A 113,219-nucleotide genomic window follows, 5' to 3' on the forward strand; every position below is an offset into this window, starting at 1 on the left:
GGTGATGCTCAAGCAGCGTTATGCGTTCTTCTGCGGCAAGCGCCATGCCCTGTTCGGGCGCAACGACCTGAAGCTGGCGGACCTGAAAAGCGAGAACTTCGTGAGTTTCACCAGCGACCAGATTGGCGGCAACCTGTCGCCGCTGACCATCTTTCGCGACCAGCAGGGCTTCACCGGGCGCATCGTCGCCTCATCGTCGAGCCTCGACGAGATCCGTCGCCTGGTCGCCGCCGGCTACGGCATCGGCTGCCTGCCCGAACATATCGTCGCCAAGGACGTGCAAGCCGGCGAAGTGTGGCGCCTGCCGCCGGCGGAGGGAGTGATCGACGTGAACGTCTACCTGCTATGGAACCGCGACCATAAGCGCACCCACGCCGAGGCGGTGTTTCTGGAGCGCTTCGAACAGGCGCTGCTGGCCACCGACGTGCGCAACAGGTTCTGAGAGCCTGTACATGATTTTCAGTCCAGGTTCGGCGATTTTGGCAACAAAGTGGCGCGGGGGCCGTCCAACCATCCTGTGGGAACGGGCCATGCCCGTGACTTTTCGCGGGCATGGCCCGCTCCCACAATGGATCAGTGATGTCCGCTTCTGCCTGGTAACTGCCGTTTCAAGCACATAAAGATCGTGAGACGGCTGAGAGGCGGGCGGCGCCAGGGCCGCCCGCCAGCAACTCAGTCCGCCGACGGCTCGCCGTAGCGCCAGCGAATGAAGTTGTGCAGGGCCAGCAGGCCGCAGATGATCACGAAGGGAATCAGCAGCACGCCGGCGATAATCGAACCCCACCAGGCCACGCCGCTCTGCCAGGTCTGGCCCTTGCCGGCGGCCACGAAGGCCAGGCGGGTATCCACTTCGCCAAAGCGTGCATCCGGGTTAAGCACCTGCACCTGCAGACGGTAATCACCAGGCTGCATGGGAATGCGCGCCACGGCGCGGGTAATCTGGTCGCTGCCGTAACTGGTCAGCTCGGCGCCCAGCGAACCCTGCCCTTCGGACACCAGTTCACCACTTGGGGTGAGCAGTTTCCAGGCCAGGGTCAGCGGTGCTGGCGGGTATTCGACCCACTGCTCGTTCTCCCAGATCGGCCCGCCGGACAGCTTGCGCACCGTGAACAGCGGCAGCTCGGCGGTGGAGAACACCACGGCCAGGGTGTCGAATTCCAGGGTCCGGGTCTCTACCGGCAGTTCGACGGTTTCGCCCTGATCGAGGCGCACCGGGGCGTCCAGCGGCAACGTGGTGGCCCAGACAAAGAACAGCCGGAACGCGATGACCAGCACCAGCAGGCTCAGGCCCAATCCGCCCCAGAGAAAGGTTTTGCTCTTGTGACTCAAAGCTCGACTCCCAGCGACTGCTGCAAAAATACAGGCGCAAGGCTACTCGATATGAGGCGTTGGATTCACCTGCGCCAATGCGTCGCAGGCGATGAAAACGCCGGAAATGCAACAGCCCGAAACTCAGGGCCCAGGGAGGTATTCCACGGACCAGACGTTGCCGAACGCGGCAACGTCTGGTGAGGGTCAGACTCCGAGCGGCGGCGTGCGCGGCGGGATCTGCCGTTTATTGCCGGTCGCCTCGTAGGCGGAAGCCAGTTGCAGCAGCGCGTTGTCGTCGTAGGCACGGCCGGCGAAGGTCAGGCCGACCGGCATGCCGATATCGGCCATCACGCCCATGGGCACGGTGACGGTGGGCACGCCCTGGTGGCGGATGGCGAGGTTGCCGTTGGCGACCCAGATACCGTTGCTCCAGGCGATATCGGCGGATACCGGATTGACGTCCGCATCCGCCGGGCCGACATCGGCCACCGCCGGGAAGATCACCGCGTCGAGCTGCAGGCTGTCCATCCAGTCCTCAAGATCCAGCTTGCGGGTCTTTTCCAAGGCGCGCATGCCTTCCGGCGCGCTGGCCACCTCGTTCCACGGCGTGATGCCGCGCTGCGCCATGCGCACGTATTCGTCCATGCCGACGGCCAGGTCGTCCTCACGGTTGGGCAGCGTGCCCGGCTCGTGAGGGAAGATCTGCGGGCCGTCGACGTCGGCCAGGCGATTGAGTTTCGGATCGCCATTGGCGCGCAGAAAATCATCGAAGGCCCACGCAGTCAGCTCACCCAGTTCGTCGAGCAGGAACTGGTGCGGCACCAGGCCACGGTTGTAAACGGTCGGTGCACCGGGGCGGTCGCCCTCGCAGTTGGAGACCAGCGGGAAGTCCACTTCGATCACCGTGGCACCGGCGCTTTCCAGCGCGGCACGAGCCTGTTCCCACAGCGCGATCACCGAAGCACGGGTGTAGATGCGCTGCCCGGTGGGGCCGCCGATGCCGGGCTTTTCGCTGGTACCAGCCAGCTCGTCCTTGTTGATGTACATGCGTGGCACGCCCAGACGTTTGCCTTTCAGCGCTTCAGGCTTGGCTGCCAGAGCAAGGTAAGATGCCGGGCGCACCTCGGACGGTTTGGGCAGCGGCACCCAGGGCTGAAGACGCCACAGGTCACCACGGGTATCAGGGTCATCAGCGACTACCACGTCGAGCACTTCGAGCAGGTCGCTCATGCTGCGCGCGTAAGGCACCACAACGTCCATGGTCGGGGTCAGCGGCCAGTTGCCGCGCACCGAGATCACCCCGCGCGAGGGTGTGTAGGCGCACAGGCCGTTGTTCGACGCAGGACCGCGTCCGCTCGACCAGGTTTCCTCGGCAAGGCCAAAAGCGGAAAAGCTCGCCGCCGTTGCCGTGCCGGCACCATTGGACGAGCCGGAGGCGAACGGTGCGGTGAGATAGTTGGCGTTGTACGGGCTTTCCGCACGGCCATACACGCCGCGTTGCATGCCGCCATTGGCCATCGGCGGCATATTGGTCTTGCCCAGGCAGATGGCGCCGGCATCACGCAGCCGCTCGATGGTGAACGCGTCGCGTTGGGCGACCAGGTCCTTGAAGGCCGGGCTGCCGGAAGCGGCAGTCAGGCCCTTGACCAGATAACTGTCTTTAGCGGTGTAGGGGATGCCATCCAACGGGCTCAGCAGCTCGCCGCGGACGCGGCGGGCATCGGAGGCTTCGGCTTCCTTCAGGGCATCGGGATTACGCACCACCACGGCGTTGAGCGCCGCGGCAGTGTGCGCGCCATCGTAAGCGTCGATCCGCGCCAGGTAGGCCTTCACCAGCTCGACCGCTGTGGTGCGGCCAGCCTCGAGCGCCGCACGCAGCTCGGCGATGGAGGCTTCGGTTACTTCGATCATATCGTCACCTTTTCCACTCAGGCGTGGTTCAGATACCAGCGCCAGTCCTGTTCGCCGACCTCGGCCATGAACTGACGGTACTCGGTTTTCTTGATCGCCAGGAACACCTTGAGAAACTCCTCTCCCAGGGCTTCGCGGGCCCAGGTCGATGCTTCCAGCGCGCGCAATGCGGTAAGCCAGTCGGTGGGCAGGAACTCGGTGGCCTGCTCGTAGCCATTGCCGACGATGGCGGCGCCCGGGTCGATCTGCTCACGGATGCCGTGATGGATGCCGGCGAGAATCGCCGCGGCCGCCAGGTACGGGTTGGCGTCGGCGCCGCAGATGCGGTGCTCGATATGGCGGCTGACCGCCGGGCCGCCCGGCACACGGAACGACACGGTGCGGTTGTTCACGCCCCAGCTCTTGGCCAGCGGCGCGTAGCTGTTGGCCTGGAAGCGACGGAACGAGTTGGCGTTGGGGCAGAAGATCGCCAGGGAGTCGAGCAGCGTGGCCATCATGCCGCCGATGGAGTGGCGCAGCAGCGGTGTGCCCTGCGGATCTTCACTGGCGTAAAGGTTGTTGCCCTGCACGTCGGCCAGGCTGACGTGCATGTGCATGCCGCTGCCGGCCAGGTCGCCGAACGGCTTGGCCATGAAGCAGGCCTGCAGGCCGTGCTTGTTGGCCACGCCCTTGACCAGGCGCTTGTAGCGCAGGCCTTCATCGACGGCCTGCAGCGCGTCGAAGCGATGCTCCAGGGTCAGCTCCAGCTGGCCCGGCGCGTATTCGGAAATCGCCGTACGTACTGGCAGGCCCTGGGCTTCGCAGGCCGCATAGAGATCATCGAGAAACGGCTGCACCTGCTCCAGCTCGTACACACCGTAAACCTGGGGTGCTTTGGGGCGCACGCCATTCATTTGTACCGCCGGTTGCGGGCGGCCGCTGGCGTCGCGCTGCTTGTCGAGCAAGTAGAACTCCAGCTCCACAGCCATTACCGGGTAGAAACCGTCAGCCTTGAGGCGGTCGATAACCCGCACCAGCGCGTGGCGCGGATCGGCTGGCGCGGCAGGCAGGCCCTGAGTCGGGTGCATGCTCACCTGCAGTTGCCCGGTTGGTGTGCTGCGCCAGGGTTGTAGGGTCAGGCTGCCGGGCAGCGGGTAGGTCCAGCAGTCGGCGTCGGCCACTTCCCAGACCAGGCCGGTGGCTTCGACGTCCTCACCCTGCATGGTCAGGGCCAGGATGGAGCTGGGCAGCGGGCGACCGTTCTGGTAGATCGCCAGCAGCTCTTCACGGTGCAGCAGCTTGCCGCGCGGAATGCCGTTGGCGTCGATCAGCATCAGTTCGATGCTGCGCACCTCCGGGTGGGCAGCGAGAAAATCGCGGGCTTCCTGAATGTCGGCGAATTGCATGATCAGTACTCGAAAAGGATGACGGAAACACCGGCGCAATCATCGCGATCGCGCCGGCCAGCAGGGTTAGGCGCGGGCACCGGGAATCGCCAGCAGCTCGTTCAGCCCCTCATCGAGGGTGGCGGTCAGCTTGTCGACGTCGGCAGCGGTGGTTTCCGGGCTGCACAGGGTCATGTTGTGGAACGGCGTGATAAGGATGCCGCGGTTGATCAGGTACAGGTGCATGGCCATCTGCAGGTTGTCGTGGAACGCCGCTTCGGCCTCGGCACCGGTTTTCGGCGAAGTGGCACAGAACTGGAATTCACAGCGCGCGCCCAGCTCGGTCACCGACCAGTTCAGGCCGTGCTTGCTGACCAGGCCACGCAGGCCCTCGGCCAGACGTGCCGACAGCGACAGCATGTGCTCGTAGGCAGCAGGCGTCATCACCTGCTCCAGGTTCACCCGCATGCAGCGCATCGCCAGGGCGTTGGCCGACAGCGTGGTGCCCATGCCGCTGTGGCCGTGGCCGCTGCTGGTTTCGCTGGCGTGCTGCTGGGCCAGGCGCATGGCCTGGGCCATTTCGTGGCTGCAACCGTACACCGAGCACGGCACGCCGCCAGCAATCGGCTTGCCGAGGGTGATGAAGTCCGGTTTCAGATTCCAGGCCTTGGTACAACCGCCAGGGCCGGTGGAGATGGTGTGAGTTTCGTCGATGATCAGCAGGCTGCCGTATTTCTTGCTCAGCTCACGGACCTTTTCCATGAAGCCTGGCTCGGGCAACACCATGCCGATGTTGGTCATCGCCGGCTCACAGAGAATCGCTGCCACGTCGCCCTGGGCGAGGGCCGCTTCCAGCGCCGCTACATCGTTGAACGGTACGGCACGGCTGGTTTTGGCCAAGTTGCGGGCCTGACCGATCAGGCCGCCGCGGTGCACGGTACGGCCCTCCTTGCAGCGCACCATCACATCGTCGACGGTACCGTGGTAGCAGCCGTCGAACACCAGCAGCACCTTACGATTGGTAATGGCGCGGGCCCAACGGACCACGAAGCGGTTGGCGTCGGTCGCGGTAGTCGCCACCTGCCAGAACGGCAGGCCAAAACGCTCGGCGAGCAGTTCCCCGGCGATGATCGCGTCTTCGCCCGGGAGCATGGTGGTCAGGCCATTGGCGCCCTGCTCGGCGAGAGCCTTGGCGATGGGATCCGGCGAGTGGCCGAACATGCTGCCGGTGTCGCCCAGGCAGAAGTCGATGTACTCGTGGCCGTCGACATCATAGAAACGCGCGCCCTTGGCGCGGCTGACGAACAACGAACTGGGCATCGACCAGTCGTTCATCCAGTGCATCGGCACGCCGCCGAACAGGGAGTTGCGGGCACGCTTGGCCAGCTCGGCGGATTTCGGGTTGCGTTGCAGGAAAACCTCGCGCTCACGGGCTGCGAAGGTTTCGACGGCTTTATCGTTGATGCCACTCTGGTACATGGGAAGGCTCCTATTATTGTCAATTGGGTCGGCGCAACACTCAGTTGCCGGCCGACACACCACAGTCGATTGCCAGGTCCGCGCCGGTGATCGAGCGGGTGCTGCTCTGGCAGAGGAAGAACACCAGATCGGCCACTTCGCCGGGCTGGATGAAACGGGCGGCTTCGCCTTGCGGGTACTTGGCGAGCAGCTCCTGGTAGTAGGCGCTCATGTCGCCATTGCCGTAGCGCTCGGCCTGGAACTTGAGCATCGGGGTTTCCACATCGCCCGGCGAAACGCTGTTGCAGCGCACGCCATCGGGGGCCAGGTCCAGCGCCAGCGCCTTGGTCATGACGGTCACCGCGCCCTTGCTAGCACAGTACGCAGCGGCGTTGCGGTTGCCCTGGCGGCCGGCGTCGCTGGAGATGTTGACGATGGCGCCCTTGCTCTCGCGCAGCGCCGGGATACTGGCCGAGCACATGAAGAAGGTGGCCTTGAGGTTCACGTCCAGCACGATGTCGAAATCTTCTTCGCTGAACGTCTCCACCGGACCTTCACGCCACACACCGGCGCAGTTGACCAGGGCGTCCAGGCGGCCGGTGCTGGCCAGTAGCGCGGCGACCACCTCGCGGCAGGCGCCGGGCTTGCGGATGTCCGCGGCGTGGGCGCCGACCACCTTGCCAGCGGCCTGCAGGCCAGCCAGGCCGGTTGCGTCCAGGTCGGTACCGAACACGCGCCAGCCGCTGGCGGCGAAACGCTCGCATACGGCCTGGCCGATTCCGCCGAGCACACCGGTAATCAGAACGACAGGTTGCATCAGGTTCACTCCTCGGCTCTGCAAGCCGTTTGGTAATCGGTTGACAGGTTGTGCTCAGGGGGCCTTGTTCTCGATCAGCGCGTTACCGCCATCGATGGTCAGCGTCTCGCCAGTGATGTAGCTGGCTTCCGGCGAGGCCAGAAAGGCCACCGCGGCCGCGACTTCCTCGGGATGCCCGGCGCGCCCCACCGGCACGTAGGCGGCGGCGCGCTGTTCTTCCGGCTGGGTGGCGCCGGTGGCGATCCAGCCTGGCGCAACTGAGTTGACGGTGATCCCCTGCCCAGCCACCTCCAGCGCCAGCGACAGGTTGAGGCCGACCATGCCGGCCTTGGCCGCGCTGTAACCGGCCTCACCTGGGTTACCGACGCGGGTACCGGTCACCGAAGTGACGTGCACCACGCGGCCATAACCGCGCTGCTGCATGCCCGGCAGCACAGCGCGGGTAAGCAGGAAGGCGGTGGTCAGGTTGCGCGAGATCGACAGGTTCCAGATATCCAGGCTCATCTTGGAGACCTCGACAAAAGGCTCGGGGCTGCCCTGCATGGCCATGCCGGCGTTGTTGACGAGGATGTCGATCTGCCCCCAGCAGGCTTCGGCCCAACGGGCGAAGTCCTGCACCTGGGCCTCGTCGGTCAGGTCGACCGCGCGGCCTTCGGCTTCAAAGCCCGCAGCGCGCAGCTCGGCCACTCGCTCGGCAATGCGCGCGCTGCTCGCGGTGACGATCAGCTTGACGCCCGCAGCGCCGAGGCGACGCGCGATGGCCATACCGATGCCACTCTCGCTGCCGGCACCGCTGACCAACGCGACCTGACCTGCCATTGCCCTGAACATACCCACCTCATGAATCGAGTTCTGATGGGCTGGATGCTAGGCGCATAAACCTGATACAAAAAGACAACTGTTATCAGGAAATCTGACAATCATGGTCTTCACCAGCGAATCACTGCGGGTCTTTCTCGCCGTCATCGACGAAGGCTCGTTCTCCGCCGCCGCCCGGGTGCTGGGCCGCGTGCCCTCGGCCGTGAACATGGCGGTCTCGCAACTGGAGGCCGAGCTGGACCTGGAGCTGTTCGACCGTTCGACCCGCAAGGCACTGCCTACGCCCGCCGCCCGCGCTCTGGAGCCCCAGGCGCGGCAGGTGGTCAGCCAGCTGAACCTGCTCGATGCTCACGCCTTGCAACTGCACAAGGGCCTGGAGCGGCGCCTGGTGATCGCCATGGCGCCGGAGCTGCAGACCGGCGCCTGGAGCCGGCCGCTGACTACCCTGGCGCGGGAATTTCCGACCCTGGAAATCGAAATCCGCTCGGCCGCACAGACCGACGCAGTGCGCATGATTCACGAGGGCAGCGCGCAGGTGGCGTTGATGTTCGAGCGCCCCGGCATCGATGAACGCGAGGCTTTCGCCGAGGCCGGCAGCCAACTGCTCACCGCGGTGGCAGCGCCGGGCTATCCGTTCGACAGTGAGGGCAAGCGGCTGGATGCCGGGCAGATGGCTGACACCCGTCAGATCGTGGTGGCCAGCGGTGACCCCCAGGCCTCGGAGCCGCAGATCGTGCTGTCGCACCGGGTGTGGCTGACCGACAGCTACATGGCCACCCTCGATCTGGTGCAGGCCGGCATGGGCTGGGCGTACCTGCCTCACCCACTGGTACAGCCGATGATCGACTCGGGTGTGCTGGCGGCGGTGAAGTTCGACAACATGGCCAGCCAGATCCGTCTGTGGGTCGATGTGATCTGGTACAAGAGCCGCCCGCTGGGCCTCGGCGCACGCCGTTATCTACAGTTGCTGCGCGAGCAAGTGGAGGCCGGCCCGGCGCGCTCGTAGGGTGTGACGGGCAACGGATCGGCAGCTTAAAGCGCAGCCAGTACCACGCGGTTGCGCCCGCCACCCTTGGCGGCGTAGAGCGCCTGGTCGGCAGCGGCCACCATGGCTTCGGCGTCGCTGAAATCGACGCCAGGCACGCCGGCTACCACACCGACGCTCACGGTGATCTGGTCATAGGCGGACTGACGATGTTCGATACCCAGATGCTGCACCGCCTCCCGCACCTGTTCGGCCATGGCCAGGGCCTGGTCGGCGGACACGCCCGGCAGCACGATGGCCATTTCTTCGCCGCCGTAACGCGCTACCAGATCGCCCTCACGGCGCACCCGGGCGCGCATCGCCTTGGCGACCTCGATCAGCGCCTGGTCGCCGCGCTGGTGTCCGTAGGCATCGTTGTAGCCCTTGAAAAAATCCACATCGACCAATGCGAAAGCCAGCGAAGTACCCTCGTGTCGAGCGCGTAAAAAGGCGCTGGCCAGATAGGCGTCGAGATGTCGGCGGTTGGCCAGACCGGTCAGCCCATCCTCAGTGGCCAGGGTTTTCAAAGTGGTATTGGCGGTCGCCAGGGACTGATGAGCAGCGCGCAACTCAAGGGCCATGGCAGACTGCCGGCCCAGCGCACGCAGAACCAGCAAGCCCATGATGCCGACGCCGAACACCGCCCCAACGGCAAAGCTCCACATCGTCCAGGCACGCTGCCGCCAGGCCACCAGCGCCTGCTCCTCGGGGGCGGCGACCGCCACCAGCATCGGGTACTTGAGGCTGGAATCGAAGCCGTAGACCCGCCGCACGCCGTCGACGATGGCGTTCAACGTTACCGCTCCCCTGGGCGTGCCACTGTTGATGGCCTGCAGCATCGGGCTCTGGGAAATGTTGGTCAGGTAGGTCTGTGCATCGCTCTCGGAGCGGGCGAGGATGGTGCCATCACGTTTGGCCAGCACCACGATGCCCTGCTCGCCAAGCGGCAGCGAACGGTACAGAGTGCGGAATCGTTCGACGCTGAGGGTGGCCAGGGCGACGCCCTGAAAGGTGCCGTCATCGTCATAGATGCCTTTCGACAACGTGATGACCCACTGTCCGGTGGTTTTGCCCAGCACCGGCTGGCCGATGTACAGCTCGCTGCCGCCACTCTCGCGGTGGTGTTGGAAATACACGCGATCGGCGTTGTTGAGCGCCTGGGTGTCGCCATTGGTAGCCAGGAAGTACTGGCCACGAGCGTCGGACATGTACAGGCCATCCAGCTCGCCCAGCTCACGTATCTGGGTTCTGGCCACCTGATTCAGTTTACGAATGTTGGCCTCACCATGGCCGCCGGAGCGGTGCATGGAGATCAGCGCAGTGAGCACGGTATCGGCCACGCGGATGGTCGATTCTGCCTGGCTGTTCAGCGCTGCCGCCAGGGTCTGCATGGCTTCGGTGTTCTTGGCCAGGGCCTGGGCCTTGTCCCAGCGCACGTGCAATGCGGTGGACAGCAGCAAAACGGCGCAGACGAAAACCACCGCGGCGATCAGCAGGCTGCGTGGATTACCCGCACCGGAAGGCAGGTCGAATTGCCGTCGACCGGAATCATGCACGTCTGATACTCCCTGTTCGCCGTCCTGCCATCGCCTGGCCTCTGCCCCTTGGCCGAACAAGCACTGAGCAATCGGGCGCGCACAGCGTACGCACAGATAGGCGAAGTGCCCAGCCCCCTGTGCAGGCGATATAGATCTCGGTCACGGTTGTGTCGAACAAGGCGATTCGTCCCTTGCGCAGTCGAGGCTGGCGAACCACTCGGCGTAGGGGCTATTGGCGACCAGATAGCGGTTGTAGTCCGGCGCGCCATCGCGCCACCACACCGGCCCGCGCTCGCCCAGCGCGACCTTGCTGGCCTGCACCTGGCCGCGTGCCTGCCGAAGCGATTCGGCGTCGTCCACTGCCTTGGCGGCCTTGACCAGACGACGGGCCTCCATCAGCTCGCCCACCAGTGCCTGGCGCTGCGCCTCGTTCAGCTCCGGATTGGAACAGCGCCACAGCCGACCACGGACGATCAGGTAACGACCGTCGGGCGTGGTCATAGCGGCAGTCTTGCGTCGGCTCATCGGCTAGAGGCCGCGTGCAGTAGCTGTTGATGGTTCTGCATCGAGTCTTGCCATCGGTCGCGGTGTGTTGAAAGTCGACCCGCCTGGCAGCACGGAAGTTTAAGCCATTGCCGAATCGGGCAAGACAGGCGGCGCTTGCGGCCTTAAGCTTGGCGCCCTGTTCCGCCATCCGGGTGACTTGGTTCGAAACGCCAGCAGGCCCGACCGTCATATGAAGCCTTGCCCATGAAATCCACGACACCCGATCTCACCCCTGCCACCTCCGCCCCGCAGGCCCAGAACTTTCTGCTGCCGGTGGTCGGCGCAGCCGCCTTCTCGCACCTGCTCAACGACCTGATCCAGTCGGTGATGCCCGCCGTGTTTCCGATGCTCAAGGCTCAATTCTCCTTGAGCTTCGCGCAGATCGGCTGGATCGGCCTGGTCTACCAGATCACCGCCTCGCTGCTGCAGCCGTGGATCGGCATGTACACCGACAAGCATCCCAAACCCTACCTGCTTCCATCGGGCATGCTGATGACCTTTATCGGCATCGCCCTGCTCGCCTTCGCCAGCAGTTACGAGATGCTGTTACTGGCCGCGGCGGTGGTCGGCGTGGGCTCGGCGACCTTCCACCCGGAAGCCTCGCGTATCGCGCGGATGGCTTCAGGCGGGCGCTTCGGCACCGCGCAGTCTACCTTCCAGGTCGGCGGCAACTCGGGCTCGGCCCTCGGCCCGCTGCTGGCGGCGGCCATCGTCATCCCCTACGGCCAGCACGCCATCGCCTGGTTCATGCTGGCCGCCGCGCTGGCGATCTTCGTGCTCTGCCGCCTGACCATTTGGAGCGTGCACCACGGCCAGGCCAAGCTGAAGAGCCTGGCCGGCAAGCAGACCGCTGGCCTGGGCCGCGCCCAGGTGATCCAGGCCATCGCGGTAATCTGCGTGCTGATGTTCGCCAAGTTCGTGTACATCGCGGCGTTCACCAATTTCTTCACCTTCTACCTGATCGAGCGCTTCGCCATGAGCGTTCAGCAGAGCCAGATCTACCTGTTCATCTTCCTCGCCGCGGTGGCGTTCGGCACCTTCGCCGGCGGCCCGGTGGGCGACCGCATTGGCCGCAAGGCGGTGATCTGGATTTCTTTCATGGGCGTAGCGCCCTTTGCTCTGGCCCTGCCTTACGTTGGCGCCACGGCGACGGCGGTGCTGGCGATCATGATCGGCCTGGTGATGTCCTCGGCCTTCGCCGCCCTGGTGGTTTACGCCCAGGAAGCGGTACCGGGCCGCGTGGGCATGGTGTCTGGATTGATGTTCGGCCTTATGTTCGGCATCGGCGGCATCGGCGCGGCCGCACTCGGTGAGCTGGCCGACGTGCACGGCATCGTCTGGGTCTACCACCTGGTGTCCTTCCTGCCGTTGCTGGGCCTGGCCACCGCGCTGCTGCCGCGCACCCAGCCGCTCAAGCCCCAGGCGCCCGTGGCGACGCCAGCCGGTCGATAAGCTGCCGCCCGCGGCTCAACATTGCCGTTCGTACTGCAGGTAGCCGCGAGCATTGACGCCAACCACGACGAACCCGGCGTGCTCATAGAGCAGCCGGGCCGGATTGTCGCCCCGCACATCCAGGCTCAGTCTCTCCAAGCCCGCCTGTCGCGCTTGCTCGGTATAACCCTCCATCAACCTGCGGCCAATCCCCTTGCGCCTGTGCGCCTCGCTGACGTGCAGTGTGCACAGCTCGGCACTGCCCTGCTCCTCTCGCCATAGCGAATAACCCACCAGCTCGCCATCGATACAGGCGATGGTCAGCCGCTCGAAGTTCTCGACCCACTGCTCGATATGCCGCTCGGCAACCATTCGCCAGTCGTGCTCATGCTGCGGTTCCCACTGGCGGATATAGCCCAGTTCGCCCCGGTAGATCGCCGGCAGGTCGGTGACCCGCGCCGGCCGAAACACCACCACCGCAAGACTATTTTCGAGCTCACGTGTCATCTCGCCTCCTTGGTAGCCGTAGGCCGAGCGGCCAATGCTTGCCCCTCTCCACACATTAAACCGTTGATCAACCGAGGTATTTGATCAGGATGCGTTGTCATCGGGGAACTTTTCGGCAATATAATAATAACGATTCTCAAAATCATAACGCCTACAAATACATATTCAGGGAAGCCCTCCATGTCGCGCCTCACCCCGCCCCGCTGCTTCGCGTCGTCCCGCAATCACCTGGCTCTTGCCATCTGCATGGCTACCATCACGCCGGCCATGGCCCAAGAAAGCAGCGTGGCGCAGGACGGCGCCGCCAGCGGTGTGCTGGAACTCGGCGCCACCGAGATCACCAACACCCAGCTGGGCAGCACCACCGAAGGCTCGCGCTCCTACACCACCGGCGCCATGTCCACCGCCACCAAGCTACCCATGACCATGCGCGAAACGCCCCAGGCGACTACCGTGATCACCCGTCAGCGCATGGACGACATGGGCATGACCAGCATCAATGACGCCATCGCCGCCACTCCCGGGGTGTTTCTCAGCTACGCCAGCGGCCCAGGCCGGCAAACCTATTACGCCCGCGGCTTCGAGATCGACAACCTGATGTATGACGGAATCCCCAGCGGCTACAACGGTGTAGGGGTGGGCGTGCAGCCGAACCTGGCGATGTTCGACCGGGTGGAGATCGTGCGCGGCGCCACCGGCCTGGTCACTGGTGCGGGCAACCCGTCGGCGGCGGTCAATATGGTGCGCAAGCGCCCGCTGGCCGATCAGCGCGTCACTCTCACCGGCGCGGCCGGCAGCTGGGACGACTACCGCGGCGAAGTCGACGCCTCCAGCCCGCTCAACGACAGCGGCACTCTGCGCGGCAGGGTGGTGACGTCCTATCGCGATGCCAACAGCTATGTCGACGGCGCCGAAGAAGATCACGGCCTGTTCTACGCCATCACCGAGGCGGACCTGAGCGACTTCACCACCCTGAGCGTCGGCTTCTCCCACCAGAAGGACAAGACCAACAACTTCTGGGGTGCCTCGCTGGTCGGCCTGGATGGTCGCCACCAGGACCTGCCGCGCTCCTACAACCCGGGCACTAGCTGGGAAAACAAGGAGCAGGAAACCAATACGCTGTTCGCCGAACTGCGCCACCAGCTGGCCAATGACTGGAAGCTACAGGTCAATGCCGATTACTCCGACCTGAACGCGCTGTTCTCGGGCTCATACCAGTCGCGCTGGACCCCTAACGTAGTGGAACGCACCGTCTGGCAAGCCAAATATGACGAGCACAAGATCGGGCTGGATAGCTTCGTCAGCGGCCCGTTCGAGGCTCTCGGGCGTACTCATGAACTGGTGATAGGCGCCAGCAAGCGTATCGCTGACATGAATACCCATAACTACCTGCCCTACGACATGTTTTGGCCTCTAGATGCTGGTAAGCCGAACTTCACACGTAGCGACAGTAAGCGCACCGTCACTACTCAGGATGGCGTGTACCTCACCACCCGCCTGAGTCTGGCAGACCCGCTGAAACTGATCCTCGGCGGTCGCCTGGATTGGTACGACTACGACGACAAGGAGAGCTCGACGGCCGACTACAAGGTGACTCGCAACGTCACCCGCCTTGCAGCGCTGGTCTACGAGCTGGATGATCACCACTCGGTCTATGTGAGCTACAGCGACATCTTCAAGCCACAAGAGGAAAAAGATAAGTCCGCGAACCCGATCACTCCGATTACCGGGAAAAACTACGAGATTGGCATCAAGGGCGAATACTTCGATGGTGCCATTAATGCAAGCGCAGCACTGTTCCGGGTTGATCAGGAAAACCGTGCGACCGCCGTGACAGGGGACGACCGCCAGAACTGTGCCGACCCGAATAGCTGCTACAGCGCCTCTGGCGCGGTGCGCAGCCAGGGTATCGACCTGGAACTGCAAGGCGCTCTGACCGAGAACTGGCAACTCGGTGCGGGCTATACCTATGCCCGCGTGCATACCATCAAGGATGACGCCAAGCCACAAAACGAGAACCAGCGCTTCGACACCGATATGCCGGAGCACCTGTTCAAACTCTCAACCGTCTATCGCTTCCAGGGCCCGCTGGAGAAGTTGCGCGTCGGCGGCAACCTTTCCTGGCAGAGCCGGATGTACAACGATATCCCGTTGGACAACGGCAGCAGCTACCGTCTCAAGCAACAAGCCTACGCCCTCACCAACCTGATGGCAGGCTACGCGGTGAACGAGAATCTGGATCTGCAGCTCAACGCCAACAACATCTTCGACAAGAAGTACTACTCGTCGATTTCCACGTCCACGCAGTACGGCGGCGACACCTATGGCGCCCCACGCAACCTGATGCTGACCGCCAAGTACAGCTTCTAAGCCAACACCAGCGCATAAAAAAGCCAGTCGATATGACTGGCTTTTTTGCATCAGCAGCGCGCGTTACTCGGGCTGTTCAGCGCCTTCATCGTACTGCGATCCGTCTTGCAAATCGTAAGCCGAAGGATCGTCACCCAGACCGCCGCCCATGCCGCCGGTCTTGGCCATCACCAGGGTGACGAATTCGTCGACGCTCATGTCCTGACCGTTGAAGGTCACCTTGTTGTCGGCGTAATGCAGGCTGGATTGCAGGGCATCGCCTTCCAGGGTCACCAGGCCGGTACCGAGGGCCATGCCGCTGCCCATCTCGGTCATCATCGCTGCCTGCTCTTCGACGGCCTTGGCATCGGTGACGCCTTCGACCAGCGCCTGCACGCGTACACCATCACCGATCACCGCCTTGGCGACCGACAGCTTGGCGTCCAGCGTGTCGATCACCTGGCGGGCCAGTTCGTCAGGTGGCAGGTCGAAGGACTCAGGCTTGTCCAGGTCCACCGCCACATGCAGCGAGGCCTGGCCATGTTCGGTAGTGAGCGTCAGGTTATCCAGCGCCAACTGTGGTTTGCCAGCCAGCAACTTGTCGAGATCGGCCTTCATGCGCGCTTCTTCGTCGGCCGAAAGCTCGGGTTTCGGCGCTTCTTCACCGAGGGCCGCGGCCTGCTGAGCAGGCGTCAGCTTGTCCTGATAGAGCTTGATCAGCGACTGCATCGCCACACTGTCGAAGTTCTTGATGGACCACAGCATGCGCAGGCCGCCGATGTCCTTGCCGTCATAGCTGACCTTGCCGATGTCGTAACCGATCTGCCCATTGAGCGCGCTACCCGCCTCTTGCAGGCTGCCGGTCTGGGCGATGTCCTTGATCAACAACGCCGGCTTGTCGCCGAACTTGATCTGCGAAGTGGCCAGCTTGATGCTGCTCTCGCCCACGTAGAAATCACCGCTACCCAGGCGCTGCTCGCTGCTGATGGTCAGGCCGCGCAGGTCAGCCTGCATGGGCGTGTCATCCGTGGTGCTGACGACCAGGCTGCCCATGCCACCACTGACCTGAACGTCCCGAGCATTTTTGCTGGCTTCGATATCCAGGGTCATGCCCGAGAACTTGACCGTGGCGGTTGGCGAAGGCGCGAAGTCCAGCGGCGTCAGCACCAAGGTGCCCTGGGTCGCGCCGTCGTAACCCAGCACGCCTGTACCGGTCAGCGGCGCAGCGCCCTTGGCAGCGTCGAACCACTTCTGGGTCAGCTCGTTAGGCTCCAGCTGATAGCTGCTGGCAGCCATGACCGGCCACAGGTTCAGGCGCGCCAGCCGCGAAAGCGGCAGCGGGCCGTGCTCGATGTTGTCCACCAACAGGATTTCGATATGCCGCGGCTCACCGTCCTTGTCTGGTGCGTCCAGCGAGAAGCGGTAGTGCGCCGTACTGCTGAACAGCCGCGTATCCAGCGACAGCAGTTCGAGTTTGCTGGAAACGCTGGTGCCGAGCAGCGCATCGGCGCTCTGCCGGTTGGCCTCGGCGATGAGATTGTCGAGAACGCCCGGTAACTGGGTACCGGTGTACCAGGCCCCGCCGGTACTGATTGCGCCGACCGTTACCAACGCGATTGCTAGTGCTGCTGATTTTTTCATCGTCTGTTCGATGCCTGTCCATGATGAGTTTGTGCGGCCTTCCTGGCCTGGCGCGTGATGCGCGGTGCTGCGAAAGGCGGCGGCAATCTTAGCACTCCGGCACCTGCCGCTCTGTGCGAGCGCTCGCTGTTTTACCGTGCGGTCTGTCGCTTGCAACACGACAAGCGCAGCGGCAGGTCACTCATCGGCAAGCGCCTGGAACGGCACAACTTCTGCTGAATCCTTCTGCATGGCGCGCAGTCATAGCTCAGCAGTGGAGCACGGAATTGTCCGCGCTCGATGCGGCCGCTGACTGGCCATGACCGAGGTGGGTAAATGGCGACACAGAATGAAAGGGTGCTGGAGCAGACCATCATGGCCTTGATGGGTGCCTGCATCGACCTGGGCTACGACATCGACAAGCTGGCGAAGAAGGCCCAGATGCTGGTTCTGGACAACAGCAAGTACAACTACGTCGAGCAGGCCATGCCTTCGACGCCCCATGAAGCCATCGAACGCGCCCTGTCGACGATCAAGAGCGCGCCGAGGATCTGAAAGCTTGCGCCTCCGCAAAAAGGATCACGCATGGCAGGGATGTCGGCGCGTAATGACCCAGTCATTTTTGCCCTGTGAAAGACTGTGAAATCTTCGGTCGTTTGCGAATTGCTGTGAAGGCACGGCCTTATCACCACTTCTATGCTGCTAAGGTCGATGGCGCAGGCGATAGAACCAGTCAAACGCCGTTCATCCACTGAGGGAGCAGAGCCGATGTCCACGACCGTTTCACCGACCAGCAGTACCCCGAACACTCCCAGTTCTTCGACTTCGGCGTTCGATGCCAAGCTGGACATCGCCAAGTCCAGCAAGACGATCGCTGACTACATGCGCCAGAACGGCAAGCAGGCGATCACCAAGCAAGAGGTGTCGCAATTGGCCAACGACACCTCTGGCAAGGTGCCTAGCGATGTCGTCGAGGCTGCCAAGTACATGCAGCGTCACCCCGACGTGTTCACCGCCATCGAGACTCACGACGTGGCCGGTGCCGATGACCTGTCCGGCGTCTGGAACTTCGACTGGGCAGCCAGTGGCGGTCTCAAGGGCACGCCGACCGAAGCGATCGCCAAGATGCAGGACACCTTCGACTACGCGATTGCAAAGTCTGCACAGATCACCGAAATCACCACAGCCAGCAAGGCCGAGCTAGACTCGACCAAGCAGCGGCCGAGCAACTGAACACCCGGCGCGCGCCTGCGCCATCGCTCAGGGATCGAGCCGGCGCCGCACCCACGAAAACGGCGCCAGCACCCAAAACACCCCATACGCCAGTGCCCGCGTACACAGCCGTACCACCAGCGGTGCCGGCCGCCAGTCTGCTTCGGCAACGAAAGCGCCAACAGGCCGAAAGCGCGCCAACGGCCGGGTCAGAAACGCCTGCCACAGACCGTGACGCGAGATCGCCGCGCCCAGATTTTCGGGCAGAAAGAAGCCCGAATGGCCATACTCCTCGGCCCGCACGTTAAGCGTCGAGGCAGCCAGATATCCAACCTGCCCGCCCGGCCCGGCGCCGGGAATGGCGTACTGGGCGAAGGGCACGGCACAATCCTGAGCACCGACATGGTTGAGCACAGCCTCCACCCGCCCCTGGGCAATTAGCCGATCCCAGTCGAAATCCGGGCGCACGATGCTCGCTGCAGTGATGATGCGACCAAACTTCAGGTCGGCGAATTCGGGGTTCTCCAGCACCCGTGACAGCAGCAGCGTGCCGAAGCTGTGGGCGATGATGTCCGGCCGGTCGGGCAGGCGGCTCTTTTGCGCCTCTGCGATGGCGATGCGCATGCGCTCGCCCAGGCGCCTCGCGAGGCGATCGTGCAGCCAGCGGGCGAACACGTCGATGGTCGCCCAGCCGTACTTGTAAATCAGTACCGGCGCCGAATAGCTGAGGCGGTTGGCGATTTCCCAGCTGAAGGCTTCCTGCCATTTGGCGCGGCTGTTCATGCCGTGAATGACGATCAGCCAGCGAATGTCGCGACTGCCCTCGCCCACCAGCCGATAGACAGGTTCGACCTCGGCCGTCACACCTTCCTGCTCGAAATCGGCCTGACAGAATGGGCACACAGTGTTGGCCATACCGGCCGGCAGCAGGCGCGCGCACGGCGCCATTGGGCAGCGGTAAACCTCATGCCGCTCGGCGCTCGTGGCACCGACCAGGCCGTCGAGAAAGATCTTCAGCCCAACATCGTCAGGCGCCGCCTCGACCGTCCGGGCGAACTGCGCGCGGGTGAACTCAAGCTCGACGCCCTGACTCAGGCGCCGCTCGACCTCCGCCTGCCAGCGGTGCGACTGTGCAGTATTCATGGCGCGCCGTTGTACGCCCATAGCAGTTCGACGATACGCAGCACGTCCTCACGCTTGCACTGCGCCCAGATACGCAGCCGAGCGTCGCGTCCATACACCTGCACGGCGATGCGCCGGCTGGTGCCATGTTCTTCGGCGGCGAAATGCAGCATGCCCTGAGCCCGGTCGAACTGGCCGGTGTCCACCGCCTGCAGCACCACGCGCACCGGCTCGACGGCTTCGATTCCGCCATCAGCCAGGGTCGAGGCCATCTCCACATAGCCGCCATCGAGTTCGAAGCGGGTCGAATGCACGCCCTTGCCCTTGCTTGCGGCCACCTTGACGGCCTGGTCAAGGGGGATGGGTTTTGCCGGGGCGTCCGGGCAACCGATGGCGGCCAGCGTGCGGCGGATATCCCCGAAAACCGCCTTGTGATCGATCTCGGGGTTGCGGTGAATCAGTACCAGGCAGTAGGGGTCGGCGAAGCGCCACTCGAAGCGCACCACGCTGCGATCAAGCCGCTGCCGATAGGCGTCGAAGCGATAACGCTCCAGCCCTTCCTCGAGTGTGAAATCCTTGGGTTTGAAGCGATTCCAACCGGCCTTGCCCTGATGCCAGAGCAACGACAGGCCAGCGTCGGACAACGCGATATGAGTGAGCGTGAGCGCTTCCGGGAAATCCAGGCTGGCGCTGGCGCCGAGCGCTTCGGCATGAGGGCTCGCGGCGATACCGGCGGCCAGCCGCGACCCATCGACCGCGGGCGCCGCGATCAGATAAAGGTGCTGGTCGCCCCAACCCTCGACTTCCGCCAGCCAAGCTTCGAGCTTTTCCTGGGTCAGCTCGTCGGCATCGATGGCGGCGTCCAGGTTGGCAGCGAAGTCTTCCTTGGTCGCGCCGATCCTGGCGTTGGTGCCACGCAGCAGTTCCTTGATGAACGCGTTGCCCTGAGCAACGATCACCCGTCGCACCAGCTCCTTGAGTTGCGTCTTGCTCAGCGGATCCATGCCCTCTCCCGACAATACGCCGTGTCACACCGGGCGGCAGGCACCCGGCGCAACATAGCCATACGCCATCATACTGCGTGGAGAGGATTTTGGCGCTGCGTCGCTATCAGGCGATCACCTGCCCATCAGCCAGCGGCTTTCTGGAGGGCGTCGCCTCGCCCAGTGCGCTGACCGCGTCGAGCCGCTCGACCTGCTCGGGCGAAAGGTCGATGGCCAGCGAACCGAGGTTATCGGTAGCCTGCGCCAGGGAACGTGGCCCGATGATCGGCACCGAGCGGTGGCTGCCGGCCCAGGCGATGGCGACCTGGCCCGGCGTGGCGCCCAGCTCCTCGGCGATGGCCAGCACCGTATCGAGGATCTGCGTGCGTTGCGGCGAGTTCTCGGCCTGGAACACCCGGCCGCCAAGCCCCTCGGCCCGGCCCTTCTCGCCCTGGCGATATTTGCCGGTGAGCATGCCGCCCCCCAGGGGCGACCAGGTCAGCATGCCCAGGCCCAGCGCCCGACAGGCCTGGAACAGGTCGGCCTCGGGGTCGCGGTGCACCAGGCTATGTTCGAACTGCGCGGCGGCAATGGGTAGCGCGTGCGTCAGCTCTGCCAGCGTGGCGATATGGGCGAGGCGCCAGGCCGGGAAGTTCGACAACCCGGCGTAAAGGATCTTGCCGGCACGAGCCAGGTCGTCGAGCCCGCGGATCAGCTCTTCGGCCGGCGTCACGCCATCGGGATGGTGCACCCAGTACAGGTCGATGCGGTCGGTCTTCAGGCGCTTGAGGCTGGCCTCGACGGAGGCGACCATGGCCTTGCGGCTGTTACCGGTCACCAGGCGGTTGGCGTTCGGCACTGCGCCGCTGGTGTACTTGCTGGCGAGCAGGAAATCCTCGCGGCGCCCTTGCAGCAGCGTGCCGAGCAGCGCTTCGGACTGGCCGAACTGATAGACGTCCGCCGTATCGATGAAATTGCCGCCGGCTTCGGCGTAGGCATTGAAAATGCTCGTGCTGGTATCCGGGTCGGCGCCATGGCCCCAGCCCGTACCGAAATTGCCCGTGCCCAGCGCCACCTGGGAAACCTGCAAGCCGGTATTGCCGAACGCTACGTATTTCATGGTCTGCTCCACTGTCATCATGCCGCCAGGCGGCCTAGGTCGATTGCGTTCACTGCGCGGGGCGCCGCGGTACCACCAGATTGCCCACGGAAACCTGTACGGGCTGATCGTGCTGATTCAGGGTGGTGGTGCGCAGCTTGACCAGGCCCTGGGTAGGTTTGCTCCTGGACGGTCGTACCTCCAGCACCTCGAGCTCGACCCGCAGCTCGTCACCGGGCCGCACCGGCAGTGGCCAGCGCAGTTCGTCGAAACCGGCGCCGATGATGCCGCCGGCCAGCTTCGGCTCGCAGTCCACCAGCAGGCGCATGGTCAGTGCCGCGGTGTGCCAGCCACTGGCCGCCAGCGAGCCGAACAGCGAATCACGCGCCGCTTCGTTATCGAGATGAAAGGGCTGCGGGTCGAACTCACGGGCAAAGGTCTTGATGGCATTTTCTTCAACGCGCGCTCGGGCGTTGCCCTTGAAGTGTTGCCCAGGAGCCAGGTCGTCGAGGTAATAAAGGGTCATTTCTGCCTCCGTTTCTGGTCGTCGCCGTCGCGACGGCCAGGTGATGAATTCACTTCGTCGCCGCCAAGATCTGCGTGTGGCAAACGCTGAGAATTTCGTCAGCCAGTGGCGAGTCATCCGGGCAGGCCCGCGACAGCAAGATGGCGCCGACAGCCTGGGCGAGCTGGCCGATCAACCTGGCACGCTGCTCTTGGCTCACATCACCATCCGCTGCAGTTTCGTTACGCCCCAGCGTTACCAACAAGCTGTCGATACCGTCGGCAAAGATCGCTTTGAGATTCTCCGGCTGGCGCGCCGCATCGCCGCCAAGCGCGGCGAGCGTGCAGCCGGCATCGCGAGAATCACGGTGCTGGCGCGACACGTAAACATCGAAGAATTGCGCGGCGTCTAACGCCTGGGTGCGCTCGAGCGTTTTCGAAATACCGCAAGCCGCGGACTCGGCCATCAAATCGGCCTTGGAGCCAAAGTGCTTGTAGAAGCCGCCATGGGTGAAGCCGGCCGCAGCCATCAGATCGGCCACGCCAACGCCGTCATAACCACGCTCACGGAACAGGTGCGATGCCGTATCCACAATCAGCGCCCGGTTCGCCTGGGCCTGGGCTTTGCTCACTCGCATGAGGTGATGCCTCCTGAAGTCCTGTCGATTAGCTGAGAGCCACTATACATAGATGTCGACCATAATCAAAACACATTGACATAAAAGATTGTGACCATCATCTTAAAGCACGCCGACGCTATCGTCGTTAACTGGCATCGACGCCCCACTCCGCTATCGAGCAGGTCACCATGAGCCAACTCTCTACCGTACTTATCACCGGCGCTTCGTCCGGTATCGGCGCCGTTTACGCGCAACGCTTCGCACAGCGTGGTCATGACCTGGTGCTGGTCGCTCGCGATCAGGCGCGCCTGGAATCGCTGGCCAGCCGGCTGCGCGCCGAACATGGCGTAGCCGTGGATATTCTGCGCGCCGACCTGAGCCAGGCCGATGACACCCGGCTCGTCGAAAAACGGCTGAGTGAGGATGCGCGCATCGGCGTGCTGATCAACAACGCAGGCATCGCGCAATCGGGCAGCTTCGTGGAGCAGGCAGGAGACGCAATCGAGCGGCTGATCACCCTCAACACCACTGCCCTGGCCCGCCTGGCCAACGCCATTGCGACGCGCCTGGCGCAGGCCGGTGGTGGCAGCATCGTCAATATCGGCTCGGTGGTCGGTCTGGCGCCGGAGCTGGGCATGACCGTCTACGGCGCCAGCAAGGCCTTCGTGCTGTTCCTGTCCCAGGGGCTGAGCCTGGAGCTGAACCCCAAGGGCGTCTATGTACAGGCGGTGCTGCCGGCGGCCACCCGCACCGAAATCTGGGAACGTGCCGGCATCGACATCAGCGCCACCCCGGAGCTGATGGACGTCAATGAGCTGGTGGATGCCGCGCTGGTGGGCTTCGACAAACGCGAGGCGGTGACCATTCCTCCCCTGCATGACGACGCTGCCTGGGACAAACTCAACAGCGCCCGCCAGGCCCTGCTCAGCGGCATCAAGCAATCCCAGGCGGCTGAGCGCTATCGCCCGGCCGACGCGCAGCGAGGCTAAGGCCATGCCATCGAATCAAGGCACCTGGGTGCTTATTAGCGGCGCCTCGAGTGGCCTCGGCGAGGAGTTCGCCAGGCAATACGCGGCAGCTGGCCATAACCTGATACTCGTGGCCCGGCGATTGGAACGGCTCGAAGCACTGGCAGACTCCCTACGCCAGCAACATCGTATCGACGTGCTGGTCGAGCAGGTAGACCTCGCCGACATCGCAGCCGTGAACCGCTTGCATCAACGGTTGACTGAAGAACGGGGCATCGAGGTCGATGTGCTGATCAACAACGCAGGCCATGGTTTGCAGGGGCCATTTCTGGGCAGCCAACCTGAGGCGGCCCTGTCGATGATCCAGTTGGACATTGCCAGCCTCACCGTCATGACCCACCTCTTCGGCCAGGACATGCGCCGCCGCAAGCGCGGCAAAATCCTGCAGGTTTCCAGCATTCTCGCCTACCAGGGCGTCGAGAGTTTTGCGGTCTACTCGGCGGCCAAGGCCTACGTGTTGCGCTTCAGCGAAGCACTGCACCGGGAATTCAAACGCGACGGTGTGACCGTCACCGCACTATGCCCGGGCCTGACCGAAACCGGCTTCGCCAGTGCCGCACGCCAGCGCATCACGCCCACCCTCAAGGGGCTGATGATGAAAACTCCGCCAGTGGTGCGCGCCGGTATTCGCGCCATGAATAACGGCCGTATCAGCATCGTGCCTGGTGTTGCCAACAAGCTGAATGTCGTGTTCATGTGGGCAACCCCGCGCTGGCTTCATCAGGCCGTCCTGGCCCGAATAATGACCGCCTGATCGAGAGACTGATTGCCTGTTCGATAGCCAGATACCGCCCCGGTATTTCCCAATTTGCAGAGCCGCTGACAATCCAGCGGCCAGCGAACCCCTGATGGAGTTTTTATGTCCGACGACGTTCTGTTCACCCCCTTCAAACTGAAAAGCCTGGACCTGCCTAACCGCATCGTCATGGCGCCCATGACCCGCGCCATGGCCCCCCAGGGTATTCCCGGCCAGGCGCATGCCGAGTATTACCGCCGCCGCGCCACAGGTGGTGTCGGCCTGATCCTTACCGAGGGTACGGTGATCGACCGCCCGTCCTCGCGCAACATGCCGGGCATCCCGTTCTTCCATGGCGAGGCGGCCCTGGCCGGCTGGGGCGAAGTGGCCAAAGCGGTACACGCCGCTGGCGGGCGTATCGGCCCGCAGATCTGGCACACCGGTTCGACCCGTGGCCAGGGCGGCTGGGAGCCTGAAGCACCGGTCGAGAGCCCGTCCGGGCTGGTGGCACCGGATGATGCGCGCGGCGTGGCAATGAGCCTGGAAGATATCGCCGACACCGTGGCCGCTTTCGCCAGCGCCGCTGCCGATGCCAAGCGCTTGGGCTTCGATACCGTGGAATTGCACGGCGCTCACGGCTACCTGATCGACCAATTCTTCTGGCCCGGCACCAACACCCGCACCGACGCCTTTGGCGGCGCCACCATCGCCGAGCGTTCGCGCTTCGCGGCCGAAGCAGTGCGTGCCGTACGAGCAGCGGTGGGCGAGGACTTCCCGCTGATCCTGCGGGTCAGCCAGTGGAAGCAGCAGAACTACGCCGCGCGCCTGGCCACCACGCCAGAGCAGATGACCGAATGGCTGGCGCCGCTGGTCGACGCCGGTGTGGATATTCTGCACTGCTCGCAGCGCCGCTTCTGGGAGCCGGAGTTCCCCGAGATCGACGGCGCCGAAGGCCTCAACTTCGCCGGCTGGGCAAAGAAATTGACGGGCGCACCGACCATCAGCGTCGGCTCTGTAGGTCTGGATGGCGACTTCTTCGGCGCGTTCGGCGGCAAGGGTTCCGGCGCCGCGGTGCTGGATAACCTGCACTTGCGCATGGAGCGTGAGGAGTTCGACCTGATCGCCGTCGGCCGCGTGCTGATCTCCGATGCCGAGTGGGCCAACAAGGTCCGCAAGGGCGAGCCCCTGCCGGGCTTCGACGCGGCCGATCTGGCCAAGCTGGCCTGACGAGCAGGCTGCATTGCTCAAGAAAACGCGAGCACAGGGCTCGCGTTTTTTTATTCTGGTGGGCTATCGCCCGCCTCTACTGCTCCTCATCACGCAACTGTGCGCTCAACTGGTCGCAACTGGCGGACCAGTCGCTCAGCCACTGCGGCAATGGCGGCGATTGCTCGGGCAAGCGCAGTTCGGCGGCGAATTCGCCCGGCAACACGTTGCCTTTAGGCCCACGAAGCAGCCCACGCATGATCACCACGCCAACCACACGCCCGCCCTTGATGAAGCGATGCTCCATGAAGCTCCACTTGTCATCCCAACCCAGCATGCGGGAGTGAACTTCGAAGGCTTCGAACAGCTTCAGCTCACGGCGAAACTTGCCCCACACGTCACCGACGATGGGCAACGCACGATGGCGCAGCGCCACACGGAATGCACCACTGCGCAATACGTAATCCATGCGCCCGACATCGGCGAGGGTGAAGTAGCGGCCGTTGGTGACATGACGATTGAAGTCCAGATCCAGCGGCCACACGCGCATGCGCACCACGGTGGTGTCGAACGCCGAAACTGGTTTGCGCCAGGGGCGGCGCAAGAGCATCAGGAAGAGGCGAAACCAGAGATTCATATAGGGACGGCCGGTAGCAGCGAAAGGCTTTCACTGTATACGGCGGGTGAGCGGGCGAGGTAGCTGCGAAGCGGCCGTTTCGCACGGGGTTTGTGCCTCGCTGGCAGCGGTTCAGCTACTTAGATGCGTTATCAGCGTTCTCGACGAATGGATCGATTGGCGTGGATACGGTCTGCCCGTCCCGCTCGAGCAGCCGCTTGACCTGGGCGATGAAGTCCAGCATCACCGCTTGCACGAGGGCACCGTTGCCCAGTTGTGACGTACTCAGGTGCCGTTGCCCCAGGCATTGTCCGCCGTTGGATATCGCCCTGAAGCAAATGCCGGTGGGACAACGCTCGAGTTCGAGCTGGCAGCCGGTTTCCGTCATGAATCTGCTGATGTATTTGTCCATACCTCTGTGAGGCGGATACATGCAGAACAGTTCGTATAGTCTTGTGACCACTCGTCCGGGGCATCAAGAATGGCCGCGAAGCGCCAATTAGACGCGCACGGCCACTCGTCTCAGCTCACACCGGTAGGCCCGTCGATGACCTGACGCACCTTGCGCGCCAATTCGTTGGGCACGTAGGGCTTGGAGATCACATCAAACTCGCTGCCACCGGCATCGGTGCGCTCCAGCGAGTTCTCCGCGTAGCCTGTGGTCAGCAGCACCTTGAGGCCCGGTTTGCGGCGGCGTGCTTCACGCGCCAGCATCACGCCATTCATGCCGCCGGGCATGATCAGGTCGGTGAATAGCAGGTCGTACTCGGCCACATCCAGACGCAGCAGCGCTTCGCGAGCATTCAGGGCGATGTCGGTGACATAGCCATAATCCTCGAGCACCATGCGCGCGAGGTCCGCCACATCCGGGCGGTCCTCGACCACCAAAACGCGCTCGGTGCCGTTGCGCTCGTTAGTGCGCTCCTTCGCCGGGCTGTGGATCACCTGGCTGTCATCGGCCGGGAAGTACAGGCGCAACGTAGTACCCACGCCCTCTTCCGAATAGATGCGCACGGCGCCGCCGGATTGCTTGACGAAGCCGTAGACCATCGACAAGCCAAGCCCGGAACCCTTGCCTTCATCCTTGGTGGTGAAGAATGGATCCATCACCCGGCTGCTCACGCCTTCGGACATGCCCATGCCGTTATCGGTGATCGCCACGCTGACATATCGGCCCGGCATCAACCCGTCATAGGACATGCTGCCCAGCTCTTCGACCCTGACGTTCTTGGTTTCGATATGCACCACGGGCTGGTCGCGACCTTCAAGCGCGTCGCGGGCGTTGATCAAGATGTTGAGAAACGCGACCTCGGCCTGAGTGGGGTCGATGCGGCAATTCCACAGGCTCTTGTCCAGGGTCAGACGCAGGTTCGCATGGCCCAGCGTGCGTTCACCCAACTCTTTAAAGCCGCTGATCATCCCATTGAGGTTGAGTACCCGGCCTTCGAGCTTCTGTTTGCGTGAGAACGCCAGCAGCTGCTGGGTCAGCGTGGCCGCTCGGTCCGCGGCGTTGCGCGCGTTGTTCACGCAGCGCAGGATGCGATCGACGTCGTATTGAGGCTTGCTGGCAGTTCGTTCGAGCACTTCCAGGTAGCCGATCATCACCTGCAGCAGGTTGTTGAAGTCGTGGGCGATGCCACCGGTCAGCTGGCCCAGGGCCTCCATCTTCTGCGCCTGGCGCAACCCTTCCTCGGCGTCGCGGCGGCGGCTGATGTCCAACTGCGAGGCGAAGAAATAGATCAGCTCGCCGGCATCGTTGTATACCGGGGAGATAAACAGCGCGTTCCAGAAGGTCGAGCCATCCTTGCGGTAGTTGATCAGCTCAACCGAGATCTCCTGGCGTTTGGTAATGGCCTCCCGCACCTGGGCGACCACCGAGCGATCGGTTTCCGCGCCCTGCAGAAAGCGGCAGTTCTGGCCGACGATTTCCTCGACCTCATAGCCGGTCATTTCCAGAAAGGCGTTATTGGCGAAGATGATCGGGTTATCGGGACGGTTGGGATCGGTCACGATCATCGGCATGCGGGTGGTTTCCACCGCTGCGAAGAAGATGTTCTTCCCCGAGCCGGAAATGTCGCCCGACGAGGCGTTATCGACCCGGAAATCGTGCTTGCCACCTGTTGGCATCGGCTTACCTATAGCGTTGCTGGCGGGGCCGTTTGAACAAGCCCCTGTAGGTCATTCGAGCAACAGCGCCTTGAGAAGTTCTACAAGCAATGCGAGCTGTACAAGCCTGTAGCAAGGATGCCGAAGGATTACGGTAGAAAGCTCGCAAATTCCATGAACAATCGTGGCAAATGCTGCTGGGTTTGCCGCTCCCGCTCAGGCACACTGGGCGCCGACCCGCACCGCAGCAAGGTGTCCCGTGCCATCCATCCTTGACGATTTCGACTGGGCCGCCACGCCGCTCGGCCCCCAGCACAGCTGGCCCGCCGCGCTGCGCACCACCTGCGCGATCATGGCCACCAGCAGCTTCGCCATGTGCGCTGTCTGGGGTCCGCGGCGCACCTTGCTGTACAACGAGCCCTACGCGGCCATTCTCGGCAAGCATCACCCTGATGCCCTCGGCCAGCCCATTGAAATTGCGTGGGCCGATGTGTGGCCGACCCTAGGCCCGCTGGTGCAGCAGGTGCTGCGCGGTGAGCCGGTGCATGATGAAAACATGCATCTTCTGCTGCACCGCAGCGGCCAGCCCGAAGACACCTACTGGACCTTCTCCTACAGCCCGCTGCGCGACGATTTAGACCAGGTCGCCGGTTTCCTGAATGTCGCCATCGAGACCACTCGGGTGGTCACCATCGAGCAGCCGGCCGTCGCCAACGCCGAGCGGGTGCAATTGGCGCTGGCTGCCGGAGCGATCATCGGTACATGGTTCTGGGACCTACCCAGCAACCAGTTCACGGTCGACGAAGCCTTCGCCCGCAGCTTCGGTCTGGATCCGGCACTTGGCCGCCGCGGCCTGAGCCTGCAGCAGGTAGTTGAGACGGTTCACCCGGACGACATCGACAGCCTGCTCGCTGCCATCAACGAAGCGATTGCCCGCGGCGGCCCCTACGCCCACCAGTACCGCGTGCGCCGCGCCGATGGCCGTTATTACTGGCTGGAAGCCAACGGCCGTGTCGAGTTGGCAGCCGATGGTACGGGCCTGAGTTTTCCCGGCGTGCTGATCAACGTCGAAGAGCGCCGCGCCATCGAAGGGGAACGTGACCGTGCCATCGCCCGGGTCATGGCGCTCAATGCCGAGCTCGAACAGAAGGTTATTGCCCAGACCTTCGAGCGTGGCCGTACCTGGCAGATCACCCCGGATCTGCTCGGCGTGCTCAACCACGATGGCTACTTCGAGACCACCAACCCGGCCTGGCAGGCCACCCTGGGCTGGAGCGAGGAGGAACTGGCCAGCGTCCACTTCCTCGAATTCGTCCACCCCAAGGACCAGGCTGCCACAAAACAGGTGTGGATGAACTTCAAGAGCGCCGGTGAGCCGGCGCTGGGACTGGAGCACCGCTTCCGCTGCCGCAACGGCGACTGGCGCTGGCTGTCCTGGGTAGCGGTGCCCGACGGCCGCAAGACCTACTGCTCGGCCCGCGACATCACCCGAGAGAAACTCAACCGCGCCGAACTGCGCAAGCGCACCGCCGAACGTGACCGTCTGTGGGAAACCACCAACGACCTGATGGGATCGGCGGGGCTGGACGGCTACCTCAAGACCATCAACCCGGCCTGGACGCAACTGCTCGGCTGGGAGGCAGACACACTGCTCAGCGCGCCCTTTCTCGACGTGGTGGTCGAGGACGACTGGGCCGATGTGCTCAATCTCATGGAACGTCTGCGCCAAGGTGAAAAGGTCAGCGACTTCACCAGCCGGTTGCGCAGCAAGGATGGCGAAACGCGCACCTTCATGTGGACGGCCGGCCCGGATCCCTCCGGGAGGATCTTCCATTTCGTTGGCCGCGACGTCACAGCCCAGCACATGGCCGAGGAATCCCTGCGCCAGGCGCAGAAGATGGAGGCCATCGGCCAGCTGACCGGCGGTCTGGCCCACGATTTCAACAACCTGTTGGCTGGTATCTCCGGTGCGCTGGAGCTGATGCACTTGCGCATCGAACAGGGCCGTTTCCATGAGCTGGCCCGTTACATGAGCGCCGCGGAAACAGCCACTCGCCGCGCCGCCGCCCTGACCCATCGCCTGCTGGCCTTCTCGCGCAGGCAGACGCTGCTGCCCAGCCCCACAGACACCAACCAGTTGATCGCCGGCATGCTGGAAATGATCCAGCGCACCGTCGGCCCGGCCATTCGCCTGGAGAGCGATCTGCAGGCCGACCTTTGGACGGCTCTGGTCGACGCCTCGCAGCTGGAAAATACCCTGCTCAACCTGTGCATTAACGCCCGCGACGCCATGCCAGGTGGCGGCGTGATCAAGGTCAGCACCCGCAACCTGCAGATAGACGCAACCCAGGCCACCGCACTGAATCTGACGCCGGGCTCTTACCTGAGCCTGGCGGTCGATGACGATGGCGTGGGAATGCCCGCCCACATCGTTGCCCGCGCGGTGGAGCCGTTTTTCACCACAAAACCGATCGGCGAAGGCACCGGCCTGGGACTTTCCATGGCCTACGGCTTCGCCAAGCAATCCGGCGGGCAAATGCGCATCACGTCGGTTGAAGGTGAGGGTACGGTAGTAACGCTTTACCTGCCGCGACACAACGGTAACCCGCAGAGCGAAACCGAGCCGGGTAGCATTCCCGCACTCGAACCAGCGCAAGAACGCCAAGGCAAGACTGTACTGGTGGTCGATGACGAGCCAACGATTCGCCTGCTGGTCACCGATGTGCTGGAAGAACTGGGGCTGACGGTGATCGAAGCCGGCGACAGCGCAGCGGGCATCGGCCTGCTGCATTCGGACGCCGCCATCGACCTGTTGATCAGCGACGTCGGCCTGCCTGGTGGCATGAACGGCCGGCAGATGGCCGATGCCGGCAGGCAGCAGCGGCCAGGCATGCCGGTGTTGCTGATCACCGGCTACGCGGAAAATACGCTACTCACCGATGGTCAGTTGGCGCCTGGCATCACCGTGCTGACCAAGCCCTTCACTCTCGACGCTCTGGCCTCACGGGTGCGAGAACTGCTCGCCGAATAGCGGGCGGCGCTCAGTCCAGAGCGTCCTGGTAATCCTTGACGTACTGACTGGCCAGACTGGTCTTCTGCTGGTCGGTGAGCATCTTGCCGGCCTGCTGGAAGAAGGTGTGCTCCTCGTCTTCCAGATGATGGAAGATCTTGTCCTTGAGCTTGCGCGCCGTGGCGATCCACGACGGGCTGGAGGGGTCGGTTTCCTCCAGGGTTTCCAGCAGCTCGTCCATCTCGTGGTGCTCGGCCACCCCATGGCGGGACAGATCAACCCCGGCATCGTGCTTCATCAGCGGTGAATAGAAGAACCGCTCCTCGGCCCGGGCATGGGCCAGCAACTCGTCCTTCAGCTCGCTGTAACGCTCGGCCCGCTCGGGCGAATCACCGGTGGTAGCGAGCAACGCCTCGGCCATCGCCCGCTGACGGTCATGACTCTCGCGTAACGCTTCGAATATCTGCATGGATCACCTCATCGGCTAACGGCTGTGCGCGGCCTTTGAAGGCCATCTGCAGGTTGTGACCGAAGCGGCGAAAAGCGGGTTCAACACTTCGCTACTCCAAACCTGGCACGGTGCTTATGCACGACGTCTACAAGCTGACGCATCCGACAAGTTGCTTGCCTCTTGTACAACCTACAGCGCATCATGCCGCCACTCTTTCTGCGGTACCCGCCGATGTCCCATCGCCCCGCCCCTGCACCGCATGACGAAGAAGAGCGCGTTCTGTCGCTCGAGCACCTCGACATCCTCGACTCGGTACCCGAGCAGAATTTCGATGACGTGGTGCTGCTGGCCACCACCCTGTGCGACACCCCGATTGCATTGGTTTCCCTGGTCGACCGCGAGCGCCAGTGGTTCAAGGCCTGCGTGGGTCTGGAGGTGCGCGAGACGCACCGTGACCTGGCGTTCTGCGCCCATGCGATCCTCGAACCCGATGACGTGCTGGTGGTCGAGGATGCCGCCGAGGATCCGCGCTTCCAGCACAGCGCTCTGGTGCTCGGCGAACCGCACATTCGCTTCTATGCCGGTGCGCCGATTCGTACCGATGCCGGTCATCCGCTAGGGACCGTGTGCGTGATCGACACCAAACCACGCACCCTCCCTGCCCACCAGCGTCAGGCACTGCAGGCATTGGCCCGGCAGACTGCCGCTCTGCTGCAGCTGCGCCTGCTGGAGCAGCAACGCGAGCGCCGCGCCAGCAAGCTGCTTGATAAGCTGGAACAGGCCAAGGCGCGGCATCGCGAGGCCGAGGAGTCGCTGCGCCATGCACGCCGCGTGTCGTCACTCGGCATGCTCACCGCCAGCATCGCCCACGATGTCAATAACCTGCTGCAGGTGCTCAGCACCAGCCTGCAGATGGCACAGCTACGCGCACGGCGGCCGGCGGACGTGGAGCGCTTGACCCAGACTGGTCTGCAGGCGGTGGAGCAAGGCGGCAAACTGATCCGCCAGCTGCTCGCCAATGTACGCCAGGACGGCCCGGAGCTGGCCTGTGTGGATATCAGCGAGCGTCTTGAGGCCGCCCGTGAGCTGCTGGCCGGCACCCTGGGCGACACCGTCACGCTGGGCTTCGATCTGAGTGCTCGCGATGTCGGCGTGATGTGCGACGAGGTGCAGCTGCAGGCGGTGATGCTCAACCTGCTCAGCAATGCCCGCGACGCCATGCAGGGCCGCGGCAGGGTGTTGATCACCACGCACCAGGAACAACTACTCGGCGACAAACAGCTGAGCGACGGCAATTATTTGGTGCTGAGCGTGCAGGACGACGGTCCTGGCATGTCTGCCGAGCTGGCGGCCAAGGTATTCGACCCCTTCTTCACCACCAAGCAGGCTGGCAAAGGCACCGGGCTGGGCCTGGCCCAGGCTCGCGAATTCGCCAACACCACCGGCGGCGACGTGCGCGTGCTGACGACGCCAGGCGCGGGCACCACCATGCAGCTGTACCTGCGGATTCTGGGGCGAATCAGCGGCGTCGATCGAGCAGGTTGACGATCAAACGGTCCGCCCAGCCCCAGACGCGCTGACGCACACGGGTCCAGAACGGCCTTGCCTGCCACATCTCAAGGTCCACTTCGCGGCTCTGCGGGAAATCGGTCTCGAAGCTCTGCTGCACTGCTGCAGTGAAGCCGGCGTCCAGCGTCTCGACGTTGGCGTCGAGGTTGAAGCGCAGGTTCCAGTGATCGAAGTTGCAGGAGCCGACGCTGGTCCAGTCATCGACCAACACCATCTTCAGGTGCAGAAAACGCGGGCGGAATTCGAAGATGCGCACGCCGGCACGCAGCAACCGCGGGTAATAACGCTGCCCGGCAAAGCGCACCGGCGGGTTGTCGGTGTGCCGGCCACTGAGCAGCAGGCGCACGTCGACGCCGCGGCCAGCGGCCTTGCGCAGCGCCCGGCGCACACGCCAGGTGGGCAGGAAATATGGCGTGGCCAGCCACACCCGGTGCTGGGCGCCGTTAAGCGCGCGAACCAGCGATTGCAATATGTCGCGGTGCTGGCGGGCGTCGGCATAGGCCACCCGCCCCCAGCCTGGCCCCTCTTTTGGCAAGTGCGGCAACGGCTGACGGTGCGGGGTGAGGTACGGGCGCCAGGCGAAACGCGAGTTGTTGGCCTGCCATTGGCGGCCGAACAGCTGCAGCCAGTCAGCCACCAGCGGCCCGTCGATCTCCACCATCACCTCGTGCCAGGCGCTCTCGGGCTCGCCGGGCGTCCAGAAATCATTCGTCGAACCGGTACCGCCGACGAAGGCCACGCGGCTGTCGACCACCAGCAGCTTGCGGTGGTCGCGGTACAGATTACGCACGCCGCGCCGCCAGCGCAGCGGGTTGTACCAGCGCAGCTGGATGCCGGCATCGAGCATGCGCTGGCGGTCGGCGGCATTCAGTGCCTGACAGCCGAAGGCGTCGAACAGGCAGCGCACCGCCACCCCTCGCGCGGCCGCCTCGCACAGGGCCCGTAGCAGCGCGTCGGTGCAGGCACTGCTACACACCAGATACTGTTCGAGTTCCACCGTTTCACGGGCGGCATCGATGCAGGCGATCATCCGCGGGAAGAATGCCGGGCCGTCGTTGAGCAAGGTGAACTGATTGCCCTGACGCCAGGGATAGACCTGACCGGGCATCAGTCGCACACACAAAAAAGAGGGGAAAAACGGCGCATGACATCTCGGCAACAACGGAGGATGCGCCAAGATAGCCGGCGCCGTGCGCCTTGCAAAGGGCGGCGCCCATAAGCTGTCAGCGCGGCAGCTGATAGTCCTCGGGGCCGAGCAGGTCGAGCCCACACTCCAGGTTCTCGATCCAGTACAGAAAGGCGCTGATCATCTCGCCGCCCACGAACGGCCGGCCATGCTGCGGCACGATCATTTCCACGTCCATGTCGCGTACCATGGCGGCCCACAGGCGGCAGGCCTTGTTGCTGGCCATGTAGCGACGGTGAAAGCCGAGCATGCTCGGCACATGGGCGGCAAAGTCGGTAACCGGGCCGCTGTCATCGAGCATCGAGGCGCCCATGTCGCCGGAAAACAGAATCTTGCTCAGCGGGTCATAGAGCTGGAAGTTGCCCACCGAATGCAGAAAATGTGCGGGCACCGCCTTGAGGGTGCAACGCCCGAGTGCGAAAGACTGACCGCGGTCCGGCAGCGCGGTGATGCGGTCATAGGTGTTGATGCCGCGGCTCAACGCCAGGTAGTTGGCCGTCAGGTGCGGCAGAAAGCGCGCCCACAACTTGGAACAGATGACCTGGGCTTTGGTGTGCAGCAGCCACTTGTCGAGCGAGGCGATGATGTCCGGGTCCTGGTGCGAGGCAAAGATGTAGGTCAGCTCCTGCACCGGAATGTGCTTGGACAACTCCATGCTCAGCGGCACATAGGTCAGGTCGCCGCCGGGGTCGAGCAACAGGTACTGGTCGTTATCGATGATCAGGAACTGGTTGGACTGTACGCCCTCGCCACTGACCAGGTCGTCGAACATCATGCAGCGGTGGGTGCCGTTATCGAACAGCACGATGGGGTCGCGGCGCATACCGGCACACCTGTCAGGCAAAGGCGCCGAGCTTAGGCAGTGGCCTCTGCGTACGTGATGACCTGGATCAGCAAAAGCCGCCGATATTTCAGCGTTGCCCACACATGCGGCAGCGCCCACCAGTCATCACGCCCGTGCAGCTCGGGCAGCCGCCGTTCAAGGTGCCACGCCGCCATTGCCAGATCTGCACCAGCCGCCGCGCCGCCCAGACCGCGCCCAAAGCCGGCAACACGCCCAGCCACGGGAACATCGCCCGCGCCCAGTCCGCTACCGCGCCGCCCTGCCGGGAAAGGATCGCCAGCCCCATCATGGCGACCACGCCTCCGATGATGAGGATGAAGGGTACGGCGAGGTTGCGGATGAAGAACATGGGCAGTGGGCGCTCGAGGGGCTCAAAGACGCCCATGGTAAGCAAGCCGCACCTGTGCTGCACGCCTGATCGCAGCCTGGGCGCTGTCACACAAGCATCACCGAACCTTCATGGGCGTGACACCGGCACTGCCTAGCCTGAGCCTGTTTCCTGAGTTCGCTCAGGTCTGCAGGTCAATCCGGCCCGTGCGCAGCGAGGCTGCCCGGGACGCAAAGGAGGTAAGGCATGACCCAGAACGCCATGGCACCCGAGCGCAACACGTCCCGTCGCCTGCAGGCCGAGCGCCTGACCACGCCACGCGCCCTGCGCGAGGCCCAGGCCCTGCGCTTTCGCGTGTTCAGCGCCGAATTCGACGCCAAGCTCAAGGGCGCCGAACTGGGCTTGGACATGGACGACTACGACCTGCACTGCCGCCATATCGGCGTGCGCGACCTGAACAGCGGCGAGCTGGTGGCCACCACCCGCCTGCTCGACCACCAAGCGGCTGCCAGCCTGGGCCGCTTCTACAGCGAAGAGGAATTCGCCCTGCACGGCCTGCGCCACCTGCAGGGCCCGGTGCTGGAGATCGGCCGCACTTGCGTCGATGCCGCCTACCGCAACGGCGGCACCATCGCCGTGCTGTGGGCCGAGCTGGCCGAAGTACTCAACGAAGGCGGCTACCGCTATCTGATGGGCTGCGCCAGCATCCCCATGCAGGACGGCGGCATCCAGGCCCAGGCGATCATGCAGCGCCTGCGCGAACGCTACCTGTGCACCGAGAACCTGCGCGCCGAACCGAAGACGCCGCTGCCGGCGATGGAAGTCTCCGGTAACGTGATCGCCGAGATGCCGCCGCTGCTCAAGGCCTACATGCGCCTGGGCGCCAAGATTTGCGGTGAGCCGTGCTGGGACAAGGACTTCCAGGTCGCCGACGTATTCATCCTGCTCAAGCGCGACGAGCTGTGCCCGCGCTACGCAAAGCACTTCAAAGCCGCGGTCTGATCGACGACTTGCCCACAGCTCCCCGGCGCGGTAGAAATGCCTCGCCGGGCGCGGCTTTTTGGAACGCCCTTCTCTCCTATTTCCAGGCCCAACACTCCATGAGCAAACTGCGTCTGTATCTGCGCCTGAGCCGCCTAGCGGCAGTGCTTGCAGTCGGTGCACTGCTGGCCGCCTTGCTGGTGCCGGTCGAACGTCTGGCCCGCCGCGACCTGATGGGCTTACGCCAGCGCCTGACCCGCTGGTGGTTGGCCCGTTTGAGCAACGCCCTGCCCTTTCGCGTTCGCGTGCAGGGGCAACTGCCACGCAAGCCGATGCTGTGGCTGAGCAATCACATTTCCTGGACCGACATCCCGCTGATCGGCATGCTGGCGCCGCTGTCGTTCCTGTCCAAGGCCGAAGTGCGTACCTGGCCGCTGGCCGGCTGGCTGGCGCACAAGGCCGGCACCCTGTTCATCCGCCGCGGCGCGGGGGACGGCGGCCTGCTCAACCAGCAACTGGGTCGCCACCTGGGTGGCGGCCGCCACCTGCTGATCTTCCCCGAAGGCACCACGTGCGACGGCGCCGCCCTGCGCACCTTTCACGGCCGCCTGCTGAGCAGCGCCATCGAAAGCGGCATCGACCTGCAGCCAGTTGCAATTCGCTATGTTCGCGACGGTCAGCGCTGCAGCGTGGCGCCCTTTATCGGCGACGACGACATGCTCTCGCACCTGCTACGGCTGATGAAAAGCGATGTGGCCGAGGTGGAAATCCAGTTGCTCGAGCCGATTGCCAGCAACTCGGGCAACCGCAACGATCTGGCCCGCCGGGCGCAGGCGGCGGTTAGCGAGGCGCTTTATGGGCCGCAGCCGGAAGCGCAGGCGGCGGCTTGAAGCCGGCTCACCATCTTCCGAACTCATTTTTCTGCAGCGCAAAGGCGACAGGGCAAAAGCGCAATCCCAGCGACCGCGTAAGAGCGGCTTTAGCCGCGAGCTTTCCCGGCGGATCCTTCCATACTCTCAGGCACTGCTGCGGTTGTAGGAGCGCGCCATGCGCGCGAAAAAATCGCGGCCATGGCCCGCTCCCATAGGTAGTGCACTTGCGGGCGTTCTCACTACATCGCGACCACTGCCCGTGGAATTACCAAGAGATCGATCACGCCCGCCGCAACTGCGCACCATCACGCTGCAACCAACGCCGGAAGATCGGCTCGGCCAGAAACAACACCAGAAACAGCCGCACCACCTGCATGGCCGTCACCAGCGGCACCGCCAATTGCAGGGTTTCGGCCGTCAGGCTCATTTCAGCAATGCCGCCGGGCATCATCCCCAGGGTCAGGGACTGCACATCCAGCCCGCTCGCCCAGCCCACCAGCACCGCGCCGACGAACGCCACCAGCATCATCACCAGCGTGGTGACCAGCGTGCGTGCCAGGAATGACGGGGCGTAGCGAAAGAACGCGCGGTTGAAGAAGCAGCCCAGAGCGCTGCCGATCATCAGCTGGCCTACCTGGCTGGCGCCGGACGGCAGCGTGCTGTTCAGGTCGAAACCGATGCTCGCCGCGGCGCTGACCAGCAGCGGGCCGAACAGCCAGGGGTTGGGCTGGCGGTAGCGTTGTAACAGCCAGCCGGCCAACCCGGCCACCGGTAGGATCAGGGCCAGCCAGGGCCAGTCGACGTGAACCGTGTGGTGATGCACCTCACCATCGCCCAGCAGAAACTTGAACACCGCAGGCACCAGCAGCACCACCGCCACCACGCGCAGGCTCTGCGCCGCCGCCACTCGAGTCAGCTCGGCGCCATTGCGGGCGCCGAGGTTGACCATCTCGCCGGAGCCGCCCGGCATGCTGGAAAAGTACGCCGTGGCCATGCTTTCGCCGGTGCGACGCATGAACCAGACGCCAGCGATGCTGCTGAGCACGGTGATCAGCGCACCGACGATGATCGGCAGCAGATGCCCGCCGATCTGCGCCACCAACGCCGGCGTGAAGTGCAGGCCGATGCCGATACCGATGATCCACTGACCGACCTTGCGCCCGCCCGGTAGCGGCTGCAGCTGCCAGGTGCTGAGGCAGCGCACCAGAATCACCGCCACCAGCGAGCCGATCATCCAGGGCAACGGCCAGCCGATATAGGTCGCGATTACCGCGCCGAGAGCCCCGACCAGCGGTGTGCCCAGATGATTGCTCCAGTGGGTCTTGAACATTGCGTCCCCTTCGGTACGTGCACCAGCGGCCTGGTGATGGATCGAGATCGAGGTGGTCGCGGAAAACGGAAGGCGGATCTTGGATGTTTTTTATCGCTACGTTATTCACAGCCTGTCGAGCGCAACGGCATAAATCTAGAAATTCTGCCGGAGGCCTCGTGAATCGACCCGCTTATTATTGATCTTTAGTCGAATAAAAAACAATCCACCATTGAAAAAGCATCAGCCGCCCGGCATCTTTTCGTGGCTCCGTTTACGTAGCAGAATGCAGCGCCTGCCCGCCGATCGGCGCCGGCGAATCACCCCAGACAGGAATCGACGCTCACTGCCATGGCCCAGGACAACACCCCGTCGGCGGTACTCACTGCCCTGCAGAAGCGCGTCGCCCGCGAGGTGATCGCCTACGTGCGCCGTGAGCGGCTGCCCATCGGCCATCACCTGGCCGAGTCGCACCTGGCGCAAACCCTGAACACCTCGCGCACGCCGGTGAAGTTCGTGCTCAACCACCTCGCCGAGCGCGGCATGCTCAAGCACGACCGCAATCGCGGTTTCTTCCTGGCCCGCGCCGCGGAAGACCTCAACGAGCTGGTACAGGAAATCGCCGAGGCCGAGGAAGATTCGGTGTATCGCCGCTTCGTCGCCCTGCGCCTGTCACGGCAGTTGCCCGAGCAGTTCACCGAGATCGAGCTGATGCGTCAGTTCGATGTATCCCGCGCGGAGCTGCGCGCAGCGCTGTTGCGTATGCAGCAGGAAGGCTGGGCCGAGCAGCGCAGCGGTCAGGGCTGGAAGATGCTGCCGGTGATCGACTCCATCGAGGCTTACGAGGAGAGCTTCGCCTTCCGCTCGATCATCGAGCCGGCCGGGCTGCTGTCGCCGACTTTCCAGATCGACCGTGAGCTGCTGGCCAGTTGCCGCAAGCAGCAGGCGTTCATCGCCGAGGGCGGCTACCTGAGCATGACCATCGAGGAGCTCTACGAAGCCAACTCGCGCTTCCACGAGATCATCGCCGGCTTCTCCGGCAACCGCTTTCTGCTGCAGTCGCTCAAGCGCCTGGATCGCCTGCGTCGCCTGGTCGAATATCGCGTGGATGTGTCCCGCGAGCATCGCCGCGCGCAAGTCGAGCAACACCTTGAGATTCTCGACCTGATCGAACAGGGCGACCGCCTCGCCGCCGCCGACCGCATGCGCGCGCATCTGGAAGGCGCACGACGCAAGAAGGTCGACGCCACGCTGTTCGACAAATTGCAGAACACCGGTCAGGACTGATAACCGGCTGCGGCTTGCTCAGCCAACGGCGGGTGTCAGTGCCTCGCGCTGCTTCCGGGCGAAGGCCATCAGCTCGGGATAGAACACGCTGAAATCCTCGCTCAACGGCTCGTAAAGACGGCGCAGCTCGTCCAGCCCGCCGTCCAGCAAGCCTGGCCGTGACAAGCGCCGCGACATACCGGCGATCACCTGCCCCAGCACCTCGAACTCCTCGTAGCTACCCAGCCAGTCCTGCGCCGCCATACGTGGGGCGATACGCTGCAGGCTGCCGGGCAGCTGCGGTTCGGCGGCCAGCACGTGATAGACGCGGCTGGTGAAATGCTGCAGCGGCTGGTCGCTGTAGCGCTGCCAGTCGCGAGCCAGGCAATGATCGAAGAACAGGTCGAGAAAGATCCCGGCCACCCGCCGCCGCTCGACGGGAAAACGTGCCCGCGCCCTGGCCTGCAGCGGATGGTTGTCGGTAAAGGCGTCGATGCGCCGATGCAAGGCGATGCCCGCCTCGATGCTGGCCGGCCATTGCCCGGCCAGCGGCCCTTTGACGAAATCGCCATACAGGCTGCCAAGCAGTTCGGCGGGCGAATCGCCGCCCAAATGAAGGTGTGCGAGGTAGTTCATGGCGCCCAGCTTAAAGCCTCGCCCCGGCCACGGCGAGGGGCGCGCCATCATGCCGCTCGATATGCACTATCTGCTTGAACGATCTGTATATCGCCAAGTCTCGATATAAAGTTCGCCCCATCGCGATATACCGTTGCAGCTGCGCAGGAGAGCCGATGAACCCCGAAGAGTTGGACCTGGACGAAGTGATCAAGGCGCTGGCCCACCCCGTGCGCCGCGACATTCTGCGCTGGCTGAAAGAGCCCGAAGCGCACTTCGTGCAGCCCGATCACTCCTTCGAGATCGGCGTGTGCGCCGGCAAGTTCGACCAGGCCACCGGCCTGTCGCAATCCACGGTTTCGGCCCACCTGGCCACCCTGCAGCGAGCCGGATTGGTGACCAGCCGCAAGGTCGGCCAATGGAGTTTCTTCAAGCGCAACGATACGGCCATCACGGCCTTTATCGAGCGGATTACCTGCGAGCTCTGAGCAATAGGCGTCACAAACAGAACTGTTAACCCGTCCATCAACCTGTACCGAGCGAATGTTTCGAGGATCTAGGCAATGACCACACTGTTCGACCCCATCAAGATCGGCGATCTGGAACTCGCCAACCGCATCATCATGGCGCCGCTAACCCGTTGCCGCGCCGATGAAGGCCGCGTGCCCAACGCCCTGATGGCCGAGTACTACACGCAACGCGCCTCGGCTGGCCTGATCATCAGCGAAGCTACCTCGGTCACGCCGATGGGTGTGGGTTACCCGAACACCCCCGGCATCTGGTCCGATGATCAGGTACGCGGCTGGAGCAACGTCACCAAGGCCGTGCACGCCAATGGCGGCAAGATCGTTCTGCAACTCTGGCACGTCGGCCGCATCTCCGACCCGGTCTACCTGGACGGCGAACTGCCGGTCGCGCCCAGCGCCATCAAACCGGCCGGCCACGTCAGCCTGATCCGCCCGATGAAGGATTTCGTGACCCCGCGCGCCCTGGAAACCGAAGAGATTGCCGACGTCGTCGAGGCCTACCGCCAGGGCGCGGAGAATGCCAAGGCTGCCGGTTTCGACGGCGTGGAAATCCATTCGGCCAACGGCTACCTGCTCGATCAGTTCCTGCAGGACAGCACCAACCAGCGCACCGACAACTACGGTGGCAGCCTGGAAAACCGTGCCCGCCTGCTGCTGGAAGTCACCGATGCGGTATTGAGCGTGTGGGAGCCGGGCCGCGTGGGCGTACACCTGGCGCCGCGTGCCGACAGTCACGACATGGGCGACTCCAACCGCGCCGAAACCTTCACTTACGTGGCGCGCGAGCTGGGCAAGCGCAACATCGCCTTCCTGTGTGCCCGTGAGCACGAGGCCGACGACAGCCTGTCGCCAAGCCTGAAAGAGGCGTTCGGCGGCGTGTTCATCGCCAACGAAGGCTTCACCAAGGATCAGGCCAATGCCTGGCTGGCCAGCGGCAAGGCCGACGCCGTGGCCTTTGGCGTGCCCTTCATCGCCAACCCGGACCTGCCCGAGCGCCTGCGTCAGGACGCGCCGCTGAACGAGCCGCACAAGGACACCTTCTACGGCTCCGGCCCGGTCGGCTATATCGACTATCCGCGCCTGTAATTTTCTTTAGCTCCAACAAAAAGCCCGCGTAAAACGCGGGCTTTTTGTTGGCTGAGGACTATTTGAATAGTCTTAATGCGGTATTGGCGATCTAGCGAGCTAGAGCACTGCAAGGCAAAAATAGGCGAGTAAGCGGAGTGTACTTTTGTACATGAGCATTACGAACCTATTTTTAACGCAGCAGGGCCGACGCGCAGCAGATCGTTCTCAACGAGCGTCGATCTGCTGCTGCAAATTCTGTATCTGCGCCTGCAGGGTATTGATGCTGCGGGTGGTCTGCGCACGATAGGCATCGAACTCGGCGGTGCTGCTGCCGCTGTTGCTAGCCGCCGGGCGATTGTCCAACTCGCTCTTGAGCACCAGCATATCCTGCTCCAGGCGCTCGACAGCGGCGTTGGAATTGCCGGCCTTCTTCAGCGCATCGACTTCACCGGAAAGACTCTTGATCTGGGTCGCCAGCTTGCCGGCGTCACCCTGACTGCTCTTCAGTGAAGCCAGTTCGGTTTTCAGATTCGCCAGCTCGGTCTTCAGCGCGTCCTGGCCGCTGCTCAGGCTCTTCAGGCTGTCACCATACTTGCCGGCGTCGCCCTGAGCGGTCTTGAGGTCGGCGACCAGTTGCTCGATGCGCTTGTCCTGGCCGCTCTGCTGGCCACCGGCAGCCTGCTGCTGCTTACTCAGCTCGTTCAGCTTGTTCTCCAGCTGACGCACCTGCAGTTTCAACGCTTCGCTGCCGCTGGTGGAGGTCGACTCGGCCGCCACCACCTTGCCGGAAATATCCTGAATGCGTCCGGCGGCTTCCTCGCTGATGCGCGCGAAGCTTTCCTGGGTCGCCACCAGTTGCTGCTCCATCAGGCTGATCTGCTGAAAGCTCCACCAACCCAGGCCTACCAGGGCGATGCTCAGGGCACCAACCAGCGCCCACAGCGGCCCGGTGCTGGCCGCGCGCGGCGCCTTGGCGGCACGTGGCGCCGCGGCAGCACGAGCGTAGGGCTGCGGCTCGGGCTCGAAATCGTCGTCATCGCGGCGATCCGGAGTCAGGCTGGGTACGTCATCGAAGTCGTCGTGGGCATCGTTACGCATGTGGGAGACCTTGAGGAAAACAGGGTGGAGGCAAAGTGCCGCGCAGTATACCGATTCACGGCTGTCGCTAGGGTGTCGCAGTGCCAGTAATCGGGGGTTCGCAACGGCCTTTATTGGCCACAGAGACCCACAGCGAGCGGCTCGGGTTCCACGGCAGCCTAATGCGGGCGCCTAGCTCTGCGCTCTCCACCAGCGGCAGAACTCGTCAAGCGCCGGCCACAGGCCATGGCTTGCCTGATAGTCCAGATGCTCACGGGCCTGGCTGATGTCGAGGGAAAAGTTGCGGCTCATCACGTCCACCGCCAGGCGCGTCAGCGCGGGCTCCGGCCGACCGGGCAGCAGGCTACACACGCCTTCACTGGCCACCGCCAGGCTGCGCGCCACAGCAACCGGCACATGACGGGTGACCGGTGGTAATTCCAGCTGGCGCAGCACGTAGTTGACCACGTCCCACAGCGGCAGCGGCGCGCCATTGCTGATGTTGTAGGCCTTGCCGAGCGCCGGGCCGGCGGCCAGCAAGGCGCCGAACAGTGCGTCGTTGAGGTTGTGCACGCTGGTGAAGTCGACCTTGTTGAGGCCGTTGCCGATGATCGCCAGACGGCCCTTGCGTTGCAGGGCGATCATCCGCGGAAAGATGCTCACGTCCCCTGCCCCGGTAACGAACCGAGGGCGCAGCGCAAGCACTTCCAGGCCAAATTCCTGAGCGCCGAACAGGCGCTGCTCGGCGAGGAACTTGGTGCGCGCATAATGGTTGGCGAAGCGTTTGGGCACCTGCTCTTCGCGCAGGCCCATGTGATCGCGGCCATCGAAATAGATCGACGGCGAGGACAGGTGCACCAGGCGGCGCACACCGCGCTTGAGACAGGCCTCGATGACGTTCTCGGTGAGTACCACGTTGCCCTGGTGGAAATACTCGTAGCGCCCCCACAGGCCCACGGCGCCGGCACAGTGCACCACCGCCTCGACGTCGCTGCACAGCGACAACGCCAGCTCGGGATCGGCCAGGTCGCCCGGCGTGAACTGCGCGCCGCGGCGAATCAGGTGCTCGAACGCTTCCTCACGGCGGCCGGTGACGCGCACGTCCAGGCCCTGCTCGAGGGCGAACCGCGCGAAACGCCCGCCAATGAACCCGCTTGCTCCGGTGACCAGAATCTTCATCACGCCCTCCGCCCGCTGCTGCGCGCACTATAAGTGCGTCTTGCTGCCAGCGACAGCGGTGCTCATGCCAGCGGCACCAGATAATCGCCGGTATGACGTTGCAGGTGCCGGGTCAGTTGATCGAGCAGCTCGCCACCGTTGCGCCAGTGGTGCCAGTACAGCGGCACGTCGACGGATCGGCCAGGCAGCAGCTCGACCAACTCGCCGCGAGTCATGGCCTCGGTCATCTGCGGTTCAGGCACCATGCCCCAGCCCAGCCCTTCGGCAGTCAGGCGCAGGAAGCCTTCGGACGAGGGGCACAGGTGATGCAGAAAGCTGCCCGACAGGCCCAGCTCGCTCAGGTAGCGATGCTGCAGTTGATCATCCGGGCCGAACACGATGGCCGGCACCTGGGCGATGCGCGCGGTGCTAACTCCACCCGGAAAATGCCGGGCGATAAAGGCCGGGCTGGCCATGGCACGGTAGCGCATGGCGCCCAGCGCCAGGCTCCGCGCGCCGGATACCGGGCGTTCTGCTGCACACACGCAGGCGGCCACGTCACCGGCGCGCATGCGCTTGAGGCCAACCTCCTGGTCCTCGACCACCAGTTCCAGCAGCACCCGGTGGCTGGCGCAGAAGTCCGCTACGGCTCTTGCCCACCAGGTGGCCAGGCTATCGGCGTTGATGGCGATGCGCAGGCGCTGGGCTTCGCCGTCCGCTTCCAGAGCCGGCACCTGTCGCTGCAGGTCGCGTTCTAGCAGGCGCACCTGCTGCACATGGTTGAGCAGCTGCCGGCCCACATCGGTGGGTGTCGGCGGCGTGGCACGCAACAGCACCGGTTGGCCGATACGTGCCTCCAGCAATTTGATGCGCTGCGACACCGCCGATTGCGACAGACCCAGCACCTGGGCGCCGCGCTCGAAACCAGCCTGTTCGACGACCGCGGCAAGAGCGGCCAACAACTTGTAATCGAGCATCGATTTTCCTAATGAGCGATCAGCACTATTGGTTTTTCTTATACAGATGATCCGCGCAGACTGACAGCCATCAACCGCATTGCTGCGCACTTCAAGGACTCTCATCATGTGGCAGAGCTACACCAACGGCCTGGCGATCACCGCCGGCCTGATCATCGCCCTCGGCGCGCAGAATGCCTTCGTACTCGCGCAAAGCCTGCGCCGCGAACATCATCTGCCCGTGGCGCTGCTGTGCATCGTCTGTGACGCCCTGCTGATCAGTGCCGGCGTGTTCGGCCTGGCGACCCTGCTGCTGCAGAGCGAATTGCTGCTGGGTATCGCCCGCTGGGGCGGCGCCGCGTTTCTGATCTGGTACGGCGCCCAGGCCCTGCGGCGCGCCTGCCGCCCCGCCGGGCTGCAAACCGAGACCGGCGCCTCGCGATCGTTGCGCGCGGTCCTGCTGGCGACCCTGGCGGTGACTCTGCTCAACCCCCACGTATACCTGGACACCGTGCTGCTGATCGGCTCGCTTGGCGCTCAGCAGCCGGTTCCCTCGGCCTATGCAGCGGGTGCGGCCAGTGCGTCGATGCTGTGGTTCCTGTGCCTGGCCTTCGGCGCCGCCTGGCTCGCGCCCTGGCTGGCTCGCCCGCTGACCTGGCGGATCATCGATCTGGTGGTCGCGGCCATGATGTTCGCCATCGCCTGGCAACTGATCGCCAGCCCGCTGTAACGCCCGCATCACCGCGGCCCCAACTGTTATGCTGGGGCCCGCCTGACATGCAACGGAGCAACCGTGGAAACCAGCGTTTTTGTGATGGTCATTGCCGCCGCGGCCCTGCACGCCGGCTGGAACGCGCTGCTCAAGATCGGTCTGGACCGCTTTCTCACCGCCTCGCTGATCCAAATCGGTGCCGGCATCGTCGCCCTCCTCGCCCTGCCTTTCGTGGCCGTTCCTCATGCAGCTGCCTGGCCATGGATCATCCTCTCGGCGCTGCTGCATATCGGCTACAACCTGTTCCTGAGCCGCGCCTACCAACATGGCGATCTCGGCCAGGTCTATCCGATTTCCCGGGGCAGTTCGCCACTGCTGGTGGCGCTGCTTTCAATTCTCTTGCTCGGCGAAGTATTGCCCGCCGGCCAGTGGCTGGGCCTGAGTGTGCTGGTTGGCGGCATCTGGCTGATGGCGATCCGCGGCGGCCATGGCGCAAGCAGCCGTGGCCTTTTGGTAAATGCCCTGCTGACCGCCCTGTTCATCGCCGGCTACACCCTGGCCGACGCCAGCGGTGCCCGCGCCAATGGCGACCCGCTTTCCTATTCGGCGTGGCTGTTCGCGGTCAACGGTCTGGTCGCCGCACTGGTGATCATCGCCCAGCGCGGCCCGGCCGTGGTCTCCGCGCTCGGCCCGCACTGGCACGCCGGCCTGATCGGCGGCGCCATGTCGATGCTGGCCTATAGCATCGCCATCTGGGCCATGACCCACGCACCTGTGGCGCTGGTTTCGGCACTGCGCGAAACCAGCGTGGTGTTCGCCCTGCTGATCGGCCGGCTGTGGCTCAAGGAAAGCCTGCCACCGCTGCGCGCCATGGCCTGCCTGATCATTCTCGCCGGCGTAGCGATGATGAAACTGGCCTGAAACGGCCCGCAACGGCTCTGGCAAGCTATCCCGCACAGTTGCTGCGTGGTTATGGCGTAGCCCCGGTGCTATGATCCTTGCCCTGCGTCGCAAAGGGTATAAACCCGCCGACGCAAGTTTGGCCGCCCGTGATCGGCCTTGCGCTCATCGCAACTGACCTGATTAGGAGAATAACCATGGCTTTCGAATTGCCGCCGCTGCCCTACGCACACGATGCTCTGCAGCCGCACATCTCCAAGGAAACGTTGGAGTACCACCACGACAAGCACCACAACACCTATGTCGTGAACCTGAACAACCTGGTGCCTGGCACCGAGTTCGAAGGCAAGAGCCTGGAAGAAATCGTCAAGACTTCCTCCGGCGGCATCTTCAACAACGCCGCCCAGGTGTGGAACCACACCTTCTACTGGAACTGCCTGAGCCCGAACGGCGGTGGCCAGCCGACCGGCGAACTGGCTGCAGCCATCGACAAGGCCTTCGGTTCCTTCGACAAGTTCAAGGAAGAGTTCAGCAAAGTCAGCATCGGCACCTTCGGTTCCGGCTGGGGCTGGCTGGTGAAAAAGGCTGACGGTTCCCTGGCCCTGGCCAGCACCATCGGCGCCGGCTGCCCGCTGACCAGCGGCGACACCCCGCTGCTGACCTGCGACGTCTGGGAACACGCCTACTACATCGACTACCGCAACGTACGTCCGAAGTATGTCGAGGCGTTCTGGAACCTGGTCAACTGGGACTTCGTGGCGAAGAACTTCGCTGCCTGAGCCCTGCCTAGGTAAGTAAAGATGCCCTCCTGATGCGAGTCAGGGGGGCATTTTTGTATCCACCATAAATTCACGGCCGCGACGAGCGGCCTCAAGGCCTGTCGTTTTTTTCCGAAACAGACCTAGGGTCTGTTGACGGTTCAACGCGAGCCGCGTTGCCGCGAGAAATCTCGCTAGGCTAGGCGGAGGACGCAGGGAATGGTTATTCCCTTGCCAAGTCCTCCAACGACGCATGGCGAGATTTCCCGCGCAACCCGAAGGGCCGGGTCCGTTTTGCCGCGACACTGCGTTTCTCGCCGGCTCATTTAGCCAGCTAAACTTCGCGGCTCGTGCCTTGCCTCGCGGCAAAACGGACTCCGGCGCGGCCGTGCGTGAAACATCAACAGACCCTGGGTGCGACAAGATTGGGCGTCGCGCACATGCGGCCTTTGACTGGCACCGCGAGTTTGCCAATACTCAACCCAATCCGGCGCCGGTTATCGCACAAGGAACTGCCATTTGAAGCTGGAACTCAAGCACAGCTTGTCCGTGAAACTGCTGCGCGTGGTGCTGTTGTCCGCGCTTGCCGTGGGCGTGGTGCTAAGCCTCGGGCAGATCGTGTTCGACATGTACAAGACCCGTCATTCGATCACCAGTGACGCCCAGCGTATCCTTGGCATGTTCCGCGACCCTTCCACCCAGGCGGTCTACAGCCTGGATCGCGAGATGGGCATGCAGGTGGTCGAAGGCCTGTTTCGCCACGACTCGGTACGTGAAGCCTCCATCGGCCATCCGGGTGAGCAGATGCTCGCCGAAAAGAGCCGCCCCCTCGCCGACCTGCCCATGCGCTGGCTGACCGACCCGATTCTTGGTGAAGAACAGCGCTTCAGCACACGCCTGGTTGGCCGCGAGCCGTACAACGAATATTACGGCGACCTGAATATCACCCTGGACACCGCGTTGTACGGGGAAAGCTTTCTCACCAACTCGGTGATCATCTTCATCTCCGGCGTGCTGCGCGCACTGGCAATGGGCCTGGTGTTGTATTTGGTCTACTACTGGCTGCTGACCAAGCCCCTGGGCCTGATCATCCAGCACCTGAGCAATATCAACCCGGACCGCCCCAGCGAGACCAAGCTGCCAATGCTTGCCGGCAACGAGCGCAACGAGCTCGGCCTGTGGATCAACACTGCCAACCAGCTGCTCGCCTCGATAGAACGTAACACCACCCTGCGACGCGAGGCGGAAACCAGCCTGCAGCGCATGTCGCAGTACGATTTCCTCACCAGCCTGCCCAACCGCCTGCAATTGCAACAGCAACTCGAACAGATCCTCGAAGACTCCGGGCGCATGCAGCGCCGCGTCGCGGTGCTGTGCGTCGGTCTGGATGACTTCAAGGGCATCAACGAACAGTTCAGCTACCAGACCGGCGATCAGTTGCTGCTGGCCTTGTCCGACCGCCTGCGCAGCCACAGCGGCCGGCTCGGCGCTCTGGCGCGCCTGGGCGGCGACCAGTTCGCCCTGGTGCAGGCCGATATCGAGCAACCCTACGAAGCTGCCGAACTGGCGCAGAACGTGCTCGACGACCTGGAAACGCCCTTCACCCTCGATGACCATCAGGTGCAACTGCGCGCCACCATCGGCATCACCCTGTTCCCGGAAGATGGCGACAGCCCTGAAAAGCTGCTGCAGAAAGCCGAACAGACCATGACCCTGGCCAAGAGCCGCTCGCGCAACCGCTACCAGTTCTACATCGCCAGCGTCGACAGCGAAATGCGCCGCCGCCGCGAGCTGGAAAAGGACCTGCGCGACGCCCTGGCGCTGAACCAACTGCACGTGGTCTACCAGCCGCAGATCAGCTATCGAGACCATAGCGTGGTCGGCGTCGAGGCGCTGCTGCGCTGGCAACATCCGCAGCACGGCTTCGTCGGCCCGGATCTGTTCATCCCGCTGGCCGAGCAGAACGGCAGCATCATCCCCATTGGCGAATGGGTACTCGACCAGACCTGCCGCCAACTGCGTGAATGGCATGATCAGGGCTATGGAGAGCTGCGCATGGCGGTCAACCTGTCCACCGTGCAGCTGCACCACGCGGAGCTGCCGCGGGTGATCAACAATCTGATGCAGATGTACCGCCTGCCCGCCCGCAGTCTTGAGCTGGAAGTCACCGAAACCGGCCTGATGGAAGACATCACCACCGCTGCCCAGCACTTGCTGAGCCTGCGCCGCTCCGGCGCACTGATCGCCATCGACGACTTCGGCACTGGCTACTCCTCACTCAGCTACCTGAAGAGCCTGCCGCTGGACAAGATCAAGATCGACAAGAGCTTCGTGCAGGATCTGCTCGAAGACGAAGACGACGCCACCATCGTGCGCGCCATCATTCAGCTGGGCAAAAGCCTGGGCATGCAGGTCATCGCCGAAGGCGTGGAAACCGCCGAGCAGGAGGCCTACATCATCGCTCAGGGCTGCCATGAAGGTCAGGGCTACTACTACAGCCGGCCGCTGCCTGCACGCGAGCTGACTCAATACCTCAAGCAGTCCAGCCGCTCGCAGCGCCTGATTAACCCCGCCACGCTTTGACAGACCGTTGAAAAACTACCTAGCCGCCGGCGTTTTTTAACGGTCTGTAGACTCCCCTCTCCCACCCAATGGCGCAAACCTCGCGATTGGGTGCTGGCACATCGACCCTTTGCTTAAAATGCAAATCTTTCGCATTATGTTACAGCTCGCGTGGAGCCTCCACGCGCTCCCCCATTAACACGCAAAGGATTTCGTCATGATTCGTATGCCCCTGGCCTCTGCCAGCCTGCTGACCATCGCTATCGCCCTGGCGGGGTGCGGCGAAGACAAGGCGCCTGCCAACCAAGCCGCTGCCCCGGCTGCGCAAGCGACCAGCAGCGCACCTGCAGCAGCCGGCGCCTTCGACGAAGCCGCTGCAAAGACCGTGGTCAAACATTACGCCGACATCGCCTCGGCCGTGTTCGACGACGCCGCCAGCACTGCCAAGAAACTGCAGAGCGCCGTCGATGCCCTGCTCGCCAACCCCAACGATGAAACCCTGAAGGCCGCCCGCCAAGCCTGGCTGGCCGCTCGTGTACCTTATATGCAGAGCGAAGTGTTCCGCTTCGGCAACACCCTCGTCGACGACTGGGAAGGCCAGGTTAACGCATGGCCCCTTGACGAAGGCCTGATCGACTACGTCGATTCCGACTACCAGCACGCCTTGGGCAACCCGGCGGCCAGCGCCAACATCATCGCCCATACCGAGATTCAGGTCGGCGAAGACAAGATCGACGTAACCGAAATCACTCCGGATCTGCTGGCCAGCCTCAACGAGCTGGGCGGTTCCGAAGCCAACGTCGCCACCGGCTACCACGCCATCGAATTCCTGCTCTGGGGCCAGGACCTGCACGGCACCGGCCCAGGCGCTGGCGAGCGTCCGGCTACCGACTATGTAGTGGGTAACGGCGCCACCGGCGGCCACAACGAGCGTCGCCGCGCCTATCTGAAAGCTGCCACCGATCTGCTGGTCGCCGATCTAGACGAAATGGCTGGTCAGTGGAAAGCCGGCGTGGCCGACAACTACCGCGCCACCCTGGAAGGCGAATCCGCCGAGAACGGCCTGCGCAAGATGCTGTTCGGCATGGGTAGCCTGTCCCTCGGCGAGCTGGCTGGTGAGCGCATGAAGGTCGCCCTGGAAGCCAACTCCACCGAAGACGAGCACGACTGCTTCAGCGACAACACCCACAACTCGCATTTCTACAACGGCAAAGGCATTCGTAACGTCTACCTGGGCGAGTACAAGAAGGTCGACGGCAGCACCATGACCGGCCCGAGTCTGTCCGAGCTGGTCGCCAAGGCTGACGCCGCCACCGACAGCACCGTGAAGGCCGACCTGCAAGCCACCGAAGCCAAGCTGCAGGCGCTGGTCGACAGTGCCGAGAAGAACAACGTGCACTTCGACCAGCTGATCGCAGCCGACAACGCCGAAGGCCAGCAACTGGTGCGCGACGCCATCGCCGCCCTGGTCAAGCAGACCGGTGCCATCGAACAGGCCGCCGCCAAACTGGGCATCAACGACCTGAACCCGGACACCGCCGATCACGAGTTCTGATCGACGCGCAGACTGCGTAACGAAAAGCCGGTGCGAGCGTTCACACCGGCTTTTTTATTTGGCCCATGACCGCAGGCGTTACTTGCACGAATGCTCATGGCGCACGTCGCCTATAGCGGCCTGATGCGCCAGCGATTAAACGCAAATCCATCTTATTTAAAGCGGCGCGGACTGCTAAGATTGCCGCCCTCGATTTCAGCTCTGCGGATCCATCCATGCCCGCGTCACCCGGTCGCCTGCTGCCATTGCTGTGTTTGGCTCTCGGCCTGAGCGCCTGCGATCAGTCGCCCACCTTCACCAGCGCCGAACCCGGCGAAGCGCTATCCGGCGGCGCCGCCACCGTCTCGCGTAGCGACCGCGTGGCCTTCTCCCTGCCCTCTGCCAATCTGGCGCCCGAGCGCCGCCTGGATTTCAGTGTGGGCAACAGCTTCTTCCGAAACCCCTGGGTGATCGCGCCGTCAACCACCACCGCCCGTGACGGCCTCGGCCCGCTGTTCAACACCAACGCCTGCCAGAACTGCCACGTGCGTGATGGCCGCGGTCATCCGCCGGAGCCGGGCAGCGTCAACGCCGTGTCGATGCTGGTGCGCCTGTCGATTCCGGCCGGCGATGCCGATCGCGCCGCACTCGAGCGCCTTGGCGTGGTGCCCGAGCCTACCTACGGCGGCCAGCTGCAGGACATGGCCAATCCCGGCGTCGCTCCGGAAGGCAAGGTGCGCGTCGAGTACAGCACCGAACAGGTGCGCTTCGCTGACGGGCACAGCATCGAGCTGCGCAAACCGCAGTTGAACATCAGCCAGCTCGGCTACGGGCCGATGCATCCGGATACGCTGTTCTCGGCGCGCGTCGCCCCGCCGATGATCGGCCTGGGGCTGCTCGAAGCGATTCCCGAAGAAGCGATCATGGCCAACGCTGATCCGGAAGACCGCGATGGTGACGGCATAAGGGGCGTGCCAAACCGGGTGTGGGACGATGCCCGCCAGGAAACGGTGCTGGGCCGCTTCGGCTGGAAGGCCGGGCAGCCGACGCTCAACCAGCAGAACGCCCACGCCTTCCTGCAGGACATGGGCCTGACCAGCACTCTCTTGCCCACCGACGGCTGCACCGAGGCGCAGACCGCCTGCCGCCAGGCGCCCCACGGCGGCGAGCCTGAGGTCAGCGATAACATCATGAGCATGGTGCTGTTCTACACCCGCAACCTCGCTGTACCGGCGCGGCGCAAGGTCGGCGATGCCCAGGTGCTGGCCGGCAAGACCCTTTTTCATAGCGCCGGCTGCCAGGGCTGCCATACGCCCAGCTTCGTCACCGCCGCCGATGCTGCCGAACCGGAGCTGGCGGGCCAGACCATCTACCCCTACACCGACCTGCTGCTGCACGACATGGGCGACGGCCTGGCCGATGGCCGCGACGAATTTCGCGCCAACGGTCGCCAATGGCGCACCGCGCCGCTGTGGGGCATCGGCCTGACCGAAACGGTCAGCGGCCACACCCAGTTCCTGCACGACGGTCGTGCCCGCAATCTGCTCGAAGCCATCGCCTGGCACGGCGGCGAAGCCGAAGCGGCCAAGCAGCAGGTGCTGCAATTTTCCAGCGAGGAGCGCGCCGCGCTTCTGGCGTTTCTGAACTCACTGTAAGGAGCCGCGCATGATCCGTTCTCCGCTGACCCTCGCCCTGCTGGGCCTGACCCTGGCTGCGTGTTCCCCGGCCGACCCACAGGCCACCATCAGTTCGGCGTTGGCCGAAGGCGTTTTGCTGCCGGCCCACGCCACCTGGAAAGAAGCCGACGTGGCCCTGGCCAGCAGCGCCAAGGCCTTCTGCGCAGGCCAGGAAGACCTCGGCCGGGCGCGTCAGGCATTCCTTACCGCGCAAAGCGCGTGGGCCAGCCTGCAGCCTCTGGCGGTCGGTCCGCTGGCCGAGGGCAACCGCGCCTGGCAGGTACAGTTCTGGCCGGACAAGAAAAATCTCGTGGCGCGCCAGGTCGAAGCACTGGTCAAGGCCAAGCCACAGCTCGGCACAGCCGATCTGGAAAAGGCCAGCGTGGTCGTCCAGGGGCTCACCGCTTACGAATACCTGATGTTCGATCCCGAGATCGATCTCCAGAACGCCGAGCAGAAAACCCGCTACTGCCCGCTGCTGGTGGCCGTCGGCGAGCATCAGCAGGCGCTGGCCACCAGCGTGCTGGAGCAGTGGCAAGGCGACAATGGTGCCCTGGCGCTATTTCGCACTTTCCCCAACGAGCGCTACGCCGAAGCGGGTGAAGCGATCTCCGATATGCTGCGCACCCAGGTCAGCGCCATCGACGGCCTGAAGAAGAAACTCGGTGCCCCGCTGGGCCGTCAGAGCAAAGGCGTTCCACAGCCCTACCAGGCCGAAGCGTGGCGCAGCCAGGCCAGCCTGAGCAACCTGAGCGCCACACTGAGCGGCGCCGAGCAGCTCTGGCACGGCGCCAAGAACGATGGCCTGCAGGCCTTGCTGGGCAGCGATCAGGACGATCTCAAGAAACGCATCGACGCTGCCTACGCGGAAAGTCGCAAGCAACTGGCCGGCCTGCAGCGCCCGCTCGGCGAGCTACTCGCCGACGATGCCGGCCGCCAGAGCCTCAACGCCTTCTACGACAGCCTCAACGTGCTGCACCGCCTGCACGAAGGCGAACTGGCGCGAGCGCTGGGCATCCAGCTGGGCTTCAACGCCCATGACGGAGACTGAACCATGAGCATGAAACGCCGGGCGTTTCTCGGCCTGAGTGCCACCCTGCTGGCTGCCGGCGCCGTTGGTGGCTGGAAGCTGACCCACACCGGTCACCAGCCACTGCTGCTATCGGCACGCAACGATGAAGGCGGCAAGCATTACGCGGTCGGCTATCGCCTCGACGGCGAGCGCGCCTTCGTCACCCAGGTGACCGAGCGCTGCCACGACGTAGTGCCCCACCCCAGCCTACCGATGGCGCTGTTCGTCGGGCGCCGCCCGAGCACCGAGAGCTATCTGATCGACACCCGCGACGGCCGCCTGCTGCACACCCTGCGCAGCGAGAAGGGTCGGCATTTCTACGGCCACGCGGTGTTCCACAAGAATGGCGAATGGCTGTACGCCACCGAGAACGACACCCGCGATCCCGGCCGTGGCGTGATTGGCGCCTATCGCCTGGAAGGCGAAACGCTGGTGCACCGCGACGAGCTTTCCAGCCACGGCCTGGGGCCACACCAGCTGCTGTGGATGCCCGACGGCGAAACCATGGTAGTGGCCAACGGCGGTATTCGCACCGAGGCGGAAAGCCGGGTGGAGATGAACCTCGACGCCATGGAAGCCAGCCTTGTGCTGATGGGCCGCGACGGCACGCTGCATAGCAAGGAACAGCTGCCCGAGCCGATGAACAGCGTGCGCCACCTGGCCGTGGCCAGCGATGGCACCGTGGTCAGCGGCCAGCAGTACATGGGCGATCCGATGGACGCCGTGCCCCTGGTGGCGATCAAGCGCCCGGGCCAGCCGTTCCAGCACTTCCCCATGGCAGACGCGCAGCGCCAGATGATGAGCCAGTACACCGCCAGCGTCGCCGTGCACAGCGAGCTGCGCCTGCTGGCGATGACCGCCCCGCGCGGCAACCGCCTGTTCATCTGGGATCTGGACAGTGGCGCCGTGCGCCTGGACGCAGCCCTCCCCGACTGCGCCGGCGTCGGCGCGGTGGAGAACGGCTTCGTGGTCAGCGCCGGTATCGGCCGCTGCCGCCTTTACGACTGCCGCAGCGAACGCATCGCCATGCAGGCGCTGGAGCTGCCAGCGGGCTTCTGGGATAACCACCTGCGCCTGGCTTGATTGCTGTCAACGGTGGGAGCGCAGCGTGTACTCGGTTTTTCGCGGGCATGGCCCGCTCCCACTGTCACGAACTCCTAAAACATTGCCAACGTAGGATCGGTCGGGCTGCGTAGGTGAACCCCATCAACGCTCGATGGGTTGCACCCATCCTGCGGCTGCGACTGACGTGCAGAAAGGTGGCTGGAGCGGCCGTTCGTGTAAATTGTAGGAGGGGCTTTAGCCCCGAGCTTTATGAGGGCGTAAAGAGCTTGGGGCTAAAGCCCCTCCTACAAAAAAAAGCAGCACCCGATATCCGCTTCTGTCTTAAAGCAACCCCAACTGCTCCGCCCGCGGCTCGTTGTCGGTGTACGGCGGCAATGGCGGAAGGTCCGGTAACCGCTCGCTCAACAGCGCGTGAAAACGCAGCGCCTGAGCCGCGGCCAGGTGGTTGTCCGGGGTGTGCAAGAATACATGGGGCGTCAGGCCCTGTTCGATCCAGGCGGCGATCTTGTCCAGCCAGGGCTCGAGAAACGGCTGGTTGGCGTCCAGGTCCGGCCCGCCGATGAAGCGCACCTGGGGGCTGTCCGTGAACGCCGCCGGGCGAATCGGCAGACGCGGTTTCTTGGCCTGAGCATGCAGCACCGCCGGGTCGCGGGACGTGCAACTGAACAGCGCCCGGGAATCCAGGCAGATACGCTCGACGCCACGCTCGTGGAGCAGCCGGTTGAGTACCCGCTCCTCGTCGCCCTTGTCGAAGAACGCCGAATGGCGCACTTCTACGGCGATCCGCCGGTTGGCGAATTCGTCCAGCCACACCGCCAGCTCCCCCAGCCGTGAAGGGCCGAACTGCGCCGGCAGCTGCAACCATAGCGGTGTGATGCGCTCGCCCAGCGGTGCGAGCAGATCGAGAAATGCCTGGGTGCTGCCCAACTGGTCGCGCAGATCGCCTTCGTGGCTGATGTCCTTGTGTACCTTGGCGCAGAAACGGAAATGCGCCGGCATGCGCGCCACCCAGCGCTCGAGCTTTTCCGCGTCAGGCCGTGCATAGAAGGTGGTATTGCCCTCCACCGCGTTGAACACGCGGCAGTAGTGTTCCACGCTGTCGCTCATGTTCAGGTCGGGCGGATAGAAGCTGCCGCGCCAGGCGGGCTCGTTCCAGGAAGGACAACCAAGAAAATAGGGAAGCATCGCGAATCGCTAGACAGCCAAAACGGCTATTGTGCCTGAGCCAGACAGCTCAGCGACCGCCAATCGATCAGGCGTAGAGGTCGAGGCCCAGAATCTGCTGGGCATCCTGATCGCGGGCGAACGCGGCGGTGCTGCTGTAGCTGGCGATGGCCTGGGCGGCGCGGTTGCTCATGGCCGGCTGGTAGGTGGTGTCCAACGCGCGCACGGGGTAGTTGTCGGTGCTGGCATTGCTCTGTTGCACACGACGAATCTGCGGAGTCTGTTCGAAGCCCTGGGTGGCTGCGGTAGGGGCCGGCTGCTCACGCTTTACTTCCGTTTCCCGGTTCGCCTCACGATAGGGCGTAACCGCAGTCCCCGAGCGGGGGCCACGATCCGGTGAATAGGGCGCGATGTTACCGTCGATACGCATCAATGAAGGCTCGGCAGGAAGGCGTGCGGAAGTAACGGCAATTTAGCCGCGTCGTCCGCCCTTGGCAATTAATGTCGGTAAGTTGACGACAAAAGGACGACCCTTTCGTCGCTCGGTGATCAAAAGCCCGCCGGTGGCGGCATCTTTGGCGTCGCGACCTGATCGCGCAGGTAGATCGGCTGGGCCTGATCGGCCACCACCGCCTCGCCGCGGGCCCAGGCGAAACGGGCCAGGCTCAGCAGATCTTCGGCATGGGGCAGCATCGCCCCGTCGCAGGCAGCGACCTGGCCACCGATGCGCTCGGCGAAGGTGCCCCAACCGGTGCCGGCGCCAAACCACTCGCCGTGGGCGTCGTCCGGCAGCAACGCGCGCTCTGGAGCCAGTACGGCTTCGCGCCCGACCAGACGCATCTCGCCCGCCTCGGCCCGGTAGCAGCCCCAGTACACCTCATCCATCCGCGCATCGATGGCGGCAGCGACCTGGCTGGCGCCATGCTCACGCTGTGCGCGCTGCGCCAGCACGGCCAGATTGGAAACCGGCAGCACCGGGCGATCCAGCGCGAAGGCCAGTCCCTGGACCACGCCGATGGCGATACGCACGCCGGTGAAGGCGCCCGGACCACGACCGAAAGCGATGGCATCCAGCGCCGACAGTGCGACGCCCTGCTCGGCCAGCAGCGTCTTGATCATCGGCAGCAGCTTCTGCGCGTGCAGGCGCGGAATCACCTCGTAGTGGCTCATCACGCGGCCGTCATGCAGCAAGGCGACGGAGCAGGCTTCGGTGGCGGTATCGAGGGCCAGCAGAGTGGTCATAGCGATCTGTAGAGGTAGCTGAGCGGGCGGGCATTAAAACGGTTTGGGGCGTTTTTTTCCAGCACGGCGGGCCAACTGGCGCTACGCAGTGGCCAGGCGGCCACTAGATAAACAACCGGCGCCCTGGGGGCGCCGGCGATCAGGATCAACGATCCAGGGCGGGGGTTACCACTTCTCGATAACGGGCTTGGCGTCCCAGGCCTTGAGGGGCTCTTTCGACCAGGTGCCATAGCCGGCATTCGGGAACACGATCCACTCGGTGCCCCACTTGGCCGACTCGGCATCGGCAGTGGCGCGCTGCTCGGCCACCGGTTTTTTGCGGAAGCGCGCATCGAAATCATGCAGGGTGTCGCCGAGCAGCATCACGATGCGGTAGTCCTTGGCGACCAGCTCGCGGCGCTCGACCTTGGGTGGGCCAAGCAGCAATACGCTGTCGGTGCTGACCTGAGGTAGCTCGAGTTTCTTGAGCGCCTTGAGGGTGTAGTCCTTTTGCTCCTCGGAGCGGTCGGACACGTAGCGAATGGTCACGCCCAGCTTGTCGGCGTGCTCGAGAAATTTCTTCGCACCGGGGATCAGCACCGGATCACCATCACGCTCCCACGGCAGCCAGGTATCCCAGCCGTCATAGCTGTGGCAGTTGGCGAGGTCGCGCGCCAGCAACGCAGAGTTGTCGATCACCGTTTCATCCACATCGGTGACGATGGCCAGCTTGGAAGGATCCTTGGCCTTGGCCACAGCGGCGTCGAGCTTCTCGGTGGCGATGTTGTAAGCCTGCATCTGCAAGGCACGAACTTCCGCAGATTGCTGCTGGTAGCGCAGCGCCATGGTGAACTGGTCAACCGAGCAGTCGCCCTTCTTCTCGGGGGCGCCGTCGGCCAAGGCGACGGATGCAGTCAGTGCCGATACCAGGGCGATGGGCAAGCAGGCGAATCTTCTGTTCTGGGTCATGGAATGCACTCTGATGGAGGGTGGGTTGTAGCCGCCTTTCTCGAAGTTCTTCGTGACGGTCGATCAAACCAGCCCGCGCAGCGGCGCGCCGGCTGGAATTCGGAACATGCCAGATGGCGATGGAGAAGCCCGATAGTAACGAAACGGCAGCGACCGTGGCTGCCTGACAGCGACCCGACTTGGGCCCGTGATCGCTCTGGCATGCCCAGAAACGACAACGGCCCGCAAGCGGGCCGTTGTTGAAGTGGGTCAGGTCAGCTCAGCGCTGCCAGCACCTTGGCGGTGATCTGCTCGACCGAGCCGACGCCTTCGATGGCGCTGTACTTCGGCGTGCCTTCGGCGGCCGACAGCTTCTGGTAGAAGTCCACCAGCGGCTTGGTCTGCGAGTGGTAGACCGACAGGCGATGACGCACGGTGGCTTCCTTGTCGTCATCACGCTGGATCAGGTCTTCACCGGTTTCATCGTCCTTACCAGCCACCTTCGGCGGGTTGTGCTCGGTGTGGTAAACGCGGCCCGAACCCGGGTGCACGCGGCGACCGGCGATGCGACCGACGATTTCTTCGTCGTCGACGGCGATTTCCACCACGTGGTCGATCTGCACGCCAGCATCTTTCAGGGCCTGAGCCTGCGGAATGGTGCGCGGGAAGCCGTCGAACAGGAAGCCATTGGCACAGTCAGGCTGAGCGATGCGTTCCTTGACCAGGTTGATGATCAGCTCATCGGAAACCAGGCCGCCGGCGTCCATCACACTCTTGGCTGCCAGGCCCAGCTCGGTGCCGGCCTTGACCGCAGCACGCAGCATGTCGCCGGTGGAGATTTGCGGAATGGAGAATTTCTTGGTGATGAAACCTGCCTGAGTACCTTTGCCGGCACCGGGCGCCCCCAACAGAATCACGCGCATCGATGTGCTCCTCAAGTTCTTGGTATTGTGGACTCGCCTTGCGGGGCCAATCGCAACTGGATTTCGGCAGCCCGGCCAGGTGCCGAACTGTCAGAAGGTCGATCAAGATACACAGCGCTCCAATGCCGCACAAGCCGTTGAAAAGTCGCAGTTCGTGTCGACTTGCCGTTACGCTGGTACAGCTTGAGCGCAGCGGTGATGGCCGCGCCATCCCACCAAAGTCGAAAGCGCGCCGCACCCTGATCTATATCTGGCAATTCATCCCTGAATCAAAGCTTTTGCCAGCACGATCATTCATCAATGCAGCGCGCTCGATAGCGCCTCAACCTGTGTTGCGCAGCCCTGCCGCGATACCCGCCACACTGACCAGCAACGCCTGTTCCAGAGCGCTTCCGGGCTCCTGTTCACGCTGCCGTGATCGGGCCAGCAGCTCGGCCTGCAGCAGGTGCAGCGGGTCGAGATAAGTGTTGCGCACGGTAATGAACTCCAGGGTTTCGGGACTGTGTACCAAGAGCTGCGATTGGCCGGTCAGCCCCAGCACCACCTCGCTGGCCTGCGACAATAGGTCGCGTAAATGCGCACCCAAAGGTTGCAGTTCAGGCGTCACCAGGCGCTCGTCATACAGCCGGGCGATCGACTCGTCGGCCTTGGCCAGCACCATCTCCAGCATGTCGATGCGCGTGCGGAAGAACGGCCAGTGTTCGCGCATTTCGCGCAGCAACTCGCCCTCGCCACGCTCCAGCGCATTGCGCAAAGCGGCCTCCCAGCCGAGCCAAGCGGGCAGCATCAGGCGGGTCTGGGTCCAGGCGAAAATCCACGGGATGGCGCGCAGGCTTTCCACCCCACCCTCGCGACGCTTCGCTGGCCGGCTGCCCAAGGGCAGACGGCCAAGCTCCTGCTCGGGCGTGGCCTGGCGGAAGTACTCGACGAATTGCGGATGCTCGCGCACCACGCCGCGGTAGGTGGCCACGCCATCGGCGGCCAGCTTGTCCATCTGCGCGCGCCAACTCTTATGCGGCACCGGTGGCGGCAGCAAGGTGGCTTCCAGCACAGCGGCCAGGTAGAGGTTGAGGTTCTGCTCGGCGATATCCGGCATGCCGAACTTGAAGCGGATCATCTCGCCCTGCTCGGTAGTGCGGAAGCGCCCATTAACCGAACCCGGCGGCTGCGACAGGATCGCCTCGTGGGCCGGGCCGCCGCCGCGCCCCACGGTGCCGCCGCGACCATGGAACAGCAGCAGCTCGACCTCATGCTCGCGGCAGATGCGCACCAGGCTTTCCTGGGCGCGGTACTGCGCCCAGGCGGCTGCAGTGGTGCCGGCGTCCTTGGCGGAATCCGAATAGCCGATCATCACTTCCTGCGGGCCCTGCAGGCCGGCGCGATAGTCCGGCAGGCCGAGCAATCGCTCGATGGCCACAGCAGCGTTGTCCAGGTCCGCCAGGGTTTCGAACAGCGGCGCCACGCGCATCGGGCGGCGCAGCCCGGCTTCCTTGAGCAGCAGCTGCACCGCGAGCACGTCCGAGGCAGCGCCCGCCATGGAGATTACATAGGAGCCCAGCGAGGCCGCCGGCGCAGCCGCCACTTCGCGACAGGTAGCGAGCACTTCGGCCGTGTCGGCGCTGGGCTTGAAATCGGCCGGCAGCAAGGGCCGGCGACCGCTCAGTTCATCCTGCAGGAATGCCAGCCGCTGTTCTTCGTCCCAGCTGTCATAGCGGCCCAGGCCCAGGTACTCGGTGATCTCGGCCATGGCAGATGCATGACGGGTGGCGTCCTGGCGCACGTCGAGGCGCACCAGGAACAGCCCGAAGGTACCGACGCGACGCAGGAAATCCAGCAGCGGGCCATCGGCGATCACCCCCATGCCGCAGTCATGCAGGGAGCGATAGCAGAGCAGCAAGGGCTCGCGCAGCTCGGCGTTATCGTGCAGCACCTGCGCTGGCGGATTGACCGACCCGGCCAGGGATTCGTGGGCCCAGGTTCGGGTGGCACGCAGCCGCTCGCGCAGTTGCTTGAGTACGGCACGATAGGGCTCGGCACTGTCACCTGCGCGGGCGCGCAGCTCGTCGTTGGCGCGCTGCATGGACAGCTCGGCGGCCAGGTTGTCGATGTCGCGCAGGTACAGGTCGGCGGCCATCCAGCGCGCCAGCAGCAGCACCTCGCGGGTAATCTTGGCAGTGACATTGGGGTTGCCGTCACGATCACCGCCCATCCACGAGGCGAAGCGAATCGGAGCGGCGTCCAGCGGCAGGCGTTGCCCGGTTTCCCGCTGCAGCGCCTGGTCGGCCTTGCGCATCACGGTCGGCAGCGCGTACCACAGGGAATTTTCGATCACCGCGAAACCCCACTTGGCCTCGTCCACCGGGGTTGGCCGCACGCGGCGAATCTCTTCGGTGTGCCAGGCTTCGGCGATCAGCCGTTGCAGGCGGCTGGCGATGGCCTCGCGTTCGGCGCCCGACAGGTCGCTGTGATCCTGCTCGGCGAGCTGCGCGGATATGGCGTCGTACTTCTGAATCAGCGTGCGCCGCGACACCTCGGTGGGATGTGCGGTAAGCACCAGCTCGATATCCAGCTCGGCGACCTGTCGGGCCAGGGCTGCGGGCTCATGACCGTTGGCCCGTAGGCGCTGCAGCAACTCGTCGAACACGCGGTTTTCGAAGGGTTGCGCTTCGCCAGTGCCACGGCGGCGCACGCGGTGGTACTGCTCGGCGATATTGGCCAGGTTGAGAAACTGGTTGAAGGCGCGGGCCACCGGCAACAGCTCGTCATCATGCAGCCCGTCGAGAGTTTCGCTGAGCTGCCGTGCGCCGTCAGCCGAGCCCTGGCGCGCGGCCTTGGCGCCCTTGCGAATGCGCTCGATCTTGTCGAGAAACGCTTCGCCGTGCTGATCGCGGATGGTGGTGCCGAGCAGCTCACCGAGTTGGTGAACATCCTCGCGTAGACGTGCATCGATTTGCGTCATACCAGTCTCCCATCGCCTCTGCGTGAGCCCTCAGATTGCCCAGCTGCGAGGCGCCTGACAAGCCAGGCCATGAGCAAAGCCGCATCCGGCCCGCGCAACGAGCTGCAACCGGAACGCCACCGGAGCACTCGGGTCTGTAGGAAACAACCCTGCCCCGAGGTCTCTATGAAGATTCGCCAGCTCGTCCAGCAATGGGAACAGAACGCCACCGGCCAGTTGACCAGCGCGCCTTACCAAGTGCACCTGGACGTGGAGGCCGCCGCCCGCCTGGCGGCGCTGCACCACATGTACCCCAAACGTCGCCCCGAAGAATTGCTCGCCGAACTGCTGAGCGCCGCGCTGGAAGACCTGGAAGCCAGCATGCCCTACGTGCAGGGCAGCCAGGTGGTGGCCACCGACGAGGAAGGCAATCCGGTCTATGAAGACATTGGGCCAACGCCGCGCTTTCTCGAACTGGCCCGCCACTACCGCCAGGAGCTCGACGCGGGGCAACCGCCCTCGCCAACCTGATCACTTGGTCAGATGCGTGCAGGCCAGCACCCACGGGGCCTGCGCAGCTCTGAATGGCAACTCTCTGGTGGCACTCTGCAGTTTTTTGCTGAACGTTTCGCTAGGCGGCCAACTCACACAACTATGCCGATGCGACCACTGGTCGCCGGAGAAAAACTTACTCAGCAGCCCTACGCTCCTGAGCTCCGCCCGGCAGGTAACCATCGTGGAACCGACTGTTTTGCCAGTTATTTACCAATGGAGTTGCACACCATGACCACTAAAACTGCCCCAAATGCTCGTACCCAACTGGCCAGCTGGAAGGTCGCTGCGCTGGCCATTGGCAGCAGCCTGCTGCTGGCTGGCTGCGCGGGCAACCCGCCCAGCGAGCAGATGGCCGTGACCAAGTCCGCCGTCAATGAAGCCGTCAGCTCCGGCGGCACCGAGTTCGCCGCAGTAGAAACCAAATCCGCTCAGGACAAGCTCAAGCAGGCCGAGCTGGAAATGGTCGAAAAGAACTACGAAGAAGCCAAGCGGCTGGCTGAGCAGGCCGAGTGGGACGCCCGCGTAGCGACCCGTAAGACCCAGGCTGCCAAGGCGGACAAGGCGCTCAAGGATGCTCAGCAGGGTATCGAAGAGCTGCGTCAGGAAGGCATGCGTGGCGCCGAGCAGATGCGCCCTCAGGGTCAGCAGTAATAACGCCCCGCTACCGCTTTCGCCAATTCATAGAAGGATGAACGACCATGCGTAATCAAGTGATGATTCCTGCCCTGCTGGCCCTGAGCGTCGGCCTGGCTGCTTGCGCCTCCAAGCCCAACGTCAACCTGGAGCAGGCGCGCAGCAGCTACTCCAGCCTGCAGACCAACCCGGAGTCGGTCAAAGTAGCCGCTCTGGAAACCAAGGACGCCGGCGAAGCCCTGGAGCGTGCAGAGAAGGCGTACCGCGAGAAAGAAGACGAGAAGCGTGTAGACCAGCTGTCCTACCTGGCCAACAAGCGCATCGAGCTTGCCGAACAGACCATCGCTCTGCGCACCACCGAGCAGAACCTGGAGCAGACCGGCGCCCAACGTGCCCAGGCGCGTCTGGAAGCCCGCGATGCGCAGATCAAGCAGCTGCAGGACAGCCTGAACGCCAAGCAGACCGAGCGCGGCACCCTGGTGACCTTTGGTGACGTACTGTTCGATCTGGATCGCTCCGAGCTCAAGCCGGGCGGCATGCACAACATCACCAAGCTCGCCCAGTTCCTGCAGGAAAACCCGGATCGCAAGGTGATCGTCGAAGGCTACACCGACAGCACCGGTTCGGCTCAGTACAACCAGAGCCTGTCCGAGCGCCGCGCCAACTCCGTTCGCGCCGCGCTGATCAGCCAGGGTGTCGGCCCAGAGCGCATCGTCGCTCAGGGTTATGGCAAGGAATACCCGGTTGCCAGCAACAGCGACTCGGCCGGCCGCGCCATGAATCGTCGTGTGGAAGTGACTATTTCCAACGACAACAAGCCGGTCGCCCCACGCTCGAGCATGAGCAACTAAGGTTCTGGCGTGCCTGAGGGAGTCTGCTCCGCAAGGCTGCAGACTTCCTTGAATGACAAACCCCGCTCAGGCGGGGTTTGTCGTTTCAGGGGTTGCAGCGCACCGCGCGCTTGGCGTCATCCACCAGTACGCCGCTGAGGCCCTTCTGCTGTAGATCGAACAGTACCAGCACGCCATCGATGCACTGCGCCACCTGGTCGGCGGGCTTCAGGCTGACCCGGTAATCCTCGCCGGGAATGGTCTTGAGCATGGTGAATTCGGCCAGCAGCAAGGCGTCTTCAGGCTTGGAGAAATGCAGGTAGCCGTAATAACCGAGCACCGCCACGGTGCCGGCGACGCTGCCGATGGCAGTGAGAATCAGAGGAATGGGGTTGGGCGCTGTCATACCGGCATCATCTCGGTGCAGGCTGCCCGGTCAGGCAGCTCGGAAAAGTGGGGATCTGCCGCGCCGCATCGCCACCGACCCGAGCCGGTGCTCAGAGGATATTGGCGTAGTCGGCTTCGATCCGATCCAGACTCAGGTGATTGAGGAAGTTGGAAAAGCACATCCAGGCCGACAGCGAGTTGAGGTCGCGAAACTGCTGCGGTAGGTACTTGGGTGGGCTCACCAGGCCTTCATCGACCAGCTGGCGTAGCGTACGCATATCTTCGAGCGTGGTCTTGCCACAGAACAATAAAGGGATCTGTTCCAGCTTTCCTTTGCGCACCGCGAGCTGGATATAGTTGTAGATCATGATGAAACCCTTCAGATAAGAAAGGTCCTTGGTAAAGGGCAGACCGTCCGGCGCCGAGCCGCGGAAGGCACGGCTGGCGTTGCTGTAGCTGTCTTCCAGGCTGAAACCCTGCTCGCGGTAGAAATCGCAGACCTGCACGAAGTCGGCGCCCTGCTCGGCCATGTGAATGGCGCGGGTACGGTTAGTCAGCTTGCGTAGGCGGCTGGGGTAGGAGGCGAAGGCGATCACTTCCATGAGAATCGCCAGGCCTTCCTGGGTGACAGTCGACGAGGGTGGCCCCTTGGCCAGAAAGGTGCAGATCGGCTGGTTCTGGCCATTCAGCGTGGTCGCCACGTGCACCAGCCCTTCGTGTACTTCCAGTGCCTTGACGTCACGCTCGTTGAACATGGCGTCAGTGCGGATCTTGATGTAGTCGGCGCCGGCCGCGGCGTCGGCCAGAATGCCGTCGGACTCGAACACGCGGATAGTGTTCTCGCTTTCGCCGAATACCAGGTTCAGGCGGCTCTGCAGCAGGGCCACGGCTTCCTTGGCGCCCAGGGTCTTGGGCTCATCCTTGAGGTCACCGCGGCTGTCGATGTTGTTCAGGTAGTCGGAAAACATCAGCCCCAGATCCGCCAGGGTCGGGTCACCGGCGTGGAAGGCGTCGGACGCAGCGCCGTACAGCTCCTGGGAAATCAGCCCGAAATCCGAGGTGCCGCGCGCTTCCAGCATGCGAATCACCATGCGGTACTCGCGGCACATGCGGCGCATGATCTGCCCGACCGGGTTGAACTGACCGAGCTGGCGGGTGATGTCGCGCTCGATGTTCTGGAATTCCAGCTTCTTGGCGGCCGGGTCAAAGGGCAGCGGACGGCTGTCGTAGTAGCTACGGTCGATGGCCGGCAGCTCGCGGCCCTTGTGCTTGAGAAAGGTCTGGCGAACGGAATCGTCCCATTTCACCGCATCGAGCACGCGGATTGGCGTCTGCGCCTCGACAATGCGGTCGGACAGCGCGCGCACCGCCAGTTGGTAGCCGTCGAGTGCTAGGTGGCTGTTCATGGCAATCCTCTTTGCTTTGAAAGTGTCAGGGCACGCTGCGCTGGTAGCGCGCCACTTCGACGAACAGGTCGGAGTTGGCAGGATCGTTCAGGTAGGCGAATACCTTGTCCAGTTTGCTGGTGACCAGCACGCCCTGGCCCTGGGGCATCTGTACGTCGTTGCCGGCCAGCTCGCCCGTGGCGATGGCCTGGCGAATACGCTCAACATCCAGATTGAAAAGCACCAGCTCGCCGGTCTGTGTCAGTTCGAAGCCGCCGATGGCGTAGTTGGCGCCCATGCGCTTGGGCAGGCCCGCAGACAGGTACCAGCGCCGCCCGTGGTGGGCCACGGTGAAACTGTAGCTCTGCACGCTGGGCACGTTATCCGGGTTGTCGACGTAGGTGTCGGCCTTGTACAGGTTGGAGCCGGCACGGGTAATGTCCAGGTAACGCAGCTCGCCCCACTCGTCCACCCGCGACCACACGCCGAGCAGCGGAATCGGCGCCGCCTCGTTGGCCGGAATCGGCTCCCTGAAGGTCACCAGGCAGCCGCTCAAGAGCAGCAACGACAGCACCACCAATGCGCGACAGGCTTTCATCATGCTCTCCTTGAGACAGGCGTGTGGCCGGCAACGGCCTGATAGTCCAACCCTGCTGCGCACTGCGTCAAGCGCGCTATCTCAAGGATAGGCGCAGAATCGCGGGCAATAAAAAGCCGCCCTGAGGCGGCTCGTTGAACGCTTAGAGTTCCGGACGCATATGCGGGAACAGGATCACGTCACGAATCGACGGCGAATTGGTCAGCAACATCACCAGACGGTCGATGCCGATGCCCTCGCCCGCAGTCGGCGGCATGCCGTACTCAAGGGCGCGTACGAAGTCCGCGTCGAAGTGCATGGCTTCGTCGTCACCAGCGTCCTTGTCGGCCACCTGCTGCATGAAGCGCGCGGCCTGGTCTTCAGCGTCGTTGAGCTCGGAGTAGGCATTGGCGATCTCGCGGCCACCGATGAACAGCTCGAAGCGATCGGTGACGCTCGGATCGTCGTCGCTGCGACGGGCCAGCGGCGAAACTTCGAACGGGTAACGGGTGATGAAGTGCGGCTGCTCCAGCTTGTGCTCGACCAGCTCCTCGAAAATCATCACCTGCAGCTTGCCCAGGCCTTCGAAGCCGAGCACCTTGGCGCCGGCTTTCTTGGCGATGGCGCGAGCCTTGTCCAGATCCTGCAAGTCAGCGGCAGTGATTTCCGGGTTGTACTTGAGGATCGAGTCGAATACTGAAAGGCGCACGAACGGCTCGCCGAAGTGGAACACCTTGTCGCCGTAGGGCACGTCGGTGCTACCGAGAATGGTCTGGGCCAGCTCGCGGAACAGCTCCTCGGTCAGGTCCATGTTGTCTTCGTAGTCGGCGTAGGCCTGGTAGAACTCGAGCATGGTGAACTCGGGGTTGTGCCGGGTCGAAACGCCTTCGTTACGGAAGTTGCGGTTGATCTCAAAGACCTTTTCGAAGCCACCAACCACCAGACGCTTGAGGTACAGCTCCGGCGCAATGCGCAGGAACATGGCCATGTCCAGGGCATTGTGGTGAGTTTCGAACGGCTTGGCCGCGGCTCCCCCGGGAATGGTCTGCAGCATCGGCGTTTCCACTTCCAGGAAGTTGCGCTCGGCCAGGAAACGACGGATGTGGGCGATGACCTGGGAGCGTACGCGGAAGGTGTCGCGTACTTCTTCGTTGACGATCAGGTCGACGTAGCGCTGGCGGTAGCGCTGCTCGGTATCGGTCAGGCCGTGGTGCTTGTCCGGCAGCGGGCGCAGCGACTTGGTCAGCAGGCGCACGCTGGTCATCTCGACGTACAGGTCGCCCTTGCCGGAACGGGCCAGGGTGCCTTCGGCGGCGATGATGTCCCCCATGTCCCAGGTCTTTACCTGAGCCAGGGTTTCTTCGGGCAGGGTCTTGCGGTTGACGTAGACCTGGATACGCCCGCTCATGTCCTGGATGACCATGAACGCGCCACGGTTGAGCATGATGCGCCCGGCGACCTTGACTGGAATGCCAGCCGCTTCCAGCTCTTCCTTGGTCTTGTCCACGTACTGTTTCTGCAGGTCGGCGCAGAGGTTGTCGCGGCGGAAGTCGTTCGGGAAGGCACTGCCCTGCTCACGGATGGCAGCAAGCTTTTCCTTGCGCTGGGCAATCAGCTTGTTTTCTTCCTGTTGCAGTTCGTGCTGGTCGGGCTGTTGGTCGCTCATGGTCGTCTGTCTGCCTGGCGTCTAATCACTAATCGATGGGGAATCCGCAGGGCGCCGCCGCTCACGGGCAGCGGCCCCGGCATGGGGTGCGGGCTTAAAGACCCTGTTTGAGGCTGGCTTCGAGGTAACCGTCGAGGTCGCCGTCGAGCACCTTCTGGCAATCGCTACGCTCGACGCCGGTACGCAGATCCTTGATGCGCGAATCGTCGAGCACATAGGAGCGGATCTGGTGGCCCCAGCCGATATCCGACTTGCTGTCTTCCAGCGCCTGGGAGGCGGCGTTGCGTTTCTGCATCTCCAGCTCGTACAACTTGGCCCGCAGCATCTTCATGGCGGTATCCTTGTTGGCGTGCTGGGAACGTTCGTTCTGACAGGCCACCACGGTGTTGGTCGGCACGTGGGTGATACGTACCGCCGAGTCAGTGGTGTTGACGTGCTGACCACCAGCGCCGGAGGAGCGGTAGGTGTCGATGCGCAGGTCGGCCGGGTTGATTTCGATCTCCACCTTGTCGTCGATCTCGGGCGAGACGAACACCGCCGAAAACGAGGTGTGGCGACGGGCGCCGGAGTCGAACGGGCTCTTGCGTACCAGACGGTGCACGCCGATCTCGGTACGCAACCAGCCGAAGGCGTACTCGCCCTTGATGTGCACGGTGGCGCCCTTGATACCGGCGACCTCCCCCTCGGACAGCTCGACGATCTCGGCATTGAAGCCGCGCTTGTCGGCCCAGCGCAAGTACATGCGCAGCAGGATGTTGGCCCAGTCCTGGGCCTCGGTACCACCGGAACCGGCCTGGATATCCAGGTAGCAATTGTTGGGGTCCATCTCGTGGCTGAACATGCGGCGGAATTCGAGCTTCTCGAGAATTTCGCGCAGGCGCTCGATTTCAGCGGCGACGTCGTCGACGGCGCCCTGATCGTTCTCTTCTACAGCCATGTCCAGCAGGTCGCGAGAGTCGGCCAGGCTGCCGGTCAGGTCGTCGATGGTTTCGACGATCTGCGCCAGGGTGGAGCGCTCACGGCCCAGGCTCTGGGCATATTCGGGCTTGTTCCAGACGTTCGGGTCTTCGAGTTCGCGGTTTACTTCGACGAGACGATCATGCTTGTGATCGTAGTCAAAGATACCCCCGAATAGTCTGGGTGCGCTCGGACAGGTCCTTGATGCTGTTCAGGATCGGGTTGATTTCCATGGCTGGCGGCACTCGCAGGTAAAACTTCGGAAAAGCCGCGGAGTATACCCGACTCAGGCTATTCTGGCAGCACGCCAGGCGGTGATCGGCCACCTGCGCACTAACGGCCCTTCTATACTCGACGGGCAGCCCGCCATCGAGCCAAGGATCTCCAGCCCCAATGCTCCGCACCCAAAGCCTGCGTAGCCACTATGCCCTACTCACCGTGGCACTGGTCTGCCTGCTTAGCCTGCTGCTCGGCGGCCTGATCAGCCGGGATTCCAGCCAGCGCATCCGCGCAGAAATCGGCCGCGACCTGGCCGAAGTCTCCTACACCATGGTCGATCGCCTGGATCGCGACATGCAGAGCCGCGCCAGCATGCTACAGGTGATCGGCAGCCTCAGCGCCCTGCGCCACGCGGGCGACAGCCGCGAAGTACGCCGCCTGCTCGACGAGCTGCAGGGCAAGTTCCCGAGCATCGCCTGGATCGGTTTCACCGATGCCCAGGGCAAGGTACGGGCTTCCAGCGACGGCATTCTTGAAGGCGCCAGCATCGCCCAGCGGCCGGTATTTCTCGAAGGCAGCAAGGAACTGTTCATCGGCGACGTGCACGAGGCAGTGCTGCTGGCCAAGCTGCTGCCCAACCCTACCGGCGAGGCGATGAAGTTCGTCGACATCAGCCTGCCGGTGCGCGATGACGCTGGCCACCTGGTCGGTGTGCTGGCCTCGCATCTGTCATGGTCTTGGGCCGACGAGGTACGCGAGGCGATCCTCAAGCCCATCGAGGAAACCCGCCAGGTGGAATTCTTCGTGATCGGCCGCGATCGCACCATCCTGCTTGGTCCCCGCGAGCTGGTCGGACAGAAACTGCATCTGCCGATGATGCAGAACCTGTCGGCCCGGCAGAGCGACTGGGCCGTTCAGCAATGGCCCGACGGCAAGCAATACCTCACCGGCCTGACAGCCAGCCAGGGCTACCTCGACTATCCGGGCCTGGGCTGGATGGTGGTGGCCCGTCAGGATCTTGAGCTGGCCGATGCGCCGGTACGGGCCATGCACCTGATCATTCTCGCCTGGAGCGTGGTGCTGGCCCTGCTGTTCGCCGCCTGCGGCTGGCTGCTGGCCAGCTACGTGACCCGCCCGCTGCGCACCATTGCCCGCGCTGCCGACCGCCTGGCCAGTGGCGAAATCACCGTGATCCCGGAAATCGGTAGTCCTCGCGAGATCGCCCGGCTCAGCCATTCCATCCGCCACCTGGTGGAAAGCCTCACCCATCAGCACGCCGAACTCGATGCGCTGGAAAACCGTGCCCACCATGATCCGCTGACCGGCCTGCCAAATCGCGCCGCGCTGGCGCGCTTTCTACCCCGGGCGCAGCAACGTAATCAGAGCGCCCAGGACGGCCTGGCGGTGCTCTATCTGGATCTCGACGGTTTCAAGCCGGTCAACGACCGCTATGGGCACGGCGCAGGGGATCAGGTGCTACGCGAGGCGGCCTCACGGATGCGTGGCTGCCTGCGCGGCGGCGACTTGGTGGTGCGCCTGGGCGGCGACGAGTTTCTGATGATCCTGCAGGTGGCTGCCGATGACGCCGCCAACCAGGCCCGGCAGATCGCCGAGCGCACGCTCCAGGCCCTGGCGGCGCCGATACATTGGGAAAGCCAGCAATTGCTGATCGGCTGCAGCATCGGCGGCGCGCTCTGGCCACAGCACGATGCGGATCTCGAAAAGGTGATGGAGATGGCCGATCAGGCCCTGTACCGCGCCAAGCAGACCGGCCGCGGCCGCGTCATGCTGCACGGCGAAGCGCCGGCGGACGAGCCGCAGTGACTCAGGACAATGCGCTGGTGTCGTTGACCAGACCGACCTGATCGCGGCCAGCCTGCTTGGCCATGTATAAGCCCTGGTCGGCAAGGTTGACCAGTTGCAGCGACGTCTGACCGACCCGCGGCACCAGGGTGGCGACGCCGATGCTGGCGGTCAGCACCGAGTCCGGCTCTGGTTTGTGGTGGGGGATGCCGAGGTCGGTCACCGCGCGGCGTACCTTTTCGGCCAGAAGTCGCGCACCGCCAGCTGAAGTGCCGGGCAACACCATGGCGAACTCCTCGCCGCCGTAGCGTGCAGCCAGATCGGTAGAGCGGCTACAGCTACCGCGTAGCGCGGCTGCTACACGGCGCAGGGCATCGTCACCGGCCACATGACCGAAATGATCATTGAAGCTCTTGAAGAAGTCGACGTCGATCATCAGCAGCGACAGCGCAGTCTGCTCGCGGGTCGCACGGCGCCATTCCATCTCCAGGTACTCATCGAAATGGCGACGATTGGACAGCCCGGTCAGGCCGTCGGAGTTCATCAGCCGCTGCAGCACCAGGTTGGTTTCCAGCAGTTGCTGCTGGCTTTCACGCAATGCGCGGTAGGCTTCGTCGCGCTGCAGAAGGGCCATGTAAGAGCGCGAGTGATAGCGAATACGAGCCACCATCTCGATGGTATCAGGCAGCTTGACCAGGTAATCGTTGGCGCCGGCGGCGAATGCCGAGCTCTTTACCGTGGCATCGTCCTTGGTCGACAGCACGATGATCGGCACATCGCGCAACGCCGGGCGCGCACGGTATTCGCCGAGCAGGGTAATGCCGTCGACACCGGGCATCACCAGATCCTGCAGAATCACCGTCGGGCGCAGCTGCTCGGCCACGGCGATGGCCTGAGTCGGGTCGGAGCAATAGTGGAAATCGATGCCCTCCTCGCCCAGCAGCTCACGACGAACCGCCTCCCCGATCATCGCTTGGTCATCGACCAGCAACACCATGACCGCGCCGTCCTTGCGTGAGCCGAATTCTTCCATGGATTGGGGTGGGACTTGCATGTTGGTCTCCGGACCGGTTGAAGGCAGGCCTCTGGTGAGTGGCGGTTAGTCTATCAGCCAAACAGTTCGACGATGCGTGGTGCGATACGCTCCAGCGTGAGTATTTCGTTGGCCGCCTGCAGTTCGGCGGCGGCCTTGGGCATGCCATACACCGCGCAGCTGGCCTGGTTCTGGGCGATGGTGGTGAAACCACGGTTGCGCATGTTCTTCAAACCTTGGGCACCGTCGCGGCCCATGCCGGTGAGCAGCACGCCAATGCCCTCGCCCGTCCAGTGCTCGACCAAACTGTCGAAAAACACATCGATGGAAGGCCGGTATACGTGGCTGCGCGGCTCCGCGGTGTAGGTCAGGGTGCCGTTGCGCTGCAGGCGCATATGGTTGTTGGTACCGGCCAGCAGCACCAGGCCCGGCTGCGGTTGCTCACCATCGCGAGCCAGGCGCACCGGCAGGGCCGACTCACCTGCCAGCCATTCGGCCATGCCGGCAGCGAACACTTCGTCGACATGCTGCACCAGCATCACTGCAGCATTGAAGTTACGCGGTAATTGCTTGAGCAGCACGGCCAGCGCCGCCGGCCCGCCGGCCGAGGCACCGATAGCCACCAGGCGGCGGGCGGCTGTGTTAGCTGGCGCAGTTGCCGCGGCGATCGGCTTGCGGTTGCTACTCTGGCCGATCAGCCAGCCGATGTTCTGGATCTTGCGCAGCAGCACCGCAGCTTCGCTACTTTGCCCGCCAAGCGAAGGGGTGTTGACGGCATCCAGAGCACCATGCCCCATGGCCTCGAACACGCGGTTGACGTACTGCTCGATATCCACCGAGACGATCAGTACCGCGCAGGGCGTCTGCGCCATGATCCGCCGCGTCGCCTCGACACCGTCCATGACCGGCATCAGCAAGTCCATCAATACCAGATCCGGCGTGTCAGCTTGGCAACACGCCACGCCCTCGGCACCGTTGCCCGCCACCCAGACGATACGATGCGCCGGCTCCTGGGCCAACGCGCGGCGAATGGCTTCCACCGCGAGCGGCATGTCGTTGACGATCCCGATCCTCATTCGTGTGGTTCCCCTACCAGGTCAACCACGGCGTCGAGTAACGCCTCGTCATGGAAACTGGCCTTGGCAAGATAATAGTCGGCCCCGGCATCCAGTCCACGCCGGCGGTCTTCTTCCCGATCCTTGTAGGACACCACCATCACCGGCAGCGACTGCAGGCGGCTGTCGCGGCGTACCAGGGTGACCAATTCGATGCCGTCCATGCGTGGCATGTCGATGTCAGTTATGAGCAAATCGAAGTGCTCGGCGCGCAGCGCGTTCCAGCCGTCCATGCCATCCACTGCCACCGCCACGTCGTAGCCGCGCGACAGCAAAAGCTTGCGTTCCAGCTCGCGCACGGTCAGCGAGTCGTCGACCACCAGCACACGCTTGCGCTTGCTGCCGGCCAGTTGCCGGGCGTTGCGGTCGACCCGTTCCAGGCGCCCGCTGCCGAGCAGCTTGGCCACCGAATGCAGCATGTCCTCGACATCGAGAATCAACACCGGGGTACCGTCGTCCAGCAGGGCGCCGGCGGATACGTCCTGCACCTTGCCCAGGCGCGCGTCCAGCGGCATCACCACCAGGGTACGTTCGCCGATGAAGCGCTCGACCACCAGACCGAACAGGCTGTCGCGGTCGCGGATCAGCACCACGGGGATGCCGTTGTCGCTGGGCTTGCCTTCCGGGCGCTGGAGAATCTGGCTGGCGGCGATCAGGCCGACGTGCTGGCCCTCGCTCCAGAAGTGCTGACGACCTTCGAGCTGAACGATGTCCTCGGCCTGCAGACGGGTCATGCGTTCAATATGGGCGAGCGGCAGCGCGTAGGCTTCGCCGCCCACCTCGACCACCAGGCTGCGGACCACCGACAAGGTCAGCGGCACTTCCAGGTGGAAGGTCGAGCCCTCGCCATGGCGCTGCTGCATGCGCACGCCGCCACGCAGCTGCCGCACCATATGCTGCACGGCGTCCAGGCCAACACCACGGCCAGACACCTCGGTAACCTGATCGCGCATGCTGAAGCCGGGCAGGAACAGGAAAGCCAGCAGTTCGTCTTCGGTCAGCTGCTCGCCAGTCTGCTCGGTGGCGAAACCGCGGCTGATCACCGCCTGGCGCAGCTTCTCGAGATCAACGCCGCCGCCATCGTCGCGCAGCTCGAGCAACAGCATGCCGGCATGGTGACGGGCACGGATCAGAATCTGCCCTTCGGCCGGTTTGCCCTGAGCCAGGCGCCGCTCGGGCGTTTCGATACCGTGGTCCAGAGCATTGCGTAGCAGATGGGTGAGCGGCGCTTCGAGGCGTTCAAGCACGTCGCGGTCGACCTGGGTGCTCTCGCCTTCGACCACCAGGCGCACCTGCTTGCCAAGCGAGCGGGATAGGTCACGCAGCATGCGTTCCTGCCCGGCCAGCACATCGGCGAATGGACGCATGCGCGAGGCCAGCGCAGCGTCGTAGAGCGACTGGGCGCGCTGTCCACCCTGCCAGCCGAAGTCGTCCAGGTCGGTCATGTGCTGAACCAGCAGCTGCTGGCACTCGCCAAGCGCCTGGCGGGTTTCCTGCAGCATGGCCTCGGCCTGGGCATCCAAAGCGCCCTTGGGCAACGCTTCGCGTGCCACATCCAGTGCGCGGCGGGCTGTGGCCTGCAGACGTTTCAGGCGCTGCAGGCTGTCGCCCAGGGTTTTGATGCGCTGGAATTCCACCAGGGATTTGCTGGAGATATCCAGCAGGTGATCGAGTCGTTCGGCACTGACCCGCAGAATCCGAGCGCGGCCCTCGCCTGCAGGCTCGCTGGGTTCCGGTTTGGCAGGCGGCAGTGCAACGGGCGGCTCGACAACAGGTGCTTTAACTGGCGACTCGGATGGCGCAATGGCGGCAGCAGGCTCCGCAATAGGAGTTGATGCTTGCACCGGCGCCGCAGACGGAACCGGGAGCCCGCGCGCCAATGCGCCCAGGCGCGCCACCAGGGCGTCGATACCAGGATCAACCGCACCGGGCTGAAGCGGCGTGCCAAGCCCAAGCAGAATATCGGCGCCCTGCAGCAAGGCGTCGATGTGCTCAGGGCTGAGCAGCAGGCGGCCTTCCTGGGCTTCGACCAGGCAATCCTCCATGACGTGGGCGACCTTGACCCCGGCATCCAGGCCGACGATACGTGCCGCCCCCTTGAGCGAGTGGGCCGCGCGCATGCAGGCCTCGAGGCTGCTGGCATGCCGTGGGTCACGCTCGAGCACCATCAGGCCGCTGTTGAGCACCTGGGTCTGGGCCTCGGCTTCAAGCTTGAACAGCTCCAGCAGTGATGCGTCGCGCATCTGATCGGGCGTCATCCGAGACTCCTGGCGATAGTCTGCTGCACGAGCTGTTCGTCAAGCAGGGTCACGCTACGGCCTTTCCATTGCAACACGCCCGCCGCGAACCGGCGGCCCACCGGTACGCTGCCAGCGCCGGACTCGACGATCTGGCCGACGGCGATCGCCTCGATGCCCTCGACCTCGTCGACCGGAATCACCACCGGCCCGTCCGCCAGGTTGAAGATCAGCATACGCGGCACCACGCGGCGCTCGCTTACCGCCTCACCGGGCTCGAGCCCGAGCATTTCGCCCAGGGAAAAGCACGCCACCAGGGCGCCGCGCACGTTGGTCACGCCAATCAGCCCCAGCGAGCGCTGGTGCGGCAGGGAATGGATCGGCGTACTGGCGGCGACTTCGCTGAGCGCCCGGGTCGGCAAGGCCAACCAGGCATCGCCCAAACGGAACAGCAGCAGCGAACGGCGCTCGCTGTCGTCCTGCTCGACCCATTCCTCATCGGGCTGGGCGTCGCTGCGCTGCAGCGCGAAGCGGTCCAGCAGTCGAGTAGCCAGTTCGGCGTGCACTTCGCAATTGCGGCAGTGGATATGTTTGACCAGGCGCTCGCAGGACTTGTCGCCCTGCACGCCGATGCGGTTCCAGCAGTCGTCGACGGCATCGCGCTCGGCATCGCTCAGCGGCAGCAAGTTATCGCTCATCACGGCTCACTCCACGGCCCGCTCGCTGTTGCAGGCGCTTGGCACCGGCCAAGTCGCCACCGGCGGCGAGCAGCGCCGACAGGTGCGCCAGGGCCTCGGCATGGGTCGGCGCCAGGTAAAGGGTTTTGCGGTAATAGGCCTGGGCTTCGCTGCGGCGCCCGGCCACATCGCTGAGCAACCCTAGCCAGTAAAACACCTGGGCGTCTGGCCCATGGGCGGCGAGGTAGCGCTCACAGGCGGCGCGCGCTTCGTCACTGCGCCCGGCATTGGCGAGGGCGGCAATTTCCTCCAGTGCGCTATCGGCAACGACCGCAGCAGGTGCAGTCGCCGTGACCGGCGTGCGAAGTACCGCAGCAGGCACCCGGGCAGCCGAGCGCGGTAAAGGCGCTGTTCTGGGCGCAGGCTTCGCCGGAACTTGAAGGCTTGGCGCTGGCGACTGCACTGGCCGGGCGGCCTGACGACGAAATACAAACGCCAGCGGAATACTCAACGCCTGCATGCCGATCTGGCTGAACAGGCTGGCCTCGGCGGGGCCGATGAACATTGCACCATCATCGCGCATTAGTCGCTGCAACACAGCGGCTACCGCATGTTGGGTCGGTCGGTCAAAGTAGATCAGCAGGTTGCGGCAGAACACGAAATCATAGGGCGCTTCGCCGGCCAGCAAGCCGGGCGCGAGTAGATTGCCAGCCAGCAGGCGCACCTTGCGTCGTACCTCAGTGCGCAGCTCGAAGCCCTCTGGGGTTTCGCTGAAATGACGATCACGAAAGCTCAGGTCGTCGCCACGAAAGGAATTGCGGCCATACAGGGCCCGCTCGGCTCTCTGCAGGTTGACCTCGCTGATGTCCATGGCATCGATGCGAAAGCCGTCACCTGGCACACCGGCATCAAGCAGTGCCATGGCGATCGAATAGGGCTCCTCGCCGGTTGAGCATGGCAGGCTGAGGATGCGCAGCGGCCGGGCACCAGCCAGTTGCACGCAGCGCTCACGGGCCAGGCTAACCAGCGCGACGAAGGATTCCGGGTAACGGAAGAACCAGGTTTCCGGCACCACCACCGCCTCGACCAGCGCCTGCTGCTCACTGGCCGACCCCTGCACTTTCAACCAGTAGGTATCCTCGTCGCCACAGCTCAGTGCCGCGATACGCTGACGAACCGCACGCTCGATCACCACCTGACCGACTGATTCGGCATCCAGGCCGATAAGGCCGTGCAGGAGCCGTTCAAAACGCGCGCTCATCGACCGCCCTCCGCAAGCGGCGCGTACAGTAACTCGCGGACCGGCTCGTCGAGCAGGTCCGCGACCCGAACCCACTGCACCAGGCCCTGCTCGGACTTGAGGACCGGGCCCAGATACCGGGCGTTCGGCAGGTCGAAGCCGCTTTCCACAAAGGACTCTGCTGGGCTGCGCAGGGTGTCACTGGCCTGCTCCAGAATCAGGCCCAGCCAGCGGGTCTGATAATGCACGACGACCAAGCGGGTGCTGGTGCGCACCACTGCAGGCTGCCCTAGCGCCTGGGCAGCCAGGTCGATCACCGGCACGGGTGTGCCGCGAAACACGAACAATCCAGCCACCCACGTTGGTGCGGCGGGAATCTGCTTAAAGCGGCGCAACGGCAACACTTCGACCACCTCGTGAACGTCCAGGGCGTAGCGGTCGCTGCCCATGCTGAACAGCAGGAACAGTTGTCCCGGACTACGCCGCCCCGGCGAAGACCTGCCTGCCTCGGTCATTGATTCAGACCTTGAAGCGGCTGACGCCGGTGCGCAGACCGTTCGCCACGAGATTGAGGTCGTCGATGGAGGCGCTGGCCTGGCGCAGCGACTCGACGGTCTGCGACGAGGCCTCGCTGAGCTGCACCAGCGCCTGGTTGATCTGCTCGGCGCCGGTGGACTGCGCCTGCATGCCTTCGTTGACCATCAGCACGCGCGGCGCCAGCGCCTGCACCTGATGAATGATCTGCGCCAACTGCTCACCGACTTGCCCCACCTCGGCGATACCGCGGCGTACCTCCTCAGAGAAGCGGTCCATGCCCATAACACCGGCGGATACTGCCGACTGGATCTCACGCACCATCTGCTCGATGTCGTAGGTGGCCACCGCCGTCTGATCAGCCAGGCGGCGCACTTCGGTGGCGACCACCGCGAACCCCCGCCCGTACTCCCCGGCCTTCTCCGCCTCGATGGCCGCATTGAGCGACAGCAGGTTGGTCTGATCCGCCACTTTGACGATGGTGGTGACCACGTGATTGATGTTGCCAGCCTTCTCGTTGAGGATCGCCAGCTTGGCGTTGACCAGCTCGGCGGCGCTCATGACCTGGTGCATGGTGTCTTCCATGCGCGCCAAGCCGAGTTGGCCGGCACCGGCCAGGGTCGAGGTTTGTTCGGCGGCGCCGGAAACCTCAGTCATGGTGCGCACCAGGTCCCGGGACGTAGCAGCGATTTCCCTGGAGGTGGCGCCGATTTCCGTAGTGGTGGCAGCCGTTTCGGTAGCCGTAGCCTGCTGCTGCTTGGAGGTAGCGGCGATCTCGGTCACCGAGGTGGTGACCTGCACGGCCGAGCGCTGCGCCTGGGCGACCAGCGCTTTGATTTCTTCTGCCATACCGTTGAAACCGGTTTCGATAGCGCCGAACTCGTCGCGACGGCCCAGATTCAGGCGTGTCGTGAAATCGCCGCTAGCCAGGGTCTGCAACGTTAGCACGACCTGCTGCACTGGCCGGGTGATCGCCTGCATCAGGAAATAGCCGCATACGAACGCGGCGATGATCGCCAATACCACGGAGATCGCCATTCCCAACTCGGCCCGATTGACCGCGTTGACGATGTCGCGGCCCTCGGTGTAGGCGACATCGCGGTTGAGTTCGATCATCGAGGTCAGCTGGCCACGCCCAACATTCCAGGTGTCGGTCAGCAATCCGTTCAACTCCTTACGTGCCTCAGCCTGACGACCCTGCTCGTACATGGCCAGTACCTCGGCCTGCTGTTGATTGAACAGGTCGCGAGTTTTCTCGAATGCCTCGAGCGCGTTGCGATCGGCTTCGTCGCGGATGGTAGGGCGGTACTCGTTCAGAGATGCAGCCAATTTTTCGGTGGCGCCCTGAACCAGATGCTTGTCCGCGTCGGTAAGCGTATGCGCCTCGCGCAGACTGACCTGCACGATGGTCTGATGGAACATGTCGGTCCAGGCACTGCGCACCTGAGTGATATGGAACATGCCCGGCATGGCGTCTTCCAGCAATCGGGTCGCGCCCTCTTCGACCTTGAGCAAACGCTCGAAAGAGGCTACTGCCATCAGCAACATGATCGCGATGATGACCGCAAAACTTGCCTGGATACGCTGGCGAACAGTCCAGTTCTTCACATTCAACCCCATCTGCCGATATTCCTGATCCGCCGCAGGGCAGCGCCTCCAGCTCATGCTGCCGGACTCTAGGGGCGTTGCGAGTGCAGCGCAAGCGAGACCGGACCTATTCACTGTAGAACAGGCGCCCGGACATGAGGGGGGAGAACACGGACAGCTGCCGGGCGGCACGAGGCCACCGGCAGTCATAGTGCGGGAAATTAATTGAGGTCTTGTCGGACCTGGGTCTCCAGCTCGGCCTTGAGGGCCGGGTCGAGCTTGAGGTGGCGGGCCAGCTCGTCCAGATAGGCGCGCTCCATGAAGTGCTCCTCGTCGACCATCAGCACGCTGGCCACGTACATCTCCGCGGCCATTTCCGGCGTACTGGCGGCGCGCGCCACCTCGGCCGGGTCCAGTGGTTTGTTCAGCTCGGCGTGCAGCCAATGTTGAGTTTCGCTGTCGCTGGCCAGCTTGCTGAACTCGCCCTCGATCAGCTCGCGCTCGCGTTCGTCGACATGACCGTCGGCCTTGGCTGCAGCCACCAGCGCCTTGAGGATGCTCTGGCTGTGCAGTTCCACTTCGGACGCCGGCAGACGATCGATAGTCTGCGGCTCACCCTTGGGCGCGCCGGCCTGCTTGGCCTGCCAGTTGCCGTAGGCCTTGTAGGCGATCACGCCAAGGGCGGCCAAACCGCCATAGATCGCCACCTTGCCACCGACCTTGCGGACCCGTTTGTTGCCCAGCAGCATAGCCAGCGCAGCGCCGCCACCGGCGCCCTTGAGCATCGACCCCAGATCGCTACCACCGCCAGAGGTTTTACCAGAAGCGCCGCCAAGTAGGCCGCCCAGGGCATCACCCAGGCCGGATGAGGATTTGCCAGCGCTTTTCTGTTGCAGCAATTGCTGCCCGGACTTGAGCAGTTGATCGAGCAAGCCACGCGTATTCATGGACGTCTCCAGGGATTCGGAACGGATGAATCTACTGCGAAGCCTGGCCGCCGTCGGTTACAGATTGCGTCAGGATATTGCGCGAACGGCCGTGCCTCGCAGGTCGATGGACAGATGACCTGCAGGCAACGTTCATAGGCGGCGATAAGGCGTGTGGTGATGCGATCAGCGCGGCGCCAGGTGGGAGATCAGCAACTGCACCGACTCCTGACCACGGAACTCATTGACGTCCAGCTTGTAGGCCAGCTCAACCCAGCGCACGGTCGGGTTGGGCCACACTTCGCGGTCGACGCCAAAGGCAATGCCGTCCAGCTGAACGCTGCCGCACTCGCTCTTGAGCACCACCTTGAGGTGACGCTCACCGACGATGCGCTGCTGGACCAACTGGAACGCGCCGTGGAATAGCGGCTCGGGGAAATGTTGGCCCCAGGGGCCGGCGTTGCGCAGTTCGCGGGCCAGCGGCAGGTTGAATTCGTCGATGCTCAGCACGCCGTCGGAAAGCAGCCTACCGGTCAGGTCGTCCTCGCAGAGCTGGCGGCGGACTTCATCGTCGAAGGCCCTGGCAAAGGTCTCGAAGTGCTCGGCCGGCAACGACAGGCCGGCGGCCATGGCGTGACCGCCGAACTTGCTGATCAGCCCTGGGTGGCGCGAGGCCACGGCGTCCAGCGCGTCACGGATATGAAACCCCGGCACCGAACGCGCCGAACCCTTGAGCATGCCCTCCCCGGCATCGGCGAAAGCGATGGTCGGGCGGTGGTAGCGCTCCTTCAGGCGCGAGGCGAGGATGCCGATCACGCCCTGGTGCCAGTCCGCCTCGAACAGGCACAGGCCGAACGGCAGATTTTCTACCGGCAAATCCTTGAGCTGGGCCAGGGCCTCGCGCTGCATGCCCTGCTCAATGGCCTTGCGGTCCTGATTGAGCTGGTCGAGCTGCACCGCCATGTCACGGGCCAGGGCTTCGTCTTCACAGAGCAGACATTCGATGCCCAAGCTCATGTCATCGAGGCGCCCGGCCGCATTCAACCGCGGCCCGAGGATAAAGCCCAGGTCGGTCGACGTGATCCGTGCGTGCTGCTTGCCAGCCACTTCCAGCAGCGCGCGCAGCCCAGGGCGGGCGCGACCAGCACGAATACGCGCCAGGCCCTGATGCACCAGGATGCGGTTGTTGGCGTCCAGCGGCACCACGTCAGCCACGCTGCCCAGGGCGACCAGATCGAGCAGCTCGCCCAGGTTCGGCTCGGGCCGCTCGGCGGTGAACCAACCCAGTTCGCGCAGCCGCGCACGCAGCGCCAGCAGCACGTAGAAGATCACCCCGACGCCGGCCAGGGATTTGCTGGGGAAATTGCAGCCCGGCTGGTTGGGATTGACGATGGCATCGGCCGCCGGCAGCTCGTGGCCCGGCAGGTGATGGTCGGTGACCAGCACCTTCAGCCCGGCCGCCTTGGCCGCGGCCACGCCTTCGATGCTGGATATGCCGTTATCGACGGTGATCAGCAATTCAGGCTCGCGGCCCAGCGCCACGGCGACGATTTCCGGGGTCAGGCCGTAGCCGTATTCGAAGCGGTTGGGCACCAGGTAATCGACGTGGGCGGCGCCCAGCATGCGCAGGCCGAGCAGGCCGACGGTACTCGCCGTGGCGCCGTCGGCGTCGAAATCACCGACGATCAGCATGCGCTGGCGTTGCCGCAAGCCCTCGACCAGCAGCTCGACCGCGGCATCGATGCCCTTGAGCTGGCTGAACGGAATCAGCCGCGCCAGGCCCTTTTCCAGCTCCACTGCCGAGCGCACCCCGCGTGCGGCATAAAGGCGGGTCAACAACGGCGGCAGGTTGCCCAGGTCGGGCAGTGAATCGGGAAGCGGGCGGGACTCGATACGCATGGACGGGTTTTCTACTCGTGCGGTTGAATCGTGGGCCGAAGCCCGGTTTGCATCAGTTGCTCAGTTCACGCTCGCCGGCCAGCCACTCCACCGGGATTTCGTGCTGGCCGCGCTCGTCGGTGACGAACAGTTCGCCGTCGCTGATCATCACGCTCCAGGACAGCGAACGAGGCAGATCCTGGGACAGTTCCGCCAGGGCCTCCTGACCGAGGGCGACGACGTTGATGTTCTTCAAGCTGCGTACCGGGTCCAGGCACTTGGTCTGCCACACGCGCAGATTGCCGTAGGCCACCAGGCTGAATTTCTCGGTACGCCGCGAGCACCAGGTGATGCGCTCGCTGTCCGGCTGGCCGACTTCGATCCAGTGCAGCACGCGGCCATCGAGGCTCTTTTCCCACAGCGCCGGCTCGTCGACGTCCGACAGGCCACGGCCAAAGGCGAGGTTTTCCTGATAGAACAGCGCATAGGCGATCAGCCGCGAAGCCAGTCGTTCCTCGGTTTCCGAAGGATGGCGGGCCACGGTGAAGCGCAGGCTTTCATAGATGTTGCGGTCGATATCGGTGAGGTTGAGATCGACCTTGTAGGTCGTGGACGGCAGGGCCATGGCGCACTTCTTGGAATCGGAAAAAGTGCGCCAGTCTATCAGGCCGGCCCGGAGCGTGGGCAGCGCACCGCCCAAAGGAGGCGCCTGCCCTGCTCGCTCGATCAGCTATCCGATTTCCAATCCGGATAACGGCGCTCTGCTGGCGCTGGCGGGAAGTACTGGTACAGCCAGGTTTCGCTGAGCACTTCCTTGTTGTCGACGCGGCGCAGGTATGCGCGCATGTTCACCGGCTCGACGCTGTCGCTGGTGGGGAACCAGTCGAACTGCGCACGGAAACCTTCCACCTCCGGATACAAGGCCAGGATGCTGAAATCCTTGGCCTCGCCGTGGGAAGCCTCGACCACCACCTCGACCTGGGCCTTGGCATCCATTTTGGCCAACGGACCGCCCGCGAAGTCGATGGCGAAACGGCGCGCCCAGACTTTCGGCCAGTGTTCGCCCGGCGCCCAGCCGAGGGTGAAACCGCCCATGCCGGAGCGGGTGCCATGCACCTGGGCCAGAGTCGGTTTGACCGGCGGTAGTGCGGCCCAGTGCAGCTTGTAGCCGAAATTCAGCGAGGTGCCAGGTTCGATGGCCTGCTTGGGATTCCAGAAGCAGACGATGTTATCCATGGTCTCGCCGGTGGTGGGAATCTCCAGCAGATCGATGCTGCCCTCGCCCCACTGGGTGGTCGGCTCGACCCACAGGCTCGGTCGGCGGCTGTACCAGACCACGGTGTCCTGGTAGGACTGGAAATCGTGATCGAACTGCACCAGGCCGAAGCCTTTTGGATTGGTGTCGGCGAAGGCGTTGAACTGCAGTTTTTCCGGGTTGTTCAGCGGCCGGCAGACCCACTCGCCGTTCCCGCGCCACATGGACAGCCGATCGCTGTCGTGGATCGCCGTGGCGATAAAGTCGCAGCGATTACGCTCATGGCCGCCGCAAGCGAACATGCTGGTCATCGGCGTGATGCCCAGCTGCTTGATGGCCTTGCGTGCATTGATATGGGCGTCGATGTCCATCACCACGCGGTCTTCCAGGCAGTCGATATCGAAGCGGAAGGCACCGGTGGCGCTCGGCGAGTCGAGCAGTGCATAGAGCACGAAACGGGTGGCGTCCTTGGCCGGGGTTTCGAACCAGAATTCGATGAAGTCCGGAAATTCCTCCGGCTTGTCGCTGAAGGTGTCGATGGCCATGCCGCGGGCCGACAGCCCGTACTGGCCGGTGTTATCCACCGCGCGGAAGTAGCTGGCACCGAGGAACGAGACGATGTCGTACTTGGCGATGTTCGGCTGCTTGAAAACCTTGAGGCCGGCAAAGCCCAGGTCACCCTTGAGCTGGGATACATCCACGCCGCTCTTGCCGTACTCGAACAGCTCGGGGCGGAAATGCACCTCACGCGCCTGGCGGCTCTTGGGATCGACGGCGTGCATGCGCACCGGCTGGCGAAAGCCCATGCCAACGTGGAAGAACTGCACGTCCAACTGGCCGCCCAGCTCGTTCCACAGCGAATGGGCCGGGTCGTACTGGATCGCGTTGAACTGCTGGGGCGTCAACTCGGCAAGAGTCTTGGGCAGCACCTCGGCAGTGCTCTTGTAGGCACTGCCGGCCATTTTCTTGGCTCGCGCCTGCAACTGCTTGAAGTCGAAGGGCTCGGCCTCGCCGTCGGCGGTCTTGGCGAAGCTGTGCAGGCTGAAAAGGCTGGCCGGCAAACCGCTGGCAGCGGCCATCATCATCGAGGCTTTGAGAAGGTCACGTCTATGCATGGGCATCCCTGAATCGGTAAGGAGTCTGCATGTCGCCCGTTGGGCAATGAAAAATCCCTACAACAGATAGCCCTGCCGCCACATGGTTCCGCGCTGAATTTGCAACCGGCGCGAAACACCATGAGCGGCACAAGCGAAACGCTAACGTGCTGCCTTCAGCATCGAGCGGATGGCCTTGCGATCCTGCTTGCCGTCGCGCTTGCCGAGCAGGTCAAGAAAGGCGAAGGAGTCGAGGCCATTGAGGGTGGTTTTCGGGTTGACGATCTTGCGCTTGGGATTGGCGCCGTGCTCGAGCAGCAGCTTCACCAGCACCGGTTCGTTATAGAGGATGGCGCCATTGAGCGCCGACAGGCCCATCTGGTCCGGCTCGTCGACCGGACAACCTGCCGCCAGCGCCTGTTTCATCTGCGCCAGCGCCATGTCCTTGCGCGCCTCGGACTCGCCGTAAGCAGCGGCCATCAGCGTCAGGGTCGGCGCCTGCATACCGGCATTGCCCAGCACGCAGCCGCGCTCGTCCATCGCCTGCAGGCCGTGATCCTTCTGTACGTCTTCGGCGTGCACAAGGCTGGATGCCAAGAGGCACGCTGCCAGAAATTTAAATCGCATAGCGTTTCTCCAGGGTGCTGTAGCCCATGCCTACACCTTTGTTGACCTTGAGCTGCACGGCAACACGCTCCTTGAGCGCCTCGACGTGGCTGATCACACCGACCATCTTGCCGCTGGCGTTGAGATTGTCCAGGGCATCGAGGGCCACCTCCAGGGTTTCGCCGTCCAGGGTGCCGAAGCCTTCATCGAGAAACAGCGAGTCGATGCGCGTCTTGTGGCTGACCAGATCGGAAAGCGCCAGCGCCAGCGCCAGGCTGACCAGAAAGCTCTCGCCACCGGACAGGGTTCGCGTATCGCGGGCTACATCGCCCTGCCAGGTGTCGACGACCTCCAGCTCCAGTTCGCCTAGGGATTTGCGCGCCAGTTGATAGCGGCCATGCAGGCGCTGCAGCTGCCCGTTGGCCAGGTGCACCAGATGGCCGAGGGTCAAACCCTGGGCGAAGCGCCGGTACTTGGCGCCGTCGGCCGAGCCGATAAGGCTGTTGAGCTGCTGCCAGTTGTCGTACTCGATCTGCTGGCGGGAGATGGACTCGAACAGCGCCTGCTGGTTCAAGCGGCGCTGGTCATCGCCCTGCAGTTGCCCACGGATCTCGCCCTGGCGTTGACCGAGCTGCCTCAGCGTCGCTTGCAGGACTTGCATCTGTTCATCCAGGTACGCGGCGCTGTGCTCGGTCTGCGGCTCGGCGCGCAACGCGACCAGTTGTGCCTGGGCAGAGGCTTGTAGGGCGCGCGCTTCGGTCTGGGCCTTTTCCAGGCGTTGTTTGAGTACCTGGAGTTGCTCGCGCTGCTCGTCATCGAGCACAGCGCCGAGAAATGCTGACTCGTCGGCGATCGGGCTGCCGCCCAATGCGGTTTGCCACTGCTGCGCAGCGGCCTGCTCGGCATCGCGCAACGCTTCCTGCTGACGGGCAATGCTGTCCAGCGTAACGCGCAGTTCCAGGCAGCGCCGCTCGGCGCTTTCCCAGTTGGCCTGGGCAGATTCGAGGCGCACCGCAGCCTGCTCCATCAGTGCAGCGGCAAGCGGCTCGCCATCGGCTTGCTGCCAGCGGGCTTGCCACTGCAGGGCCTGCTTATCAGCCTCGCCGGCCTGGTGCTGCAGCGTCGGCAGTTGCTGGGCCAGCGCCTGACGCCGCCGCTGGGTGTCTTGCCAGCGAACAGCCTCTGCCTGGCGGGCGGCCAGCCAGGCGGCGCCGTCGTCCGGCAACTCGTGGCCGAAAGCAGCGAGCTGGGTGGCCAGGTCGCGTTCGATGGCGCTGAGCTGTTCGCGTTGAGCGATTAACTGTTCATCCAGCGCCTGCCGGGCGGCCTGCGCCAGATCACGCTCATGCTCGATGGCCGCCTGCTGGTGCTGCGCCGCTTGGTGTTTCTGGCTGGCGAGGCTGGCGGCCTGACGCGCCCGCTCCAGTTCGCTTTTGAGGCCATCGATTTTTTTCAGTGTGGCGTTGATCTCCACATGCTCGTTGAGCTGGCGGGTTTGCGCGGCAGCAAGGGCCTGGTCGTCTTCGGGCAGCGGGTCGAGGGTTTCGCCCAGGCGCTGCCAGGTGGCGGCCAGAGAGTCGAGCTGATGCTGCAGTTCCTGATCCTGCTCCTGGCTCTGGGCGACTTGGGTTTGCAGAGCCGCGACCTGGCTGCTGAGCTGCTGCCCTTGCTCGGTAAGGGCATCAAGGGTTTGCCGCACCTCATCGCGCTCACGCTGGGTTGCCGAAACGTCCAGCGCCTGATAGGCGGCGATGGCCGGGTGTTCGGTAGCGCCGCACAACGGACAGGGCTCGTCGGCCTGCAACTGTGCGCGGTAGGTTTCCAGGGCGCGGATGCGCTGTTCCTGCTCCAGCAGCTTTTCCTGGTCGGCCAGGCGCTGCTTGACCTCACGGTAGCGCTCGCGCAGGGCCGCACGCTCGGCCTCCTTTTCAGCCAGGCTCTGCTGCTGGCGGGCCAGGTTGGCGGCCGTGCGCTGGCGCTGCTGATTCAACTGGTTGCGTCGCTCGGCCAGCTGCGCCAGTTGCTCAAGGGCGCTGCCGCGGGCGTGTACCTGCTGCCAATGCTCACGCCACTGCGCCTCGCTGCGACCGGCCAAGGCAGCTTGCCAGCGACCTTCCACCTCACTGACCGCCCGCTCGGCCTCGGCTTTCGCCTGGGTGGCCGCCTGCATCGACTGGGCAAGGCCATTCAGCTGCTCTACGAACTGCTGCAACTGCCCGGCACCGGCCTGCTGGCGAGCCTGCAGGCTGGCAAGGGATTGCCGGGACTGATCACGGGCCTGAAAGGCCTGCTGCCAGCCGCTGAGCTGGGCAGCTAAACGTTCGTGGTCAGCGCAGGCCTGCAGCTGTGCATCCAGGCTCTGGCACTCAGCCTCGAGCCGCTGCACCGCCTGTTGTTTTTCCAACGCCAGGGCTGCGCTGGCGCCGGTGGCTTGCTCGAGGCTGCTACGCCATTGCGCCTGGGCCTGGGCAAGTTCCTGTTGATGATTGCGCTGCTGTTCTTCGTTGGCTACCAATGCACGGGCAGCATCACGCCCGGCCTGGTACAGCGGCTGCAGGCGTTGAGCGGGCTCGCTCAGTTGCAGCCGCGCCAGCTCATCCGCGTCGTCACGCTCGGCCTGAGCAGCGGACTCCACCTGAGCGGTCGCGGCCGCGGCCTGCTCCTCGGCACGTGCCAGGTCGGTCAGCCACTGCCGCTGACGGCTAGCTTCAGCGCAGGCGGCTTGCGTTTCACCCTCCTCGATCGCCAGCTGCGTCGCCTCATCAGTCAGCGCCTGGCGTTGTTCGTCACTCAGCAGCTCGACGCCTTCGGCGCGGGCGCGCAGTTGATCGAGCTGGCTTCTCACCTCACGAGTCTGCTCGAACACGCGCTGGGAAATCTGCCCGTAGATATCGGTGCCGGTCAGCTCCTCGAGCAGCTCGGCGCGCTGGTTGGCGCTGGCTTCGAGGAAGGCCGCGAAGCCTCCCTGGGCCAGCAGCATCGATTTGGTGAAACGGCCAAAATCCAGGCCGGTCAGGCGCTCCACCTCTTTTGGCTTTTCGCTGAGCTTGTCGGTGATGATCTGGCCGTCCAGCTTCGCCAGCTCGGCCTTGGCGCCCTGCAGCGCACCATCGGCCTTGTCCCGCGCGCGGCGCTGGCTCCAGAACGCACGATAGCCTTGGCCCTTCACCGCGAATTCGACCTCAGCCAGGCACTCGGCGGTGTGCCGTGTCATCAGCTCGTTCTCGCCGCCGACCTTGTCCATGCGCGGGGTGCGGTGATACAGGGCCAGGCAGATGGCATCGAGCAGCGTGGTCTTGCCGGCGCCGGTCGGCCCGGTGATGGCGAACAGGCCATTGCTGGCGAAGGGCTCGGCGGTGAAATCGATCTTCCACTCGCCCTTGAGCGAATTGAGGTTCTTCAGGCGCAGGCTGAGGATTTTCATGGAAAGGCGGTTTGGCTCGAATCAAGGCAGGCCGCTATTGTGGCACTGTTGCCGGCCAACGTGGCTGACGCGCGAGGTAACAAAAACGCCCTGCTGCACCGGCAAGGCAGGGGTAACGTGTGAGGCTCGCTATCAGGAGAGATTCGCCATGGCCCGTCCCGTTCATCTGTTGCTCGGTGGTATCGCACTAGGCCTTGCCAGCTTCGCCGCGCAGGCCGCCGACGCCCTGCCAGAGGCGCAATGGCCGTTCACCGCCGAGCCGCGCGCCACGCTGGATGAGCCATGGGCCATGACCTTCCTGCCCGACGGCACGCTGCTGGTGACCGAGAAACGCGGTGTGCTCAAACATCTCGACCCGAAGACCGGCAAGAGCCATGACATCGCCGGCGTACCGCAAGTGGCCTATGGCGGCCAGGGCGGCTTTGGCGACGTGATCCTGCACCCGGACTTCGCCAACAATCAGTACGTCTATATCAGCTACGCCAAAGCCGGTGACGGCGACACCCGCGGCGCGGCGGTGGCCCGCGCTAAGCTGCAGCTCAACGACGACGGCAGCGGCGCGCTGACCGAGCTGGGCGTGATCTGGCAGCAGACGCCCAAGGTCAGCGGCAGCGGCCACTACGGCCACCGCCTGGCATTCGGCCCGGACGGCAAGCTGTGGGTCACTTCCAGCGAGCGACAGAAATTCACCCCGGCCCAGGACATGAATGCCAACCTCGGCAAGCTGGTGCGCCTCAATGACGATGGCAGCCTGCCGACCGACAACCCATTCGCCGGCCAGGGCGGCGTGGCCGCGCAGGTGTGGTCCCTGGGCCACCGCAACATGCTCGGCATCGCCTTCGCACCTGATGGCAAGCTCTGGGTACACGAGATGGGCCCGGCCGGTGGCGATGAACTGAACCTGATCAAGCGCGGCGAAAACTACGGCTACCCGGAGGTTTCCAACGGCGATCATTATGGCGGCAAGCCGATTCCCGACCACGACACCCGCCCGGATTTCGCCGCCCCGAAGATCACCTGGACGCCGGTTATCTCCCCCGCTGGTTTCGTGATTTATCAGGGCGAACGTTTTCCCGGCTGGGACGGCGCCGGGCTGATCGGCGGGCTGTCGTCCCATTCGCTGGTGCGTGTGGCGTTCGACGGCGACAACGCCCGCGAGGCCGAGCGTTACGACATGGGCGCACGCATCCGCGAAGTGGAGCAAGGCCCGGACGGCAGCGTCTGGCTGCTGGAAGATGGCTCGGGTGGGCGGCTGCTGGAGCTACAACCCAAATAATGGGGTTGCCGGGTATCGCTTCGCTCAACTCCTGCCTACGCAGAGGGCATAAAAAACCGCAGCCAGGCTGCGGTTTTTTTGTGCTCGATGTTCGGCTCAGTAAACGAACGTCAGCAGCACGTTGAACACCAGTGCAGCGACGAAGCCAATGGGCGCCGCCTTGAACAGCAGCTGCGGGAACAGCGTGGCGCGACTCTGCTCCGACGTGCAGGAGCCAAGGATCAGGCTGCCGCCCGAGGAAAATGGCGAGATAGAGGTGGCCTGAGCACCGACCACGATGGCGATGAACAGCACCATCGGTTCCAAACCCATGGCCTGGGCGATGGGCAGCACCATCGGGAACAGCGCCGGCGTCACCACGCCCAGGGTGCTGGAGAACAGCGACATGAAGGCCGCTACCACACCGAACACCACCGGCACCAGGATCGGCGGAATGCTGCCGCCGATCCACGAGGCCAGCACGTCGATGGTGCCGGCCTTGATGGCCACCGAGATCAGCATGCCCACACCGCAGATCATGATCAGTGTGCTCCACGGCACCGAGGCCATGGCTTTGCGCTCGTCCCCCAGCTTGAGCAGCAGGGCGATGACCGAGAAGATGCTGGCGATCAGGCCGATGTCCATCTTCGAGTTGATGAAGGTGATGGTGCCGTTGGCCGGCAGCAGGATATGGGCGATTGGCGCGGCCAGCACGATGGCCATCATCGCCAGGGTCAACCACAGGGTGATCTTCTGCTCGCGGTTGAGCGCGGCGGGTGCGCTGGCTTCGAAAACCGACGCCTTCATGGCGCGGCCTTCGCGGGTCAGGAACACGAAGACACCGATCACCAGTAGCGGAATCACCAAGGTGCTCAGGAAGATGCCGGTGGCGTTGATGAAGGCATCGTTGTCACTGATCCCGGCATTGGTCATCAAACCGCGGAAGATGATGCCGCTCTGGCTGGACATGAAGTTGGCGCCGCTCAGCGCGCCGTAGTTCACCGCCATGCCGCCGACGATCAGGCTCATGCCGGTGCGCTGGCAGAGCAGCAGGGTGATAGGCGCCATGAACGCCAGCACGGTGTAGTAACCGGCGCCCATCGCGGCGATTACCGTGGCCGTGAAGAACACCGCGAACGGCAGCAATTGCGGCATGCGGCGGCAGTGGTAGATCAGGTGCTCTGCGAGTTTCTCCAGGGTGCCGTTGACCGTGGCGAAGCTGTAGAACAGGCACACTGAGAAGATCACGAAGAAGATCTTCAACGGCCACATGCCGATCACGTCCGACGGGCTCAGGCCCATGCCGAAGCAGCCGAGCAGGTAGGCGAAGGCGATGGCGAACAGACCGATATTGATCTTGGTCTTGTAACCGAGGGCGACGGCGACGACGATCGCCGCGACGACGAGCAGGCTCATCATGATGAAAGCTTCCTGTTGTTGTTGGTATGGGCTCAGCGAAGGGTGAAGCCGAACAGGCGCGCGGGGTTGGCCGCCAACACCTGATCGCGCTCCGTCGCCTCGGGTAATAGGGTTTCGATCAGGGCGAGCTGCTCGGCATAGTTTGTCCGATCCTCGAACTGGGTGTTGGGCCAATCACTGCCCCACACGAAGCGCTCAATGCCGCCAGCCGCCGCACGCACCTGGGCCAGCACGACGCTGGCCTGGGGCCGATCGGACTGGCTGCGATAGGCCGCCGACAGCTTCAGCCAGACGCGCGAATCACCCAGCAGCTCCAGAAATGCCCGGTGCGCAGGCTTGTGCTCATCGATGCCGCCAGTCGGCAGGCCAAAGTGATCGACCACCACCGTGACACCCGTGGCGACGATGGCTGGCACGATCTGCGCCAGGTCATCGATGCCGCGCTGGATTTCCACCTGCCAGCCACGGCTCGCCAGGCGCTTGAACAATCCAGTCCAGGCCACACCGGTGTAATCCTGCAGGTCCTTGCCAATCATGTTCAGGCGGATGCCCACCACGCCGGCCGCGGCGAGGTCGTCCAGCAGCCCATCGGTGACCGTCACATCGACCACTGCCACACCACGCAGGCGCTCGGGAAAGCGGCGCAACGCCTCGACCATGAAGTGATTGTCGGTACCAAGAAAGCTCGGCTGGATCAGCACGCCATGGGACAGCCCATGAGCATCCAGATGCGCGAGGTACTGCTCGACGAGCGCATCGTAAGCGGGGCTGTAGCGGCGGTTAGCGGCCATCGGCAGATCCTGGCGAAAGATGTGCGCATGGCTGTCGACGCCAGTGATGGCAGGGGTGGAGACGCTCATGAAAAAGATACCTGATCGTTTGTTATCAAAACCGGAATGAGGGTCCGGCCTTATTATCACGACATACAGTCATATATATGAATAGTTGACCATATATTCACGTCATCCGTTCTGTCAATCGGCACGCAGGTGGTAGAGTGACGGCCGCCTGCTGCAACGGACCCAACACGCGATGACACTCGGATACGACGAACGCCTGCCGCTTTACCAACGACTGCGCGAGGAAATGCTCGCCAAGATCGCTGCCGGCGAGTGGTCGCCCGGTGCGCCGATCCCTACCGAAGCGGAGTTGACCAAGCTCTACGGCGTGGCCATCGGCACGGTCCGCAAGGCGGTGGATACCCTGGTCAACGAGGGGCTACTGCTGCGCAGCCAGGGCCGCGGCACCTTCGTGCGGCGGCCGAACTTCGATGCGTCGCTGGCGCGCTTCTTCCGACAGGTGAACGCCAGCGGCGGGCAGGAAATTCCCAGCAGCCGGATTCTTTCCAAGGCCCTGCAAAAGCCTGCCAAGGAAGTCGCCAAGGTCCTCGCGCTGAAAAGCACCGAGCAGGTGGTACACATGGAACGCCTGCGCATGGTTGAAGATCGCACCCTGTTCCATGAGGAAATCTGGCTGCCCGCCTCGCGTTTCGGCGCGCTGATGGATATCGACTCAGCCACCTTTGGCGACCTGCTCTACCCCTTCTACGAAAAACAGTGCGGCCAGTGCATTGCCTCGGCCCGGGAAACCCTGACGGTCGGTTGCGCCGACACCGATATGGCCAGCACCCTGGCCATCGGCGAGGGCGACCCCATCGTGGTGATCGAGCGCACGGCTCTGGGCTACGATCGCCGCCCCCTGGAATACCGTCTGTCGCGCGCCGCGGCGGCCAACTTCCGCTACCAGATCGATATCTGCTGACGATCCCGCCCTTCAATTCCGACAAAAGACAGCGGCTTTCCAGGCTCACTCTGAGTGGAGGTCCGCCAATCTGAAAGCCCCGTTCTAGGGCGCTCGGATTAGCATTGGGTGTAAATAAACTCAAAGCAGCACTTTTTCATTTACGCCGTACTGACCAAGTGCTATCACGTGCTTACCGATCGCTGCCGCCTCGACGTGGCAGCCACTAATAAGAACAACAATTCAGGAATGCGCCCATGAACAGCTTGCGTCGCTTACCGATCAATCGTCGTCTGTGGCTCATCATCGCGATGCCGGTGCTGATGCTGGTCCTGCTTGGCACCTATATGCTCCATCAGATCAATACCGATCTTTATGCGGGTAAGGCCGAGAAGACCCAGCATGTGGTGCAGGCCGCGGTCGGCGTTCTCAAGTACTTCCAGGGCCTGGAAGCGGGCGGCACGCTGAGCCGTGAGCAGGCGCAAAAACAGGCGATCGAGGTGATCCGCGGCCTGCGCTACGGCGGCCAGGAGTACTTCTGGATCAACGACCAGACGCCGACCATGGTCATGCACCCCACCAACGCCAAGCTCGAGGGGCAGAACCTGTCGGCCATCAAGGACCCGGATGGCAAGGCGCTGTTCAACGACATGGTGGCCATCACCCGAAGCCAGGGCGCCGGGCCGATCAACTACCGCTGGCCAAAGCCGGGCGCCAGCGAGCCAGTGCCGAAGATTTCCTACGTTGAGCTCTTCCAACCCTGGGGGTGGATTATCGGCTCTGGCGTCTACGTCGACGACGTGCAGGCCGAGTTCAAATCCCAGGCGCTAAAGGCGCTGGCCATCGGCGTGCCGGCCACCCTGCTGCTGATCGCCCTGGTGGTGGTGATTTCGCGCAGCATCGCCACGCCGCTGCAGCAGGCGGTCACCGCCATGGCCAATATCGCCAGCGGCGAAGGCGACCTGACCCACAAGCTCGATGATCAGGGTCGTGACGAACTGGCCGCCCTGGCCGGCCACTTCAATGCCTTTACTGGCAAGATGCGCCAGGTGATCCGCCAGTTGCTCGACTCCGCGGCCTCCCTCGACCAGGCAGCCCATTCGCTTGGCGACATTTCCACCGCCGCTCAGCAGCACAGCCAACAGCAGGCCCAGCAGATGGAACTGGTCGCCACCGCGGTTAACGAAGTCACCTATGGCGTGCAGGACGTGGCCAAGAACGCCGAGCACGCCTCCAGCGAAGTGCACACCGCCGAAGAGCAGGCACGCCAAGGTCAGCACAATATCGACGCCAGCCTGAAGCAGATCGACCAGCTATCGGACACCATCGATAAGGCGGTGGCAGTGATCGAGTCGCTGGCCAGCGAAAGCACGCAGATCGGTGGCGTGCTGGAAGTGATCCGCTCGATTGCCGAGCAGACCAACCTGCTCGCCCTCAACGCCGCCATCGAGGCCGCCCGCGCCGGCGAACAGGGCCGCGGCTTCGCCGTGGTCGCCGACGAAGTGCGCCTGCTGGCCCAGCGCACGCAGAAATCCACCGCCGAGATCCAGGCCATGATCGAGCGCCTGCAAGGCAACTCCCAGGCAGCGGTGAAGGCCATCAGCGACAGCAGCCAGGCCTCACGCCTGACCGTCGAGCAAGCCAGCCAGGCCGGCGAGAGCCTGGCGCAGATCGCCCAGTCGCTGCGCAACCTGACCGGCCTCAATGCCTCGATCGCCAGCGCCACGCTGCAGCAGTCCCACGTGGTCGACGACATCAACCAGAACGTCACCCAGACTGCCGCCCTGGCCCACAGCACCGCCGAGTCGGCGCAGCAGTCGAGCGCCGCCAGCCAGCACCTCAAACAACTGGCCGAGCAACTCGGTCGCCTGCTGGGGCAGTTCCGCATCTGAATGCGGGCCTCGTCCTTGACGCCTGCCGCCGGCAAAAGTCGCCCGCCGCGGGCCATAGAGGCAGGCTATAGCATCGATCCGCCAGTACAAAACGCTTGATTTCCGCCGCCAAAACAATAGCCTCAGCACTCCTGTGGCCGCCCTCACGGCGCGCGTGTCGATACGCGCGATCAGCCTGGCCGCTTTCCCTTCATAGGTACGTCGAAGATGTCGCAACCCTTAACGATCGCCCAGCGTCTGGCCATGGGCTTCGGACTGGTGCTGTCGCTGATGATTCTGGTCGCGCTGGTCGGCATTCAACGCGTGCATGTGATCGACAGCAGCCTCAGCGAGGTCAACGAGGGCGCCAGCCTCAAACAGCGCTACGCGATCAACTTCCGCGGCAGCGTGCATGACCGCGCCATCGCCATCCGTGATCTGGTGCTGGCCCGCGACCCGGCGGCGATGAACACCCAGTTGCAGAACATCGAGCGTCTCAACGCCTTCTATCAGGAGTCGGCGGCGCCTCTGGACAGGCTGGTTGCGGGCCACCAATCGAGTGCCGAGGAGCAGCGCCAGCTCAGCCAGATCAAGGCCATCGAGAGCAGCGCCCGCGACCTGACCCTGCGCTTGATCAGCCAGCGCCAGAGCGGCGACATCGAGGGCGCCCAGGCACTGCTCGCCCGCGAGGTGGCTGCCGCGTACACGGAGTGGCTCAAGCGCATCAACGCCTTTATCGACCTGCAGGAAAAGGACATCACCGCGAGCCTGGATGGGGTGCGGGCAACCGCGGGCGGCTTCGGCCTGCTGATCGTGACCGTCACCAGCGTGGCGATCCTGCTCAGCGTGATCATCTCGCTGCTGATCATTCGCCGCCTGCGCTCGACCCTCGGCGCCGAGCCGCATCAGGTGGCCGACGTCATCCAGCGCCTGGCTGGCGGCGCCCTCGATCAGCACATCGAAACCCGCTACCCGAACAGCGTGATGGGCGCGGTCAAGGACATGAGCGCGCGCCTGAACGACACCATCAGCCAGGTGCGTCACGCGGCAAACGAGCTGAACCTCTCCGCCGACCAGCTGCGCGCCACCTCGGCCAGCAACAATCGCCAGTTGCAGGCGCAATCCGAAGAGGCCGAGCAGATGGCCGCCGCCATCAACCAGATGGCGGCAACGGTCAACGAAGTGGCCGGTTACGCCGGCACCGCCGCCTCGGCGACCCGTAACGCCGACGGTGAAGTGGAAACCGGCAGCCGCCTGGTGACCCAGGGCGGCGAGGCGATTCATGAACTGGCCAAGGTACTCGACTCGGCTGCCGAGCAGGTCGAGCAACTGGCTCGCGACAGCAGCAATATCGAAACCATCATCGCGGTGATCACCTCCATCGCCGACCAGACCAACCTGCTCGCCCTCAACGCCGCCATCGAAGCGGCCCGCGCCGGCGAACATGGCCGAGGCTTTGCCGTGGTGGCCGATGAAGTCCGCTCGCTGGCCAGCCGCACGCAGACCTCGACCCGGGAAATCAGCGGCATGATCGAACAATTGCAGGCCGGTGCCAGCGGCGCCGCGCAGATCATGCAGACCAGCAGCCAGATGGCCCGCAAGACGGTCGAACAGACCACCGAGACCGAACAGGCGCTGGGCCGCATTCGCCAGGAAGTCGGCGCTATCAAGGACATGAACGCGCAGATCGCCAGCGCCGCTCAGCAGCAGAGCCTGGTGGCCGAAGACGTCAACCAGAACATCAGCCGCATTCACGCCAGCACTGTGGAAACCACCGCCGGCTCCACCCAGGTATCTGCAGCGAGCGAGGAACTCTCGGCCCTGGCGCGCCGGCTGCTCGAGCGGGTGAGTTTCTTCAGGGCCTGATCAGGCCGACGCGGCGAGCGGGGTAACCGCGGCCAGCTCGACGGTGCGGCAGTAGTCCATGAACAGGCGCGTCGCGCGGGTGGGCTGGTTGTTGCGCAAATAGGCCATGATCAACGCCGAATCCGGCATGTCGTCGAGGATGTCCAGCTGCACCAATTGCTGGCCGTCATAGGTCACGCTGGTACGCGGGCGGGTGACCAGCACCGAAAAGCCCAAGCCCTGCCCCACCATGCAGCGCACCATCTCGATCGATGGCGAGCTGTAGGCGATGGTTGGCGAGAGCCCGGCCTGGGTGAAGATATCCACGAAGTAGCTTTTGCTCGGCACCGCGTCGAGCAGAATCATGGGTTCGCGGGCGAGCTGGGCCAGGGTGACGAACGGCTGCCGGGCCAGGTGATGATCGGCGGGCAGCAGCGCGTATGGCTTGTGCGGCGCGTTCAACGCCTCCTTGACGATGGTGCTTTCCAGCTCCAGGTCGTAAAGAAAGGCCAGATCGAAACGACCGCGGTGCAAGCCGTGCATCAACTCGTGCTGTTCGCCGTCGTGCAGCTGTATCGAAACGCCCGGGCACAGCCGCTTGAAACCAGCCACCAGGCGCGGCATGTAGAGCGGCGCGGCGGACTCGAAGCAGCCAATCGAAATCGTGCCGGCAACCAGCTCGTCCTCTTCCCTGGAATCCTGTTCGAGTTCGTTGGAAAGCCTCAGTAATTCCTTGGCTCGTTCGTAGACCCGCCGACCGTTGGCCGAGATGGAAACCCCCTGAGCATGGTGACGAACCAGCAGTTGCTGGTTGAACACGTCTTCGAGGCCCTTGATGGCCACGGAGATGGACGGCTGCGAGATGTGCAACTGCCGAGAAGCCTCCGCGATGCTCTGCGACTCGACGACGCACACGAAATATTTCAGCTGTTTGAGGGTGAAGTGGGCCATGTCGATCTCGCTTCTGCCGGATTGCCGCCCAAGCGAATTTGCGAGAAGCGTGCCACGGGTGTTTATCGAAGCGGCAACAGCTCGCCAAAGACCTGACAACAAGCTGCTTAGGCTGACCTTAATCACTTGGGGTATTCACCGATATACACAGCCAACCCTCGCAGCAATTTCGCACCATAAAAGATCATTGATTAAATAACTGCGCCCCACTCGCACCAAAACAAAACATAACTTCAATCCTGGTTCGCGTATTTCGCCAACCAGATCGCGTCGTATCCACGACTTCGCCGAGTTGTCACATCCATTGCATAGTCATCGCCTAAGCAAGGTGCAGGAATTTACTAATTGCTTACCGTGCAAAACGTCACTCATGATGAATTCACAGTCACACCGGCGGCCCATACAACAATCAAAGGCCGACGCCACGCAACCCAACTTGCCGTGCGAATCGATAACCATGACCTTTGATTGGAAATACATGCTGAGTCTGCTCAGCAACATTGATTTCTGGCTGGCGGCAGTCGTTGTGGTAAAGCTCAGCGTGCTGACCTGGTTGATCAGTATTGCACTGGGTTTCCTGCTGGCCCTGGCCAAACAATCGAGCCGCCCGGGGCTGCAACTTCCTGCCAGCGGTTATATCTGGTTCTTTCGCAGTTTGCCGTTATTGGTGCTGCTGATATTCGTCTACAACTTGCCACAGATATTTCCTGCGACGTCAGTGGTGCTGGGTGATCCGTTCTATGCGGGCCTGATTGCCCTGGTCATCTGCGAGACGGCCTATATCGCGGAAATCCATCGTGGCGGGCTGATTTCCATCAACAAGGGCCAGGCAGAAGCAGCGCGGGCTCTGGGCCTGAGCTTCACCGGCACTCAGTGGCGCGTGGTCATCCCCCAGGCCCTACGCGTAGCGCTGCCGACGCTGGCCAATGAATTCATCTCCATCGTTAAACTCAGTTCGCTGGTTTCGGTAATTTCCCTCACCGAAATTCTCATGGTGGGGCAACGCCTGTACTCCCAGAATTTTCTGGTTCTGGAAACCATGGCGGCAGTGGCCTTTTATTATGTATTGATCGTCACGGTATTCGACTGTCTGCTCAAACAACTGGAGCGTTATCTGGATGTCAGCAAAAGAAAAACCGTTGCTGCACCGAATGTGGAATCCCTCGATCTCGATATAATGCCAACTTCACCGCGCAGCGTGGAAACAACGCCGTGGCAAGGCCCGGCATTGCAAGCCAGCAAACTGCACAAGGCCTATAACGATATTGAAGTGCTGGGCTCTGTCGACTTGCAGATAAACCCCGGCGAAGTCGTTTCGATTATCGGCCCGTCCGGTTCGGGTAAAACCACCTTGATTCGTTTGCTCAATGGCCTGGAAAAACTGGATAACGGCGAAATCAAGATCAATGGCCAGCCGTTCATCCACTTGCAACGCCAGGGCGCACAAAAGCCGGTCTTCGTGGAGCATGCCAAACATCGCCTCGATATCGGCATGGTCTTTCAGAGTTTCAATCTGTTCCCGCACTTGAGTGTCATGGGCAACTTGCTGCTGGCCCCGCGTTATCACGCCCTGGCACCGCTGCCCGAGTTGAAACAACAGGCTTACCAGTTGTTACGCAAAGTCGGTTTACTGGAGCACGCCTTCAAATACCCACATCAACTTTCCGGCGGTCAGCAACAACGTGTGGCCATTGCCCGCGCGATGATGATGCGGCCCAAGATCATGCTCTTTGACGAACCGACGTCAGCACTCGACCCGGAAAAGGTCGGCGAAGTGCTGCAGGTCATCGAGGCCCTCGCCAGCGAAGGCATCACCATGATCATCGTCACCCACGAAATGAACTTCGCCCTCAAGGTATCGGACCGCATCGTGTTCATGGAGAAAGGCCGCGTGGTGTGTGACGACACCCCGCAAGCACTGCGCAGCGGCCAGCACCCTCGGGTCGAAGCCTTCCTTAAAGACGTTGCATTGACTTAACCACAACCGGTTATCGCCGAGGTAAACAAGATGATCGAGCAATGGCAAATCGACCAGTTTCATGAAACCGGCTTTCTGGTCGTCGAAAACGTGGTATCGCCCGAAGACGTGGCGGCGTTGCAGCAGGATTTCGACACCTGGGTGGAGGAAAGCCGCCGCCACACCCAGGCCTGGGGCCAGACCCAGGATGGTCGCCCGCGTTTCGACATCGAGAACGACCACAGCAGCGACCACCCGTCCCTGCGCCGCGTGGTATCGCCGACCGAAATTTCCCCGGCCTTCAAGCAGGTCGCTCTCCAGTCACCGATGGCGCAGATCGCCGCGCAGCTGATCGGCGGTAACGGTGCACGCTTCCATCACGGCAAGATCAACTCGAAATTGCCGCACACCGCCACCCAGGTGAAATGGCACCAGGACTTCCTGTTCACGCCGCACAGCAACGATGACCTGGTAACCGCTCTGCTGATGGTCAGCGAGGTCACCCCAGAGAACGGTCCGCTCAACGTGATTGCCGGCAGCCACAAGGGCCCGCTTTGGTCGCACTGGCACGACGGGCGCTTCACCGGCGCCGTGGCCGACGAGGTGGTCGAGCAGCACTGCCAGCAACCGGCGGCCTGCTACGGCCCATCCGGTTCGGTGTGCTTCATGCACACGCGCCTGCTGCATGCCTCCAGCCCCAATGAAACCGAGCAGCCCAGAACGCTGTTCATCAGCGTGTATGCCGCCGAAGACGCCCTGCCCTTCGGCGAGAACCCACTGCCCAGCGAACACGCCGGGATCATGGTCGCCGGCCACGAAAGCGGCCTGGTTCGCAGCACCGCCAACCAAATCCGCCTGCCGGTCAAACCCAAGGGCGCATCGTTCTTCGTCCAGCAAGCGGGCAAGGATTGAGAAGGCATCTGAATACCACTAACGGAGAATCGTCATGCAAGCGCTACCCTCGTTCACTCGCTTCACCCTTGGTGCCATGACCGTCTGCCTGGCGCTGACCTCGTTCAGCGCATCGGCTTTCCAGCAGCCCGACACCATCGTCGCCGGCTCGGACATGACGTTCTTTCCCTACGAGTACATGGACAACAACAAGCCAGCGGGCTTCGACATCGAGTTTCTCGACGGCCTTGCCAAGGAAATGGGCCGCCGCGCGGTGAATGTCGACACGCGCTTCCCGAACCTGATCACCGGCCTGCAGGGCGGCAAGTTCGATATCACCAACTCGTCGATGTACATCACCGCCGAGCGCCTGAAAGTCATCGACATGATCCCCTATCTGAAGAGCGGCCAGGCCATCCTGGCGCTCAAGGGCAGCGACTACCAACCCCAGCGCCCCGAGGACTTCTGTGGCCACAAGATAGGCTCCATGGGCGGTACGTCCTGGCTGCAGGACCTGAACAAGCTATCGGCCGAATACTGCGTCAAGAACGGCAAGCAGCCGATCAAGATCAGCGAATACGGCACCGACCCGCAAACCACCCAGGCACTGCTCTCGCGCGCCGTGGAGGCGCAGATCACCGATGCGGCCGTGGCCCGTGGCGTGATCGACAAGCTCGGCAACCGGGTGGTGGTCTCGTCGCCGGAGCTGATCTACCCGGTACTCAACGGCTTTGGCGTCAAGAAGGGCAATGACGAAGTGAAGAACGCCATGATCAAGGCGCTCGACAGCTACAGCAAGACGCCCGAATACGCTGCGCTGCTGAAGAAATACAACTTCGAGGCGCCGAGCGAAGAAGACATCGCCAAGATGATGCCCAAGCCCTGACCCTCACCCCGCGCCGGCCTCACCGCCGGCGCTCGCTGCTGGAAGAATCACGATGGCCTACACCCATGAAGAGCAGATCCGTATCGATCTGGCTGCCACCTTTCGCATCATCGCGCACCTGGGCATGCACGAGGCGGTGGCCAACCACTTCAGTGCCGCCGTCTCGCAGGACGGCAAGCAGTTTCTGCTCAACCCCAAATGGATGCATTTCTCGCGCATCCGGGCGAGCGACCTGTTGCTGCTGGATGCAGATGACCCGCAGGTGATGGAGCGCAGTGACGTGGACGCGACCGCCTGGTGCATTCACGGCCAGTTGCATCAGCGCCTGCCAGACGCGCGGGTGGCGCTGCACCTGCACCCTATCTACACCACCAGCGTGGCGTGCCTTAAGAATCCGGGCATCCCACCGATCGACCAGAACACCGCTCGCTACTTCAACCGCCTGGCGGTGGACGAACTCTATGGCGGCATGGCGGACAGCATGGAGGAAGGAGCACGGCTAGCCGACCTGCTGCAAGGCAAGAGCCGGCTGCTGATGGGCAACCACGGCGTACTGGTGACGGCGCCGACGGTAGGCGAAGCCTTTGACGACATCTGGACGCTGGAGCGCTCCTGCCAGATCCTGGTCACGGCGCTGTCAACGGGCCAGCCGCTGAACGTGCTATCGGACGAGGTGGCTGAGAAAACCGCCCGCGCCTGGGAGGGCATCACCGATTTCTCCAGACAGCACTTCGAGGAAATGAAGCTGCTGATGATCAGACAGGATCCTTCACTGCTCGACTGAATCCTCGCGCAGCTCAGCCAGCACCTGGCTGTAGAGCCCACGCAGGCGCTGGGCCTGCTCGGGCTCCAGGGTTTCGCTGGCCAAGCGCTGGTCGAACACCTGCTCCGGCGTCAGTTCGTCGAGCATGCCCTGCTCGCCCTGCAGGCTGGCGACCGCCGTGCCCCGTGCGCGGCGGATGCGAAGCACCTCCACGGGCAGGCCTTCGCACAACGCGGCGATGCGTACTTGCAGGTCGCTCAGGTAATCGTCCATTTCGACCTGCACTTCCAGCCACACCGGGCGCTCGCCGCTACCCTCGCGCGCCGCCTCGGCCAGCGCCGCCGGCAGCGTTTTCAGCGAACCGCGCACCGACTGCAGGGCCTGGAAGCGCGGCACCGGCAAGGCGCGCACCTCGCGCAAGCCACTGGCATCCAGGTCGACCAATAGCACTTCCTTCTGCTGGCGGGCTTCGTCGAAGCTCAGCGGGATCGGCGAGCCGCTATAGCGGATGTGCTCCAGGCCGCCGACCTTCTGTGGCCGATGGATATGCCCCAGGGCGATGTAGTCGACGGCTGGGAAGGAGGAGGTCGGAAAGGCTTCCAGCGCGCCGACGTAGATCTCGCGCACCGACTCGCTGGCGCTGGCGCCCACGGTGGTCAGGTGCCCAGTGGCGATGATCGGCAGCGCCGCACCGATTTCGCTGCGGCGCGCCAGGGCCAGCTCGTACAGCGCCTGATAATGGGCGTGAATGGCTTGCTGCAGCGACAGTTGCTTTTCCGCTGCGCTCTGCCCCGCTTCGCTGCGTAGCACATCGCGCGGGCGGATGAACGGGATGGCGCAGAGCAGCGCCGCCGGCGCGCGATCGGCGCCATCGAGCACCAGCAGTTGTTCGTGCAGGTGGGCGCCAACGCCGGGAATGACCCGAGTGCCGAGTTGCGCCAGCAAGGTGCGGCTCTCGCCGAGCATGGCCACCGAATCATGATTACCGCCGAGCACCACCAGCTGGCAGCCGGTTTCGCGTAACGCTACCACGAAGTGGTTGTACTGCTCGCGGGCGTAGCTGGGCGGCGAGCCGGTATCGAAGATATCCCCGGCGACCAGCACCACCTGCACCTCATGGGCGCGCACCTGCTCGATCAGCCAGGTACAGAACGCCTGATGTTCGGCCTGGCGCGTCTTGCCCATGAAATGCTGGCCCAGGTGCCAGTCGGAGGTGTGCAGAAGGCGCATGTGCAGCGAAATCCAATGGCTGAAAAATGCGGCCACCATGCCTTTTCGACGCGATCAAGGCAATGGCCTCACATGAGGTAACACACCCGGCAGACGCCAGGGCACGGGGCCTACGGGCTGATTTCCCGGCAAATCACCGCAAGGCCCGGCTGCACAGGTCGAACCCTGGCGCAAAGGCCTCAGTCGGAAAATCGTTCCCCCCTTCCCTTGCCGACTTCGCTGAGAGGTATCCGCCGATGACCACCGCAGCCGTTCGCCCCTTGTCCCTGTGCGCCTCCGCGCTGGCCTTGTTCGGCCTTCTGCAATCCGCCGCCCAGGCCCAGACCATCGCCCTCGACGTGCCCTATGTGCCGACACCGGAACCGGTGGTGGCGCGCATGCTGGAAATGGCCGATGTCGGCCCCGACGACTACGTGGTGGACCTGGGCTCCGGCGACGGACGCATCGCCATCTCGGCGGTCAAGGACCGTGGTGCCAAGGCCGCCTACGGTATCGACCTCAACCCGCAGCGCATCGAGGAAGCCGAGGCCAACGCCCAGCAGGCCGGTGTCGCCGACAAGGTGGTGTTCGAGCAGGGCGACCTGTTCAAGAAGGACATAGCCGACGCCGACGTGCTGACCATGTACCTGCTGAACACCGTGAACATGCGCCTGCGCCCGGTCATCCTCGACACCCTGGAGCCCGGCACCCGCGTGGTGTCCCACGCCTTCAGCATGGAGGACTGGGAGCCCGATCGCAGCGATATCGTCGAAGGTGCGCGCATCTACCTGTGGATCGTGCCAGCCAAGATCGCCGGCAGTTGGCATATCGAAACCGAGGGCGAGCGTTTCACCGTCGACCTCGAGCAGCGCTTCCAGGAAATCAGCGGCATCACCCAGCATCAGGAACGCCTGCGCGGACGCCTGAACGGCACCGAGCTGCGCTTCGAAGTCGACGGCAAGCTGTACGTCGGCCAGGTCGAGGGTGATCGCATCGAACCGATTTCCGCCGAAGGCGCGATGACCGGTTGGAGCGCACGACGGAGCTGAGTCATGAGCGCACACGCAGCGGCACGACAATCCGGGCTGTCGGTGATCGACGGCGTCGCCATGCTGGTCGGCGTGGTGATCGGCGTCGGCATCTTCGGTTTTCCGCCCTTGGTGGCTCAGCATGCCGACAACGCCTTCCTGTACATCGGTCTGTGGCTGGCCGGCGGCCTGGTGATGCTGATCGGCGCGCTGTGTTATGCCGAACTGGGCGCCGGCTACCCGGATCGCGGTGGTGAATACCATTACCTGCACCTGGCCTGGGGCCGGCAGATCAGCCTGCTGTTCGCCTGGGCCAGGGGCACGGTGATCCAGACCGGGGCGATCGCCGTGGTCGCCTTCATCTACGGCGATTACGCCCAGCGCCTGCTGCCGCTCGGTGAATACGGCAGCGCCTGGCACGCCACCCTCGTGGTGCTGGCGCTGACCGCCCTGAATATCCTCGGTACCCACGAGTCCAAGCGCCTGCAGGTGCTGTTCACCGGCATCACCCTGCTGGCGCTGATCACGGTGATCGTTGCCGGCCTGCTGCTGGCCGAACCGGTGGCAGACGTGGCGCCAGCCGCTGCCGATGCCGGCGGCAATCTGGCCGGTATGCTCGGTATGGGCATGGTGTTCGTGCTGCTGACCTACGGCGGCTGGAACGAAGCCGCGTACCTGTCCGGCGAATTGCGCAACCCAGGCCGCAACATGAGCCGCGTGCTGCTGATCGGCACCCTGGTGGTGACCGGCGTCTACCTGCTGGCCAACCTGGTGTTCCTCAACATCTTCAGCCTCGTTGGCCTGCGCCAGTCCAGCGCCATCGGCGCCGACCTGATGACCATCGTCGCCGGCCCCTGGGGCGGCGTGCTGCTCAGCGTGCTGATCTGCATCACCGCGATCAGCACCCTGAACGCCACCATCCTTACCGGCTCGCGGGTCTATTACGCCCTGGGCCGCGACGTGCCGCAGCTGTCGATGCTCGGCGCCTGGAACGACCGCGCCGCCACGCCGGTACGAGCGTTGCTGGTGCAATGCCTGATCACCCTGCCGCTGCTGCTGTTCGGCGCCCTGAGCGAAAACGGCGTGCAGAGCATGGTCGCCTACACCGCGCCGGTATTCTGGTTGTTCATGTGCCTGACCGCCCTGTCGCTGTTGCGCCTGCGTCGCCTGAACCCGGATCGCGCCCGACCGTTCAGCGTGCCGCTCTACCCGCTGCTGCCGCTGCTGTTCGCCGCCAGCTGCCTGGGGTTGTTCTGGTCGAGCACCCTGTATGCCGGGGCTGGCGCCCTGCTGGGCCTGGCGATTCTGGCCGCCGGGCTGCCCTTGTTGCTGCTGCAACGGCCGGCCGAGGCCGTGGCGAGCGGTTCGAACTGAACGGGTTTCTGTGTTACACAGGCCCTCCCCGCCTTACAGGAGACTGCCTGCCATGCCGCCGAAACCGCCCATCGAACTGCTGATCTGCGACTGCGACGGCGTACTGATCGACAGCGAGATCATCGCCGAGCACCACCTGCACTCAGCGCTGGCCGAGCACTACCCGGCCAATGAGCTGGAGGTGGTACTGGCCGGTACCTTCGGCCTGCAGACCGCCGACATCATCGCCCGCGCCGAAGCGCATTTCGGCAAGCCGCTGCCCGAGGGGTTTCTGGAAAAGAACCGCACCATCACCAAGGCGCTGATCCGCGAGCAGGTCAAGCCGATCCCCGGTGTGCGCGAAGCGCTGATGCAGATCGACCTGCCGCTCGCCGTGGCCTCCAACAGCCACGCCGACGCGGTGGCCTTCGCCCTGCAGCGCTGCGAGCTGGTCGAACGGGTCAACGTCGGCGCCTTCAGTGCCGACCAGGTAGAAAGACCAAAACCGGCACCGGATCTTTACCTGCTGGCCGCCGAACGCGCAGGCGTCGATGCGAGCCGTTGCCTGGTGGTCGAGGACAGCGCCACCGGCGCCACCGCGGCGCTGACCGCCGGCATGCAGGTGATCGGTTTTCTCGGCGCCAGCCACATTCCGCCCGAGCATGGGGAGACCCTGCGCCAACTGGGCGTGCACCACTTGATCGGACGTATGAGCGAGCTGCCGGCGCTGGTGGAGCGCTTGCGTCACGGCAGCGATTAAAGAACGGTCTCAGGCCTGAGCAGCGGGGTTACGTCGCTGCCACTCGTCCACCACATCGCCCATGGTTTGCGGCGTGCCGCTGCGAATCCAGGCCATGAACGGCCGATCGAAACGAAAGCTGGCGCCGCACTGCTCCGTCATGAAGCGCCGCACGTTCTGAGTGTTGCGGTAATTGCTGCCTACCGGGGTGTCGCGGGTGATGGTGCCGCCGTGCCAGTCGAATGCCACTTTGCTTTCCTTGCCGATGCAGTGGGCCGTCACAGTACAAGCCAGCCGATGAGTGCGCCAGTTACGACAACTAGCCAGGGCGGCAGCTTGCCGGCCATCAGCATCACCAGGGCCAGCAGCACCAGGACCAGATCCAGCAGACTGCCAACGGCGCTGGTGCCTACCGGCTGATAGAGCGTGGCCAGCAGCAGGCCGACCACCCCGGCATTCACCCCCGCCAGTGCCGCCTGCAAGTGTGCCCGGGTGCGCAGTCGCACCCAGAAGGGCAGCACGCCGACCAGCAGCAGAAATGACGGCGCGAAGATCGCCACCAAGCACAGCAGCCCGCCCAGCACACCGGCGATGGCCGTGCCGAGAAAGGCAGCGAAGGTGAACAGCGGCCCCGGCACCGCCTGGGTAGCGCCGTAACCAGCCAGGAACAGGTCGTTGCTCAACCAGCCATCCGGCACCAGCTCGGCCTGCAACAACGGCAGCATCACGTGGCCGCCGCCAAACACCAGGGCGCCGGTTCTGTAGAACACCTCGAACAGGCTGAGTAGCGGGCTGTCGGCAACATGTGCGAGCAGCGGCAAGCCAACCATCAGCAACGCGAAGAGCACCAGCCACAGCGCCCCGGCGCGGCGGCTGATGGCAACCGGCAGCGCCTCGGCCTGGGTTTGCGCTTTCGTGTCGAGCACCACAACGCCCACTAGCCCGGCACCGAGAATCGCCGCCAGTTGCCCGACTGCGCCCGGCACCAGTAGCGCGACGGCAGCGGCCCCCAGCATCAAGACGCGCCGTGGCGTATCCGGGCACAACGAGCGCGCCATGCCCCACACCGCCTGGGCGACGATGGCGGCGGCAACGATCTTCAGGCCATGCAGGGCGCCGGACGCCAGGGCATCGCCCTGCCCCGCCAGGCCCAGGGCAAAGGCCATCAGCAGCAATGCCGACGGCAGCGTGAAGCCAAGACACGCTGCCAGCGCGCCGCGGTAACCCGCTTGCGACAGGCCGATGGCCATGCCGACCTTGCTGCTGGCAGCCCCCGGCATGAACTGGGCGATGGCGATGAGCTCGGCATAGGCGGCCTCACTCAACCAGCGCCGACGGCTGACGAATTCCTGGCGAAAGTAGCCGAGATGGGCGACTGGCCCACCGAACGAGGTGAGCCCCAAACGCAGGAAGATCAGAAAGATCGACCAGGGCCGAGGGTCATCAGGTGGGGTAGCGGGCATGCAGGCTTCTCGACAGGACAGCTGAAAGCAGCGCCGGCACGCAGCCAGCGAGCGCACCAATGTGCCCTGTCGCCATGACTTTTTAAAGACGCTTCGGTATGCAGCTAGCTACCCTTCAGGGATCGGCTCATGGCCTTGGCCATGTCCTGGTCGATCTGATGCTTCCAGTCACGATCCCGATCACTGTCCGGCAGCAAGCGCCGTTCAATGGCGGCCGTGGCGCTGGCCTGGCACTGGCGAAAGCCATCGTCCCAGCCGGTGGCGTACTGCTTGTCGGCCAGGTACACCGGCACGTTCTTGCGAAATGCACCGAGCGCCTTGGCCGCGCTGTCGCCGCTGGTGCAACCATCGGCGTAGCCGGAGGCGAAGGCTGGCGGATATCCCTGGGCCAGCAGGTAGTCGCGGGTACTCTGGCACCCCCCCAGCAGCGGCACCAGCAGCACTGCCATAAGAACCGAAACTCTGCTGACCATGGTGATCACCTCGCTACTCGTTGAGCGCGTCGAGCAGCTTGTCGCGCAACGCGCAGTAGGCCCAGGGGCTGGTGCTGCAGGCGCCGCTGGCCAGGGCCTGACCGAAGCGCGTCAGATCGACCTCGCGCACATAGCGCTCGGCATCCTCGAAGCGTTCCTGGCCGCCGAAACCGCCACCGCGCATTTCGGCAATCGCCTGCTGTTTGCTCCAGCCCTGGTAGACGATGCGGTACATGGCAGCGATCAGTCCGGTGCGGTTCTGCCCGTGCTTGCAGTGGATCAGTACCGGGCCGCGCGCCTGCGCCTCGCGGATACTGCGCAGCGCCTGCAGTACGTCGGCATCGTCGACACGGTCGGCGTGCAATGGCTGCTGGATCAGGCGAATGTTCGGGTCGTTCAGCCACTCGGCATCGCTGCGCTGATAGAAGTTGATCACCGTGGCAATCTTCAGGCGCTGCAGCTCGCCCTGCTGACTCGCCTTGGGCAGCGCACTGCGATACAGGTCGGGCTGCATGCGATAGAGGTTGAAGCTCTTGTCCACAGGCGTCGCCCATTGCAGGTCCGCCGCCGGGCTTTGCATGGCGCTCCAGGCAGGTACGCCAGGCACACACAGGAAGACGGCGAGTAGCAGTGCACGCAGGTTCAGGGTCTTCATCCGTGTAGCTCCCTAGACAGGACCGGTGAGGGCAGCGCCGGCTGCGCCGCCTTGCGATAGAGCAGTACGCGGTAGCCCACCACGGCGATCAGCCAGTCGAGCAGCAACGTCCATAGGTTGTGGGAGAGAAAATGCGCGCCCTGCATCATCCGCCCCAGCGACAGCACGCAGCCCAGGGTCAGGGCAAAGCCCAGCGCCCAACGCGCCAGACGTGGTCGGCGGTCACGCAAGGCGAAGTACAGCGCCAACAGGGAAAAACCGGTGGAGGCATGGCCGCCCGGCCAGCAACGCCCGGGCTTGTCGGTAACCGGGCGCTCACCGATCAGCGGGCTGAACGCCTCGTGGCCGCCGAACTGGGTGAGGCTCCAGGGGCATTGCACGGCGGTCAGGGTCTTGAGCGGCGGCACGATGCTGGTCGACAGCCCCAGCGCCAACACCAGGTAGCCCAGCTCGCGGCGCCAGCTACGCAGGCGCACCGGCAACAGGCTGATGAGAAAGGCGGCGATGCACGCCACGCCCAGGCAGATGACCAGAATCTTGACCTGGTCGTGCAGCACGTTTTCCAACCAGGAACTGCGTCCACCGATAAACCCTGTGACAGGGTCATAGAGGATTTCGGCCAGGGCGAAGTCCAGCGGCTTGGGGTCGAGCACCAGCAGCAGAGCCATCAGGCCCAGCGGCAGCCCCAGCCACAGGCGAAAGTCGAAGAACCGCGACGAGTGGCGAGCGGATGTCATGGCGTACTCCCGAGCCGGCTTCATGGTTTCACCGCCACAGCGGCCGAATGATCGGGCTGCCAGCTCAGCAGGTCATGGGTAAAGCCGTGGCTGGCGCCCTGATAGTAGGCGATATCACGCGCCATCAGCGGGTCGGCCTTGGTGGTCGTCTGCTCGCGGCTGATGCCCAAGGCGTCGTCATGGCGGCGCATCGCCCGTTTGGGGCTGAGAATCGCCAGGTTCTGGCCATCGAACAGGCCCAGGTGCTGGTAGTTGCCGATCAGCGCACGACCGGGCGGCGCGTCGTCACGTAGCACGTTGTGGCCGAAGAAGGTCGAGGTGTAATCGAAGCCCAGCAGGCCCAGCAGGGTCGGCGCGATGTCGATCTGGCTGGTCAGCTTGCTGACCTCCGCAGGCTCGATGATGCCCGGCGCGTAGATGAACAACGGGATGTGGTAGTTGGCCACAGGCAGGTCTTCCTTACCGGCGCTGCCTGCGGTGTGGTCAGCGACGAACACGAACAGGGTATTGGCGAACCAGGGCTTGCTCTTCGCTTCGGCTAGGAAGCGGCCGATGGCGTAGTCGGTGTACTTCAGCGCACCGTCGCGCCCTTTGCCGGAGGGAATGTCGATGCGTCCTTCCGGATAGGTGTACGGGCGGTGGTTGGAGGTGGTCATCAGTTGCAGGAAGAACGGCTTGCCGGCGGCATGCTCGGTATCGGCGACGCGCAGGGTCTGCGCGTAGAGATCTTCGTCGCTCATGCCCCAGGCGTTCTGGAAGACCATCTCATCGCTGGGCACGCTGCTCTGGTCGACGATCCGGTAGCCGTTACCACCGAAGAAGGCGTTCATGTTGTCGAAGTAGCCGCGCCCGCCGTAGATGAACACGCTGTCGTAGCCCTTGGCGCGGAACTGCTGGCCAAGGCTGGCATAACCGGATTCGCGGCCGATACGCTTGACGATCGAGCGCCCGGGCGTTGGCGGCATCGACAGGGTGATGGCCTCCAGGCCGCGGTCGGTGCGAGTGCCGGTTGCGTACAGGTTGCTGAAGAACAGGCTCTGCTTGCTCAGTGCATCGAGATTCGGCGTCAGGCCACGGGGATCGCCGAAGGCGCCCAGGTAGCGCGCACTCAGGCTCTCGACGGTGACCAGCACCACGTTGTGGCGCTGCTCGGGGCCGGGGTTGTCGATCACCCGGCGGATGTCCTCGGGGTCATCGTTAACGAAGCGGGCGTTGCTTTCGGCCACTTCCTGGCGCAACAGCGAGCCAACCTTCTCGTCAGGCAGGGTGGCGTAGAACTTCATGTAGTCCAGCTCGTTGTTGCGAAAGGCCGCGAAGAACTGGAACGGGCCGTTGCTGGCCAGCTCGTTCTGGTAGGCGTTGCCGCCCAGGCCACGGGGCACATTCTGGTTGATCGCCAGGGTCGCCAGCAGCGCCACGGCCAGCAGCAGGCCCCAGGCGCCCAAGGCCTTCTTGCGCGGCATCAGCGGCGCATTCAGCGCCCGGCTCACCGGGTTCTTCAAGGCCACAGCCAGGAACACCGCCACCAGGGCGAGCGCGGCGATCAGCGGATACACCGGGTAGGACTCGAGAATGTTGTTGATCACCTCCTCGGAATACACCAGGTAATCCACGGCGATGAAGTTGAAGCGCACGCCGAATTCGTCCCAGAACAGCCATTCGGCGGTGGCGGTGAACAGCATCACGAACAGGCTGATGCCCAGCAGCAGGTGCAGGAACACGCCGTGGGCGCGACTGCGCCACAGCCGCTGCGGGCAGAGCAGCAGGTACAGCCCAAGGGGCAGCGCGGCATACAACAGGAAGGTCGCGTCATAGACCAATCCCACCGCAAAGATGCGCAGGATCTCCAGGGGGCCGGCGCTGGCGTCGCCCCAGTGGGCGACCAGCAGCGCGCCGCGGGTCAACAGGAAGATGCTTGTCCAGGCCAGCAGGACAATGGTGAGGTAACGTAGTTGGGCGTAGCGAAGCTGTGGCATCGTATGATCCTGGCTGGATGAACGAGCTCAGTCTCGCGATGGCCCCGTGAGGGCTTCGTCATGGCTTTGTGAAAAAAACGTCAATCCCCGTGAAGAGAACGTTGCATGCGCATTCTGGTGATCGAAGACAACCGCGACATCCTGGCCAATATCCTCGACTACCTGCAGCTCAAGGGGTACACGGCCGATTGCGCCCAGGACGGCTTGAGCGGCCTGCACCTGGCCACCCAGGGGCACTACGACCTGATCGTGCTGGACATCATGCTGCCCGGGCTGGACGGCTATCAGCTGTGCCGCCGCCTGCGTGAAGAGGCGCGCAGCAGCATCCCGATACTCATGCTCACCGCCCGCGATGCCCTGGAAGACCGTCTGCAAGGCCTGAGCGCCGGGGCCGACGACTACCTGATCAAGCCCTTCGCGCTGTCCGAGCTGGTGGCGCGTATCGAAGCCATTTTGCGCCGTTCCCAGGGCAATCGCCGGCGTTTACTGGAAGTCGCCGATTTAGCCTACGACCTGGATATGCTCAGCGTGACCCGTGCCGGCCACACCATCAAGCTCAATCCGCTGGGCATGAAGCTGTTGATGATCCTGATGCAGCGCTCCCCCGCCGTGGTGCGCCGCGAAGCGCTGGAAGAAGCCCTGTGGGGCGACGATTGCCCCGACAGTGACAGCCTGCGCAGCCATGTGCACCAGTTACGCCAGGCCATCGACAAACCCTTCGCCACCGCCCTGCTGCACACCGTGCATGGCGTGGGCTACCGGCTGGCGGCGAT

General features: G+C 63.9%; 101 protein-coding genes and 1 pseudogene (2 of these 102 cut by a window edge). 41 read left to right on the forward strand and 61 right to left on the reverse strand.

The annotated features are described in order from the left end of the window. A protein-coding gene (locus PVA39_RS16005; RefSeq protein WP_274124881.1) for a LysR family transcriptional regulator crosses the window boundary here: on the forward strand, positions 1 to 442 show its 3' portion. The gene continues 524 nt to the left of window position 1, outside the view; 442 of the gene's 966 nt are visible here — the last part of the coding sequence; the start codon falls outside the window, past its left edge; it ends in the stop codon at positions 440 to 442. Between the two features lie 230 nt (positions 443 to 672). Here the strand turns inward: PVA39_RS16005 and PVA39_RS16010 are convergent, their stop codons facing one another. The 6 genes from PVA39_RS16010 to PVA39_RS16035 form a co-directional block, all read right to left on the reverse strand. Next, the gene (locus PVA39_RS16010) at positions 673 to 1,329 is read right to left on the reverse strand and encodes a hypothetical protein (protein ID WP_274124882.1); all 657 of its coding nucleotides are present in this window, start codon (positions 1,327 to 1,329) and stop codon (positions 673 to 675) included. 186 nt (positions 1,330 to 1,515) lie between these two features. Next, entirely contained in the window at positions 1,516 to 3,222 is a 1,707-nt protein-coding gene (locus tag PVA39_RS16015; protein ID WP_274124883.1) for an amidase, read from the reverse strand. A gap of 17 nt (positions 3,223 to 3,239) precedes the next feature. Then, positions 3,240 to 4,607 carry a glutamine synthetase family protein gene (locus PVA39_RS16020; protein ID WP_274124884.1) on the reverse strand — a complete coding sequence of 456 codons (1,368 nt, stop codon included), beginning with the start codon at positions 4,605 to 4,607 and terminating at the stop codon, positions 3,240 to 3,242. A 66-nt stretch (positions 4,608 to 4,673) separates the two neighbouring features. After that, on the reverse strand, positions 4,674 to 6,065 hold the full coding sequence (locus PVA39_RS16025; RefSeq protein ID WP_274124885.1) for an aspartate aminotransferase family protein: 1,392 nt from the start codon (positions 6,063 to 6,065) through the stop codon (positions 4,674 to 4,676). A 40-nt stretch (positions 6,066 to 6,105) separates the two neighbouring features. Next, positions 6,106 to 6,861: an SDR family NAD(P)-dependent oxidoreductase gene (locus tag PVA39_RS16030; protein ID WP_093506040.1), complete on the reverse strand. Its 756-nt coding sequence runs from the start codon at positions 6,859 to 6,861 to the stop codon at positions 6,106 to 6,108. 54 nt (positions 6,862 to 6,915) lie between these two features. After that, positions 6,916 to 7,692, reverse strand: a complete 777-nt coding sequence (locus PVA39_RS16035; protein ID WP_274124886.1) for an SDR family NAD(P)-dependent oxidoreductase — start codon at positions 7,690 to 7,692, stop codon at positions 6,916 to 6,918. A 91-nt stretch (positions 7,693 to 7,783) separates the two neighbouring features. Between PVA39_RS16035 and PVA39_RS16040 the strand changes: the two genes are divergently transcribed. Then, the gene (locus PVA39_RS16040; protein WP_013790316.1) at positions 7,784 to 8,686 is read left to right on the forward strand and encodes a LysR family transcriptional regulator; all 903 of its coding nucleotides are present in this window, start codon (positions 7,784 to 7,786) and stop codon (positions 8,684 to 8,686) included. A 26-nt stretch (positions 8,687 to 8,712) separates the two neighbouring features. Here PVA39_RS16040 and PVA39_RS16045 read toward each other — a convergent pair whose 3' ends face one another. Both PVA39_RS16045 and PVA39_RS16050 read right to left on the reverse strand, forming a co-directional pair. Then, a complete protein-coding gene (locus tag PVA39_RS16045; RefSeq protein WP_274124887.1) occupies positions 8,713 to 10,260 on the reverse strand; it encodes a GGDEF domain-containing protein in 1,548 nt (515 codons plus the stop codon). A gap of 141 nt (positions 10,261 to 10,401) precedes the next feature. Beyond that, the gene (locus tag PVA39_RS16050; RefSeq protein WP_274124888.1) at positions 10,402 to 10,743 is read right to left on the reverse strand and encodes a hypothetical protein; all 342 of its coding nucleotides are present in this window, start codon (positions 10,741 to 10,743) and stop codon (positions 10,402 to 10,404) included. A gap of 249 nt (positions 10,744 to 10,992) precedes the next feature. Between PVA39_RS16050 and PVA39_RS16055 the strand changes: the two genes are divergently transcribed. Next, positions 10,993 to 12,240, forward strand: a complete 1,248-nt coding sequence (locus tag PVA39_RS16055; RefSeq protein WP_274124889.1) for an MFS transporter — start codon at positions 10,993 to 10,995, stop codon at positions 12,238 to 12,240. A 15-nt stretch (positions 12,241 to 12,255) separates the two neighbouring features. Here PVA39_RS16055 and PVA39_RS16060 read toward each other — a convergent pair whose 3' ends face one another. Beyond that, complete coding sequence (locus tag PVA39_RS16060) at positions 12,256 to 12,726, reverse strand: GNAT family N-acetyltransferase (RefSeq protein WP_274124890.1); 471 nt, start codon at positions 12,724 to 12,726, stop codon at positions 12,256 to 12,258. 180 nt (positions 12,727 to 12,906) lie between these two features. Between PVA39_RS16060 and PVA39_RS16065 the strand changes: the two genes are divergently transcribed. Next, the gene (locus tag PVA39_RS16065; RefSeq protein ID WP_274124891.1) at positions 12,907 to 15,096 is read left to right on the forward strand and encodes a TonB-dependent siderophore receptor; all 2,190 of its coding nucleotides are present in this window, start codon (positions 12,907 to 12,909) and stop codon (positions 15,094 to 15,096) included. Between the two features lie 63 nt (positions 15,097 to 15,159). On the opposite strand, the gene PVA39_RS16070 is transcribed toward PVA39_RS16065, so the two are convergent. After that, positions 15,160 to 16,716: a YdgA family protein gene (locus tag PVA39_RS16070; protein WP_274124892.1), complete on the reverse strand. Its 1,557-nt coding sequence runs from the start codon at positions 16,714 to 16,716 to the stop codon at positions 15,160 to 15,162. A 315-nt stretch (positions 16,717 to 17,031) separates the two neighbouring features. Here PVA39_RS16070 and PVA39_RS16075 point away from each other — a divergent pair, with 315 nt between their 5' ends. Continuing rightward, a complete protein-coding gene (locus PVA39_RS16075; RefSeq protein WP_013790309.1) occupies positions 17,032 to 17,250 on the forward strand; it encodes a hypothetical protein in 219 nt (72 codons plus the stop codon). Between the two features lie 213 nt (positions 17,251 to 17,463). Further along, a complete protein-coding gene (locus PVA39_RS16080; RefSeq protein ID WP_274124893.1) occupies positions 17,464 to 17,928 on the forward strand; it encodes a hypothetical protein in 465 nt (154 codons plus the stop codon). Positions 17,929 to 17,955: 27 nt separating this feature from the next. Here the strand turns inward: PVA39_RS16080 and PVA39_RS16085 are convergent, their stop codons facing one another. From PVA39_RS16085 to PVA39_RS16105, 5 genes are all read right to left on the reverse strand, one after another. After that, positions 17,956 to 19,050 carry a hypothetical protein gene (locus PVA39_RS16085; RefSeq protein WP_274124894.1) on the reverse strand — a complete coding sequence of 365 codons (1,095 nt, stop codon included), beginning with the start codon at positions 19,048 to 19,050 and terminating at the stop codon, positions 17,956 to 17,958. Continuing rightward, entirely contained in the window at positions 19,047 to 20,033 is a 987-nt protein-coding gene (locus PVA39_RS16090; protein WP_274124895.1) for a hypothetical protein, read from the reverse strand. The genes PVA39_RS16085 and PVA39_RS16090 overlap by 4 nt, the downstream gene beginning before the upstream one ends. 106 nt (positions 20,034 to 20,139) lie before the next feature. After that, positions 20,140 to 21,132, reverse strand: a complete 993-nt coding sequence (locus PVA39_RS16095) for an aldo/keto reductase (RefSeq protein WP_274124896.1) — start codon at positions 21,130 to 21,132, stop codon at positions 20,140 to 20,142. Positions 21,133 to 21,181: 49 nt separating this feature from the next. Beyond that, positions 21,182 to 21,637 (reverse strand): MaoC family dehydratase, encoded by a 456-nt coding sequence (locus tag PVA39_RS16100; RefSeq protein WP_274124897.1) that lies wholly within the window; start codon positions 21,635 to 21,637, stop codon positions 21,182 to 21,184. A gap of 49 nt (positions 21,638 to 21,686) precedes the next feature. Then, the gene (locus PVA39_RS16105) at positions 21,687 to 22,253 is read right to left on the reverse strand and encodes a TetR/AcrR family transcriptional regulator (protein WP_274124898.1); all 567 of its coding nucleotides are present in this window, start codon (positions 22,251 to 22,253) and stop codon (positions 21,687 to 21,689) included. 170 nt (positions 22,254 to 22,423) lie between these two features. Between PVA39_RS16105 and PVA39_RS16110 the strand changes: the two genes are divergently transcribed. The 3 genes from PVA39_RS16110 (at position 22,424) to PVA39_RS16120 (ending at position 25,226) form a co-directional block, all read left to right on the forward strand. Further along, the gene (locus PVA39_RS16110) at positions 22,424 to 23,224 is read left to right on the forward strand and encodes an SDR family NAD(P)-dependent oxidoreductase (protein ID WP_274124899.1); all 801 of its coding nucleotides are present in this window, start codon (positions 22,424 to 22,426) and stop codon (positions 23,222 to 23,224) included. 4 nt (positions 23,225 to 23,228) lie between these two features. Then, entirely contained in the window at positions 23,229 to 24,017 is a 789-nt protein-coding gene (locus PVA39_RS16115; protein ID WP_274124900.1) for an SDR family NAD(P)-dependent oxidoreductase, read from the forward strand. A gap of 105 nt (positions 24,018 to 24,122) precedes the next feature. Continuing rightward, positions 24,123 to 25,226: an NADH:flavin oxidoreductase gene (locus tag PVA39_RS16120; RefSeq protein WP_274124901.1), complete on the forward strand. Its 1,104-nt coding sequence runs from the start codon at positions 24,123 to 24,125 to the stop codon at positions 25,224 to 25,226. 76 nt (positions 25,227 to 25,302) lie between these two features. Here PVA39_RS16120 and PVA39_RS16125 read toward each other — a convergent pair whose 3' ends face one another. From PVA39_RS16125 to PVA39_RS16135, 3 genes are all read right to left on the reverse strand, one after another. Then, positions 25,303 to 25,842 carry a thioesterase family protein gene (locus PVA39_RS16125; RefSeq protein WP_093506072.1) on the reverse strand — a complete coding sequence of 180 codons (540 nt, stop codon included), beginning with the start codon at positions 25,840 to 25,842 and terminating at the stop codon, positions 25,303 to 25,305. Positions 25,843 to 25,957: 115 nt separating this feature from the next. Further along, on the reverse strand, positions 25,958 to 26,233 hold the full coding sequence (locus PVA39_RS16130; RefSeq protein ID WP_274124902.1) for a hypothetical protein: 276 nt from the start codon (positions 26,231 to 26,233) through the stop codon (positions 25,958 to 25,960). Between the two features lie 110 nt (positions 26,234 to 26,343). Continuing rightward, positions 26,344 to 27,948, reverse strand: a complete 1,605-nt coding sequence (locus PVA39_RS16135) for a histidine kinase famiy protein (RefSeq protein ID WP_274124903.1) — start codon at positions 27,946 to 27,948, stop codon at positions 26,344 to 26,346. 238 nt (positions 27,949 to 28,186) lie between these two features. On the opposite strand from PVA39_RS16135, the gene PVA39_RS16140 reads away from it, so the two are divergent. Then, positions 28,187 to 30,958: a PAS domain-containing protein gene (locus tag PVA39_RS16140; protein WP_274124904.1), complete on the forward strand. Its 2,772-nt coding sequence runs from the start codon at positions 28,187 to 28,189 to the stop codon at positions 30,956 to 30,958. Between the two features lie 10 nt (positions 30,959 to 30,968). Here the strand turns inward: PVA39_RS16140 and PVA39_RS16145 are convergent, their stop codons facing one another. Continuing rightward, positions 30,969 to 31,406, reverse strand: coding sequence for a hemerythrin domain-containing protein (locus PVA39_RS16145; protein WP_274124905.1), 438 nt, complete (start codon positions 31,404 to 31,406; stop codon positions 30,969 to 30,971). A 213-nt stretch (positions 31,407 to 31,619) separates the two neighbouring features. Between PVA39_RS16145 and PVA39_RS16150 the strand changes: the two genes are divergently transcribed. After that, positions 31,620 to 32,933, forward strand: a complete 1,314-nt coding sequence (locus PVA39_RS16150) for a sensor histidine kinase (RefSeq protein ID WP_274124906.1) — start codon at positions 31,620 to 31,622, stop codon at positions 32,931 to 32,933. Here PVA39_RS16150 and PVA39_RS16155 read toward each other — a convergent pair. The 3 genes from PVA39_RS16155 to PVA39_RS16165 all read right to left on the reverse strand — a co-directional run bounded on the left by PVA39_RS16155 (position 32,908) and on the right by PVA39_RS16165 (position 35,372). Next, positions 32,908 to 34,065, reverse strand: a complete 1,158-nt coding sequence (locus tag PVA39_RS16155) for a phospholipase D-like domain-containing protein (protein ID WP_274124907.1) — start codon at positions 34,063 to 34,065, stop codon at positions 32,908 to 32,910. The genes PVA39_RS16150 and PVA39_RS16155 overlap by 26 nt on opposite strands. Before the next feature lie 115 nt (positions 34,066 to 34,180). Continuing rightward, positions 34,181 to 34,966 carry an MBL fold metallo-hydrolase gene (locus PVA39_RS16160; RefSeq protein WP_274124908.1) on the reverse strand — a complete coding sequence of 262 codons (786 nt, stop codon included), beginning with the start codon at positions 34,964 to 34,966 and terminating at the stop codon, positions 34,181 to 34,183. A gap of 88 nt (positions 34,967 to 35,054) precedes the next feature. Next, positions 35,055 to 35,372 (reverse strand): hypothetical protein, encoded by a 318-nt coding sequence (locus PVA39_RS16165; RefSeq protein WP_274124909.1) that lies wholly within the window; start codon positions 35,370 to 35,372, stop codon positions 35,055 to 35,057. 189 nt (positions 35,373 to 35,561) lie between these two features. Here PVA39_RS16165 and olsB point away from each other — a divergent pair, with 189 nt between their 5' ends. Together olsB and PVA39_RS16175 are read left to right on the forward strand one after the other, a co-directional pair. After that, a complete protein-coding gene (gene olsB / locus PVA39_RS16170; RefSeq protein ID WP_274124910.1) occupies positions 35,562 to 36,317 on the forward strand; it encodes an L-ornithine N(alpha)-acyltransferase in 756 nt (251 codons plus the stop codon). 98 nt (positions 36,318 to 36,415) lie between these two features. Continuing rightward, on the forward strand, positions 36,416 to 37,186 hold the full coding sequence (locus PVA39_RS16175; RefSeq protein WP_274124911.1) for a lysophospholipid acyltransferase family protein: 771 nt from the start codon (positions 36,416 to 36,418) through the stop codon (positions 37,184 to 37,186). A 262-nt stretch (positions 37,187 to 37,448) separates the two neighbouring features. On the opposite strand, the gene PVA39_RS16180 is transcribed toward PVA39_RS16175, so the two are convergent. Then, positions 37,449 to 38,498, reverse strand: a complete 1,050-nt coding sequence (locus PVA39_RS16180) for an AbrB family transcriptional regulator (protein WP_274124912.1) — start codon at positions 38,496 to 38,498, stop codon at positions 37,449 to 37,451. Between the two features lie 330 nt (positions 38,499 to 38,828). Between PVA39_RS16180 and PVA39_RS16185 the strand changes: the two genes are divergently transcribed. Next, entirely contained in the window at positions 38,829 to 39,764 is a 936-nt protein-coding gene (locus PVA39_RS16185; protein WP_274124913.1) for a GntR family transcriptional regulator, read from the forward strand. An 18-nt stretch (positions 39,765 to 39,782) separates the two neighbouring features. Here PVA39_RS16185 and PVA39_RS16190 read toward each other — a convergent pair whose 3' ends face one another. Continuing rightward, positions 39,783 to 40,379, reverse strand: a complete 597-nt coding sequence (locus tag PVA39_RS16190; RefSeq protein ID WP_274124914.1) for an acyl carrier protein phosphodiesterase — start codon at positions 40,377 to 40,379, stop codon at positions 39,783 to 39,785. A 155-nt stretch (positions 40,380 to 40,534) separates the two neighbouring features. Here PVA39_RS16190 and PVA39_RS16195 point away from each other — a divergent pair, with 155 nt between their 5' ends. After that, complete coding sequence (locus PVA39_RS16195) at positions 40,535 to 40,846, forward strand: ArsR/SmtB family transcription factor (protein ID WP_274124915.1); 312 nt, start codon at positions 40,535 to 40,537, stop codon at positions 40,844 to 40,846. 75 nt (positions 40,847 to 40,921) lie between these two features. After that, complete coding sequence (locus tag PVA39_RS16200; RefSeq protein ID WP_274124916.1) at positions 40,922 to 41,971, forward strand: alkene reductase; 1,050 nt, start codon at positions 40,922 to 40,924, stop codon at positions 41,969 to 41,971. 207 nt (positions 41,972 to 42,178) lie between these two features. Here the strand turns inward: PVA39_RS16200 and PVA39_RS16205 are convergent, their stop codons facing one another. From PVA39_RS16205 to PVA39_RS16215, 3 genes are all read right to left on the reverse strand, one after another. Beyond that, positions 42,179 to 43,051, reverse strand: coding sequence for an ATPase (locus PVA39_RS16205; protein WP_274124917.1), 873 nt, complete (start codon positions 43,049 to 43,051; stop codon positions 42,179 to 42,181). A gap of 171 nt (positions 43,052 to 43,222) precedes the next feature. Further along, positions 43,223 to 44,209 carry an NAD-dependent epimerase/dehydratase family protein gene (locus tag PVA39_RS16210; protein WP_274124918.1) on the reverse strand — a complete coding sequence of 329 codons (987 nt, stop codon included), beginning with the start codon at positions 44,207 to 44,209 and terminating at the stop codon, positions 43,223 to 43,225. A gap of 62 nt (positions 44,210 to 44,271) precedes the next feature. Continuing rightward, positions 44,272 to 45,165, reverse strand: coding sequence for a LysR family transcriptional regulator ArgP (locus PVA39_RS16215; RefSeq protein ID WP_274124919.1), 894 nt, complete (start codon positions 45,163 to 45,165; stop codon positions 44,272 to 44,274). 106 nt (positions 45,166 to 45,271) lie between these two features. Between PVA39_RS16215 and PVA39_RS16220 the strand changes: the two genes are divergently transcribed. From PVA39_RS16220 to PVA39_RS16255, 8 genes are all read left to right on the forward strand, one after another. Further along, a complete protein-coding gene (locus tag PVA39_RS16220) occupies positions 45,272 to 45,874 on the forward strand; it encodes a LysE/ArgO family amino acid transporter (protein WP_274124920.1) in 603 nt (200 codons plus the stop codon). Between the two features lie 63 nt (positions 45,875 to 45,937). Continuing rightward, entirely contained in the window at positions 45,938 to 46,777 is an 840-nt protein-coding gene (locus tag PVA39_RS16225) for an EamA family transporter (RefSeq protein ID WP_274124921.1), read from the forward strand. A 176-nt stretch (positions 46,778 to 46,953) separates the two neighbouring features. Beyond that, the gene (sodB, locus tag PVA39_RS16230) at positions 46,954 to 47,535 is read left to right on the forward strand and encodes a superoxide dismutase [Fe] (RefSeq protein ID WP_013790284.1); all 582 of its coding nucleotides are present in this window, start codon (positions 46,954 to 46,956) and stop codon (positions 47,533 to 47,535) included. Positions 47,536 to 48,033: 498 nt separating this feature from the next. Further along, complete coding sequence (locus tag PVA39_RS16235) at positions 48,034 to 50,097, forward strand: putative bifunctional diguanylate cyclase/phosphodiesterase (RefSeq protein ID WP_274124922.1); 2,064 nt, start codon at positions 48,034 to 48,036, stop codon at positions 50,095 to 50,097. A 196-nt stretch (positions 50,098 to 50,293) separates the two neighbouring features. After that, positions 50,294 to 51,631, forward strand: coding sequence for an imelysin family protein (locus tag PVA39_RS16240; RefSeq protein WP_274124923.1), 1,338 nt, complete (start codon positions 50,294 to 50,296; stop codon positions 51,629 to 51,631). 215 nt (positions 51,632 to 51,846) lie between these two features. Continuing rightward, the gene (locus PVA39_RS16245) at positions 51,847 to 53,265 is read left to right on the forward strand and encodes a di-heme oxidoreductase family protein (RefSeq protein ID WP_274124924.1); all 1,419 of its coding nucleotides are present in this window, start codon (positions 51,847 to 51,849) and stop codon (positions 53,263 to 53,265) included. 10 nt (positions 53,266 to 53,275) lie between these two features. After that, positions 53,276 to 54,337 carry an imelysin family protein gene (locus PVA39_RS16250; RefSeq protein WP_274124925.1) on the forward strand — a complete coding sequence of 354 codons (1,062 nt, stop codon included), beginning with the start codon at positions 53,276 to 53,278 and terminating at the stop codon, positions 54,335 to 54,337. A 9-nt stretch (positions 54,338 to 54,346) separates the two neighbouring features. After that, positions 54,347 to 55,441 (forward strand): DUF1513 domain-containing protein, encoded by a 1,095-nt coding sequence (locus tag PVA39_RS16255; RefSeq protein ID WP_274125000.1) that lies wholly within the window; start codon positions 54,347 to 54,349, stop codon positions 55,439 to 55,441. Positions 55,442 to 55,744: 303 nt separating this feature from the next. Here PVA39_RS16255 and PVA39_RS16260 read toward each other — a convergent pair whose 3' ends face one another. The 6 genes from PVA39_RS16260 to ppc form a co-directional block, all read right to left on the reverse strand. Further along, entirely contained in the window at positions 55,745 to 56,608 is an 864-nt protein-coding gene (locus PVA39_RS16260) for a DUF72 domain-containing protein (RefSeq protein WP_274124926.1), read from the reverse strand. Between the two features lie 67 nt (positions 56,609 to 56,675). After that, a complete protein-coding gene (locus tag PVA39_RS16265; protein WP_093506122.1) occupies positions 56,676 to 57,017 on the reverse strand; it encodes a hypothetical protein in 342 nt (113 codons plus the stop codon). A gap of 119 nt (positions 57,018 to 57,136) precedes the next feature. After that, entirely contained in the window at positions 57,137 to 57,829 is a 693-nt protein-coding gene (tsaB, locus tag PVA39_RS16270; RefSeq protein ID WP_274124927.1) for a tRNA (adenosine(37)-N6)-threonylcarbamoyltransferase complex dimerization subunit type 1 TsaB, read from the reverse strand. A gap of 165 nt (positions 57,830 to 57,994) precedes the next feature. Next, the gene (locus PVA39_RS16275; protein WP_274124928.1) at positions 57,995 to 58,777 is read right to left on the reverse strand and encodes a 5'-nucleotidase, lipoprotein e(P4) family; all 783 of its coding nucleotides are present in this window, start codon (positions 58,775 to 58,777) and stop codon (positions 57,995 to 57,997) included. A 254-nt stretch (positions 58,778 to 59,031) separates the two neighbouring features. Beyond that, positions 59,032 to 59,679: an adenylate kinase gene (gene adk / locus PVA39_RS16280; RefSeq protein ID WP_013790274.1), complete on the reverse strand. Its 648-nt coding sequence runs from the start codon at positions 59,677 to 59,679 to the stop codon at positions 59,032 to 59,034. A 322-nt stretch (positions 59,680 to 60,001) separates the two neighbouring features. Next, positions 60,002 to 62,638 (reverse strand): phosphoenolpyruvate carboxylase, encoded by a 2,637-nt coding sequence (gene ppc, locus PVA39_RS16285; RefSeq protein WP_274124929.1) that lies wholly within the window; start codon positions 62,636 to 62,638, stop codon positions 60,002 to 60,004. A 165-nt stretch (positions 62,639 to 62,803) separates the two neighbouring features. On the opposite strand from ppc, the gene PVA39_RS16290 reads away from it, so the two are divergent. From PVA39_RS16290 to PVA39_RS16300, 3 genes are all read left to right on the forward strand, one after another. Further along, positions 62,804 to 63,148, forward strand: a complete 345-nt coding sequence (locus PVA39_RS16290; RefSeq protein WP_093506130.1) for a pilin assembly protein — start codon at positions 62,804 to 62,806, stop codon at positions 63,146 to 63,148. Positions 63,149 to 63,385: 237 nt separating this feature from the next. Then, positions 63,386 to 63,823 (forward strand): DUF4398 domain-containing protein, encoded by a 438-nt coding sequence (locus PVA39_RS16295; protein ID WP_093506133.1) that lies wholly within the window; start codon positions 63,386 to 63,388, stop codon positions 63,821 to 63,823. Between the two features lie 47 nt (positions 63,824 to 63,870). Beyond that, positions 63,871 to 64,656, forward strand: a complete 786-nt coding sequence (locus PVA39_RS16300; protein WP_093506135.1) for an OmpA family protein — start codon at positions 63,871 to 63,873, stop codon at positions 64,654 to 64,656. Between the two features lie 85 nt (positions 64,657 to 64,741). Here PVA39_RS16300 and PVA39_RS16305 read toward each other — a convergent pair whose 3' ends face one another. The 5 genes from PVA39_RS16305 to prfB all read right to left on the reverse strand — a co-directional run bounded on the left by PVA39_RS16305 (position 64,742) and on the right by prfB (position 69,840). Beyond that, positions 64,742 to 65,041, reverse strand: coding sequence for a hypothetical protein (locus PVA39_RS16305; RefSeq protein WP_274124930.1), 300 nt, complete (start codon positions 65,039 to 65,041; stop codon positions 64,742 to 64,744). A gap of 91 nt (positions 65,042 to 65,132) precedes the next feature. Further along, positions 65,133 to 66,428 (reverse strand): flavohemoglobin expression-modulating QEGLA motif protein, encoded by a 1,296-nt coding sequence (locus PVA39_RS16310; RefSeq protein ID WP_093506139.1) that lies wholly within the window; start codon positions 66,426 to 66,428, stop codon positions 65,133 to 65,135. A gap of 25 nt (positions 66,429 to 66,453) precedes the next feature. Next, entirely contained in the window at positions 66,454 to 67,005 is a 552-nt protein-coding gene (locus PVA39_RS16315; protein ID WP_093506141.1) for a hypothetical protein, read from the reverse strand. A 142-nt stretch (positions 67,006 to 67,147) separates the two neighbouring features. Beyond that, positions 67,148 to 68,650, reverse strand: a complete 1,503-nt coding sequence (gene lysS, locus PVA39_RS16320; protein ID WP_274124931.1) for a lysine--tRNA ligase — start codon at positions 68,648 to 68,650, stop codon at positions 67,148 to 67,150. A gap of 94 nt (positions 68,651 to 68,744) precedes the next feature. Further along, positions 68,745 to 69,840 (reverse strand): peptide chain release factor 2 gene (gene prfB / locus PVA39_RS16325; RefSeq protein ID WP_143103616.1). Its coding sequence is split into 2 segments (ribosomal slippage): positions 68,745 to 69,767 and positions 69,769 to 69,840, totalling 1,095 coding nucleotides; the frame shifts between segments, so codons are not numbered across the junction. A 160-nt stretch (positions 69,841 to 70,000) separates the two neighbouring features. Here prfB and PVA39_RS16330 point away from each other — a divergent pair. Next, positions 70,001 to 71,650: a sensor domain-containing diguanylate cyclase gene (locus PVA39_RS16330; protein ID WP_274124932.1), complete on the forward strand. Its 1,650-nt coding sequence runs from the start codon at positions 70,001 to 70,003 to the stop codon at positions 71,648 to 71,650. Position 71,651: 1 nt separating this feature from the next. On the opposite strand, the gene PVA39_RS16335 is transcribed toward PVA39_RS16330, so the two are convergent. The 13 genes from PVA39_RS16335 to PVA39_RS16395 all read right to left on the reverse strand — a co-directional run bounded on the left by PVA39_RS16335 (position 71,652) and on the right by PVA39_RS16395 (position 89,235). Continuing rightward, positions 71,652 to 72,683, reverse strand: coding sequence for a diguanylate cyclase (locus PVA39_RS16335; RefSeq protein WP_093506147.1), 1,032 nt, complete (start codon positions 72,681 to 72,683; stop codon positions 71,652 to 71,654). Positions 72,684 to 72,736: 53 nt separating this feature from the next. After that, on the reverse strand, positions 72,737 to 73,738 hold the full coding sequence (locus PVA39_RS16340; protein WP_093506149.1) for a chemotaxis response regulator protein-glutamate methylesterase: 1,002 nt from the start codon (positions 73,736 to 73,738) through the stop codon (positions 72,737 to 72,739). Next, positions 73,735 to 76,035: a hybrid sensor histidine kinase/response regulator gene (locus tag PVA39_RS16345; RefSeq protein ID WP_274124933.1), complete on the reverse strand. Its 2,301-nt coding sequence runs from the start codon at positions 76,033 to 76,035 to the stop codon at positions 73,735 to 73,737. Before PVA39_RS16345 ends, PVA39_RS16340 begins: the two co-directional genes overlap by 4 nt. Continuing rightward, a complete protein-coding gene (locus PVA39_RS16350; protein WP_093506153.1) occupies positions 76,032 to 76,712 on the reverse strand; it encodes a chemotaxis protein CheW in 681 nt (226 codons plus the stop codon). The genes PVA39_RS16345 and PVA39_RS16350 overlap by 4 nt, the downstream gene beginning before the upstream one ends. Then, a complete protein-coding gene (locus PVA39_RS16355) occupies positions 76,702 to 77,952 on the reverse strand; it encodes a CheR family methyltransferase (RefSeq protein ID WP_274124934.1) in 1,251 nt (416 codons plus the stop codon). The genes PVA39_RS16350 and PVA39_RS16355 overlap by 11 nt, the downstream gene beginning before the upstream one ends. Continuing rightward, positions 77,949 to 78,446 (reverse strand): chemotaxis protein CheW, encoded by a 498-nt coding sequence (locus PVA39_RS16360; RefSeq protein WP_274124935.1) that lies wholly within the window; start codon positions 78,444 to 78,446, stop codon positions 77,949 to 77,951. Before PVA39_RS16360 ends, PVA39_RS16355 begins: the two co-directional genes overlap by 4 nt. 4 nt (positions 78,447 to 78,450) lie before the next feature. Beyond that, the gene (locus PVA39_RS16365; RefSeq protein ID WP_274125001.1) at positions 78,451 to 80,073 is read right to left on the reverse strand and encodes a methyl-accepting chemotaxis protein; all 1,623 of its coding nucleotides are present in this window, start codon (positions 80,071 to 80,073) and stop codon (positions 78,451 to 78,453) included. A gap of 200 nt (positions 80,074 to 80,273) precedes the next feature. Continuing rightward, positions 80,274 to 80,999 (reverse strand): tellurite resistance TerB family protein, encoded by a 726-nt coding sequence (locus PVA39_RS16370; RefSeq protein WP_274124936.1) that lies wholly within the window; start codon positions 80,997 to 80,999, stop codon positions 80,274 to 80,276. 165 nt (positions 81,000 to 81,164) lie between these two features. Then, complete coding sequence (gene recJ / locus PVA39_RS16375; protein WP_274124937.1) at positions 81,165 to 82,877, reverse strand: single-stranded-DNA-specific exonuclease RecJ; 1,713 nt, start codon at positions 82,875 to 82,877, stop codon at positions 81,165 to 81,167. 52 nt (positions 82,878 to 82,929) lie between these two features. Continuing rightward, entirely contained in the window at positions 82,930 to 83,481 is a 552-nt protein-coding gene (locus PVA39_RS16380; RefSeq protein ID WP_274124938.1) for a YaeQ family protein, read from the reverse strand. A 101-nt stretch (positions 83,482 to 83,582) separates the two neighbouring features. Beyond that, positions 83,583 to 85,226, reverse strand: coding sequence for a glucan biosynthesis protein (locus PVA39_RS16385; protein ID WP_274124939.1), 1,644 nt, complete (start codon positions 85,224 to 85,226; stop codon positions 83,583 to 83,585). A gap of 141 nt (positions 85,227 to 85,367) precedes the next feature. Continuing rightward, a complete protein-coding gene (locus PVA39_RS16390) occupies positions 85,368 to 85,802 on the reverse strand; it encodes a hypothetical protein (protein ID WP_274124940.1) in 435 nt (144 codons plus the stop codon). A 19-nt stretch (positions 85,803 to 85,821) separates the two neighbouring features. After that, entirely contained in the window at positions 85,822 to 89,235 is a 3,414-nt protein-coding gene (locus PVA39_RS16395; RefSeq protein ID WP_274124941.1) for an SbcC/MukB-like Walker B domain-containing protein, read from the reverse strand. A 148-nt stretch (positions 89,236 to 89,383) separates the two neighbouring features. Here PVA39_RS16395 and PVA39_RS16400 point away from each other — a divergent pair, with 148 nt between their 5' ends. Then, positions 89,384 to 90,511, forward strand: a complete 1,128-nt coding sequence (locus tag PVA39_RS16400) for a PQQ-dependent sugar dehydrogenase (protein ID WP_274124942.1) — start codon at positions 89,384 to 89,386, stop codon at positions 90,509 to 90,511. A gap of 96 nt (positions 90,512 to 90,607) precedes the next feature. Here the strand turns inward: PVA39_RS16400 and PVA39_RS16405 are convergent, their stop codons facing one another. Then, a complete protein-coding gene (locus PVA39_RS16405; RefSeq protein ID WP_274124943.1) occupies positions 90,608 to 91,909 on the reverse strand; it encodes an SLC13 family permease in 1,302 nt (433 codons plus the stop codon). Between the two features lie 32 nt (positions 91,910 to 91,941). Beyond that, positions 91,942 to 92,769 (reverse strand): amidohydrolase family protein, encoded by an 828-nt coding sequence (locus PVA39_RS16410; protein ID WP_274124944.1) that lies wholly within the window; start codon positions 92,767 to 92,769, stop codon positions 91,942 to 91,944. A gap of 172 nt (positions 92,770 to 92,941) precedes the next feature. On the opposite strand from PVA39_RS16410, the gene PVA39_RS16415 reads away from it, so the two are divergent. The 4 genes and pseudogenes from PVA39_RS16415 (at position 92,942) to PVA39_RS23510 (ending at position 97,386) form a co-directional block, all read left to right on the forward strand. Beyond that, positions 92,942 to 93,670: a GntR family transcriptional regulator gene (locus PVA39_RS16415; RefSeq protein ID WP_274124945.1), complete on the forward strand. Its 729-nt coding sequence runs from the start codon at positions 92,942 to 92,944 to the stop codon at positions 93,668 to 93,670. Positions 93,671 to 93,906: 236 nt separating this feature from the next. After that, entirely contained in the window at positions 93,907 to 95,541 is a 1,635-nt protein-coding gene (locus PVA39_RS16420) for a methyl-accepting chemotaxis protein (protein ID WP_274124946.1), read from the forward strand. 207 nt (positions 95,542 to 95,748) lie between these two features. Continuing rightward, positions 95,749 to 96,261, forward strand: a pseudogene (locus PVA39_RS23505) (MCP four helix bundle domain-containing protein); the annotation flags it as partial. A 420-nt stretch (positions 96,262 to 96,681) separates the two neighbouring features. After that, positions 96,682 to 97,386 (forward strand): methyl-accepting chemotaxis protein, encoded by a 705-nt coding sequence (locus tag PVA39_RS23510; protein WP_443200975.1) that lies wholly within the window; start codon positions 96,682 to 96,684, stop codon positions 97,384 to 97,386. Here PVA39_RS23510 and PVA39_RS16430 read toward each other — a convergent pair whose 3' ends face one another. Then, positions 97,387 to 98,316 (reverse strand): LysR family transcriptional regulator, encoded by a 930-nt coding sequence (locus tag PVA39_RS16430; RefSeq protein WP_274124948.1) that lies wholly within the window; start codon positions 98,314 to 98,316, stop codon positions 97,387 to 97,389. A 457-nt stretch (positions 98,317 to 98,773) separates the two neighbouring features. Here PVA39_RS16430 and PVA39_RS16435 point away from each other — a divergent pair, with 457 nt between their 5' ends. The 4 genes from PVA39_RS16435 (at position 98,774) to PVA39_RS16450 (ending at position 102,834) form a co-directional block, all read left to right on the forward strand. Next, positions 98,774 to 100,294 carry an amino acid ABC transporter permease/ATP-binding protein gene (locus PVA39_RS16435; RefSeq protein WP_274124949.1) on the forward strand — a complete coding sequence of 507 codons (1,521 nt, stop codon included), beginning with the start codon at positions 98,774 to 98,776 and terminating at the stop codon, positions 100,292 to 100,294. A 30-nt stretch (positions 100,295 to 100,324) separates the two neighbouring features. Then, positions 100,325 to 101,185, forward strand: a complete 861-nt coding sequence (locus PVA39_RS16440) for a phytanoyl-CoA dioxygenase family protein (protein WP_274124950.1) — start codon at positions 100,325 to 100,327, stop codon at positions 101,183 to 101,185. A 76-nt stretch (positions 101,186 to 101,261) separates the two neighbouring features. After that, positions 101,262 to 102,050 (forward strand): ABC transporter substrate-binding protein, encoded by a 789-nt coding sequence (locus tag PVA39_RS16445; protein WP_443200976.1) that lies wholly within the window; start codon positions 101,262 to 101,264, stop codon positions 102,048 to 102,050. A gap of 52 nt (positions 102,051 to 102,102) precedes the next feature. Further along, the gene (locus PVA39_RS16450; protein WP_274124952.1) at positions 102,103 to 102,834 is read left to right on the forward strand and encodes a class II aldolase and adducin N-terminal domain-containing protein; all 732 of its coding nucleotides are present in this window, start codon (positions 102,103 to 102,105) and stop codon (positions 102,832 to 102,834) included. Here the strand turns inward: PVA39_RS16450 and sbcD are convergent. Next, the gene (gene sbcD / locus PVA39_RS16455; RefSeq protein WP_274124953.1) at positions 102,820 to 104,043 is read right to left on the reverse strand and encodes an exonuclease subunit SbcD; all 1,224 of its coding nucleotides are present in this window, start codon (positions 104,041 to 104,043) and stop codon (positions 102,820 to 102,822) included. The two genes, PVA39_RS16450 and sbcD, sit on opposite strands and share 15 nt — an antisense overlap. A gap of 236 nt (positions 104,044 to 104,279) precedes the next feature. Here sbcD and PVA39_RS16460 point away from each other — a divergent pair, with 236 nt between their 5' ends. The 3 genes from PVA39_RS16460 to PVA39_RS16470 are packed head-to-tail and all read left to right on the forward strand — an operon-like array spanning position 104,280 to position 107,163. Then, positions 104,280 to 105,071 carry a methyltransferase domain-containing protein gene (locus tag PVA39_RS16460; protein WP_274124954.1) on the forward strand — a complete coding sequence of 264 codons (792 nt, stop codon included), beginning with the start codon at positions 104,280 to 104,282 and terminating at the stop codon, positions 105,069 to 105,071. Between the two features lie 3 nt (positions 105,072 to 105,074). Continuing rightward, positions 105,075 to 106,424, forward strand: a complete 1,350-nt coding sequence (locus PVA39_RS16465; protein ID WP_274124955.1) for an APC family permease — start codon at positions 105,075 to 105,077, stop codon at positions 106,422 to 106,424. Between the two features lie 52 nt (positions 106,425 to 106,476). Next, positions 106,477 to 107,163: an HAD family hydrolase gene (locus PVA39_RS16470; RefSeq protein WP_274124956.1), complete on the forward strand. Its 687-nt coding sequence runs from the start codon at positions 106,477 to 106,479 to the stop codon at positions 107,161 to 107,163. Positions 107,164 to 107,172: 9 nt separating this feature from the next. Here the strand turns inward: PVA39_RS16470 and PVA39_RS16475 are convergent, their stop codons facing one another. From PVA39_RS16475 to PVA39_RS16500, 6 genes are all read right to left on the reverse strand, one after another. Then, the gene (locus tag PVA39_RS16475) at positions 107,173 to 107,391 is read right to left on the reverse strand and encodes a DUF6434 domain-containing protein (RefSeq protein WP_274124957.1); all 219 of its coding nucleotides are present in this window, start codon (positions 107,389 to 107,391) and stop codon (positions 107,173 to 107,175) included. A 29-nt stretch (positions 107,392 to 107,420) separates the two neighbouring features. Continuing rightward, positions 107,421 to 108,605 (reverse strand): chromate efflux transporter, encoded by a 1,185-nt coding sequence (gene chrA / locus PVA39_RS16480; protein ID WP_274124958.1) that lies wholly within the window; start codon positions 108,603 to 108,605, stop codon positions 107,421 to 107,423. A gap of 104 nt (positions 108,606 to 108,709) precedes the next feature. Further along, positions 108,710 to 109,078 carry a hypothetical protein gene (locus tag PVA39_RS16485; RefSeq protein ID WP_274124959.1) on the reverse strand — a complete coding sequence of 123 codons (369 nt, stop codon included), beginning with the start codon at positions 109,076 to 109,078 and terminating at the stop codon, positions 108,710 to 108,712. Positions 109,079 to 109,091: 13 nt separating this feature from the next. Further along, entirely contained in the window at positions 109,092 to 109,733 is a 642-nt protein-coding gene (locus tag PVA39_RS16490; RefSeq protein WP_093506187.1) for a dual specificity protein phosphatase family protein, read from the reverse strand. Then, a complete protein-coding gene (locus tag PVA39_RS16495) occupies positions 109,730 to 110,470 on the reverse strand; it encodes a phosphatase PAP2 family protein (RefSeq protein ID WP_274124960.1) in 741 nt (246 codons plus the stop codon). The genes PVA39_RS16490 and PVA39_RS16495 overlap by 4 nt, the downstream gene beginning before the upstream one ends. A gap of 20 nt (positions 110,471 to 110,490) precedes the next feature. Beyond that, positions 110,491 to 112,446 carry an LTA synthase family protein gene (locus PVA39_RS16500; protein ID WP_274124961.1) on the reverse strand — a complete coding sequence of 652 codons (1,956 nt, stop codon included), beginning with the start codon at positions 112,444 to 112,446 and terminating at the stop codon, positions 110,491 to 110,493. A gap of 105 nt (positions 112,447 to 112,551) precedes the next feature. Between PVA39_RS16500 and PVA39_RS16505 the strand changes: the two genes are divergently transcribed. Further along, positions 112,552 to 113,219, forward strand: partial view of a response regulator transcription factor gene (locus tag PVA39_RS16505; RefSeq protein WP_147176681.1) — the 5' portion only. Its footprint extends 16 nt past the window's final position; the window shows 668 of its 684 coding nt (coding positions 1-668); its start codon is at positions 112,552 to 112,554; its stop codon lies off the right edge, out of view.

The sequence above is a fragment of the Pseudomonas sp. CNPSo 3701 genome (genome assembly GCF_028674975.1).
In the GTDB taxonomy this organism is placed as follows: Bacteria; Pseudomonadota; Gammaproteobacteria; order Pseudomonadales; family Pseudomonadaceae; genus Aquipseudomonas; species Aquipseudomonas straminea.

Excerpts from the sequence above, each read along its gene's own strand:
- PVA39_RS16240 (WP_274124923.1), top strand. The coding sequence starts at position 50,294 with ATGATTCGTATGCCCCTGGCCTCTGCCAGCCTGCTGACCATCGCTATC.
- PVA39_RS16125 (WP_093506072.1), bottom strand. The coding sequence starts at position 25,842 with ATGAATCTCTGGTTTCGCCTCTTCCTGATGCTCTTGCGCCGCCCCTGG.
- PVA39_RS16470 (WP_274124956.1), top strand. The coding sequence starts at position 106,477 with ATGCCGCCGAAACCGCCCATCGAACTGCTGATCTGCGACTGCGACGGC.
- PVA39_RS16155 (WP_274124907.1), bottom strand. The coding sequence starts at position 34,065 with ATGCCCGGTCAGGTCTATCCCTGGCGTCAGGGCAATCAGTTCACCTTG.
- PVA39_RS16040 (WP_013790316.1), top strand. The coding sequence starts at position 7,784 with ATGGTCTTCACCAGCGAATCACTGCGGGTCTTTCTCGCCGTCATCGAC.
- PVA39_RS23510 (WP_443200975.1), top strand. The coding sequence starts at position 96,682 with ATGGCGGCAACGGTCAACGAAGTGGCCGGTTACGCCGGCACCGCCGCC.
- PVA39_RS16080 (WP_274124893.1), top strand. The coding sequence starts at position 17,464 with ATGTCCACGACCGTTTCACCGACCAGCAGTACCCCGAACACTCCCAGT.
- PVA39_RS16490 (WP_093506187.1), bottom strand. The coding sequence starts at position 109,733 with ATGAAGACCCTGAACCTGCGTGCACTGCTACTCGCCGTCTTCCTGTGT.
- PVA39_RS16215 (WP_274124919.1), bottom strand. The coding sequence starts at position 45,165 with ATGCTCGATTACAAGTTGTTGGCCGCTCTTGCCGCGGTCGTCGAACAG.
- PVA39_RS16315 (WP_093506141.1), bottom strand. The coding sequence starts at position 67,005 with ATGAAAGCCTGTCGCGCATTGGTGGTGCTGTCGTTGCTGCTCTTGAGC.
- PVA39_RS16465 (WP_274124955.1), top strand. The coding sequence starts at position 105,075 with ATGAGCGCACACGCAGCGGCACGACAATCCGGGCTGTCGGTGATCGAC.
- PVA39_RS16355 (WP_274124934.1), bottom strand. The coding sequence starts at position 77,952 with ATGAGCGCGCGTTTTGAACGGCTCCTGCACGGCCTTATCGGCCTGGAT.
- PVA39_RS16435 (WP_274124949.1), top strand. The coding sequence starts at position 98,774 with ATGACCTTTGATTGGAAATACATGCTGAGTCTGCTCAGCAACATTGAT.
- PVA39_RS16430 (WP_274124948.1), bottom strand. The coding sequence starts at position 98,316 with ATGGCCCACTTCACCCTCAAACAGCTGAAATATTTCGTGTGCGTCGTC.
- PVA39_RS16195 (WP_274124915.1), top strand. The coding sequence starts at position 40,535 with ATGAACCCCGAAGAGTTGGACCTGGACGAAGTGATCAAGGCGCTGGCC.
- PVA39_RS16340 (WP_093506149.1), bottom strand. The coding sequence starts at position 73,738 with ATGAGGATCGGGATCGTCAACGACATGCCGCTCGCGGTGGAAGCCATT.
- PVA39_RS16200 (WP_274124916.1), top strand. The coding sequence starts at position 40,922 with ATGACCACACTGTTCGACCCCATCAAGATCGGCGATCTGGAACTCGCC.
- PVA39_RS16185 (WP_274124913.1), top strand. The coding sequence starts at position 38,829 with ATGGCCCAGGACAACACCCCGTCGGCGGTACTCACTGCCCTGCAGAAG.
- PVA39_RS16090 (WP_274124895.1), bottom strand. The coding sequence starts at position 20,033 with ATGGATCCGCTGAGCAAGACGCAACTCAAGGAGCTGGTGCGACGGGTG.
- PVA39_RS16410 (WP_274124944.1), bottom strand. The coding sequence starts at position 92,769 with ATGAGCGTCTCCACCCCTGCCATCACTGGCGTCGACAGCCATGCGCAC.
- PVA39_RS16220 (WP_274124920.1), top strand. The coding sequence starts at position 45,272 with ATGTGGCAGAGCTACACCAACGGCCTGGCGATCACCGCCGGCCTGATC.
- PVA39_RS16305 (WP_274124930.1), bottom strand. The coding sequence starts at position 65,041 with ATGACAGCGCCCAACCCCATTCCTCTGATTCTCACTGCCATCGGCAGC.
- olsB (WP_274124910.1), top strand. The coding sequence starts at position 35,562 with ATGACCCAGAACGCCATGGCACCCGAGCGCAACACGTCCCGTCGCCTG.
- PVA39_RS16030 (WP_093506040.1), bottom strand. The coding sequence starts at position 6,861 with ATGCAACCTGTCGTTCTGATTACCGGTGTGCTCGGCGGAATCGGCCAG.
- PVA39_RS16345 (WP_274124933.1), bottom strand. The coding sequence starts at position 76,035 with ATGACGCCCGATCAGATGCGCGACGCATCACTGCTGGAGCTGTTCAAG.
- PVA39_RS16050 (WP_274124888.1), bottom strand. The coding sequence starts at position 10,743 with ATGACCACGCCCGACGGTCGTTACCTGATCGTCCGTGGTCGGCTGTGG.
- PVA39_RS16205 (WP_274124917.1), bottom strand. The coding sequence starts at position 43,051 with ATGCGTAACGATGCCCACGACGACTTCGATGACGTACCCAGCCTGACT.
- PVA39_RS16400 (WP_274124942.1), top strand. The coding sequence starts at position 89,384 with ATGGCCCGTCCCGTTCATCTGTTGCTCGGTGGTATCGCACTAGGCCTT.
- PVA39_RS16385 (WP_274124939.1), bottom strand. The coding sequence starts at position 85,226 with ATGCATAGACGTGACCTTCTCAAAGCCTCGATGATGATGGCCGCTGCC.
- sbcD (WP_274124953.1), bottom strand. The coding sequence starts at position 104,043 with ATGCGCCTTCTGCACACCTCCGACTGGCACCTGGGCCAGCATTTCATG.
- PVA39_RS16145 (WP_274124905.1), bottom strand. The coding sequence starts at position 31,406 with ATGCAGATATTCGAAGCGTTACGCGAGAGTCATGACCGTCAGCGGGCG.
- PVA39_RS16450 (WP_274124952.1), top strand. The coding sequence starts at position 102,103 with ATGGCCTACACCCATGAAGAGCAGATCCGTATCGATCTGGCTGCCACC.
- PVA39_RS16370 (WP_274124936.1), bottom strand. The coding sequence starts at position 80,999 with ATGAATACGCGTGGCTTGCTCGATCAACTGCTCAAGTCCGGGCAGCAA.
- PVA39_RS16085 (WP_274124894.1), bottom strand. The coding sequence starts at position 19,050 with ATGAATACTGCACAGTCGCACCGCTGGCAGGCGGAGGTCGAGCGGCGC.
- PVA39_RS16190 (WP_274124914.1), bottom strand. The coding sequence starts at position 40,379 with ATGAACTACCTCGCACACCTTCATTTGGGCGGCGATTCGCCCGCCGAA.
- PVA39_RS16350 (WP_093506153.1), bottom strand. The coding sequence starts at position 76,712 with ATGAGCGATAACTTGCTGCCGCTGAGCGATGCCGAGCGCGATGCCGTC.
- PVA39_RS16495 (WP_274124960.1), bottom strand. The coding sequence starts at position 110,470 with ATGACATCCGCTCGCCACTCGTCGCGGTTCTTCGACTTTCGCCTGTGG.
- PVA39_RS16035 (WP_274124886.1), bottom strand. The coding sequence starts at position 7,692 with ATGTTCAGGGCAATGGCAGGTCAGGTCGCGTTGGTCAGCGGTGCCGGC.
- PVA39_RS16255 (WP_274125000.1), top strand. The coding sequence starts at position 54,347 with ATGAAACGCCGGGCGTTTCTCGGCCTGAGTGCCACCCTGCTGGCTGCC.
- recJ (WP_274124937.1), bottom strand. The coding sequence starts at position 82,877 with ATGCGTATCGAGTCCCGCCCGCTTCCCGATTCACTGCCCGACCTGGGC.
- PVA39_RS16245 (WP_274124924.1), top strand. The coding sequence starts at position 51,847 with ATGCCCGCGTCACCCGGTCGCCTGCTGCCATTGCTGTGTTTGGCTCTC.
- tsaB (WP_274124927.1), bottom strand. The coding sequence starts at position 57,829 with ATGACCACTCTGCTGGCCCTCGATACCGCCACCGAAGCCTGCTCCGTC.
- PVA39_RS16055 (WP_274124889.1), top strand. The coding sequence starts at position 10,993 with ATGAAATCCACGACACCCGATCTCACCCCTGCCACCTCCGCCCCGCAG.
- adk (WP_013790274.1), bottom strand. The coding sequence starts at position 59,679 with ATGCGCGTGATTCTGTTGGGGGCGCCCGGTGCCGGCAAAGGTACTCAG.
- PVA39_RS16110 (WP_274124899.1), top strand. The coding sequence starts at position 22,424 with ATGAGCCAACTCTCTACCGTACTTATCACCGGCGCTTCGTCCGGTATC.
- chrA (WP_274124958.1), bottom strand. The coding sequence starts at position 108,605 with ATGCCCGCTACCCCACCTGATGACCCTCGGCCCTGGTCGATCTTTCTG.
- PVA39_RS16100 (WP_274124897.1), bottom strand. The coding sequence starts at position 21,637 with ATGACCCTTTATTACCTCGACGACCTGGCTCCTGGGCAACACTTCAAG.
- PVA39_RS16135 (WP_274124903.1), bottom strand. The coding sequence starts at position 27,948 with ATGCCAACAGGTGGCAAGCACGATTTCCGGGTCGATAACGCCTCGTCG.
- PVA39_RS16440 (WP_274124950.1), top strand. The coding sequence starts at position 100,325 with ATGATCGAGCAATGGCAAATCGACCAGTTTCATGAAACCGGCTTTCTG.
- PVA39_RS16415 (WP_274124945.1), top strand. The coding sequence starts at position 92,942 with ATGACACTCGGATACGACGAACGCCTGCCGCTTTACCAACGACTGCGC.
- PVA39_RS16405 (WP_274124943.1), bottom strand. The coding sequence starts at position 91,909 with ATGATGAGCCTGCTCGTCGTCGCGGCGATCGTCGTCGCCGTCGCCCTC.
- PVA39_RS16295 (WP_093506133.1), top strand. The coding sequence starts at position 63,386 with ATGGAGTTGCACACCATGACCACTAAAACTGCCCCAAATGCTCGTACC.
- PVA39_RS16015 (WP_274124883.1), bottom strand. The coding sequence starts at position 3,222 with ATGATCGAAGTAACCGAAGCCTCCATCGCCGAGCTGCGTGCGGCGCTC.
- PVA39_RS16210 (WP_274124918.1), bottom strand. The coding sequence starts at position 44,209 with ATGAAGATTCTGGTCACCGGAGCAAGCGGGTTCATTGGCGGGCGTTTC.
- PVA39_RS16335 (WP_093506147.1), bottom strand. The coding sequence starts at position 72,683 with ATGCAAGTCCCACCCCAATCCATGGAAGAATTCGGCTCACGCAAGGAC.
- PVA39_RS16075 (WP_013790309.1), top strand. The coding sequence starts at position 17,032 with ATGGCGACACAGAATGAAAGGGTGCTGGAGCAGACCATCATGGCCTTG.
- PVA39_RS16150 (WP_274124906.1), top strand. The coding sequence starts at position 31,620 with ATGTCCCATCGCCCCGCCCCTGCACCGCATGACGAAGAAGAGCGCGTT.
- PVA39_RS16095 (WP_274124896.1), bottom strand. The coding sequence starts at position 21,132 with ATGAAATACGTAGCGTTCGGCAATACCGGCTTGCAGGTTTCCCAGGTG.
- PVA39_RS16130 (WP_274124902.1), bottom strand. The coding sequence starts at position 26,233 with ATGGACAAATACATCAGCAGATTCATGACGGAAACCGGCTGCCAGCTC.
- PVA39_RS16065 (WP_274124891.1), top strand. The coding sequence starts at position 12,907 with ATGTCGCGCCTCACCCCGCCCCGCTGCTTCGCGTCGTCCCGCAATCAC.
- PVA39_RS16160 (WP_274124908.1), bottom strand. The coding sequence starts at position 34,966 with ATGCGCCGCGACCCCATCGTGCTGTTCGATAACGGCACCCACCGCTGC.
- PVA39_RS16070 (WP_274124892.1), bottom strand. The coding sequence starts at position 16,716 with ATGAAAAAATCAGCAGCACTAGCAATCGCGTTGGTAACGGTCGGCGCA.
- PVA39_RS16020 (WP_274124884.1), bottom strand. The coding sequence starts at position 4,607 with ATGCAATTCGCCGACATTCAGGAAGCCCGCGATTTTCTCGCTGCCCAC.
- PVA39_RS16445 (WP_443200976.1), top strand. The coding sequence starts at position 101,262 with ATGACCGTCTGCCTGGCGCTGACCTCGTTCAGCGCATCGGCTTTCCAG.
- ppc (WP_274124929.1), bottom strand. The coding sequence starts at position 62,638 with ATGACGCAAATCGATGCACGTCTACGCGAGGATGTTCACCAACTCGGT.
- PVA39_RS16275 (WP_274124928.1), bottom strand. The coding sequence starts at position 58,777 with ATGACCCAGAACAGAAGATTCGCCTGCTTGCCCATCGCCCTGGTATCG.
- PVA39_RS16265 (WP_093506122.1), bottom strand. The coding sequence starts at position 57,017 with ATGCGTATCGACGGTAACATCGCGCCCTATTCACCGGATCGTGGCCCC.
- PVA39_RS16380 (WP_274124938.1), bottom strand. The coding sequence starts at position 83,481 with ATGGCCCTGCCGTCCACGACCTACAAGGTCGATCTCAACCTCACCGAT.
- PVA39_RS16485 (WP_274124959.1), bottom strand. The coding sequence starts at position 109,078 with ATGGTCAGCAGAGTTTCGGTTCTTATGGCAGTGCTGCTGGTGCCGCTG.
- PVA39_RS16060 (WP_274124890.1), bottom strand. The coding sequence starts at position 12,726 with ATGACACGTGAGCTCGAAAATAGTCTTGCGGTGGTGGTGTTTCGGCCG.
- PVA39_RS16395 (WP_274124941.1), bottom strand. The coding sequence starts at position 89,235 with ATGAAAATCCTCAGCCTGCGCCTGAAGAACCTCAATTCGCTCAAGGGC.
- PVA39_RS16250 (WP_274124925.1), top strand. The coding sequence starts at position 53,276 with ATGATCCGTTCTCCGCTGACCCTCGCCCTGCTGGGCCTGACCCTGGCT.
- PVA39_RS16165 (WP_274124909.1), bottom strand. The coding sequence starts at position 35,372 with ATGGGCGTCTTTGAGCCCCTCGAGCGCCCACTGCCCATGTTCTTCATC.
- PVA39_RS16420 (WP_274124946.1), top strand. The coding sequence starts at position 93,907 with ATGAACAGCTTGCGTCGCTTACCGATCAATCGTCGTCTGTGGCTCATC.
- PVA39_RS16300 (WP_093506135.1), top strand. The coding sequence starts at position 63,871 with ATGCGTAATCAAGTGATGATTCCTGCCCTGCTGGCCCTGAGCGTCGGC.
- PVA39_RS16120 (WP_274124901.1), top strand. The coding sequence starts at position 24,123 with ATGTCCGACGACGTTCTGTTCACCCCCTTCAAACTGAAAAGCCTGGAC.
- lysS (WP_274124931.1), bottom strand. The coding sequence starts at position 68,650 with ATGAGCGACCAACAGCCCGACCAGCACGAACTGCAACAGGAAGAAAAC.
- PVA39_RS16115 (WP_274124900.1), top strand. The coding sequence starts at position 23,229 with ATGCCATCGAATCAAGGCACCTGGGTGCTTATTAGCGGCGCCTCGAGT.
- PVA39_RS16290 (WP_093506130.1), top strand. The coding sequence starts at position 62,804 with ATGAAGATTCGCCAGCTCGTCCAGCAATGGGAACAGAACGCCACCGGC.
- PVA39_RS16105 (WP_274124898.1), bottom strand. The coding sequence starts at position 22,253 with ATGCGAGTGAGCAAAGCCCAGGCCCAGGCGAACCGGGCGCTGATTGTG.
- PVA39_RS16500 (WP_274124961.1), bottom strand. The coding sequence starts at position 112,446 with ATGCCACAGCTTCGCTACGCCCAACTACGTTACCTCACCATTGTCCTG.
- PVA39_RS16310 (WP_093506139.1), bottom strand. The coding sequence starts at position 66,428 with ATGAACAGCCACCTAGCACTCGACGGCTACCAACTGGCGGTGCGCGCG.
- sodB (WP_013790284.1), top strand. The coding sequence starts at position 46,954 with ATGGCTTTCGAATTGCCGCCGCTGCCCTACGCACACGATGCTCTGCAG.
- PVA39_RS16180 (WP_274124912.1), bottom strand. The coding sequence starts at position 38,498 with ATGTTCAAGACCCACTGGAGCAATCATCTGGGCACACCGCTGGTCGGG.
- PVA39_RS16330 (WP_274124932.1), top strand. The coding sequence starts at position 70,001 with ATGCTCCGCACCCAAAGCCTGCGTAGCCACTATGCCCTACTCACCGTG.
- PVA39_RS16175 (WP_274124911.1), top strand. The coding sequence starts at position 36,416 with ATGAGCAAACTGCGTCTGTATCTGCGCCTGAGCCGCCTAGCGGCAGTG.
- PVA39_RS16460 (WP_274124954.1), top strand. The coding sequence starts at position 104,280 with ATGACCACCGCAGCCGTTCGCCCCTTGTCCCTGTGCGCCTCCGCGCTG.
- PVA39_RS16360 (WP_274124935.1), bottom strand. The coding sequence starts at position 78,446 with ATGACCGAGGCAGGCAGGTCTTCGCCGGGGCGGCGTAGTCCGGGACAA.
- PVA39_RS16260 (WP_274124926.1), bottom strand. The coding sequence starts at position 56,608 with ATGCTTCCCTATTTTCTTGGTTGTCCTTCCTGGAACGAGCCCGCCTGG.
- PVA39_RS16025 (WP_274124885.1), bottom strand. The coding sequence starts at position 6,065 with ATGTACCAGAGTGGCATCAACGATAAAGCCGTCGAAACCTTCGCAGCC.